This is a genomic window from Mesorhizobium sp. M0011 (genome assembly GCF_040324155.1).
In the GTDB taxonomy this organism is placed as follows: Bacteria; Pseudomonadota; Alphaproteobacteria; order Rhizobiales; family Rhizobiaceae; genus Mesorhizobium.
The window spans coordinates 1-112,898 of sequence record NZ_JAMYVQ010000008.1; the positions used below are offsets into that span (position 1 = coordinate 1).

Consider the following 112,898-nt stretch of genomic DNA (forward strand, 5'->3'; position numbering starts at 1 on the left):
GGTCATGGTGGCGTTCCTTCGCGGGAATCGGTGACGTTGAACATCACCAGCCTGCCATGACCGCCCTCTCTCAGCGAATTTGCAGAACTCTCAGCACACTACCAAAAGGAAGTTTGGATCGCGCTCGGTTTCCCTGGCGGAGCAGAACATCGGAAGGCCGTCACTGCTCCCTCAGGGCGACAAAATTGATGGGAACATTTTAGCAAACTGTAAATTGAAGGTTCTTCTGCAGGAGGCCAAACTGTCCCAGCGGAGCGTCGACAAAGACCGGTTGGAGCGCGCAGACCGTGAGGCAAAGATTGCTAACGCGGCCGAGAGAGAGGCGCGAGATACAAAAACTGCCCGACTTCGAGAACAACGCCTTGCTGCCGAAGCCAAGGCTTCACAAATCAAGAAAGGTCGATCCGGGTGCTAGGTCGCTTTGGCCGCTGATGCTCGCGCTCGATGCTCGGCTGCTTGATCGGGCCGACTACGGTCGCTTGCCAGCCCGATGGCGATGAGGAATATAATCCTTCCGTTGCGGCGATCCCCTCAAACGGAGTTCACAAATGGCCCGATCGAAACCTTCCAAGCAGTTATCACAGGTTGAAATCGAGCGCTTTCTGGTGGCAGCGGAAGCGCTGCACCTGAGCATCGTAAAGCCGTTCATATCGCCGCACTGCGACCACTACAGACAGACACGCGTCTTACATGAGGTGCTTTTGAAAGCCGTGCGGGATGTGACCGGAAGGGAAGTCGAGTTCATCCGGTGGAACACTACTGGGCCGGTGCTACCCACTTAAGGCCTGACGTGTCGGTTAGTCCTTCTAGCAGCTTGCGCGACTCTGCGATTGTGCGGCGCGTGTCCGCGATGGCCGAAAGCATGTTGTCTGCCTCAGCGACCACATGTCGCTGGCGTCGGTGCGCCGCCATAATGAATAGCTCTAAGGCGATGTCCTCATCCATCGGGCAGCTCACGCACCCACTCGAACGTGACCTTCACGGTGAATAGCGGCTTGCTGGTGTGGTCGCGGACACGGATGGCAACTTTCCTGAAAGTTTCCGGCATCTGGTCTTTGGCTATTTCGAGTAACGCTGTTGCTGCCTCATCTTCAGCGGCTTTCCGGCTTTTAAGCTCGGTGCCTTCAGGGTCGGGAAACACTTCGCCATCGTCCGTTAGATCAAAGAAGAAGCCGGCCATATGGCCTTAATTCCTAACCCCGAAAAAGGTTTCCTTGTTGCTACTTGCTGGTTATCCAGTCCACCAAGCCAACTTCGATCTGCTCGCACCCGACATAATCGCGGACCAAGCATGAGGACATTGACGCGCTGCTCTGGTCGTTCCTACCGGAAGAAGTATTGGAAGAGGCGGTCAACGCTTCGGAAGGCGGCGCAGCCTGAACTGTCGCGTTTGGCCCGCTACCTCACGGTGGCGGGCTTTTCTCAGTCACGTTGATTCGGTTTGTGCGCGAACGTCCGCTGAAATTCGCTGCGCTTATTCGACGCTTATGTGACGAATGGGGTACAGATTCGGCTAAGTCGTTGAAAGATCTGGTACGCCCAAGGGGAATCGAACCCCTGTTACCGCCGTGAAAGGGCGGTGTCCTAACCGCTAGACGATGGGCGCGCTCAGACGAAGCGGCTTATACTGGCGTTGTGCGCAACCGGCAACCCGTCAGGTGCCACCTTGGACAACTTTTTTCCGGGCCTGCCAAATCAACGATTTCCCGAAGTTGGCGAGCTTGACGATTAGCGGGGACGCCGCATCGCTCTGCTCCGGAATGATGAAGTTGGGAAGGCTTCGGCCAATCCGATATTCGGGATGCCCAACGGAACGATCTTGGCCGCCAGCCGATCTCAGATCCGCGCTAGCCGTCACCGCCGCTGCGCCGGCGGCAGCGCCAGTTCCAGTCGCGCTCGGGGCCGACGTCGACGTGAACCGATTCTGTGTGGCAGTAGGTGCCGACGCCGCCGCGGCCGGGCATGCTTCTGATGTAGCTCGCCAGTTCCCATTTCGAAACGCCGGGCACCTGGATGTCGGCGGCGGCGCAATACATGTGCAGCGAATTTTTGGCGCCGTTGGCGCGCCGGTTGCGGGCCGGGTCGCGATAGCCTGACGTCACCGTCATCTTGCGGCCGTAGTGGCCTTCGATCGTCTTCAGCACACGCACCAGCGACGGCTTCAGGCAGGCCACGTCGACGCTCTCGTTCTGCTTGAGCAGCCCGTTGGGCGCCAACCGGGCCATGCCGGCGGCTGACGCAACCTGATAGGAGCCGCCGATTGGCCCCTCATCCTCGTTGAGGTCGACGTCGCTTTCGTCATCGAGGCCGGACTTGCGCTTGATCTCGAACAGGGCCGTTTGGCGCACGCCGGGCAGGGCATCGCTGCCAGTGACGTGGCCGGTATCGCCGCCGAGCGAAGCCAACTGCGCCGGCTTGGCCGTGGAACTGGCCGAGGCAAGCGTGATGATCGGCTTTGCCGCTGGTGGCGCCGCTTTTGCCTGCGCCGGGGGCTGCTCGCCCGTCCGGGCGTTGCTGATGATGGGGGCTGGTGTCGCCGAGGCTGGCGTTGCGCCAAACATCGAGGCGAGGAAGCCTTTCTTCTTTGGTGCTTCGGCCTGCGGCATCTCGCCAGCCGTCACATAGACCGGGTTGTTCATGGCCGGAGCGGAAGCGGGCTTCGGCGCCGCCACATCGCCGTCGACCGCGGCAATCTGCTGGGCGACCGCGTCGGTTTGCTGCGCGGTCTGTGCCTGCTGCGTCAGCGATTGCGGCGTGTTTCCAACGATGGTTTCGGCGCCCGCCGGCGTGATCAGCGGAAAGGCAGCTCCCGGTTTGGACATAGGCACGTAGGCGACTTTTTCAGGCAGCGCCGTATCGCTTGCCGTCATCACCGTCGTCTGCTCGGTCGTGATATCAGACGAATCGGAGGCGATCGCCTTGCCGCTGGAGGCCGCGTTTATGTCCGATGCGGTGGCATTGTAACCGGGCATTCCGACCGACATTGTCGGGTCGCCAGCCGAAGTGCAGGAGGCCAGAAGCAAGGAGCAGAGCGCTGCCACAATGGCGCGGCGTTCTCCCTTTGCGAGGCTCCATCCTGCTGATTTCAAAGTCAAATTCCCCCTCGATGTCCGGTCGGTATATCCTTGGCGCCACACGCATGCGTCGATGCCAGGGTGACCTTTGTCTCCGATCCGGAAACGAGACCTGTGTCAAATCCGCAAGCCTGAAAGTATTTTTGCGGTGATTGCCGAATTACGGCCGCTTGATGGTTGACGACACCATTTCGCCCGCTTTTGGCGGTCCGTCAACTCACCACACATTACAGTCCGTTACACACGTACTTTCACATAGGTGCCGGGAGCATCACCCAAGGTTTTCATATGCTTGCCCGGTTTGCGGGCAGGCACGCGGGTGTTGTCCTTGGCCTCTATCCAGTCTTGCCAGTGCGGCCACCAGGATCCTGGATGGTCGGTGGCATTGGCTATCCACTGGCTGAAGTCGCCCGTCGGCGTACCCCCGGTCCAATACTGGTATTTGTTGGATGCCGGCGGATTGACGACCCCTGCGATATGACCCGACCCGGCCATCACATACTCGACCGCGCCGCCGAAATATTTCGAGCCGAGGAACACCGAAAGCGCCGGCGCGATGTGATCTTCCTTGGAGGCGAGGTTGTAGACCGGGATGGTGATGTCCCCGAGCGAAACCGTGTGGCCCGCCAGTTCCATCGTGCCTTGCGAAAGGTTGTTCTCGAGATAGCAGTTGCGCAGGTAGAAAGAGTGATTGGCCGCCGCCATGCGGGTGGAATCGGCATTCCAGTAGAGCAGGTCGAAGGGCAGGGGATCCTTGCCGCGCATATAGTTGTTGACGACATAGGGCCAGATCAGGTCGCCTGAGCGCAGCATGTTGAAGGCGGTCGCCATCTTGGTGCCGTCGAGATAGCCTTTTTCGCTCATCGACTTTTCCACAGCGGCGACCTGTTCTTCGTCGACGAACACTTTCAGGTCGCCGGCATGGGTGAAGTCGACCTGCGTGGTGAAGAACGTAGCCGATTTTATGCGGTCGTCGCCCTCTTGCGCCATCAGCGCCAGTGCCGCCGCCAAAAGCGTGCCGCCGACGCAATAGCCGATCGCGTTGACGTCGCGTTCGCCGGTGGCCTTCTCGACCGTGTCGAGGCCGTATTGCAGACCCTCGCGGATATAGGCTTCCCAGTTCTTGGTGCCGTGGCGCTCGTCCGGATTGATCCAGGAGATGACGAACACGGTGTGGCCCTGTTCAACCGCCCAGCGAATGAAGGACTTCTGCGGGTTCAGATCGAGGATGTAGAATTTGTTGATCCATGGCGGGCAGATCAGCAGGGGCCGCTTGAGCACCATCTCGGTCGCCGGGTCGTACTGGATGATTTCGGCGACGTCGCTGCGGCCGACCACCTTTCCGGGGGTGGTGGCGATGTTCCGGCCGATCTCGAAGGGGGAGTAGTCGGCCTGCCGCAGCTTCAGGTCGCCCTTGCCGGCGGCGATGTCCTCGGCCAGCATCTTCATGCCGCGCACCAGGTTTTCGCCGTTCGAGGCGACGGTTTCACGGAACAGTTCCGGATTGGTCAGGATGAAATTCGACGGCGAGATGGCGTTGGACACCTGCTTGACGTAAAACCCGGCCTTGTGGCGGGTGTGCTCGTCCAGACCTTCGGCGTGCTCGACCAGATCGGCCGCCCAGCGCGAGGTGACGAGATAGGCCTGCTTGAGGAAATCGAAGAAGGCGTTGCGGCCCCATTCCGGGTCGAGGAAGCGCTTGTCCCCGCGCTCCGGCTTGACCGCGTCTTCGGTGTCTTGCGCGGCGTTGCTGGTGCGCTGAATGGCGTTGGCCCAGACCGTCATATAGCCGGAGAACAACCGCGTCTGCGCTTCCAGCGCGCGCTGCGGATCGGCAAGCCAGTATTCGCTGAGCTTGGAAAAGGTCTTCACCATATCGACAACGGGCTCGGCGACATGGTCGCGCACGTCGCCTTTTTCGCGCGGCTCAGCCCAGGCGGAAGCTGCCTTGCCGGCCTGCTCGATCATGCGCGCCATGTTCAGGGCGAAGCGTTCCGGGTCCTTCACCAGATATTGCTCGACGGTCGAAGGCTCGTCATCTTCCGCTTTGCCCGAATCGGGTGTTTTGGACATGGTTGGCGGGGTTCCTCCCGAGGCCTTTTCTTGACATATTAACATGGGACATCCGACCGGGCCAATCTCGCTCTACCTCGGCTGCCAGGGAAACAATATGACGATTAATATTGGCGAGACTGTTTTTTTCGGTGCCGGACGTTTTTGCCGCATCGGCGTGGCGATCGTCCTCATGGGGATTGCCGGGTGCTCGAGCACCAACACGAATGGCCCGACGCCTGTCGCTGCGGGTACGGGGCCGAAGGATACCGGCACCTTTCCGAACCTGAACATCAAGCCGCAAGTGGCGGCGTCGCAGTTCACCGAAGCCGAGAAGAACGCCAAGCTCGCGCAATTGAAGGCGGATGAGAATGCGCAGGCGGCAAAGGGCGGCGGCCCGAAGGTCGCCAACCAGGCGGCGCTGACGGATCTGGCCAAGAAGCATGGCGACGAAACGCTGAGGCAGATCGAAGCCAAATGCGACCCCACCCTCGACCCTACCTGCAAATAAGTATATAGCGCGCGCCCAACACCCCTTCGCTGTCTGGAACTGCCATGGAAGAATTTCACAAGGTTCGCCGGCTTCCGCCTTACGTGTTCGAGCAGGTCAACCGGCTCAAGGCCAGCGCCCGATCGCGTGGCGCCGACATCATCGACCTCGGCATGGGCAATCCGGACCTGCCGACGCCCAAGGCTATCGTCGACAAATTGTGCGAGGTCGTGCGCGACCCGCGCACGCATCGCTATTCCTCGTCGCGCGGCATTCCGGGCCTGCGTCGCGCCCAGGCCGCCTACTATGGCAGGCGCTTCGGCGTGAAGCTCAACCCCGACACGCAAGTGGTGGCCACGCTTGGCTCGAAGGAAGGCTTCGCCAACATGGCGCAGGCGATCACGGCGCCCGGCGACGTGATCCTGTGCCCGAACCCGACCTATCCGATCCATGCCTTCGGCTTCATCATGTCGGGCGGCGTCATCCGCTCTTTGCAGGTGGAGCCCAATGACGGCTTCATCCCGGCGCTCGAGCGCGGCGTCAAGCATTCGATCCCGAAGCCGTTGGCGCTGATCCTCAACTATCCGTCGAACCCGACGGCTCTGGTCGCTTCGCTCGATTTCTACAAGGACGTGGTCGCCTTCGCCAAGAAGAACGACATCATCATCCTGTCCGACCTTGCCTATTCGGAGATCTATTTCGACGGCAATCCGCCGCCCTCGGTGCTGCAGGTACCGGGCGCGATCGACGTCTGTGTCGAGTTCACCTCGATGTCGAAGACCTTCTCGATGCCGGGTTGGCGCATGGGCTTTGCCGTCGGCAACGAGCGGCTGATCTCGGCTCTGACGCGGGTGAAATCCTACCTCGATTACGGCGCCTTCACGCCGATCCAGGTGGCGGCGGCACACGCGCTCAACGGCGACGGCGCCGACATCGCCGAGGTGCGCGATATCTATCACAAGCGCCGCGACGTGATGGTCGATGCCTTCGGCCGCGCTGGCTGGACCATTCCGGCACCGGCGGCATCGATGTTCGCCTGGGCGCCAATCCCGGAGCCGTTCCGACATCTCGGCTCGCTCGAATTCTCCAAGCTGCTCATCGAACATGCCGACGTGGCCGTGGCGCCCGGTGTCGGCTTCGGCGAGCATGGCGACGAATTCGTGCGCGTTGCTCTGGTCGAGAACGAGCACAGGATCCGGCAGGCGGCGCGCAACATCAAGCGCTTCCTGTCGACCAGCGCCAAGCAGCCCAACAATGTCGTGCCGCTCTCCGCTCACCGGTAAGCTTGCCGCACGCAAATTCGATCTGACTTTGAGGGACGTCGCCGGACATGGCTGAAGCATTGCGTGTTGGAATTGCCGGCCTCGGCACGGTCGGCTCGTCGGTGGCGCGTGTGCTGCGCGACAAGGCGGCGGAACTGACCCGCCAGTGCGGGCGTGACGTGATCGTCACCGCCGTCTCGGCGCGTGACCCGAAGCGCGATCGCGGCGTCGATCTCAGCTCGGCAAAGTGGTTCGACGATCCGGTCAAGATGGCGCAGACCGCCGAAATCGACGTGTTCGTCGAACTGATCGGCGGCGACGAGGGTCCGTCGCGCTCATCGGTGAAAGCGGCACTCGAAGCCGGCCGTCACGTCGTCACCGCCAACAAGGCGCTGCTGGCCAAGCATGGCGTGGCGCTGGCCGAGATCGCCGAGAAGAAGGGCGTGCTGCTCAACTACGAGGCGGCGGTGGCGGGCGGCATTCCCGTCATCAAGACGATGCGCGAGGCGATGGCCGGCAATTCGGTCACCCGCGTGTTCGGCATCCTCAACGGCACCTGCAACTACATCCTGACGCGCATGGAGGCCGAGGGCATCTCGTTTGATGCTTGCCTGAAGGACGCGCAGCGGCTGGGCTATGCCGAAGCCGATCCGACCTTCGACATCGAGGGCCACGACACCGCGCACAAGCTGTCGATCCTGACCAGCCTTGCCTTTGGCACCAGGATCGCCGCCAATGACATCTATATGGAGGGCATCTCCAACATCACCCAGGCCGACATCCGCGCGGCCGCCGATCTTGGCTACCGGATCAAGTTGCTGGGTGTCGCCCAGCGCACCGAGAGCGGCATCGAGCAGCGCGTGCATCCGACGATGGTGCCGACCGCATCGGTCATCGCGCAGGTGCATGGCGTCACCAATGCGGTGGCGATCGAGACCGACATTCTGGGCGAACTGCTGCTATCAGGCCCCGGTGCCGGCGGCAACGCCACCGCCTCGGCCGTCATCGGCGACATCGCCGACATCGCCAAGAGCCGGCCAGGCTTCCAGCATGGTCCGGTCTTCGGACGGCCAGCGAAGGAGCTGAAACCCTACAAGAAGGCGCAGATGCGCAGCCATGCCGGCGGCTATTTCATCCGGCTGACCGTGCATGACCGCATCGGCGTGTTCGCGGCAATCGCAAAGCGCATGGCCGATAATGACATTTCATTGGAATCGATCGTTCAGCACGCGGTCAATGGCGAGGCGGCTGCACAGAAGACGGTGATCCTCGTCACCCACGAGACGACCGAGGCTGCTGTGCGCAAGGCCGTCGACGGCATCACCAAGGATGGCCATCTGACCGACAAGCCGCAGGTCATCCGCATCGAGCGGGCAGGGTAGCTTTTGCCCGATAGGCCCTGCGGGACAGGGATCCCGCAGGCATTGAGGTCCGGTCTGGGTGGGGACAGCCGCCACACGGGAACGAATTGGTGTCGTCGCCGTTCTCTTGGTCAGCAACCAGAGGAACCGCTTCATGGCCGATACCAACAAGTCCGACACCCCTAATATCGACGACATCCAGAAGACGCTGGAAAAGCAGATTGCCGATTTGCGCAAGGAGATCACCAAGATCAACAAGAGCATTTCGGCGCGGGGCGCGGAAATGCTCGATGACGCCAGCGAACAGGCGTCCGAGTTCTACGACACGGCGGCGAACCGCGCGTCGCGAACCGCACAGCAGTTGCGCAGCCAAGCTCAGTCCGTCTCGGAAGTAGCGCGCGAAAACCCCGGTACTACGACTGCCCTGGTCGGCGTGATCGGTTTGCTCGGCTTTATGGCCGGTTTTGCCATAGGTCAGTCGACGAACGATACGTCGCGCCGCTGGTATTGACCACGGCGCGATAGGGCCGGGTTTGCCGGCTCGTTTCCTTGTTTCAGCACATCATTTTTAAGGAGGGCACTGTGGCTTCATCCGCCTTGATCAGCATCCTGATCACATTCCTCGTCATCATCCTCGTTCTCTATCTTGTTCAGCGCCTGCCGCTCGACGGCCGGATGAGGCAGATCGTGCAGGTTATCGTCCTCATAATCGGCATCATTTCGCTGCTCAAATATCTTGCGGTTTTCTAGCGCCGAAGAGTCTAACTTTCGCTTTTCAAGGCCGGCCCGGTTCATTGCGGCCGGCTGGCCTTGTTTCAAAAATGCGTTTTAATCGATTGATATTGCTGACTATTCGATAAATCTTCCGCAGGTCTTGCCGTTGTCATGCTCGTTTGACAAAACAGGCCCGCCTCCGGCGGGGGGCCGCATTGGCAACGAGGAAATCACCAGATGAATGTGGCCCAGAACATCGTCGCCGGCCTTGACCGGATACTCACCATGGAACTGGTGCGCGTCACCGAACGAGCCGCCGTCGCGGCCGCCAGGCTGCGCGGGCGCGGCGACGAAAAGACGGCCGACCAGGTAGCCGTGGATGCCATGCGCCAGGAGCTCAACCGGCTTTCCATCAAGGGCACGGTGGTGATCGGCGAAGGCGAACGGGATGAGGCGCCGATGCTCTACATCGGCGAGGAAGTCGGCACTGGCAAAGGTCCGGCCGTCGATATCGCGCTCGATCCGCTCGAAGGCACGACGATTTGCGCCAAGAACCTGCCCAATGCACTCGCGGTCATCGCGATCGCCGAAAAGGGCAGCCTGCTGTTCGCGCCCGACGTCTACATGGACAAGATCGCCATCGGTCCGGGCTATGCGGACGGCGTCATCGACATCGATGCCTCGGCGGCTGAGAACATCGCCAGCCTCGCTCGGGCCAAGGGCGTCGCTGTATCGGAAATCACCACCTGCATTCTCGACCGGCCGCGCCATGCCAAGCTGATCGATGCCGTGCGCGCCACGGGGGCCGCGATCCGGCTGATCGGCGATGGCGATGTCGCCGGCGTCATCCACACCACGGACCCGGAAGAAACCGGCATCGATATTTATCTGGGCACTGGCGGAGCACCCGAGGGCGTGCTGGCCGCTGCCGCGCTGCGCTGCACCGGCGGCCAGATGCAGGGCAGACTGATCCTCGACACGGCGGAAAAGGTTGCTCGCGCGGCAAAGATGGGTATTTCCAATCCGAAACGGGTCTATCGGACGGAGGACATGGCGCGCGGCGATGTGTTGTTCGCGGCCACCGGTGTCACCGACGGCAACATGCTGGCTGGCGTCAAGTTCGGCCACAATTACATCACCACCCACACGATCGTGCTGCGCTCGTCGTCGCGGACGGTGCGCGAGATCAAGGCCCGCCATCAGGATCTGGATAAGTTCTGACGCTCGCTTGCGAAGCCGCCTTGCAATTGTTAGCCATTCGGGCGCATCCGATGATGGCTGCAGGGATTTGACGATGAAACCGTTCGACTGGCATGCGGATCCGATTTCGCGTGCCACCGCCATCACAAAGTCCTATCGCAACACCCAGAATGTGCGTCGCTTTCTCATCCGGGAATGCGGCAACGCATTCATGTTCGACCGGCCTTTCATGGCCTGGCTCAAGGACGGTGTGGAAAAGACGATGGGCGATGCGGCCGACGAATGGCTTAGGCGACAGGCTGAAAAGCGGAAAGCGCAGTTTTCTTGACCTATTCCGGGACGGCGCACACCCGTGAATCGCATGGCTTTGCCCGCCTTTGGCCTATAGAGCGTCGCGTGAACGTGACGCGCTTGAAATTGTTGCCAATGCAGGTCGTGGCCTCAAAACCGCTGCGCACTTATGGGCGGCATGCATTGTCGTGCGGCCAACGATGAGTTGGCAAAGCGTATGACCGGCGAAAAACGCCTCTTCCTCGATGTCAGGCAGTCGGTATCAGGGGTTTCCTGGGAACATCGGCTGACAGAACGCCAGGACATGATTGCGCTCGCCATCGCGCAAGGCCATGGCGTGCCCGACATCGTCGCGCGGGTGCTTGCCGGCCGTGGTGTCACCGCCGAACAGACCGAGCGGTTTCTCGACCCGACGATCCGCGATCTTCTGCCGGATCCGGCATCGCTGACCGACATGGACAGGGCGGCGGCCCGCATCGCCGCCGCAGTGATGGCCAGGGAAAAGGTGGCGATCTTCGGCGACTATGATGTCGACGGCGCCGCCTCGTCGGCCTTGCTGAAGCGGTTCCTCGCGCATTTCTCGGTGCCGTCGGAAATCTATATCCCGGATCGCATCTTCGAGGGCTATGGTCCCAATCCCGAGGCCATGCGCGAACTGGTTTCGCGCGGCGCGACACTGATCGTCACCGTCGATTGCGGCACCAACAGCGCCGTTTCAGTCGATGCCGCCAACGAGGCCGGGGCCGATGTCGTGGTGCTCGACCACCATCAGGTCGGCGGTGCCTTGCCGGCGGCAATTGCCGTGGTCAATCCCAATCGCGAGGACGACCTTTCCGGGCAAGGCCATCTCTGTGCCGCCGGTGTGGTCTTCCTCGCCCTAGTGCAGACGGCGAGAATCCTGCGCGGCCGCATGGCCGATGCCACACCGCCGGACCTGCTTTCGCTGCTTGATATCGTCGCCTTGGCCACAGTCTGTGACGTGGTGCCGCTGACCGGCGTCAACCGAGCCTTCGTGGTCAAAGGGCTGCAGATGGCGCGCCAGCAGAAGAACGAAGGGCTGGCGGCGCTGGCACGGGTGTCGCGCATCGGCGAGCCGATCAGCACTTTCCATCTGGCCTATCTGATCGGGCCGCGCATCAATGCCGGCGGACGCATCGGCGATGCCGCACTTGGCAGCCGGCTGCTTGCGACCGACGACCCGGTCGAGGCGCGCACCATTGCCGAGACGCTCGACCGGCTCAACCAGGAACGGCAGTTGATGGAGCAGGAGATGCTCGCGGCGGCGCGCGCCGAGGCCGATGCAGAGCTTGCCGGCGGCAATGGCCCGGCTATCGTCGTCACCGCCAGCAACAGCTGGCATCCGGGTATTGTCGGCCTGCTCGCATCGCGATTGAAGGACCACGCCCGCCGGCCGGCCTTCGCCATCGCCTTCAACACTGTGGGCATCGGCACCGGTTCGGGCCGCTCGGTCTCGGGTTTCGACCTCGGCCGGCTGGTGCGCGAGGCGGCCGTTGCGGGGCTGATCGTCAAGGGCGGCGGCCATGGCATGGCGGCGGGCATCACCGTGGAGCGGGCGAAGCTTGGTGAGCTCAGGGCGTTTTTCGAAGAGCGGGCGGCAGCCGACGTGTTCCGCCTGCAGGGCGAGGAAAGCCTGGCCATAGACGGTGCGCTTGCCGCTGAAGGCGCGACGCTCAGCCTGCTCGATGCGCTGGAGAAGGCCGGACCCTTCGGTGCCGGGCACGCTGCCCCCGTTTTCGCGCTGCCGCGCCACCGACTAGCCGATGCGCGGCCGGTCGGCACCAACCACATCCGCGTGGAGCTGCAATCGGAAAGCGGCGGCCGCATCCAGGCGATCGCCTTTCGCGCCGTCGATACCGCGCTTGGCGAATTTCTGTTCAAGAACCGGGGCAAGACGATCCACGTCGCCGGTTCGCTGTCGGGAAATTACTGGAACGGCAACCGCACCGTGCAGTTTCGCATCACCGATGCGGCGCGTGCGTAGGTTTTGATCAGGCGAGAACGGTCTGCAGCCGGGTCAACTCGCCGATCTGGGCCATCGTCGCCTGATAGCCGATGTTGATCGCCTCGTCGGCGCGGTGGAACTCGGTCAGGCCGATATGGCTGAGCTTCGGCTGCAGCGACATATCGGGCGGGTCGCCGGCAAGCCTGGCACGCGAAATGCGGTCCTGGATGATGTTGAAGGCCTCGACCATGACGCCGGTAATGCCGAGCCGCGTCTGATGCGACTGGTGCTCGGCGTCGACCTTGCCGGGCCTTGGTGCGTCCTTTTCGATGACCAGTTCGCCGGCGCTGTGTTTTATCACCGCGGCACGGCCGAACAGATCATAGTGAAGGTTGACCGCCACGACGAGCGGCTGCTCGTACGCGCGGCAGACCGAAACCGGTACGGGGTTGACCAGCGCGCCGTCGACCAGCACGCGGCCATTGCAATTCACCGGCTCGAACACGCCGGGAAGCGCATAGGAGGCGCGCATGGCGGTGATCAATGAGCCGCTCGACAGCCAGATTTCGTGGCCGGTGCGGATTTCGGAGGTGACCGCCACGAACGGCTTGGCAAGGTCCTCGAAACGAATGCCGGCCATGTGCTCGCGCAGCCTTGCATCGAGCTTCATGCCGCCGAACAGGCCGCTGCCGCGCAAATTGAGATCGAGCAGGCCGAAAATGCGGCGCTTGGTCAGGCTGCGGGCGAATTCTTCCAGTTCGTCCAGTTTACCGGCGAGATAGCAGCCGCCGACCAGCGCGCCGATCGAGGTGCCGGCGATCATCGATACTTCGATGCCGGCTTCGTCGAGCGCGCGCAGCACGCCTATATGCGCCCAGCCGCGGGCGCAACCGCCACCCAAGGCGAGCGAAATGCCTGTTTTCTTCTGGGAGTTCGTTTCGGACGCGCCGCCTGACGAGGACAGGCCGTTGGCCTCCCTGACATCTGGTCTGTTACGCAATGACGCCCACTCGAGCATCATGATCTCCCTTGTCCCACGGCTACTATACGAGCGGGCCGTATCGAAATGATGAATCTGTGTGGTCGGTGTCAGGCAGAAGGTTCAAGCTAGTGGTTTCCGATACGTTTTTTCCGCATCGAACAGCGGCTTGCTGCCGTCGTCGGCAAGCGTCCCCTTGCCATCGATCAGCCCCACCGTCCGATAAAAGCATGAACGCCGGCCAGTGTGACAGGTTGCGTCGTGGCCCAACACTTTGACGCGCAACCATATGGCATCCTGGTCACAATCCGTGAGCATCTCGACGACATGCTGAAAATTGCCTGATGTTTCGCCCTTTTTCCAAAGTTCGTCGCGCGAGCGCGACCAGTAGTGGGCTATGCCGGTCTCCAGTGTCAGTGCCAGTGCTTGCGCATTCATATGCGCAACCATCAACAGCATGCCGTCCGCGGCGTCTGTCACGATGACCGTGACCAGCCCGGCTGCATCGAAGCGCGGCGAAAACACCGCGCCTTCCTCAAGCGCTTTCTTGTCTGACGGAGCTTTTGGAAATTCCAGTGCCGACATCGCCGGTCCTTGTTTTGATGGCCGGCGAGGGCCGATCAGACCCCGCCGCCGCGCACCATGGTGACGAAACGGACCTGCTCTTCGGGCGTGTCCTTGAAAACGCCGGTGAAGGTCGAGGTCAGCGTGGTTGAACCCTGCTTGCGGATGCCGCGCATGGCCATGCACATGTGCTCGGCCTCGATCATGACGGCGACGCCGCGCGGATTGAGCACGTCCTGGATGACGCCGGCGATCTGCGCCGTCAGCGCCTCCTGGGTCTGCAGGCGGTGGGCGAAGATATCGACGACGCGGGCGATCTTGGACAGGCCGACGACCTTGCCGTCCGGAAGATAGCCGACATGCGCCTTGCCGATGATCGGCACCATATGGTGCTCGCAATGTGAATGGAATGTTATGTCCTTGACGATGACCAGATCATCGTAGCCGGCGACCTCCTCGAAGGTGCGGCCGAGCTCGTCGGCCGGGCACATGTCATAGCCGCCGAACATTTCGCGGTAGGCCTTTGCCACCCGCTTCGGAGTGTCGACCAGCCCTTCGCGGTCCGGATTGTCGCCGGTCCAGCGCAAAAGCGTGCGCACGGCGGCTTCGACTTCGGCTTCGCTCGGCCGGTCGGTGACCGGCTTTTCCATATAGGCTGACTGTGGCATGAGCTTCTTGATGACGGCATCCATAAAGGCGTCTCCCGTAGTCCCTCTCGGCGGAGGAACGAGTTGAACGGACCACGACCTTTCGGTGTCGGAAACTCGCCCCGTTTCCACCCCGTAAGCGGCGTGAACTTCCCGGCAAGGACATTGGCTTTCGTCTTCTTGTCGATACCGGACTGCCACCATTATATAAGGTCATAGCGAGCGAAAGGAAGACACGACAGCGGCAATCGCTGTTCGCTTGGCGGCGACGGATTGGAAAATAATGATAAACGAGGTCTACAACGCGAAAATTCTCGGTTTTGCCGGGAACATTGGCCGCATCGGCCGGCTCGATCATCCTGACGCAACCGCCAAGGCGCACTCCAAGCTATGCGGTTCCACGGTCACCGTCGACCTCAAGATGCAGGACGGCGTGGTCACGGACTTTGCCCATGATGTGAAGGCCTGCGCGCTCGGCCAGGCGTCGTCATCGATCATGGCGCAACATGTCGTCGGCGCGAGCGCCGAGGAATTGCGCGCGGTGCGCGACACCATGCTGAAGATGCTCAAGGAAAATGGCGCCCCGCCGGACGGTCGCTTCGCGGACCTCAAATATCTGGAGCCGGTGCGCGATTACAAGGCCCGTCATGCCTCGACCATGCTGACTTTCGACGCCGTGGTCGACGCCATCGGCCAGATCGAGAAGCGCGCCGAAGCCTGAGGGCCGGCAACCGACCGTTTACAATGCACGTCTGCTTTCGGCAAATTCGCCGCGTACCCAGTCCGCGAACGCGGCGGCCGGCTCCGACAGATCGCGCAAGCTTCTGGCCACCAGCCAATAGGCGCCGGATGCGACGTCGATGTCGAACGGCTTGACCAGCGCGCCGGACGCGATTTCTCCGCCGATCTGCAAGAGATCGCCCAGTGCAACGCCATGTCCGAGCAAGGCGGCCTGCTTTGAAAGCGACGCATCCGCCAGCATCGGCCCGCGCGCCGGCACGGCGTCGGCGGGCACGCCGGCCGCTTCGAACCAGCGCGCCCAGCCCTGGCGGTTCTCCTCGTGCAAAAGCGTGTAGCGACCAAGATCGATCGGCTTCTCGAGGGCGGGGCCCGAGGCAAGCAGCGCCGGCGATAGAACAGGTGAGTCGACTATCGAAGCAAGTTGCTCGGCTTCGCTGCGCGGCCACGCGGTGGCATGTGCGCTGAAGCGCAAGGCAAGCTCCGGCTGATCGCTGCGGAACTCGATCAGCCTTGGGTCGACCTCGAGCGAGATGTCGATGTCAGGCCGCAATTGGCGAAACCGGTTGAGCCGTGGCACCAGCCACACGGATGCAAGCGATGGCTCGACGCTGACACGGACCACGGACTGCGCCGGTGTCGCCACCAGTTCTCCAAGCAAGGTATCGATGGCGTCGAAACTTCTGACGAGCTGATCCAGCAGACGCCGGCCGGTGTCGGTCAGTTCGACGCGACGATGGTGACGTTCGAACAAGGGCTGGCGCAGGAATATCTCGAGCTCGCGGATCTGCCGGCTGATCGCTGCCTGCGAGACGAAAAGCTCCTCGGCGGCCCGGCTGAAGCTCAGATGCCGGCCCGCCGCCTCGAAGCTCCTCAATGCCGTCAGCGGCAGGCGCCCGCGCTTCATTCGCATAACCCAGGATTATCCGAAGTGGAAATTATACTCGTTTGAAGGCGAAGGCCAGCGGCCGTCTAATCGCATCAAAGGAGACCGACCATGATCCAGTTGCTGAGCATCTTTGGCGATGTCATGCGGATCGCAACGTTTCAATGGCGTGACAGAAGACAGCATGAAAAGCGTTACGAAGAGCCGACCAGTCGTGGCCGGTGGGTGGCTTCGGCTGACTGGCAGCCGTTTCGTCGTTTCCGTCCGTGACGGTGGGGCCATGCAGGGCGCGGGGATTGCGTTCTCCAGTAGAAGTCCACATCTATCGCGTGGGAAACGCGAAACGGAGACTGTGGTGCGCGACCAGCATGGGCATGCGCATATCGCCCGGCCGCCGAAACGCGGCCGTAACTGGCCCGGTCCATGGCGCAAGACGCCGGGCCGTCTCCTCGGCACGTCGCTCGTGCGCCTCTACCAGCTGACATTGTCGGGCTTTGTCGGCAATTCCTGCCGGCATCTGCCGACCTGTTCGGAATATGCCCATGAGGCGATCGCCCGCCATGGCCTGTGGGCGGGCGGTTGGATGGGATTTTTCCGAATGCTGCGCTGCGGGCCATTCGGCACGCATGGCATAGACCTCGTGCCGGAGGTGCTGGAGGATCGTTATGTCTGGTTCACGCCATGGCGGTACTGGCGGATCGGCAGCAAGCGCGGCGAAGCGCAGGGGTGATCGCGTCAGTCAGGTCCCGCCGGCTCTGCCCGTTTACGATCCGGTAGGGTTAACAACAGCCTGCACAAAGACTGCGCATTTGAGACAAAATCGAGACAAGAGACCTCGCTAAGCCGCTCCCGAACCCCCTTCTGGAGCGAGCAGAAAATGCGCAATTTCGACCGTCTTCCCTTCATCTTTGCCGGGATACTGTTCCTGCTCGCCTGGCTGCTGGGATTTCCGCTGCGCGCGCAATCGGCGCCGCTGGGGGATGTGCAGTGCACGGTGATCGCCGATGCGGCGAGCGGCAAGGCGCTCTATCAGGACGGGGTGTGCGACGAGCGGTTCAGCCCGGCTTCGACGTTCAAGGTGCCGTTGTCGCTGATCGGCTATGACAGCGGGATCCTGAGCGACGAGCACACGCCGAGCTGGGATTACAAGCCTGAATTCAACGCGGTGAAGCGGGATCAGAAGACTGTCGATCCGGCGGTCTGGGAGCGGGATTCGATCCTGTGGTTTTCCCGGGAAATCACCCGCCGGCTTGGGTCTGGGAGTTTTGCCGGTTATGTCTCGAAATTCGACTACGGCAACGCCGATGTTTCCGGCAATCCCGGCAAGAATGATGGTTTGACCAAGTCCTGGGTGAATTCCTCGCTCAAGATCACGCCGGTCGAGCAGGTCGAATTCCTGCGCAAGCTGCTGGCCCGCAAGCTGCCTGTCTCGGCCAGGGCTTACGACATGACATCAGCCATCATCCCGACCTTCCAGGCCGGAGGCTGGACGGTGCAAGGCAAGACCGGAAGCACCAGGCTGCGCAACGACGTCGACAAGGTTCAGGACAAGCGTTCGCTCGGCTGGTTCGTCGGCTGGGCGCAAAAGGATGGCCGCCAGATCGTCTTTGCGCGGCTTGTCGTCGACACCAACCGCACCGACATGCCCAAGGGCCTCAAGACCCGCGCCGCGTTCCTGAAGGACCTGCCGCTCCTCATCAAATGAACGCTGACATTTGAGCCGGGCTTTACGGAGGCGGAATCTGTCCATAAAAGACAGCCGCTGCCGGACGCATCCGGCTTTTCCCTATGCATATCGTAACCCAAAACCGCCATACACTTTTGGGCGACATGCATTTCAACCACCCGCGCTCGTTTGCGGGACTGGATAGGAGATATATATGCTGAATTCCGTTTCCCTGACATTTCCCGATGGCTCCGTCCGCGAATACGACGCGGCGATGACCGGTGCCGGCCTCGCCGAATCGATCTCGAAATCGCTGGCCAAGAAGGCGGTCGCCTATGCGATCGACGGCACGGTTCGCGATCTCACCGATCCGCTCGGCAAGTCCGGCAAGGTCGAGATCGTCACCCGCGACGACCCGCGCGCGCTGGAGCTGATCCGCCATGACGCGGCCCATGTGCTGGCGGAAGCCGTGCAGGAATTGTGGCCGGGAACGCAGGTGACCATCGGGCCGGTGATCGAGAACGGGTTCTACTACGACTTCGCCCGTAACGAGCCGTTCACGCCTGACGATTTTCCGGTGATCGAGAAGAAGATGCGCGAGATCATCGCGCGCAACAAGCCGTTCACCAGGGAAGTCTGGTCGCGCGACAGGGCGAAAAAAGTCTTTGCCGACAAGGGCGAGCGCTACAAGCTGGAGCTGATCGACGCCATTCCTGAGGATCAGGATCTCAAGATCTATGCGCAGGGCGACTGGTTCGACCTCTGCCGTGGCCCGCACATGGCCTCGACCGGGCAGATCGGCAATGCCTTCAAACTCATGAAGGTGGCCGGCGCCTATTGGCGCGGGGATTCGAACAACCCGATGCTGACCCGCATCTACGGCACGGCCTGGACCGACCAGGCGCAGCTCGAAGCCTACCAGATGATGCTTGAGGAGGCCGAGAAGCGCGACCACAGGAAGATCGGCCGTGAGATGGACCTGTTCCATTTCCAGGAAGAGGGACCGGGCGTCGTCTTCTGGCATGCCAAGGGCTGGAAGATGTTCCAGAACCTGGTCAACTACATGCGCCGCCGCCTCGACGAGCAGGGCTATCAGGAGGTCAACGCGCCGCAGGTGCTCGATAAGAGCCTGTGGGAGACGTCAGGCCATTGGGGCTGGTATCGCGACGCCATGTTCAAGGTGACGGTCGCCGGCGACGACACCGATGACGACCGGGTCTTCGCGTTGAAGCCGATGAACTGTCCGGGCCATGTGCAGATTTTCAAGCATGGATTGAAGTCCTATCGCGATCTACCCGTAAAACTTGCGGAATTCGGCAATGTGCATCGCTACGAGCCGTCGGGCGCGCTGCACGGGCTGATGCGTGTGCGCGGCTTCACGCAGGACGATGCGCACATCTTCTGCACCGAGGAGCAGCTGGCCGCGGAGTGCCTGCGCATCAACGACCTGATCCTGTCGACCTATGCTGATTTCGGTTTTGACGAAATCAGCGTCAAGCTTTCGACGCGGCCCGACAAACGCGTCGGCACCGACGAAGCCTGGGATCACGCCGAGGCGATCATGGGCAGCGTGCTGGAGACGATCAGGACACGATCCGGCAATCGCATCAAGACCTCGATCAATCCGGGCGAAGGCGCCTTCTACGGACCGAAATTCGAATATGTGCTCAAGGATGCTATCGGCCGCGAATGGCAGTGCGGCACGACGCAGGTCGACTTCAACCTGCCGGAACGGTTCGGCGCCTTCTATATCGGCTCCGATTCCGAGAAGAAGCAGCCTGTGATGGTGCACCGCGCCATCTGCGGTTCGATGGAGCGCTTCCTCGGCATCCTGATCGAGAACTATTCCGGCCATTTCCCGCTGTGGTTCGCGCCGCTGCAGGTGGTGGTGGCGACGATCACCTCGGATGCCGACGGCTATGCGACCGAAGTGGTGGCAAAGCTGAAGGCCGCCGGGCTGTTGGCGGAAGCGGATTTGCGCAACGAGAAGATCAACTACAAGGTCCGCGAACACTCGCTGGCCAAGGTTCCGGTCATCCTCGTCTGCGGCAAGCGCGAGGCGGAAGAGCAGACGGTCAACATGCGCCGGCTGGGCTCACGCGACCAGGAATCGCTTGGCCTTGACCAGGCGATCGCGCAATTGACCGAAGAAGCCGTCACGCCCGACCGCAGGCGCAAACGCGCTGCCTGATCGGCATAGTTTTTCGGCCAAATGGCGGTGGAGCGATCCACCGCCATTTTCATATCCTTGTCACGCCGACCTTGTAACGAACCCCTATGCTCAAGCTGAAATCGCGCGAACGACCCTTTCCCGAGCTTTCCTATGCCAATCCGCGCCAGCCGGCGCTGACGCGCTGGTTCATCCATTCGATCGAAGGCCTGTCGGGCCGCGACCGCTACACCGCGCTTTACGATTTTTGGCGCCGCCAGGTCGTGCCGACCGGCGAGCGTGTGTTCAGCCGCATGCTCGACCTGATCGACGTCCGCGTGCGGACGGCAGATCAGTGGCCGCCAGCGCAATTGCCTGATACGCCGCTGGTGATCGTCGCCAATCATCCGTTCGGCATCGGTGACGGCATTGCCGTGCTGTCGCTGGCCGAGCAGCTCGGACGGCCGTTCCGGGTGATGATCCACAAGGACCTGCTCAAGATCCGCGAGATGGAGCCCTACTCGCTGCCGATCGACTTTTCCGAGACCAAGGACGCGCTGAAGAACAACATGGCCGTGCGCCATGAAGCGGTGCGGCTGCTGAAGGAGGGCGTCACCATCGTGGTGTTTCCGGCCGGCGGTGTCGCCACCGCGCCAAAAGGTTTTGGCCGGGCGCGCGACCTGCCGTGGAAGATGTTTCCGGCCCGTCTCGTCCAGGAGGCCAAAGCGTCGGTCATCCCGATGCATTTTTCCGGGCAGAACGGCAGGCTGTTCCATCTGGTCAGCGGCCCGATGAACATGGCTGAGAGCGACGGCCGGGTGGCGAAATTCATCGGCAAGGCCTCGGTGACATTGCGCACGTCGCTGCTCATCCACGAATTCGCGCGGTTGTCCGGCAAGGCGATCGACGTGCGTGTCGGCAAGATGCTGAGCTGGAGCGAACTGGAGCCATTGCGCGACCGCAAGGCGTTGCTCGACCGCCTTTATCGCGGCGTGTTCGACCTTGCGCCAGTCGTGAGGCGCCGCCGGATTCCGTTCCTGCCGGCGCGGACCAAGCTGGCTGCTTGAGGCAACAAACGTCCGGCTCACGAGGGGCCGAGACTCGACCGTCCGTTCAGAAAATAGTATGACACTGTAACGTTGCGGTGCTATAAGGAGGCAAGAAACGAACTTGCCATGAGAACCAGCAAACCAATCACCGTGACCCTCGGCCGCCAGCAGAGCAGCGTCGACGCACGTCTGGCCTCGGGCGCCTACGATTCCGCCAGCGAAGTCATGCGCGCGGCGCTACGCGCCCTCGATCGCGAGGAGCAGATCATCACCGCTGTTATGCACGCGAAGGTCCAGGAAGCCCTTGACGACCCGCGTCCGGACATCCCGGCAGAAGACGTCTTCAAAGCGTTGCGCGCCCATCATGCGGACCGCATGAAGGCCTCTAAGCGTGACGCATAAGGTCGTCTTCAGGCCAGCGGCTCAAGCCGACCTCTTCGCCATCTACAATTACATCGAAAACGACAGCGGGAATCGGCGTGCCGGCGACTATGTCAACCGCATAGAGGCCGCGTGTATGGCGCTGTCCACCTTCCCGGAGCGCGGGACCGTGCGCGACGCTGTTGGCCCCGGCGTCCCCATCGTCGGTTTTGAACGCCGCGTATCTATCGTTTTCCGGGTCAACGGTGACACCGTGGTCATCCTGCGTGTGCTCTACGGCGGACAGGATTATCCGGCCAGTTCAGAGGATGAAGCAGACACCTGATTCCTCTGGTAGGGATTGCGAACTGCAGTCTGGTCTAATCAGCACCTTCTTCGGGATCCATCGCCGCGGCCTCGGTGGCCAGAACCTCGATTTCCTGGTTCTGCCCGGCCACGACCGTAAAATCCTTCTGGTAGATGCGGTCGCGGTTCTTGGCGATGATGGTGTAGTCGCCCTCGGCCAGCACCATAGAGGCGAAGGCGCCGACAGTTTCCTTGATCGGATCGCCGGACTCATTGAGCAGCGACCAGGAGGTATCGGCGATCGCCTCGCCGCCGGTTTCGCGCACCAGCTTCATCGTGATCTCGGCGGCGTGGTGCTCGACGGTCGCTTCGGTCAGCTTGCCGGCCTCGACACGGATGTCGGAGCGGATGACCGCGTTGACCGCGCCATAGGTCGAGACGACATGGTAGATGCCGGCGTTGAGCCGCACGACGCTGTTGGGCTCGACATCGGGAATGATCAGCGCGCGGTCGCCATTGGCCTCGGCGGTGCCCTCGTAAATCGAAAAGCGCAGCTTCTTCGGCGGAATGCGCACGCCGCCGGACAGCACGGCGTCGAGCTTGAGGCCACCGGCGTCGAGCACGAGGCTTTCGCGCTTGGCGTCCTTGCCGACAGTGATGCGCTTGGTGGCGCCGGCCCGGCCGTAGGAGGCGTGAACCAGATAGCTGCCAGGCTCGAGCTGGAAGACGGCGGTGCCGCCATGGGAGGAGGCGACCATCGGCAATTTGCCGTTGACGGCTTCGGGCTTGAAAACCCGCCAGACGATGCCGCGCGTGATGTCGGAACCCTTGTCGGTCAACTGGGCGGACAATGTGATGGCGCCGCCGCCGCTTAGTGCCAGTGACGTCTCGCCTTTCGGCGTCGCGTAGCTCGAAATTCCCGGAAGCTTCAGGTCGCTGACACCGTCGACGTTCTGCGCCATGGCGTACGAAACCGGCGCCATGAACAGCAGGGCGCCGAGCCAGATCAGGAAAAGACGGACAGTCCCCTCAAACATGCCTTGCGTTGAAGCCCATGGCGGTGGCAATTTCAAGGCTTAAGAGTCCGATACGACTCTTCCGTCCGGCGTATCCCGCGCCAATGCCCGAGCCGCCCGAATTCCCGATGGTGCGCTTCAGCTCAAAACAGAATGTTCAGGAGACTTGCGCCCATGGCGTCGCCGATCATCGATTTCCTGCTGACCCGAAACTCCGCTCCGATCCCCGATCTGAAGCAGCCGGCGCCGAGCGATGCGGAGATCGCGACGATGATCACTGCTGCCTCGCGGGTGCCCGACCATGGCCGATTGGAGCCCTGGCGCTTCATCGTCTACCGTGGCGACGCCCGCGTCGAGATCGGCAGGCAACTGGCAGCGCTTGCAGAGCAGCGGGAGGGCCCATTGCCGGAAGGCCGCCGCAATCAGGAACTGGCGCGGTTCTCACGCGCGCCGCTGGTGATCGGCGTCGTATCTGTCCCCCGGGAGAATCCAAAAATCCCGCAATGGGAAATGTTCCTGTCGGGCGGCATGGCGGCGATGAACCTGATGATAGCAGCGAATGCGCTGGGCTATGGCACCAACATGATCAGCAACTGGTATTCGGATGTACCGGAGGGCAGGGCGCTGCTGGGGCTGGCGCCGCAGGAGCGCGTCGTCGGCTTCATCCATATCGGCTCCTATGCCGGCCCGGCACCGGAGCGGCCCCGGCCCGATCCGGCAAAGCTGTACAGTGACTATTCGGGGCCGTGGGCTGGCTGAATGTTCTACGAACCCTCAAAGGGCCACGGCCTGCCGCATGACCCTTCGAAGGCGATCGTGGCGCCGCGTCCGATCGGCTGGATTTCGACGCTGAACGGGGCAGGCGAGGTCAATCTCGCGCCATACTCCTTCTTCAATGCCGTCTCGACGCGACCGTTCATCGTCTGGTTTTCCTCGGAAGGCGAGAAGGACAGCGCCTCCTTCGCGCAGGAAACCGGCGAGTTCGTCGCCAATCTCGTCAGCCGCGATCTCGCGGAGAAGATGAACCGCACATCGGTCAACGCACCGCGCGGCGTCAACGAGTTCGTCTATGCCGATCTTGCCATGGCGCCGTCGCGCCTGGTCGGGCCGCCGCGCGTGGCGGCAGCGCCAGCTGCGCTCGAATGCAGGGTGACGGAAGTTTTTCGGCCAAAGGCGCTGGACGGATCGCCGACGAGTGCTGTGATTGTTGCCGGTGAAGTGGTCGGCGTGCACATCGACGACGCCTTCCTGACAGACGGCCTGTTCGACATCACCAAGGCCGGCAATGTCGCTCGTCTCGGCTATATGGACTATGCCAGCGTCGACGAGGTGTTTTCGATGCGCCGGCCGCGCTGGGACAAGGACTAGATATCAGGCTTGGCCAGCGCCTTGCCGGCACTCCTTCGCTGCCTGGCCGTCATGACGGTGCGCACATAGCCGGGCTCGCCGATCCGGATGCTTCCATCGGGCAGACCCAGTATGCGGTCGAGAGCGATCTCGTAGAGCCTGACGCGTTTCTCCAGGGCCTCGATCGCGATCTCCATGTCGGCGTCGCTGCCGCCGGCAATTGCCTTGGCAACGACGTCATGCGTGGCCATGCCGAACTGCATGACGATGTCGGCGACACCTTCCGGATCGAAGGTCCTGAAAGTGCCGTCTTCGATCCCTTGCCTGATGATCTTGACCAGCAGAGGTGAAAACGACGCGCTGGCGGCCAGATTGATACGGTGGAAAAGCACCAGATTCTCAGGCCGAAACATCGTCTCGAAAAGAGTCCAAGCTTCCGGCGCGGTCTCGATCTTGGCCCGCCGCGACTGGCTGAGCAGGCCATTCAGGCGGTCAAGCGGGTCTAGGCCCGGATCGTCGATTATGTCTTGCACGCCAGCCAGTGCCTGTCTTGCAAAGCGATCGGCCAAGGCTTCCAGAAGAGCCTCCTTGGAGGGGAAGTAGTGATAGAAGGCGCCCTTGGAGACGCCGGCGGACGCAATCACGTCGTTGAGGCTCGCTTTGTCATAGCCCTGCGTCAGAAAAAGCGTCTGGGCATGGTCCAGAAGTTCTTCTCGCCTGAACTCTGGATGCTTGATGACACGGGGCATGATGAACCTTCTGCACAGCTGGCTTGAATTACAGACCGTTGGTCGGTATGGTAGACCGATGGTCTAAAATTGCTAGCGCAAGTAAGCGGATATCATGAAAGGCCGATCATGATCGCGAAATTGGTCCTTCAAACATTCGTCTGGTTTGGCGCCATGGGCGCCTTGCTCTTCCTGTCGGCCGGCACGCTGCACTGGCCGGGGGCCTGGGTCTATCTGGTGGGGATGGTGGGGCTCAGTCTCACCTTGGGCGTGGCGCTGGCAAGGCGCGATCCCGGCCTGATGAATGAGCGGCTGAGTTCTCCCATCCAGAAGAATCAGGACACGGCCGACAAGGTCCTGCTGTCCATACTACTGTTCGCCATCTTTGGTTCGCAGATATTCATGGGGTTCGACGTCCGTTTCGGCTGGTCCGTGGTTCCCGTCTGGGTGCAGGTGGTCGGCGCGCTCGTCCTGCTGCTCGGAATCTGGATCTGCTATCTGACGATGCTGGAGAACAGTTTCGCGGCGCCCGTGGTGAAGATCCAGGATGAACGCGGACAACATGTGATCTCCACGGGGCCTTACAGCTACGTCCGCCATCCGATGTACGCCGGCGCCATCCTCTTCTTCGCCGGCACGGCACTTCTGCTTGGTTCCTGGTGGGGGCTGGCGTCGGTACTCGTGATCGTCGTTCTCCTGGCCATCCGCACCTTCATTGAAGAGAAGACGCTTCGCACCGGCCTGCGCGGCTATGACGACTATGTGGCCCGGGTCCGTTACCGCCTGATCCCGTTGGTTTGGTAGCAGGCGCTCAGGCGGAAACACCTGCCGCCTTTGCCCGCGCCAGAAGCCGCTCGGCTAGCCGCAGGTGCGGGCGGTCGAACATCCTGCCGTCGATGCTGACGACGCCGGGACTTCCCGCTGCCGCGAACGCGGCAACGATTGCCGCCGATTGTCTCACGGCGTCGACCGACGGCGTGAAGGCGGCGTTGATGACCGGCACCTGATCGGGGTGGATCGCCATCTTGCCGGTGAAGCCATCGCGCTCGGCCTCGGTGCATTCCGCTTCGAAGGCCGCCATGTCGCGAAAATTCGGGAAGACGGTGTCGATCGCCTCGACCTCCGCCGCACCGGCGGCAAGTATGGTCATGGTGCGAGCGTGACGGAACACGTCCGTGTAGCGGCCATGCTCGTCGCGGGCGCTGCGCGCGCCGATCGCCGCCGACAGGTCTTCAGCGCCCCAAGTGAGGCCGGCAAGCCGCGCGCTTGTCCCGGCATAGGTCGCCGCCGCGAGCACGCCTGCCGGCGTTTCTGTGATGATCGGCAGGATCTTGATCGCGCCGTCGGCCAAGCCGTTTTCGGCCTCGCGCACCCTGAGCTTTGCCGACAGGTGCTGCACATCCTGGCCGCTGTTCGACTTGGGCAGCATGATGCCGTCGGGTTTCGCTGGAACCAGTGCGGCGAGATCGTCGTCCGTCAGCGCGGTCGACAGGTCGTTGACCCTGACATAGATGGCTGAACTGGTTTGCGCCCTGCGTTCCAGGATGAAGCGCGCCGCCACCTCGCGTGCCAGCGCCTTGTTGTGCGGTGCCACGGAATCCTCGAGGTCGACGATGACCACGTCGGCGCCGACACCAAAACCCTTTTCCAGTTTCCTCTGGGAATCGCCAGGGATGAACAGCAGCGAACGCATGCGTCAGATCGCCTTCTTCAGCATCATCGCTTGCCTAGTGCATTTGGCGACGAGATCGCCATGCTGGTTGTAGGCGCGATGCTCGAATTCGACGATGCCGCGATCGGGTTTCGACCTGGACTCGCGCACCGAGATGACTGTCGTCTCAACGCGAATGGTGTCGCCATGGAAGACCGGATGCGGAAACACGGTCTCCTTCATGCCGAGATTGGCGACCGTGGTGCCGACTGTGATGTCATTGACCGAAATGCCGATCATCAGGCCGAGCGTGAACAGCGAGTTGACCAGCGGCTTGCCCCATTCGCTCTTGGCGGCGAAATCGAAGTCGATGTGCAGCGGCTGCGGGTTCAGCGTCATTACCGAAAACAGCATGTTGTCGCTTTCGGTAACGGTCTTGCGCAGCGTGTGCTGGAAGACATGGCCGACAACGAACTCTTCGAGATAAAGCCCGGCCATTTCTTTCTCCTCAGGTGCTTGACGGTGATAGGCGCTGCAAATCAGGCTCGCAAGCCAGTTAATGAACATGGTGAACGGTTCGTAAACCAATTCTGCCTACGGTCGTCAGTGGGGTCAGAAGCTTCTGACAAGGGGCGTAAGCAGGCGGGCATGGTTGTTGTTTCGCATTTCCTGAAATGGATCTACACGGCCAGGGTGTCGGAGCGCGCCGCGGCGGCGAGCGCTCTGGCCCGGGCCTATATCAATTCCGAATTGCCTTTCGAGGACCGTTGCGCCGCCGAGGCGGCGCTGACGCTGTTGCTCGACGATGCCTCGTCGAAGGTGCGGCTGGCGATGGCCGAGGCGCTGTCGATGAGCCACCACGCGCCAATGCAGATCATCAGCGTGCTGGCCTCCGACCAGCCGGAAGTCGCCGGCGTGGTGTTGGCGCGCTCGCCGTTGCTCACCGACGCCGACCTGATCAACCGCGTGGCTTCAAGTCCGAAGGCGACACAGAAATTGATCGCCGACCGGCCACTCGTCTCGATGGCGCTGTCGGCGGCCATCGCCGAGATCGGCGAGGCGGACGCCTGCGCCGTGCTGCTCGCCAACAGCGGCGCCGACATCGCCTCGCTCAGCTTCCGCCGCATGGCCGAACGGCATGGGCACCTGCCGCTGGTGCGCGAGGCGCTGATATCGGATATCAGGCTGCCGGCCGACTGCCGGCATATGCTGCTCGTCAAGCTTGGCGAAATGTTGAAAACGTCGCCACTGGTGATGGCGATGATGGGCGCGGCGCGAGCCGACCGCGTCATGCGCGACGCCTGCGTCAAGGCTTCCGTGACGCTGATCGAAGGCACGCGCCAGGAAGAACATGCGGCCCTGATCGAGCATCTCAGGCTGCGTGGCGACCTTACCGCGAGCTTTCTGATCCGCACCATCGCGCATGGCAAGGTCGATTTCTTCGGCTCGGCGCTGGTCGCGCTCAGCCAGCAATCCGAACAAAGGGTAAGGGCGCTGCTGGCCGGCGGGCACGACGTGGCCTTGCAGGCGCTGTTCCGCAGCGCCGGACTCGCCGCAGTCACCCATGCCATCATCCTGCGTGCGCTGAAGATCTGGCGCGAGGTTGCCAACGGCAAGCGCGTCGCCGGTGTGCAGGAGGTCAGCTGGCTGATGCTCAAGGAGGTGGGCGGTCAATCCGCCGAGGGTGATCTCGCCGCCTTGGTCAAGTCGATCCATCTCGACGCGCTGCGCGAAAACGCGCGAGGCCACGCGCTGGCGATAGCGGCAGCTTAACCTTTATCCCTCGCGAAAAAGTCCGGGAAATCCTCAATCGCGGCGGCGATGATGCGCAGCGATGCTGCGATTTGAAGCAATTCGCTGGTGCCGTTTCGCTCGGCGATGTTCGCTGCGTACTGCCGGGCGACGGCGACGGTCGAGGTCTGCGGATCGCTGGGGGCGCGGAAAAGCAGTTCGCGCGCCAGTCCCCTCAGGAAGTTGGCGATCGAAAGCGCGGTCTCGGATGGAATGGCATGGCTTTGGCTTGCATCGCGCAGCCGAAGGACCTCCAGGCCGACGGTGACGGCGGCGACTCCGCCGCCCAGAACCGCATCGCCCTTCTGACCGGCATTCTGCACCAGCGGCATCAGCTGGTTGATGCGGTCGTAGGCGAGGCTCTCGAAGGCCGAACGTCTCGGCACGCGCTCATGCAGGCAAAGCCGCGCCAGATCCTCGCGCATGGCGCGCACGATGCGGTTGGCCGCGAGCCACGGATCGGCGGGCAGCACGACGATGAAGACACCGATCGCCAGCAGGATGCCGACCAGGATCGACGCCGAACCGGCGAAGAAGGGTCCGGGATCGTAGGTCATCGCCTGGTGCGGGCTCAGGAAGGCAAGAAAGTTGATGGCGAAGGCCGTCGCCACGCCGACATAGCGTGGATTGGCCATGGCCAGCGCCGTCGGTACAAGGATGGGCACGACAAACAGCATGAACCAGCCGAAGCCGGGCAGGGCAGGCAATGCGATCTGGCCGACGAGAAAGGCAAACGGCAGCGCCAGAAGCGTTCCCTTGAAGAAACCCCAGGCGACCTGCACAGGGTCGGGGCGAGCAGCAAACAGGCTCGATACGACAGCAACGAGAATGACCGTACCGGCCGCTTCCGACCATTTCGTCGTCAGCCAGAAGGCCGCGACCAGCAGCGTGGCAAGGGCAGCACGCAAGGCGTTACGCGGTGCGCCGGCGTAATCGCGATGCACCACCAGCGCAGGCTGCCTGCCCCTGGCCGGGCGCGTGGCAGGCGCGCGCAGGGCGTCGAGGCCGCGCAGCACCTGCTTGAGCGCATCGGCGAAATCGGCGGCGATGGTCAGGCGGGTGATAGTGCCGACCCTGTCGTCGCCCTGATCGGTCGAGGCATCGGGCATTTGCCGGGCGTTTCCGGCAATCGCATCGAGCCGAGCCACCCACAGCGCCGTATCGTCCAGCGCGCCGGGCTTGGTCGCCAGCTCGCTGACCAGCGACTGCAGTTCCGAGCGTACCGGAATGAGCGCCGCATTCTTCGGAACGGCGTGCGAATGCAGCGCGCGTGCCGCCGACAGGGCCGAGAGCAGCTGTCCGATGGTGCGCCGGACCGGATGGGCGCGCGGCGCGAAGCTAGGCGCCTCGAGCCTGGCATAGGCGCGCATCTCGCCGAGCGTCTGGGCATCAGTGACCAGCTTTCGGTGCAGCGCGGACAGCGTTGCCGGGTCGCCGCCGGAGAACGCACCGCCGGCATAGGTGGCAAGATCGAGGATGCAACGTTTCAGGCGCGAGATGATGGCGTCGCTGGCCAGTTTCGGTAGGATCAGCCGGCTGGTCAGGCCGGCGCAGACAATACCAAGCACGATCTCGGCACAGCGCGCGACCGCGAGGTCGACGACGAGATGCGGCTGTCCGAAAGCGGGCAGGCCGATGATCATTGCGGTGTATCCGGCGAGCGCGGCGCCATAGGCTTCCGGATTGCGCAGCAGCGACGAGACGAAGGTGCAGATGCCGATCCAGACGGCAAGCACAGTCACCAGCACCCAGGGGTTGGTGCCGAAAACGGTGGTGATGCCGATCGCGGCGATGCCGCCGACCAGCGTGCCGAGCAGCCGGTAGAAGCCCTTCGCCAGCACCATGCCGGCAACCGGCTGGGCAACGATGAACACCGTCATCATGGCCCATTGCGGATGGTCGAGCTTCAGCGCATAGGCGGCCAGCAACGCGATCAGGCCGGCTGAAACGGTGCGCAAGGCAAAGATCCAGTCGGAGCGCGTCGGTTGCGTCAATCCGGCTAAACTCGTCTCGAAGTAACCTTTCAGCCGCGCCCAGGTCACATGCTCGTCTCCGCAACTGGAGCCTTGTTATGGACCGGCTGGCGGCTAGATATCCAGCACTTCCGCCGCGGCGAATTCGGCGCGTTCCTGGATGAAGCGGAAACGGGCTTCCGGCTTGGTGCCCATCAGTTCATCGACCCTGTCCTTGGTGGCTGAATCGATTTCGTTCACATCGACCCTGAGCAGCGTGCGCTTCCTTGGGTCCATGGTGGTTTCCTTGAGCTGGGCGGCCATCATCTCGCCCAGGCCCTTGAAGCGGCCCAGTTCCACCTTGCCGCGCCCGGTGAATTCGGTGCGCAGGAGCTCGTCCTTGTGCGCGTCGTCGCGGGCATAGGCGACCTTGCCGCCTTGCCTGATCGAGTAAAGCGGCGGCACGGCGAGGTAAAGGTGGCCGCCGCGCACCAGCGCCGGCATCTCCTGGTAGAAGAAGGTGATCAGCAGCGAGGCGATGTGGGCGCCGTCGACGTCTGCGTCGGTCATGATGATCACGCGGTCGTAGCGCAGATCTTCATCGCGGTACTTCGAACGCGTACCGCAGCCGAGCGCCTGGATCAGGTCCGAAATCTGTTGGTTGGCCGCCAGCTTGTCGTTGCCGGCACTGGCGACGTTGAGGATTTTTCCACGCAGCGGCAGGACGGCCTGGCTGGCGCGGTCGCGCGCCTGCTTGGCAGAGCCGCCGGCCGAGTCACCTTCGACGATAAACAGTTCTGCACCGGCCGCGGCATTCTGCGTGCAGTCGGCGAGCTTGCCCGGAAGGCGCAGTTTGCGCACCGCGCTCTTGCGCGACACTTCCTTTTCCTGCCGTCGGCGCACCCTCTCGTCGGCACGCGCGATCACCCATTCGAGCAGCTTCGACGCTTCCTGCGGGTTGTCGGCCAGCCAATGGTCGAACGGGTCGCGGATCGCGGTCTCGACAATTCGAATTGCCTCGATCGTCGCCAGCCTGTCCTTGGTCTGGCCGACGAATTCCGGCTCGCGGATGAACACCGACAGCATGCCCGCCGCCGAGATCATGACGTCTTCCGAGGTCACGATCGAGGCGCGCTTGTTACCGACGAGATCGGCATAGGCGCGCAGGCCCCGCGTCAGCACATTGCGGAAGCCGGCCTCGTGGGTGCCGCCTTCGCCGGTCGGGATGGTGTTGCAGTAGGAATTGATGAAGCCGTCGCCGCCGAACCAGGTCACCGCCCATTCGAGCGAGCCATGGCCGCCTTGTTTCTCGCTCTTGCCGGCGAAGATTTCGCGAGTCACCTGGAAGTCGTCGCCGAGCGATGCCTTGAGATAATCCTTCAGGCCCCCGGGAAAATGGAATTCAGCCTTGGCCGGCGTCTGGTCCTTTTCCTTGATCAGCGACGGATCGCAGGTCCATCGGATCTCGACGCCGCCAAACAGATAGGCTTTCGAGCGCGTCATGCGGTAGAGCCGCGCCGGTTCGAACGCCGCGCCCTTGCCGAAAATCTGCTCGTCAGGGTGGAAGCGGATCTTTGTGCCGCGCCGGTTGTGGACCTCGCCCAACTGTTCCAGGCCGGTCACGGGAACGCCGCGCGAGAATTTTTGCCGATAGAGTTGCCGTCCCCGCGCGACCTCAACCTCGAGATGGTCCGACAGCGCGTTGACCACGGACACACCGACGCCATGCAGGCCGCCTGATGTCTCATAAACCTTGGAGTCGAACTTGCCGCCCGAATGCAGCGTCGTCATGATCACTTCAAGCGCCGGCTTCTTGAACTTCGGGTGCGGATCGATCGGGATGCCGCGGCCATTGTCGGTCACGGCGAGATAGCCGTCGGCCGAGAGCTCGACATCGATGAAGGTGGCATGGCCGGCCACCGCTTCGTCCATCGAATTGTCGATGACCTCGGCGAACAGATGGTGCATCGCCTTGTCGTCGGTGCCGCCTATATACATGCCTGGCCGGCGGCGCACCGGCTCCAGCCCTTCCAGCACCTCGATATCGGCGGCGCTATAGCCCTCGCTGCCGTCCTTGGTCGAGGCAGGACGCTTGGTGGCTTGCACCACCAGTGGATCGGCCGGGCGCGCAGGGGTACGCACCGGCTGCGGCTGCTTGTCCATATTGCCGAAGAGATCGTTGTTGTCGTCCATGCCTGCCATAGGTTCCGGTGCTGCGAATCACCTCACGATACTGCCACGCTTTTCAGCGCCAAGCGACCGAGGTTCCTGTTCCGTTCGGGGATCTAGCCCCTCTTATCCCAAAACCATTCGATAACCAAGCCGGCGGAAATAGATCCGATACCAACGCCCGGGATTCCTGATTCTTTAACAATGCCGCCTAGGGTCAAGCCCAACAAAACAAGAAACTGCGGGCATCAGGGGTTTTCGGCGTGAGGGGCAAGGCCATATCGATGATCGGCATCGCCGCCGTTTTCGGGGCGATCTCGATCTTTGCCGCGGATTTCTGGGTCAAAAGCCAGGCCAAGGCCGATTCCGAAGAGAAGACGTCGTCGATTCCGGCACCTGTCGTGCCGAAGGTCGAGTTCAAGACCATCGTGGTGGCGAATGCCCCATTGCGCTACGGCATGGAGCTCGACCGCGCGCAGCTCAGCGAAATCCCGTGGTCGCAAGAGTCCGTGCCGCAGGGCGCCTTCACCACCATCAATGCGTTGCTCGCCGACGGCACTCGCGTGGTGCTGTCGCCGATGGAGATCAACGAACCGGTGCTGCTGACCAAGCTGTCCGGCCCGAACGGCCGCGCGACACTCTCCAACATGATGACGCCCGGAATGCGGGCGGTCACCATCCGCACCGACGAGATCGCCGGTGTCGGCGGCTTCGTCACGCCCGGTGACCGCGTCGACGTGGTGCTGACGCGCGATGCCGGCGAAATTCAGGAAGTGGCCAAGAATGCGCAAGGGGCCGCCGGCTCGACCATCACCTCCGAGATCGTCGTCGCCGATGCCAAGGTGCTGAGCGTCGGGCAGGGCGCCGACGAGCGCCAGACGACGCCGCAGATTTCCAATTCGGTGACCATCGAGGTGACGACAGACGGCGCGCAGAAAGTGGCGCTGGCCCGCACCGTCGGCACCTTGTCCCTGTCGCTTCGGTCCGCCAGCGAAGGCGGTGACGGCAAGAACGGCGTCACCACCATCTCCTCCTTCGGCGGATCGGTCGCCTCGGATGTGCAGGCCGCGGCCGGCTCGGTGTTCGACGCCGTCACCAAGGAGCCGGAGAAACCGAAGTTCAAGACGGTCATCGTAACGCGCGGCACAACGGCCGAGGAATACCAGGTTCCTTCGCGGGACCAGAAATAAGCCAGTGGGGACTGGGTGAGGGACGGGACAATGTTCGGGCTGTTCACATATCGGATCATGACGCGGTTGCGCGTTTTGCGTGCCGTGGCTGTCGCGTCTTCGCTGGCTGCTGCGGCGATGCTGGCCTTCGGCGTCTCGGCGGCGAGAGCCGACAACGACATCGTCTATGTGTCGTCGACCAAGAATGCGTCGATCAAGGTTGCCAAGGGCAAGCCGAAGACGATCATCACCAGTGCCGCCTTCTACCAGATCGTCATCGGCGATCCGGAGATCGCCAACGTCAATCCGCTGACCGACAAATCCTTCTATGTGCTCGGCAACAATCTCGGCACCACCGGCATTGCGCTGTTCGATGAGAAAAAGCAGCTCGTCGGCACCGTCGACATTGAGGTGACGCTCGACACAGACCAACTGGCCAGCACCATTCGCGCCAGCGTGCCAGATGCCAGGATCAAGGTCGGATCGGCCAATGGCCGGGTCGTGCTGTCGGGCGAGGCGGATGACGCGGTCGCCGCCGAAAAGGCAAACAAGATCGCAACGCGCTTTTCCGGTGCCGAGGAGGTCATCAACTCGGTCAACATCTCATCGTCGCAGCAGGTCCAGCTCAATGTCCGCTTTGTCGAGATCAACCGCCAGGCGGGTCAGGATCTGGGCGCCAAATACGCCGCCAATTTCGCCTATGGCCTTGGCGGCCGCGACGTCTCGATCGATCCGGGTACAGTGCCGGCCGCCGGCACCGGCGAGATCATCGGTCGGCTCCTGTCGAACGGCGTGTCGATCGATATCGCCATCAAGGCGTTGGAAGAGCGCGGCTTGGCGCGGCGACTGGCCGAGCCGAACCTGATCGCCCGGTCCGGCCAGACGGCGAGCTTCCTCGCCGGCGGCGAGTTCCCGATCCCGGTCTCCGAGGACAACGGCAAGATCTCTGTCAGCTACAAGAAATACGGCGTCAGCCTGGATTTCACGCCGACGGTTCTGAAAGACGGGCTGGTCAGCCTTGATATCGCGCCGGAAGTCTCCTCGATCGACGCTTCGGCCTCCTACAATATCGGCTCCATCTCGGTTCCCGGCTTCATCGTGCGACGTGCCAGAACGTCGGTCGACCTGAAGAACGGCCAGAGCTTCATGATCGCTGGACTGCTGCAGTCGCAAAACGACATCACCACGTCGCGCATTCCCGGCCTCGGCAAGATGCCGGTGCTTGGGGCGCTGTTCTCGTCGAAATCCTATCAGCGGCGCGAGACCGACCTCGTCATCATCGTAACGCCCTATCTGGTCAAGCCGGTCGATCCGTCGAAGAAGCTCGTCGAGCCAACCGATGGCACGCAGCCGGCCAGCAACGCCGACTATTTTCTCAACAACACCGAGGAAGTGAAGGATTCCGATGCCGGTCGCACCGTGGCGCTGGCAGACGGCCGCGTCACTCAACCTGCAGCGGCCGCTTCGGCTGGGCATTTCCTCGACCTGCCGAAGGATTGAAGCCATGCGTCTGGTCTTTGGATCGAGCGTCGCCTTGCTGCTGGCCGGCTTTGCCGCCGGCTGCACCAGCGACGACTATGTGCGCAGCGAAGGGCCGACGGCCGGCGCCGGAAATGCGCAGGCCGCCAACACCGTCATGCAGATGGTCGATCCCTGGAAATACGGGGTCCAGAACACCAGGCTCCTGGTGCCGGCCCAACGGGGCAGTGCCGCGGCTGTCACACCCGATCAGGCGGCCGGTGCCAAGGCGTCGCAGTCCAGCACGACCAATTGATCCCACGGGTAACTGATCCAACGGTCGATCGACCTGACAGGCTGACAGAATGGCAAACGGCATCAAGACCAGGAAGATCCTGCTCGTATCGACCGACAGGACGTTTGCGCAGGACACGCGCACCGCATTTTCCGCCTCCGAGATCATACAGCTCTCGACAGTGGAGAAGAACGTTACCGAGTTGCGCGGCGAGATCCAGGAAGCCGACTTCGGCGCCATCATCGTCGACATGGATGCGGCAAGGCTGGAGGAGGTCGAGTCGCTGCAGCGCATCATGCGCCGGCTGGAGGACAAGGTTCCTGTCGTCGTCGTCACCCAGGAGTTCAACGCGGCCGCGGTGCGTATTCTCGTGCAGCTCAAGGTCGCGGATTTCCTGGTCAAGCCGATCACCACCGCCGATCTGGTGCGCTCCGTGGTACGGGCGCTGCAAGGGCCCGGGCGGGAGGAAAACACCGAGTCGCAGATCTACACCTTCATGCCTGCGGCGGGCGGCGTCGGCACCACGACGCTGGCGCTGCAGACCGCTTTCCAGCTGCATCACTCGGTGACGCGCGGCGCCTCGACCTGCGTCGTCGATCTCAACTTCCAGCAGGGCGCCTGTGCCGAATATCTCGACCTCGAACCGCGTTTCGACATTACCGAGATCGAGAACCAGCCCGAGCGTCTCGACCGCCAACTGCTCGACGTGATGCTGTCCAAGCATGCCAGCGGACTGTGCGTGCTGGCGGCACCGGCGCATCCAGCAGAGATGCGCTCGTTCAAGACCGATGTCGTCGTGCGTATGCTGGACCTCGTTTCGGCCTATTTCGACAATGTCGTCATCGACATGCCACGCACCTGGTTCCCATGGACGGAAACCGTGCTGCTCGGTTCCAACAAGCTCTACATCGTCGCGGAAATGACGGTGCCGTGCCTGCGCCACACGCAGCGGCTGATCCAGGCGGTCTACGAGACCGCCGGCAAGGAAGTGAAGCCCAACGTCATCGTCAACCGTTTCGAACAAAAGATGTTCGATAACGGCATCAAGCAAGCGGACGTCCAGGAAATTCTCGGCGAGCATTTCGTCGGCGGTATCGCCAACAACTATCGGCTGGTGCGCGAGGCGGTCGATCGCGGCGTGCCGTTGCACGAGATTGATCCAAACGCCAACGTCATCAACGATCTGAAGAAGATCATCCTGCCGGAGGAGGCGGCCCCAACACGGGCGAAATCGCGCTCGCTGTTTGGCATGGGCCGTGAATTGCTGAAGAGGAAAGCCGGATGACCAGCCGCTTCTCCGCCCTGCAGAACCGCGATGCGCTTCCGCAGCGCGTGCCTGAGACGACGCCGGTCGCCCATCATGCCGTCGTCATTCCGACCAGCCGAAAGGCTTTGCCGGCAAAGCCGGACACAGCGCCGGCAAAGAATGCCAACAAGGTGCTCGATGCGCGCGTGCGTATCCACCGGCTGCTGCTCGAAGAGATCAATCTTGTCGCGCTGGAGCGTTTGCCAAAGGACGAGATGCGCCGGCAAGTGCATGATTTCGTGTCGGAAAAAACCAAGCAGGAGCGGATGGCGATCAACACCGTCGAACTTGACGCGCTGGTCGACGACATCGTCGACGAGATGGTCGGCCTCGGTCCGCTCGAGCCGCTGCTCAAGGACCCCGACATCAACGACATCCTGATCAACGGCCACATGAACTGCTTTGTCGAAAAGAAGGGCAAGCTGCAGCCGGTCCACATTCCGTTCAAGGACGAGGCGCATCTTCTGCGCATCGTCAACAAGATCGTCGCCGCCGTCGGTCGCCGCGTCGACGAATCGCAGCCGATGGTCGATGCCCGCATGCTGGACGGCTCGCGCTTCAACGCGGCCATCCGCCCGGTTGCGGTCGATGGACCGCTGGTGTCGATCCGCAAGTTCTCCAAGAACAAGCTCGGCCTGCACAAACTGGTCGAATTCGGCGCCATCACCCAGAACATGGCCGAAGTGCTGGCGGCGGCCGTGCATGCCCGCAAGACGACGATCATTTCGGGCGGTACCGGCACCGGCAAGACGACCATGCTCAATGCGCTGTCGGCCTTCATTCCGGAAGACGAGCGGCTGATCACCATCGAGGACGCGGCCGAGCTCCAGCTGCAGCAGCCGCATGTCGCACGCATGGAAACGCGGCCGGCCAACATCGAAGGCCATGGCGAGCTGAAGCAGCGCGACCTAGTCAGGAACGCGCTGCGCATGCGCCCCGACCGCGTCATTCTCGGCGAGTGCCGAGGCGAGGAAGCTTTCGACATGCTGCAGGCGATGAACACCGGCCACGAAGGGTCGATGGCGACCATCCATGCCAACACGCCGCGCGACGCCATTTCGCGGCTCGAGCAGATGCTTGGCATGACCGGGATGCCGATGACGGTGCAGTCGATCCGCAGCCAGATCGCCAGCGCGCTCGACCTGATCGTCCAGCTGACGCGCCTGTCCGACGGCAAGCGCAAGGTGACCAGTGTCGCCGAGGTGACCGGCATGGAAGGCGATGTCATCCAGATGCAGGAGATATTCCGCTTCGTGCGTACCGGCATGGAGGCCGACGGCAAGATTCTCGGCCACTACGAGGCGACCGGCATCCGGCCGCGCTTCCTTGAGGATTTGCGCGCCATGGGCATCGAGTTTCCCGGACGATATTTCGAACCCGGCCGGCCGCAGGAGTAGCCAAGTGTTCGATGGAATGAGCGCGATCTATGTCGTCTATGCCGCGGCCGCGCTGACCGGCATTCTGATCGCCGAGGCCTGCTATCTGCTTTATGCCGGCCGGAGCGACAAGCGCACCGCCATCAATCGGCGCATGAAGCTGCAGGAAAACAAGATCAGCCAGGAGCAGGTGCTCGTCCAACTGCGCAAGGAGCGCGGACTTGACGCGGGCACGCCGCTGTTTTCGGCGGACCGGTTTCGGGCTCTGCGAACCCAGTCGGGTATGATCATGCCGCTGTCGAAATTCCTGACGATCACCTGCGGCGTGGCGATGGCGATGGCCTTGGTCGCCATCTGGTACGGCTTGCCGCTGCTGATGGGGTTCGTCCTGTTTGTGGTGCTCATGCCGCTATTGCCGGTGCTGACTTTGCGTTTCAAGCGCAAGCGCCGGCTGAAGCGGTTCGGCATGCAATTGCCGGAGGCGCTTGAACTGATCACGCGTGGCCTGAAGGCCGGCCACCCTGTGCCGGTGGCGATCGCCATGGTGGCGCGCGAGATGCCCGACCCGATCGGCAGCGAGTTCGGCGTCATCGCCGACGAAGTGACCTATGGCTCCGATCTGGTTTCGGCGTTGAACTCGCTGTTCGACCGGGTCGGCCAGGAAGACCTGCCGCTGTTCGTCACCGCCGTCTCGATCCAGACCAGTTCGGGCGGCAATCTGCGCGAGATACTCGATGGCTTGGCGACGACGATCCGCGAGCGCGGCAAGCTGCGCCGCAAGGTGCGCGCCATTGCGACAGAAGGCCGGATGTCGGCCTACATACTGACGGCGGTGCCGGCGTTGCTGTTTGCCGCCATCATGGCACTGATGCCGGGGTTCTACAGCGACGTCTGGGGCGAGCCAAAGACCTGGTATCTGCTTGGCGGGTCGATCACTTGGCTGATGCTGGGCAACCTGATGATGTTCAAAATGTCGAATTTCAAGTTCTGACATGCAGGACTTCATCGAATTCCTCGCCTCGCTTGCGCCGACCTCGTTGATGCCGGTGGCCATCCTGCTGCTGGCGGTGGGTGCTGCCGCTGTTGCCTGGCCTGTTGTCACGGCGAAGGGCGATCGCAACGAGGTCATGCGCCGGCTCAGGGTCGACAACGGTCCCGTGGCCGCCAAACCGGAGCTGGTGCAAAAGAAGAATACCGGCGTCGTGCGCGAGAAGGCGGTGAAGCGGGCGCAGGAATTCTACGCCAGGAGCGATCCGGAAAATGTCGCCCGGCTGCGCATGAAGCTTATCCAGGCGGGCTACATGGAGCCGCGCGCTGTCGGCACGTTTTTCCTGATCCGGTTCACCGCGATGATCGGCACGGCAATCGGTGTGTTTGTGCTCAACCGCTGGATGGCCAGCCCGGACGCGACGATGGCCAGCCGCTGGACCTTCGTCATCCTGTCGGGAGCGGCCGGCTATTTCCTGCCCGGCCTGGTGCTGAGCCAGAAAGTGCGGGAACGCAGGCGTGAGTACCGCAACGGCTTTCCCGATTTCATGGACCTGATGATTGTCTGCTCGGATGCCGGCATGAGCATGGAGGCGGGCATAGAGCGCGTCTCCAAAGAACTCGCCAAGACCTATCCCGCGCTCAGCCAGAACCTGCAGCTGGTGTCGCTGGAGCTGAGGGCCGGGCGCAGCCTTGACGATGCGCTGAAGGCGCTCGCCGACCGCCTCAGCCTGGACGAGGTGCGTTCCTTCGCCACATTGCTGCAGCAGTCCAAGGAACTCGGCACCAGCCTGTCGGGGGCGCTGCGTGTCTTTTCCGACGACATGCGCCATAAGCGTATGTCGTTGGCCGAGGAAAAGGCGCACGCTTTGCCGGCCAAGATGTCGGTGCCGGTTGTTGTGTGCATCCTGCCGGTGGTGCTGATGATCGCGGCCATTCCAGTCATCGTCAAAATGACGGCGCACTAGCGAGCGCTTCACAAAAGCCCTAGCAAGGGGCTGACAACCATTGTTCTGACCGAACCCGGCTTTGCAGGTGAGAAGTCCATGCTGCTGCGCACTCTCTTGCTCGGCCTTGCCGCGGCCAGCCTGTCGCTCGCCTGGGCCGTGGCCGACGATTGCGGCGATGCCGCCGCCTTGGTGCAGCAGGCCTATCCCAAAGCTCGAAAGAACGCCGACGGCACCTCGTTCACGCTCGAACCCCACACCAGCATCGCCCTGACATTCGCGTATGGCGATCCGCCGGGGCTGGTTTGCAAGATCTGGCCCGCCCATGACGACCTGCTGTTGGTCGCAGTGCCGCTGATGGAGGGGTCCCAACCCAGCGACTACGCGCATGCCGGCGATATCGAGCTTTTGATTGTCGACAGGAAGAGCCGGCAGGTGCGCCAGCGCTTGCTCCAGCCCGGGCTGATGAATGATGATGCCATCGCCATCCGCAAGGTCGAACTTGATACCGGCCGCTATGCGCTGGCGCCCGATGTTACTGCCTTTGGCCTGCGCATCGAAATGGCGAACAATTCGCTACCTAATCCCTTCAGTGAAACCGACCTGCGGCTCTATGCCGTCGATGGCGATTCCCTGAGGATGGTGCTCGATGGCCTGGTCGTGGGCGGCAATGGCGGCGAGGGCGATACCAATTGCGCCGGATACTTTCATACTAGTCGGGTTAGCCTGGCGATGAGCCCGGCCAAACATCATGGCTACCACGACATAACGGTGGTCGAGCAAATGGATACTGACAATCCGTTGCCCGACAAGGATGGCGAGTGCCAGTCCCATCCCGGCAAGTCCGTGAGCCAAACCTACCGGCTGCGCTATGATGGCAGCCGGTATACGGCTCCTGCGGGGCTCAAAGCCCTGGAGCCGTGAGGACGCCGCTGGCTGCGACTGAAGCAGCGTGGCCTGGTGGTTAATGGCTGGTGTGCCCGAAACCAAATTTTGGTGACGTTTCGGCACCAAAGTTTAAGCGTCGCTGATATAATGTGTTTCCTGAAGAACGACCCGGCAAATCGGGCGATGAGGCAGGGGCATGCGTCACAGTAACTTCACGGCAATGGCCGCGATTTCGGCCGTCTTGATGATGTCTGGCTGTACAACGGGCGGCGTCGACACCACCAAGACCACCGCCATCCAACCGGCGGCAAAGGACATCGACACCTCCGATCTGGCGCAAGGCAAGGCGCAGTTTCGCGACGCCAATTACGGCCTCGCCGAAAAGCACTTCCGCAAGGCCGTCGAGTTGAAGGCCGACAATGCGGAGGCCTGGATGGGGCTCGCTGCTTCCTATGATGAACTCGGCCGCTTCGACTTCGCCGACCGTGCCTACGGCCAGCTTTTGAAAGTCGCCGGCCGCAAGCCGCAGATCGTCAACAATATGGGTTATTCGCAACTGCTGCGCGGCAATCGCAAGAAGGCCAAGGCGCTGCTGCTCGAAGCGAAGGCCGGCATGGCCGATCCCACCGTCGTCAACGCCAACCTCGCTCTCTTGAACAAGGGTTGACCTCGCGTCGTCCAAGGGTCCGGTTTCGGGACACATGGCATCGAACGTTTTGTAAACCCTATCCGTAGGTTGCATCGATAGATCGGCTGAAAACCCATATCTGAGGGCTGCCGCTGACCTTAGAGTGCAGCGCAACCGCCGACGCTCGAGAGGCCCTTGCCCGATATGCTGGACTTCAGTTCGCTCCTGCTCGCAGCTGCGCTGTCGGGCATCTGCCTCAGCGTCACCATGTTTGCGATCTGGTTCACCGCGCCCAAGGCAGGCTTCGTGCTGACGGTGGCGTGCGGCATTCTGGTGCTCGTCGCGCATGTGATCCTGTTCTGGCGATACACCAAGGATCCCGATCCGCTGCTCTGTCAGATCGTGCTTGCGCTGCTCAGCCTGGGGTTCCTGATCCTCTGCGTGTCGGCCATGCAATATCTGGGCGTGCCCGGCCACAGACGCGCCGTTGCACCGGCGCTTGCCGCCATGGCTGTCTGTGCGGCAGTGACCTTCCTGGGGCTTGACGGTGTCGGCTTCATCGTCACCTACGCCACGGTGACGGTGCTTCTGTCGGCGATCGGCGCCATGTTTTGGATCAATGGCAGTCACGATCGCCGGATCCTGCTGGTGGTTTCGTTTCTGAGCGGCACCTGCGCTGTGTCGTTTGCGCTTTGTGGCGTGGTTCTGCTGACCAAGGGGCAATGGACGCTCGCGGTCGCGCCCGACAACTGGGCCGAACGACTGAATTCCGTCGTGGCGGTGGCTTGCATGACCGGGCTCGGCGCATTGACGCTCTCCCTCCACCATCTGCAGGCGCAGATCGAGCTGAAGGCCGAGACCATGACCGACCCGCTGACGGGGTTGATGAACCGGCGGGCGTTGACGTCGCTCTACGGCGAGCGGAGTTTCGGTCCGTTCATGTCCGTCGTCATGTTCGACCTCGACCACTTCAAGCGGACGAACGATGTCTATGGCCATCCGGTCGGGGACCAGGTCTTGTGCCGCTTCGCCGCGGTCATCAAGAAATATGCCAGGACCGGCGTCGACGCTTTTCGCCTGGGCGGCGAGGAATTCGCCGTCGTCATGTCGCGAATGACGGAAGAGAAGGCCCATGATCTCGCCAGCAAGATCTGTGTGGCCTTCGGCACCGAGATCGTCGCCACCCAACTCGGCAAGTTGCGCAGCACGGTCAGCGGCGGCATCGGCTTTGGCGAGGCAAGCGGCAGCAGCCTCGATGAGGTGCTGACCGAGGCCGATGCGGCGCTCTATGCCGCCAAGCGCGCCGGGCGAAACTGCGTCATCAGCCGTAAAAGGACAGGCAAGGCCGAACCTATCAAGCCGGCCTTGCGCTCCGCGTAATTATTCCGCCGCACCCAGATAGTCCGACAGTGGCGGGCAGGAGCAGACCAGGTTGCGGTCGCCGGCGACATTGTCGATGCGTGACACCGGTGGCCAGTATTTGGCTGCCGTGTCGGCGTCGCCGGCGGGATAGGCCGCCTCCAGGCGCGAGTAGGGATGCGTCCACTGGCCGGCCAGCACCTCGGCGGCGGTGTGCGGCGCGTTGACCAGCGGATTGTCGGCCAAAGGCCATTCGCCCCTGGCGACTTTCGCTGCCTCGCCTGCGATGGCGATCATCGCCTCGCAGAAGCGGTCGAGTTCCCGCTTGGGCTCGGATTCGGTCGGCTCCACCATCAGCGTGCCGGCGACCGGGAAGGACATGGTCGGCGCGTGGAAGCCGTAGTCGATCAGCCGTTTGGCGACATCGTCGACACTGATGCCGGCGCTGTCCTTGAGCACGCGGGTGTCGAGGATGCATTCATGCGCGATGCGATCGTGCCTGCCCTTGTAGAGAAGCGGGAAATGCGGCGCGAGCCGTGTCGCCACGTAGTTGGCCGAGATGATGGCGGTCTCCGTCGCCTGCTTCAGTCCGGCGGCGCCCATCATGCGGATATACATCCAGGTGATCGGCAGGATCGAGGCACTGCCGAATGGTGCGGCCGACACGGCGTGCGCCGAACCTTCGGTGACATGTCCCGGCAGATAGGGCTGCAGATGCGCCTTTACGCCGATCGGGCCGATGCCCGGGCCACCGCCGCCATGCGGAATGCAGAAGGTCTTGTGCAGGTTCATATGACAGACATCGGCGCCGATATCGGCGGGCCGCGCCAAGGCGACCAGCGCGTTGAGATTGGCGCCATCGAAATAGACCTGGCCGCCATGCTCGTGGATAAGGGCGCAGAGGTGGCGTGCACCTTCCTCGTAGACGCCATGCGTCGAGGGGTAGGTGAACATCAGTGCCGCGAGATTCTTGGAATGCTCGTTGGCCTTGGCTCTCATGTCGTCCATGTCGATATTGCCGTCCTCCAGGCAGCGCACAACGACAACGCTCATCCCGGCCATCGCAGCACTTGCCGGATTGGTGCCATGAGCGGAGGAGGGGATCAGGCAGACGGTGCGATGACCTTCGCCGCGTGAGCGATGATAGGCGCGGATTGCAAGCAGGCCGGCATACTCGCCCTGGCTGCCGGCATTGGGCTGCAGGCTGACGGCGTCGAAGCCGGTGATCTCCGACAGCCATCCTTCCAGTTCGCCGATCATGGCGCGATAGCCGGCCGAATGGCTTGCCGGCGCGAAGGGATGCAAATTGGCGATTTCAGGCCAGCTTACCGGCATCATTTCCGCCGCCGCGTTGAGCTTCATGGTGCAGGATCCCAGCGGGATCATGCTGCGGTCGAGCGCCAGATCCTTGTCGGCCAGCCGGCGCAGCAAGCGCATCATGTCGGTTTCCGACTTGTTCTCATGGAACACAGGCTGGGTCAGGAACTCCTTGCCGCGCGGCTTGCCAGGTACGGTGCTGTCGGCCGACGGAGAGGCCTTGGCGCCGAACAGGGCGGCGATCGCATCGAGATCGGCATCGGTCGAGGTCTCATCGAAGCTGATGCCGACATGGTCGGCATCGATGACGCGCAGCAGCCGGCCGGTCTTTTCAGCCGCAGTGGCGATCTGCGCCGCCTTGCCCTTGGTCTCCACCGTCACCGTGTCGAAACGGCTGGCGCCGATCACCGACACGCCTGCCGCTTCGAGGCCGCTTGCCAGACGATTGGCCAGCGTGTGGATGCGCCCGGCAATCGCCTGCAGCCCGGCGGGGCCGTGCCAGATCGCATAAGCCGTCGCCATGTTGGCAAGCAGCGCCTGTGCGGTGCAGATGTTGGAGGTCGCCTTGTCGCGGCGGATATGCTGTTCGCGTGTCTGTAAGGCAAGCCGGTAGCCGGGCCGGCCTTTGCTATCGGTGGATTGGCCGACCAGGCGGCCAGGCATCAGCCGCGTCAACTTGTCGGAGACGGCGCAATAGGCGGCGTGCGGCCCGCCAAAGCCCATCGGCACGCCAAAACGCTGCATCGGGCCGACGGCAATGTCGGCGCCAAGCTTGACCGGCGCATCGGTCAGCGCCAGGCCGAGCGGATCGGCAATGAAGACGACGATGGCGCCGGTCGCACGCGCCTTGTCGATCGCCGCCTTGTGGTCGCCATAGACGCCAAACGTATCCGGCCAGGAGACGAGCAAAGCAGCGGTGTTGTCGTCGATCGTCTCGCCGTCGATCTCGATGCCGAGCGGCTCGGCGCGGGTACGCACGACGTCCAGTGTCTGCGGGTGTGGCGTGCCGGCAAGTGCGATCTTGGTGCGCTTGTCGCGGTGGTGGCGCAAGGCGATGCCTATGGCTTCGGCGACCGCGGTTGCTTCATCCAGCAGCGAGGCCGACGCCACCGGCAGACCGGTCAATTCCGTGACCAGCGTCTGGAAGTTGAACAGCATCTCCAGCCGGCCCTGGCTGATCTCGGCCTGATAGGGCGTGTAGGCCGTGTACCAGGCCGGGTTCTCGAACAAGTTGCGCTGGATGACCGGCGGCACATGCACGCCGTGATAGCCGGCACCGATAAAGCTCTTCAGCACCGTATTCTTGGCCATGGTCGCCGACAATTCGGCCAGCGCTTCCGCTTCGCTGGCCGGTGCGGGCAGGGTCAGCGGCAAGTCGAGGCGGATCGACTGCGGCACGGCCTGGCTGATCAGCGTCTCGATGGACGGAACGCCGATCACGGCAAGCATGGCTCTGACATCGTTGACGCTCGGGCCGATGTGGCGGGCCGAGAAGGGAGTGAGTGCTGCGGTCATGTCAATCCGTCCTGATATCAGCCGATATGGGCTTTGTAGGCGGCCTCATCCATGAGGCCCGCGAGCTGGCTTTCGTCGGCAAGCTTCATCTTCCACAGCCAGCCGGCGCCGGTTGCCGCCGAGTTGACCAGTGACGGGTCCGACGACAGCGTGCTGTTGGCTTCGGTGATCTCGCCATCGACCGGCGCGTAGACATCGGAAGCCGCCTTGACGGATTCGACCACGACGGCGGTGTCGCCCTTGGTCAATTTCTTTCCGGTCTCCGGCAGTTCGACGAAGACGAGGTCGCCGAGCTGCTCCTGCGCATAGTCGGTGATGCCGACAGTGGCGATGCCGCCCTCGACGCGGAGCCATTCGTGATCTGATGTGAAATAGGTCGTTGCCATTGAGATCATCCTTTGCGGTAGCGATGCGGTGTGAAGGGCAGGGAGCTGATATCGACTGGGATTTTCGTGCCGCGAACATCGGCGAAAACCCGTATTCCCTGTTTGGCCAGTGGCGCCGTGACATAGCCCATGGCGACCGGATGGCCGGCTGACGGGCCAAAGCCGCCTGATGTGACATGGCCGGCGGGCGTGCCGTCGGCGTCAAAGAGCGCGGCGCCGGCGCGCACCGGCTGGCGGCCTTCCGGCTTCAGCCCGACGCGCTTTTGCGCGGGTCCTCGTTCCACGGCGGCGCGGAGCGCATCGGCGCCGATGAAAGTGCCGGAAGCGCGGATGTCTTTCGGAATAGCCCACATCAAGGCAGCGCTGGCCGGGTCGGTCTCCGGCGTGATGTCCTGGCCATGCAGGCAGAGCCCGGCCTCCAGCCGCAGACTGTCGCGGGCGGCCAGGCCGATCCACAGCACGCGTTCATCGCCGAGCAGCTTCGCGACGAGGTCGCGCGCATCGGCTTCCGACAGGCCGATCTCGAAACCGTCCTCGCCGGTATAGCCCGACCGGCTCATGAACCAGTTCTTGCGCGGTTCGACACCATGCATGAACAGCAGCGAGCCGGTCTCGATGCCGGCGCGCGAAAGGGCGGCCCAGGCTTCAGGACCCTGGATGGCCAGGAAGACGCGGTCGAGCGGCTCGACCCTGGCGTCGAAATCCGCGGCAAGTGCACGCAAATGCTTTTCGTCGGCGACGGCGTTGCCTGCGTTGGCGACCACCATGAACCTGCTATCGCCAAGTCTGGTGACGATCAGGTCGTCCAGAATGCCGCCTGCCTCGTTGAGGAAAAAGGACAGTTTGGACTGTGAGATTTGGAATGCGCCTGCATCCAAGGGGCAAGCGCGGTTGAGCAGCGCAACCGCCTCCGGCCCGCTGACTTCGAACAGCTTCATATGCGAGATGTCGAACAGGCCGGCCTGTTCGCGGGTGTGAAGATGTTCCTTCATGACGCCCGCCGGATAGGTCAGCGGCATCGACCAGCCGGCAAAAGCGCCAAAACGCGCACCGGCGGCCACATGGATGTCTTCGAGGGGTAGGTGTCTTGTATCGTCGCCCGTCATGTCGTCTCCAGAGTCGCACGCAATCGGCCGCGAATGGCGACCAGTCCGTGCCCCTCTGTCTGAAGCCTGAGAGACTCGCGCAGCCGGAGCTCTGTCAGCGGCGCTTACACCTTCGGCGCGGGGGCAAGCCCCGACTTTCCAGAGTGTCTTTCCCGTCTACGGTTCTTTTGCCTGAGAGATTTCGGGCGATTTCCCCTTCGGCGACAGCTCTCGCTGTTCTCTCCCGCAAACAGGTAGGACTCAGACCCTGAGTCCTCGACGCGCCATCCATAGCTCGCGCGCGACGGCTTGTCACCTGTCAGCGACATCTAAAGCGCGTGCATGCCATTCTTCAAAACCGCGGCACGTTTTTGGGCGACATGCGTTGGCCGACAAGTCTTCGCTAACCACGCCGTTTGCCGGTTTTTCAAGACACTGCTGATATGTTGGCTTGTATGACGCTTGGGGCCGGCGCTTGGCGACGGCGGACGGGGACGACAATGGGCGAATTGATCATGAGCGCGCCGGTGGCCGGGCTGACCTCGAAAAGCCGCATCGCCGCGGAGGACGTGGCGATGTTGCGCCATGAAGTGTTCGGCGATGGCGTCGTGACGCGCGGCGAGGCCGAGGCGCTGTTCGCGCTCGATGCAACGGCGAAGGACAAATGCCAGGAATGGCCGCCCTTCTTCGTCGAGGCGGTTACCGACTATATCGTCCACCAGGAAAAGCCGTCGGGCTATATCTCGCAAGACAATGCCGACTGGCTGATCCGCACGATCTCGCGCGATGGTATGGTCGACAGCCGGACCGAGCTCGAATTGCTGGTGCACGTGCTGGAACAGGCGAAATCGTCGCCGAGCCAGCTTTGCGTCTATGCGCTGGAGCAGGTGGCGCATGCCGTCATTGACGGCAAGGGGCCGCTGATGCTCGGCGGCGCGCTGGCTCCCGGCCTCATCGCACAGGCGGAGGTCGAGCTGGTGCGCCGGATCCTCCGTGCCCATGGCGGCGACGGCAACATCGCCATCACGCGCGCCGAGGCCGAGGTGCTGTTCAAGATCAACGAGTGCACTGCTCAAGGGCACAACGATCCGTCCTGGAACGAGCTGTTCGTCAAGGCGATCGCCAATTTCGTCATGTGCTCGGCCGGCTACGAAGCACCGACGCGCGATGTGGCGCTGCGCCGCGATGCCTTCCTCGAACATGCCGATCCGGAAATCGGCGGCTTCTTCAGCCGCATGATCTCTGGCGGCCTTGCCGGCATCATGGAAGCCTATCGGTCTCCAGGCGACATCGAGGCCGAGTGGGAAGCCAGGAACAGGGCGGCCGAGGCCCTGGCCCGCCGCGCCGAGACGATCGATGCCGGCGAAGCCGGCTGGCTGATCGAACATATCGGCGTCGACAGGCCTCTTTACGAGAACGAACGCGCGCTGTTGACCCTGATCAAGCACGCCTCACCGGAAATCCATCCGGCGCTGAGGCCGCTGCTCGACAAGGTTGCCTGAGCGGTAGGGGTTGCCTCGGTCAAAGCCGCGGTTGCCCGATTAGATCTGGTCGACGTCGATGTATATCCTTGCCAAGCCTTCCCTGACGGTCGACATGGCATCGGCGACGCTGATGGCGATGTGGTCGTGCATGAGCCTTGCGGCCCTGTCGGCATCGCGGGCTACCATGGCTCGGGCGATTTCGCTGTGTTCGGTGTAGGTCGTCGACAATCGCCGGTGCTTCTCCACTTCGATCGTGCGAACGAAATGGATGCGCGTGTTGATGCCTTCGAGCATGCGCGCCAGTTCGGGATTACCTGACAGCCTGGCGATGCGGATGTGAAATTCCTCGTCCCTGGCGGTCAGTTCGGCGCTGGAAAATGAGTCGGCGCGCGCCATGGTGAGCGTCCACCAGTCGACGAGCGCGGCAAGCTCCTCATCTGTCGCGCGCTGGATCGCCAGCCTGACGGAGCGCTCCTCGAGCACCGCCCGCACGTCGGAAAGATTGACGATCTCGTCTACATCGAAGCCCCGGCAAAAGAAGCCGCGATTGGTCTGGAAAGTGATGAGTTCTTCTGTGACCAACCGCTGGAGCGCCTCCCGGATCGGGCTGCGGCTGACATTCAGCCTAGCGGCAAGCGCCACTTCGTTGATGCGCTCGTTCGGCTTGAAGCGATAGTCCATCGCCATGCGACGGATTTCTTCATAGACACGCGGGCCGGTCTTGATCGGCTTGGATGGCAGGGCCGCGCTGTTGCCCTGGTTGGTTTGCCTGGTGGGTCGGAGCATGGCGTCGGTCAAGCCTTTGCGGCGCTTGGTTCGGCGAACCGCGCCCGTGTGGGAAGGATGTCATCGAGGGCGATTGGTGCCGCCCGGCCGGCGATCAGATCGGCGACGATGCGGGCCGATCCATGTGCCATGGTCCACCCGATATGACCGTGGCCGGTGTTCAGCCAGAGATTTTTGATGTTGCGCAGGCCGAGGATCGGCAGGTTGTCGGGCGTCATGGGCCTCAGGCAGGCCCGCATCTCGGCGCGATCATAGGCGATGCCGCGCGGGAACAGGTCCTGCGTGACGCGCTTCATGAAGGCGAAATCCGAAGGCTTGTGGCTGCGATCATAGCCTGCGAATTCCGCGGTGGCGGTCACGCGGATGCGATCGCCCATCGGCGTGATGGCGACGAGGTTGTGCTCATCGATGACAGGGAGTTTTGGAGCCAGCGCCCGATCGACGATGGGAATGGTCAGGGAATATCCCTTGACCGGGTAGATCGGCAGACCAAGGCCGATCTTGCGGGCGAGGACGGGGCTCTCGGCGCCGAGACTCAGAACGTAGGTGTCGGCCAGAAACTCTCCCTTGTCGGTGACGACCTTGGTGATCGTTTCCTTTCTGCGTTCGATCCCCACGATCCTGGTCCCTGTCAGGATCTTGCCGCCCCTATTTTCGACGATGGCCGCCAGCGCGCGCGTGAACTTGGCGGCGTCGCCGGTTTCGTCGGTCGGACACAATACGCCGCCGGCAATGTTGTCGCGCGACGAAGCCAGCGCCGGCTCGCGGTCAACGATTTCCTGCGCGTCTACGATGCGGATCTCCTGGCCGTCGGCTTCCAGCAGGCGCATGTTGGCGACGCCCTTGTCGAGCGCCTGATGGCTGCGGTGGAAATAAAGAATGCCGTCCGACGTCCTGTCGTACGGGATCGCCTCTTCCCTGACGACCGCCTGCAGGACCGATTGGGAATGGACCGCAAGCCGATGTTTGAGCAGAGTGTTGCGACGTGCTTTGGCGGCCGTGCATTGCATGAGGAAGCGCAGCGACCAGCTGTAGAGATGCGGGTCGGTGGAGAGCTTGAAACGAAGCGCCTGGTCTTTCAGGAACAGTGACTTCAGCAGGGTTTTTGGCGCGGCCGGCGATGACCAGACGAAGGAATGGCCGGGCGCGATCATGCCGGCATTTGCCCAGCTTGCCCCTTCGGCCACCTGTGATGCCTGCTCGAGAACGGTGACCGTGTGGCCGTCCTTCTGCAACTGATAGGCCGTGGTGATCCCGACAACGCCGCCGCCCAAGATCAATACGCGCATCGCTGTCCCGAATGGTTGTCGTTTCTATTGTCGACAATTCAATAGGAAGACGCTGGTCATTGTCAACGGCGCGTGGGTCGACGATCGATTCACCGTTCAGACAGGGCGAAACCCCGGCATTTCTCGGTTGCCAAAATTCGAACGGAGCTCTTGACACGTTTGGCAAAGTTGTCGTTTCTATTGTCGACAATTCTGATTGGCATCAGGAGGGGGACTGCGCCATGGACGCCCCGCTTAGCCGCGCCGACGACACGCTTGTCCTCGACAAGGAACACATTCCCTTCACGACCGACAACGGCATCGGCACCCGCGCCAATCTCGGCCTGCTCGTCCTTCGGACCGACCAGACCATCGAGGATGAATTCCGCTATGCGCTGCCCGCGCGCGACATCGCGCTGTACGAGGCGCGGCTCTACAGCGATGTCGAGATCACGCCTGAAAACCTGATGAAGATGTCGGCCGTCATCCCGGGAACGGTCGGGCTCTTGCCGGACGTCAAGTTCGATGTGATCGGCTTTGCCTGCACTTCGGGAGCGCTGGTTATCGGCGAGGACAAGGTCGCCGAACGCGTTCACGAGGTGCTGCCGGGCGTGCAAGTGACCAACCCGGTGACGGCGGCGCGGGCGGCGCTGAAGGCCCTGGGCGTTTCGCGGATCGCGTTGCTCACCCCTTATTTGGCAAAAATCAATCATTCCCTGCGGGCATCGCTGATGGCGCAGGGGATGGATATTCCGGTCATGGGCTCCTTCAACGAGGCGGACGACAATGTCGTTGCACGCATCACGCCGGCATCGGTCAAGCAGGCCATTTTGGAGATCGGCGCGTCGAGCGACTGTGAGGCGGTGTTTGTTTCCTGCACGAGCATGCGCGTTGCCCGCATCATCGAGGACGTCGAGAAGGAACTGGGGAAACCGGTAACCTCGAGCAATCACGCCCTTGCCTGGCACATGCTGCGGCTCGGCGGCATTGGTGAGCAGATTGCCGAAAAGGGCGAACTGTTTCGCCGCTCGCTAGGCTAGCATCTTCAGAGCCGGATTTGCGGTGTGCAGCTCAGATCCCGCCGTACCAGTCGTAGCCATTGTCTTCCCAATAGCCGCCGCGACCGCCGCCGACTGTGGCGAAGCCATCGACCAACTCGATCTTGTAGAGATATTTCGGCATCTTGTAGCCGAGCTGGCGCTCGACGCGAACCCGCAGCGGCGCGCCGTTCTCGACCGGCAGCGGCTTGCCGTTCAGGCCATAGGCGAGGATCGTCTGCGGGTGACGGGCATCGATCAGGTCGATGCTGCCGTAATATTTGATGTCGCCCGACAGGCTGCGGTCGATCGTGTCGAGGCAATGGAACATGACATAGCGCGCCTGTGGTTTGACCACCGCCTGGTCCAGCACCAGCGACAGCGGGGTGCCGGTCCATTTGGCTATGCAGCTCCAGCCTTCGACGCAGTCATGGCGGGTGATCTGGGTGCGGCTCGGCATGTTCTGAAGCTGCTCGCGGCTGAGCGACAGCGGCTTTTCGACGAGACCCGTCACTTCCAGACGCCAGTCGGCGAAATTGTTGGCGAGCAGGCCTTTGTAAACATCGTCATCGGGAGCGGTGACACCGTTCGGCCGCTGCGGCTGGCGTATGTCGGCCTCCGTGAATTCCGGCGCCAGCGCGTCACGTCCGGCAAGCAGGCGCTGTGCCCGGTATGTCAGGTCATTGGCGTTTTCGAGAAAACTGCGCAGGCCGCTGCCAACACCTAGCTGACTGTCGAAGGCGTCGCAGCCCGACAGCATGATGCCGGAGACGCCAAGGCTGGCACCGGTCAGGAATTTGCGGCGGCTGATCTGGAATTTTGCCATGTCAGGCATTCCTCTCGACGGGTTTGTCGTCCTGTGCGGGAGGATCGGTGCGATACCAGCCGGTGATGATTGAGCGCAGTTCGTTGATCGGGCCGGCGGCCAGGATCATCAGGATATGGACGACGAAGAAGGCGACCAGCAGCACCATGACGGTGAAATGGATGGTGCGTGCCGTCTGCCGGCCACCGAGCAGATCGTTGAGGAACGGCAGCACCGAATTCATGCTCGGCGACATCGCCAGGCCGGTGATGATCATCAGCGGCAACAGCACGAACAGCACGCCGCCATAGGCCATCTTCTGCAGCGTGTTGTATTCGCGCGTGTGGTGGAATTTGAGCTTGGCATGGTCGACGATGTCTTGCGGCAATCGCTTCAAATCGTCGAGGCGTGGCGCGAGATCGCGCCGCAGATGGCCGTTCACGATGCTGGCGACAAACCAGAGGATCAACGTCGTGGTCAGTATCCAGGCAAAGAAGAAATGGATGACGCGCGCGGTGCCGAGATCATAGTAGGACGGGATGGTCGCCCAGGATGGAAAGGCGCGGGATGTCTCCTGCCCGGCCGGACCCGACCAGCCGAGCACGCCAGTCGTGTCGAAGCGCTTGCCGAAGATTTCCGTGTAGCCGCGCGGACCCGCGTCGGAATTCTCAGCGCCGATGGCGAAGATGGTGTTGTTGTAGTCAAAGCCCGATTCTTTGCCGATATAGAGCTGCGGACGGGCATTGAAGATCTGCAGGCCTGACAGCAGCATGAAGAACAAAGAGATAGCCCAGAGCCAATGCGTCAGCCGCGTCCAGCGAGACTGCCGGTAGATCAGCGTTTTGTCGTTCGACGCAGAAGCGCCTGGATCGGCGGCGGATTGGCTTCTGGCAACGGATTCCATCGTCTTTCGTCTCCCGGCCTCGCGGCATGGCCTGCGCGTTCATTGTCCTCCTGATACGTCGCGATCCAAACCGATGTTTCATCCGATCACGGATTTATTACGGACCACCCAGGCTGACGGCGAGATTGACGGCAGCGGCGACGATGACCGTGTTGAAGAAAAACGACAGGATGGAATGGACAAGCACGACACGACGCATATGCGTTGTCGAGATGTTGGTATCGGCAGTCTGTGCGGTCATGCCGATCACCGTCGAGAAGTACAGGAAATCCCAGCCCTCCGGCCGTTTGTCGCCCGGAAACAGCAGTCCGCCGACCGGGATTTTCTTCCTGGTCTCGGCATCCACCGCATCGCCGTCCATCCAGTAGACATGGGCATAATGGAGCGCTGCCATGGCATGGATTGTGAACCAGCCGAGCGGGATCGACAGCAGCGCGAAGATGAGCTCGACGGGATGGCTTCTGTCCTTCTGATTGATCAGCAGGAACAATGAGATAACGGCAACGCCGACGACGACAAGCGTCACAGCGAAGATGACCAGCACCGGCTGGTCCGTGGCACGCGCATTCCTGCTCAGATACCTGCCGGTGAACTTCGGCATCTGGGCGACGACGAGAATGACATAGGCGGCAAAGAACGCGTTGGCGCCGATCGAATAGGCAAGCGGGGCGTGCAGCAGCAACGCCACGAGAAGCGCAAAAACGCCAACGCAGGCCGACACAGCGAACAGCATGTGGCGCTGAATGGGAGACTTCACCGGGGTTTCGGCAGCCATGTCGGCTCCAACCTTGGATGGCGCTCGGTTTCTAGTCTGGTGTGGCGGATTTGAGCGCCCGCCGCAAGATGCGGTCGAGTTCGCCCAGAAACCGCGACCGGTCTTGTGGCGCGAAGCTGGCATTGTAGCCCTTGCTTTCGCCGGTCTCGCGCAGATGCTGCTTCAGGTCACGCATCGCCATCGCCATGCCGATCGTTTCCGGAGTGAAGGGGCGCCCCGTTGGCCCAAGCACATGGGCGCCGAGTGCCACCGCGCGGGCGGCCAGCGGAATGTCCGCGGTGATCACAATGTCGTTGGTGCGCGCATTGTTGACGATCCAGTCGTCGGCGGCATCAGCGCCCTTGGAGACCACGACATTGCGGACCATCGGATCGCGCGATGGCCGCAGGCCGCCATTGGAGACGTAGGTGACAACGACGCCATGCCGGTCGGCCACTTTTTCGACCTCGGCCTTGACCGGGCAGGCGTCTGCATCGACGAGAATGGCGGGGAGTTCGCTCATGTTTCTTTTCTCCCCCATTGTAAACCACGGAGGTCTCGGGCCGGTTAGGTGGCGGCCTGTGATCTTCCTCAGTAAACCACGACGCTTCTTATCGATTTGCCCTCATGCATGAGATCGAAACCCTTGTTGATGTCCTCGAGCTTCAGCGTGTGGGTGATCATCGGGTCGATCTGGATCTTGCCGTCCATGTACCAGTCGACGATCTTGGGCACGTCGGTGCGGCCGCGCGCGCCACCGAAGGCGGTGCCCATCCAGGTGCGTCCGGTGACCAGCTGGAACGGCCGTGTCGAAATCTCCTGTCCGGCGCCGGCGACGCCGATGACGACCGACTTGCCCCAGCCGCGATGCGAGGCTTCCAGCGCCTGGCGCATCACCTTGGTGCTGCCGGTGCAGTCGAATGTGTAGTCGGCGCCGCCGATCTGGTCGGCGCCACGCTTGGTCATGTTGACGAGGTGGGGCACGACATCGCCGTCGATCTCCTTCGGATTGACGAAATGCGTCATGCCGAACCGCTCGCCCCACTCCTTCTTGTCGTTGTTCAAATCGACGCCGATGATCATGTCGGCGCCGGCAAGTTTCAGGCCCTGGATGACATTGAGGCCGATGCCGCCGAGACCGAAGACGACCGCGGTGGCGCCGATCTCGACCTTGGCGGTGTTGATCACAGCACCGATGCCGGTGGTGACGCCGCAGCCGATGTAGCAGATCTTGTCGAAGGGCGCGTCGGGGTTGACCTTGGCCAGCGCGATCTCGGGCAGCACGGTGAAGTTGGAGAAAGTCGAGCAGCCCATATAGTGAAAGATCTTGTCCTTGCCGATCGAGAAGCGCGATGAACCGTCCGGCATCAGCCCCTGGCCCTGCGTGGCGCGGATGGCCGTGCACAGATTGGTCTTTCGCGACAGGCAGGAATGGCACTGGCGACATTCGGGCGTGTAGAGCGGGATGACGTGGTCGCCCTTCTTGAGCGAGGTGACGCCCTTGCCGATATCGACGACGACGCCGGCGCCCTCATGGCCGAGGATGGCTGGAAACAGGCCTTCGGGATCGGCGCCCGACAGCGTGAATTCGTCGGTGTGGCAGATGCCGGTCGCCTTGATCTCGACCAGCACCTCGCCCTCACGTGGGCCGTCGAGATCGACCTCCATGATCTCCAGCGGCTTTCCGGCGGCGACAGCGACAGCGGCGCGGGTTTTCATCAGGCGTCCTCCAATGCGGATTTTTTTCCAAGGTTTCAGGTTTTGCCGACACGATCAACTGGCAGCTGGCTCCCCGACTGGGCCACAGCGATGAATTGGAATCGCAAGTCGATTGAAAGGCAGTGAATTGCATGGTCGGCTTGACCCTGCAAGCACAGGCCATAAAAGGAACGGCCGACCCGAGGGATGACATTTCGCATGTTCACCAAGATCCTGATCGCCAATCGCGGCGAAATTGCCTGCCGCGTAATCAAGACGGCGCGCAAGATGGGCATTGCCACGGTTGCCGTCTATTCCGATGCCGATCGCGATGCCGTGCATGTCGAGATGGCCGACGAGGCGGTGCATATCGGGCCTTCGCCAGCCGCGCTGAGCTATCTCGTCCCGGAAAAGATCATCGCCGCCTGCAAGGAAACGGGAGCCCAGGCCGTGCATCCCGGCTACGGATTCCTGTCCGAGCGGGCGGCTTTCTGCGAAGCGCTGGAAGCGGAAGGCATCATTTTCATCGGCCCAAAGCCCAAGGCCATCAAGGCGATGGGCGACAAGATCGAATCGAAGAAGTTCGCCAACGCCGCCAAGGTTTCCACCGTGCCCGGCTGGCTCGGCGTTATCGAGAATGCCGACCATGCCGAAAAGATAGCCGGCGAAATCGGCTATCCCGTGATGATCAAGGCTTCGGCCGGCGGCGGCGGCAAGGGCATGCGCATCGCCTGGAGCGAGGCCGAAGTGCGCGACGGCTTCGACCGCGCGCGCTCGGAAGCCAAGAGTTCGTTCGGAGACGATCGTGTCTTCATCGAGAAATTCATCGTCGATCCGCGCCACATCGAAATCCAGGTGCTGGCCGACGCGCATGGCAACGCGCTCTATCTCGGCGAGCGCGAATGCTCGATCCAGCGACGCAACCAGAAGGTCGCCGAAGAGGCGCCGTCGCCCTTCCTGGACGCCGCGACACGCAAGGCCATGGGCGAGCAGTCGGTGGCGCTGGCCAGGGCTGTCGATTACCAGAGCGCCGGCACGGTCGAATTCATCGTCGACAAGGACAAGAACTTCTATTTCCTTGAAATGAATACACGATTGCAGGTCGAGCATCCGGTGACGGAGCTCGTCACCGGCATCGATCTGGTCGAGCAGATGATCCGCGTCGCCGCCGGCGAAAAGCTTGGCCTGAAGCAAAGCGACATCAAGCTGAACGGCTGGGCGGTGGAAAGCCGGCTCTATGCCGAAGACCCTTACCGCAACTTCCTGCCTTCGATCGGCCGACTGACGCGCTACCGGCCGCCTGAGGAAGGACAATTCGGCGATGTCGTCATCCGCAACGACACCGGCGTCACCGAAGGCTCCGAAATCTCGAGGTTCTACGATCCGATGCTCGCCAAGCTGTGCACCTGGGCGCCGACGCGTCTGGAGGCCATCGATGCCATGTCGGAAGCGCTCGACAGCTTCGTCGTCGACGGTATCGAGCACAACATTCCGTTCCTGGCCGCCTTGATGCAGCATCCGCGTTGGCGGGAAGGGCGGATATCGACCGCTTTTATATCGGAGGAATATCCCGACGGCTTCGCGCCGGTCGTACCGAACGACGATGAGAAGGCCGTGCTGGCGTCGATCGCGACCGCGGTGGAACTGCTGCGCCGTGACCGGCTCGACCGGCTGGGCGGGCGGCTGGCGCCGCATTCGGGAGCTCTGAAGCGCGACTGGGTGGTAAAGATCGGCGATGACTATCTGTCGGCGTCGATCATCGAGGGCATGATTTCCATTCCGATGGAAATCGATCTGTCGATCGAGGGCGGCAGGGCGTTGACCGTTGCATCAGACTGGCGGCCGGGCGATCTGATCTGGCGCGGCACGGTCGGCAAGCGCAAGGTTACGGCTCAGGTCAGGCCGGTTGCCAACGGCTTTCGCATAGCCTGGAAAGGCATGTCGGTGACCGCGCGCGCCATGCTGCCGCGCACCGCCGAGCTGGAAAGGCTGATGCCCGAAAAGGTGGCGCCGGACACGTCGAACCTGCTGCTTTGCCCGATGCCTGGCCTTGTCGTGTCGATTGCCGTTGCCGAAGGCCAGGAGGTCAAGGCCGGCGAGACCTTGGCGGTGGTCGAAGCGATGAAGATGGAAAACGTGCTGCGTGCTGAACGCGACCTTGTCGTCTCCAAACTCAACGCCAAGCCAGGCGACAGCTTGGCCGTGGATGCGGTGATCATGGAGTTTGCGTAAGGCTGACCGGGCAGGCAGCCTGTGATCAGCAGCGGTTTGTGCTGGACTGGCATCGCGCGGTCCCGGACAATACATCTCCATCGACTCAAGGACCTTCACGCAGCGCCATGGCCGACGAAAAACTTCCCCGTGATCCCCTGAAGCGCGAAGCAGCGATTGCGGCGGCGCGGCCGGAGGCCCCGGCGCGGCCCTTCGTCCATTTGCGCGTGCATTCGGCCTATTCGCTGCTGGAAGGCGCCTTGCAGATCGGCAAGGTGGTGGCTCATGCGGTCAAGGACGAAGCCCCCGCCATTGCCGTCACTGACACCAACAATCTGTTCGGTGCCCTGGAATTCGCGCAGAAGGCGGTGAAGGACGGCATCCAGCCGATCATCGGCTGCCAGACCGCGCTCGCCTTTTCCGGCGAAAACAGCGATGGCCAGCGCGACCGCAGGCGGCAGGGCCCGGATATGCGGCCGGTCGTCCTGCTCGCAGCGACCGAAGCCGGCTATTCCAATCTGGTCAGGCTGGTCAGTCGCGTCTACCTCGAAACACCGCCGGGCGAAGCCGTGCACCTGACCACCGAAATGATGGACGGCTATTGTGACGGATTGATCTGCCTCAGCGGTGGGCCGCGCGGACCGATCGGCACCGCGCTCAAGGAAGATCGCCGCGACCTGGCCGAAGCCCGGCTTTTGACCCTCAAGGAGATGTTCGGCGACCGGCTCTATGTCGAGTTGGACCGGGTTTCCGGTTATGACCGCGTGATCGAAAAATCCTCGATCGATCTGGCGTATGCCCATGAACTGCCCCTGGTCGCCACCAACGAGGCGTTCTTTTCCTCTCGTGACGACTATGACGCACATGACGCGCTGATCGCCATCGCCGAGGGATCGGTCGTCGCCGCCGACAATCGTCGCCGGCTGTCGCCGGACAATTTCCTGCGCAGCCAGGCCGATATGGCGAGGCTCTTTGCCGATCTGCCGGAGGCGATCGACAACACTGTCGAGATCGCGCTGCGCTGCTCCTATTATCCGAAGAACCGCAATCCGATCCTGCCGCGCTTCACCGGCGGCGATGTCGCCGACAATGACGCCGCCGTGCAGGCGGAAGCCGACGAACTGGCCCGCCAGGCGCATGAGGGGCTCGACGCGCGCCTCGCCATGCATGGCCCAACCGCCGGCTATACAGTCGAGCAATACCGCGAGCGGTTGAACTTCGAGCTTGGCATTATCACCAAGATGAAGTTTCCCGGCTACTTCCTGATCGTTGCCGACTTCATCAAATGGGCCAAGGCGCAAGGCATTCCGGTCGGGCCGGGCCGCGGTTCGGGCGCAGGCTCGCTGGTCGCCTATTCGACGACCATCACCGACATCGATCCGCTGCGCTTCTCGCTGCTGTTCGAGCGCTTCCTCAATCCCGACCGCGTGTCGATGCCCGACTTCGACATCGACTTCTGCCAGGATCGCCGCGAGGAGGTCATCCGCTACGTCCAGCAGAAATACGGCCGCGACCAGGTCGGCCAGATCATCACCTTCGGTACGCTGCAGGCGCGCGCCGTGCTGCGCGACGTCGGCCGTGTGCTGCAGATGCCCTATGGCCAGGTAGACAAGCTCTCCAAGATGGTGCCGCAGAATCCGGCCAATCCGGTCAAGCTCGCCGACGCCATCGCCAACGAGCCGCGCTTTGCCGAAGAGGCCGAGAGGGAGCCGATCGTGCAGACGCTGCTCGACATGGCGCAGAAGCTGGAAGGCCTCTATCGCCACGCCTCGACCCATGCTGCCGGCATCGTCATCGGCGACCGGCCGCTGTCGGAACTGGTGCCGATGTACCGCGATCCGCGCTCGGACATGCCGGTCACCCAGTTCAACATGAAATATGTCGAGCAGGCCGGACTGGTGAAGTTCGACTTCCTCGGCCTGAAGACGCTGACCGTTCTGGAGACGGCGGTGAAGCTGATCCGCCGGCGCGGCATCGAGATCGACCTGGCGACGATCCCGCTCGACGATCCCGAGACCTACGCCATGCTGTCGCGCGGTGAAGTGGTCGGCGTGTTCCAGGTGGAAAGTGCCGGCATGCGCAAGGCGCTGATCGGCATGCGGCCCGACTGCATCGAGGACATCATCGCCCTGGTCGCGCTCTACCGACCGGGGCCGATGGAGAACATCCCGACCTACAACGCCCGCAAGCATGGCGAGGAGGAGATGGCGTCGATCCATCCCAAGATCGACCATCTGGTGAAAGAGACGCAAGGCGTCATCGTGTACCAGGAACAGGTGATGCAGATCGCGCAGGAGCTGTCCGGCTACTCGCTCGGCGAAGCCGATCTGCTGCGCCGCGCCATGGGCAAGAAGATCCGCGCAGAGATGGACAAGCAGCGCGAGCGCTTCGTCTCCGGCGCGGTCGAGCGTGGCGTCGGCAAGCCGCAAGCCGATTTCATTTTCGACCTGCTGGCCAAGTTCGCCGACTATGGTTTCAACAAATCACACGCCGCCGCCTATGCGGTGGTTTCATACCAGACCGCCTATCTCAAGGCGCATTATCCGGTCGAGTTCCTGGCAGCGTCGATGACGCTCGACATGGGCAACACCGACAAGCTGGCCGATTTCCGCCAGGACGCGCTGCGCCTTGGCATCGAGGTTCTGGCGCCGTCGGTGATATCGAGCTTCCGTCCCTTCGAGGTCGGTGAGAACCGCATCTACTATTCGTTGGCTGCGCTCAAAGGCGTCGGCGACGCGGCGGTCGAGCACATCGTTGCCCAGCGTGGCGAAAAGCCGTTCAAGAACCTCGCCGATTTCTGCGAGCGGGTAGATCCCAAGATCGTCGGCAAGCGCGTCTTCGAAAGCCTGATCATGGCCGGCGCGCTCGACTGCTTCGGCCACGATCGCGCGTCGATGATGGCGGGGGTGGAACGCATGATGGGGCTGGCTTCGCTGGCGCAGCAGAACGCCGTTTCCGGCCAGCATGACATTTTCGGCGCCTCCATCGGCGCCCAGTCGCAGGCACTCAATCTGCCGGCGACAGAGCCGTGGCTCGCCGCCGACCGGCTGCACCGTGAATTCCAGGTGGTCGGCTTCTATCTCTCGGCGCACCCGCTCGACGAGTACAAGGCGGCCCTGCAGAAGATGCGGGTTCAGACGTGGGCCGAGTTTTCGGCGGCCGTCAAACGCGGTGCCGCCGCCGGCCGTCTGGCCGGCACGGTGACGTCCAAGCAGGAGCGCAAGACGCGCACCGGCAACAAGATGGGCGTTATCGCCTTTTCTGACACATCCGGCCAGTACGAAGCCGTGCTGTTTTCCGAAGGACTGGCGCAATATCGCGATCTGCTCGAGGCCGGCCGCTCCGTGGTCATCACCGTTGCCGCCGAGGACAGGCCGGAAGGCGTCAATCTGCGCATCAACTCAGTGCAGTCGCTGGAGGACGAGGCAAGCCGTATCCAGAAGGCACTTCGCATCTTCGTGCGCAACGCCGCGCCGATCAACACGCTGGCCGGCCAACTGACCGTCAGGGGCGAAGGCCAGGTCAGCTTCGTGCTGATCAAGGAAGAGGGCGAGGGGGAAATCGAGATCGAGCTGCCGAACCGCTACCGGATTTCGCCGCAGATCGCCTCGGCGATGCGCGCGGTGCCGGGCGTGGTCGAAGTGGAGTTGGTGTGACCCCCGCTCTTTCTCGCGCGCGGCAATCAGCCTGGCGGTCGCTGCCGCGAACGCCAGCGCAGTCAGCATGAAGCCGGCGCAGAGGAACGGGTCGCAGGCGGTTTCAGCCTTGGCGCGGCTGCGTGACAGGCTGCGCAGGCTCTATCATGGGCGCACGCCGGCCGCTTTCCGGTTCCAACTGGTGGCCGTCGTCATCGACCTCGCCATCATCGCCTTCTTCATCGCGACGCCGGTCCTTCAGGACAAGCCGTCATTCCTCTGGCTCGACTATTCGGCGGCCGCGCTTGTCGCCGCGGACCTGATCGCCCGGCTGCTTGCCTCCAAAAACATGCTGCGGCTGATGAAGCAGCCGACGTCGTGGGTCGATGTCTTCATCCTTTTGACGCTGCTGATGCCGACGGCGTTCGCCAATCTCGCCTTCCTGCGCATCCTGCGGCTGTGGTCGTTGTCGCGCAGCGGTTCGCTCTGGCGGCATCTGGAGATGCGCGGCCTGCGGCCGTGGCGCGAGGCCAGCCACGCCGTCATCAACCTTTTGACCTTCCTGTTCGTCATCACTGGCTTCGTCTACACGTTCTTCTTCCGCACTGGCGCCGGTCTGGAAAACTATATCGACGCGCTTTATTTCACCGTCGCCACGGTGACGACGACCGGCTTCGGCGACATTGTGCTGCCGGGCATGGCCGGCAAGCTGACGGCAATCGTCACCATGATCATCGGCATATCGCTGTTTGTCAGACTGGCTCAGGCGATCTTCCGGCCAGCCAAGGTTTTGTTTCCCTGCCCGCAGTGCGGCCTGCGGCGGCACGAGCCGGACGCCGTGCATTGCAAAGCCTGCGGCCATCTTCTCAACATACCCGACGAAGGGAACTGACGGCCGGCGGGACTACGACGCCGCCACTTCGGCCGGCTTCATTGGCCTGCGCTGAAGATTGAGCAGATTGCCCATCAGGATCAGCAGCGCGCCACCAGCGGTGAAGGCGTCGATCTGCTCGCTATAGAGCAGCCAGCCAATCAGCGCCGACAGCGGCACGCGCAGGAAATCCATCGGCGAGACGATAGTCGCGTCGGCATGACCAAGCGCACGGGCCATGCAGAAATGCGACGACATGCCGGTGAAGGCGATCAGCACGATCCATGGCCACAGCTCCAGTGGCGGGTTGCGCCACGTATAGAGCGCCGGGATGAGACCGACTATCGACTGGATAATCAGCATCCAGCAGATGATGCGCACGACGCTGTCCGTCCGGGTCAGCGATTTGATCGTGACCACCGAGATGCCGAAGCAGGCCGCGGCACCCAGCACGACGAGATGTCCAGGATCGATCGAGCCGACACCGGGGCGCACGATGATCACCACGCCGATCAGCCCCAGCCCGATCGCTGCCAGCTTGGGCCGGTTGAGCCTTTCGTCAAGAAAAATCACCGCCAGGATAGCTGTCCAGATCGGCGTGGTGAATTCGATCGAGATCAGCACGGCCAGCGGGATCAAAGTGAGGGCGTAGAGCCAGGCCGCCTGGCCCGTGTAGTGGATGACGTTGCGGGCGATATGGGCAATGGGGCGCCGCGTGCGCATGGCTTGAAAGCCGCCACTCGTCATCACCAGCGGCAGAAGGATGAAGAAGCCGATCACAGAGCGCAACTCCAGCACCTGGAAGACGTTGAGCTCCGCTGTCGTGGCTCGGCCGGCGACCGTCATCCCAAGGAAGGAAGCGATCGACAGCGCCATCCAGAACGCGGCCTTGGGGATCGAGGGTGTGGGTGCCATTCGCGCTATGTCGCAGGCCAGGACTTCTGCCGCAATCGCTACGCAAGGCATTCTTCTGGGCCAGTCGCGACTGGCTGGATATTGTAAAACAGTCATGTGGCGGGCGGAACCTGAAACGGCAAGTGGCGTTGAATCCCGATGGTCAGCCGTGCTGGCGGACCGTCCCGCCTTTTTGAAGATCGACAGGGAGAGCTTCGATGAGATCCTTCGCGCAATTCGCGCTTGCCGGCGGTTTACTGGTTGCGGCAGGCGCGGCACATGCCGACGAGACGCAATTTCTCCAGTCGTTCAAGGGCAATTTCGCCGGCAGGGGTATCGTCAAGGTCACCACCGATGCGCCGACCGTGAACGTGTCCTGCACGTTCAGCTCGAACGCGACATCGACCTCCCTGTCGCTCGACGGCAATTGCCGGGGGCTTGTCGTGGTCACGCGTGCCATCAGCGCGGATCTGAAGGCCAGCGGCGCCAAATACAGCGGCACCTATGTCGGCTCTCGCACGGGACCGGCACAGCTCAACGGCAGCCGTTCGGGCAACGCGATCAACCTGGGCATTCGCTGGGCCAAGGAGGTCAATGGCGACCGAAGGGCGCAGATGAAGGTCGAGAAACGCGGCGAGAACGGCATGCGGCTGACCGTCATCGACACCGACCCGAAAACCGGCAAGAGCGTGGTGACGAGCAGGATTGATCTGCAGCGCACCTAATCCTCGAGCGGCTCCGGCGGATGGGCGTCGCGGCCCTTGCCGAATGTGTAGCCGGTTTCCACCGCCTTGCGGCCGAACTTGTCGCGGAGGGCATCGATGGCGCCTTCGGCCATGGCGCGCTTGCGCGATTGGATGTCGACCAGATCGGGCGGGTCGGCCTTGTCGTCGTCCGAGAGGTCGCTGACACCGATGCCGAGCAGCCGATATTTCGTGCCGTCGGTTTCCTTGCGCAGAAGCTCCACCCCGGTCTGAAAGATGCGGTCGGCGAGCCGGGTCGGATCGCCGAGCTGGCGATTGCGCGTGCGCAGCTTGAAATCCTGGCTCTTCAGTTTCAGCACCACAGTGCGCCCGGCAATGCCTGACTTTTTCAGCCGTGCCGAAACCTTTTCCGAAAGACCCCTGAGAACCGCGACCAGTTCCTCTAGCGACGCGATGTCGGTGTCGAAGGTGGTTTCGGCCGATACGCTCTTGGCATCCTGGTCGGGATCGACGCGGCGGACGTCCTCGCCGCGCGAAAGGTGGTAGAGCCGGTCGCCCATCGTGCCGTAGCGGCGCATCAGGTCGCCGCGATCCATCTGCTGCAACTGGCCGATAGTGCGGATGCCGTCACGCTCCAGGGTGGCGTTGAATGCCTTTCCGACACCCCAGATCATGGTCACCGGCTGCGCCGCCAGGAAGCCGACTGCCTCGGCCTCGCCGATGACCGAGAAACCGCGCGGCTTGCGAAAATCAGACGCAATCTTGGCAAGGAACTTGCAATAGGACAGGCCGGCCGAAACGGTGATGCCGATCTCCTTCTCGACGGCCTGCGCGAAGCGCGCCAGCACCACAGCAGGCGGCAGGCCGTGCAGTCGTTCGGTGCCGGCGAGGTCGAGAAACGCCTCGTCGATCGACAGCGGCTCGACCAGCGGTGTCAGCGCTTGCATCATGGCGCGCACTTCGCGGCCGACGCGCACGTATTTTTCCATGTTGGGGCTGATGACGACCGCCTCCGGGCAGGCTTCGAGCGCCTTGAACATCGGCATGGCCGAGCGGACGCCCTGGATGCGGGCGATGTAACAGGCGGTGGAGACGACGCCGCGCTTGCCGCCGCCGATGATCAGCGGCTTGTCCTTGAGCGCCGGATTGTCGCGCTTTTCGATCGCCGCATAGAAGGCGTCGCAATCGATATGGGCCAGATGCAGCCGGTAAAGCTCGGGATGACGCACAAGCCGGGGGCTGCCGCAGCGCTCGCAGCGGCGCGTCGGGCTGCGCTGAAACATCAGGCAGTCGCGGCAAAAACCGTGATCGGGATTGTTGACAGGGGCCGCCATCGCTGCGAACATAAAGAGAACAGAAGCAATGGTACGACAGTGCAAGGCCAGCGACAAGGCTGGCCTGGGGAGAACGCATGAGCACGACCATAGCGCCGCTTGCGCCCGAGCTTTGGGCTGAATTCGAGGACCTCTTCGGCAAGCAAGGCGCCTGCTACGGCTGCTGGTGCACGCATTTCCGGCTGGCGCCGGCGATGCGCCGCGAGAGCAGCCGGGAACGCAACAAGGACCACATCAAGGCGCGTATCGAAGCCGGCCCGCCGCCCGGACTGCTGGCATTCGAGGATGGCCAGGCGGTTGGCTGGATGCAGATCGGACCGCGCGCCGACGTGCCCGAATGGAACAATCAGGGCAGGGGGTCGGCACCGGTCGATCCTGCCGACGCGGGGGATGCGGCCGTTTGGGCGATCTCCTGCTTCTTCATCCGCGCCAAGGCGCGCGGCAGGGGCATCACGCATCGCCTCGTCGAAGGCGGCATAGGTTTCGCCCGCCAGAATGGGGCCCGGCTGCTCGAGGCGTGCCCGATGGACCTGTCTCGCGATTCGCGCTCGATCGGCCTGTTCGTCGGTTCGTCACGGGTCTTCGAGAAGGCGGGTTTCGAGCGGCTGGTGGAACGCAAGGCCGGTCGCCCGCTGATGCGGCTGGTGCTTTGATCGAGATGGTCTGCCCGGGTGCCGTTGTCGATCTCACCTTGCGGTTGCAGCGGTAATTTCATACCAGACGGACAAAGTCTTTCTTCTAGGTCAAACGGAGAATTCGCGTGAACCGTGCCCTGCCATTCGTGTTCCTTCTTGCGTTGAGTGCCCCTGCTTTCAGCCAGACCGCCGACAGTCAGGGTGCGAAGCAATTGTCCGACGACTTGTCCCGCTATGTCGGCAAGCAGGCCATCGACAAAGGCATTTTGAAGGTTTCGCTCGAAGGTGGCGCCTACAAGATCGTGTTCGATTTCAAGGCACTTGCCGCATCATTTCCGGACCAGAAACTGCTGAAGTTCGACTTCGCGCCCTATGCCTTGATGGTCAAGCCGCGCAGCGACGGGTCCTGGGATGTCTCCATGGATTTCTCCCAAACCGCCTCCTTCGAGTTCAACGGACCCGAGGGGCTGCAAAGCACTCAGTTTTCGATCAAGGACGGCAAGGGTTCGGGCGTCTACGATCCAAATCTGGCGGCCTTTACCAGCGGCACCAGCTCGATGGCCGGCATGACGATGGCATCGAAGGATGCCAAGCAGCACATGGAAGCCAGCACGGGCGCCGGCATCGCGACCGTTGCCGCGACCAAGTCGGCGACCGGGGGCGTCGATTTCACAACCTCGCAGAAGGTGTCGAGTTTTGTCGAAGCGATCAATTTCGATGACCCCGAGAGCGGGCTGAAATTCCCGGTCACCGTCAGGTCGCCTGAACTGTCGGTCGAAGCCAGCGGCAAGGGCGTGCGGACCAAGCCATTGCTCGATCTCCTGGCATTTGCGGTGGCCAACGAGGACGAGGCGACGCTGAAGGACAACCAGGCGCAGCTCAAATCGCTTCTGCTCGCCGCCTTGCCGCTTTGGCAGCGTATCGACGGGACCTACGGTTTCAAGGATTTCGCGGTGGAAAGCCCGGTCGGCAATTTCGGCGCCACCCAGCTCAGCACCGTGTTCGGCACCGATGGCGTGGCCGAGAACGGCACGATCACGTACGGCATCAAGGCATCGGGGCTGACCGTGCCGACCCAGCTTCTGCCGAGCTGGAGCGTGGGGTTGTTGCCCACCGATGTCGATTTGAACTTTGGCGGCGCCAATATCGATCTCGACAGCATGGCGAAGAAGGCGATCGAAGCCTTTGATCTCAATAAGAATCCGCCGCTGTCGGCCGAATTCGGCGAGCAACTTAAGGTCGACTTCATGGCCAGGATGCCGAAGGTCGTGCTTGGCCACAGCACCGTGAAGAACAAGGACACGGAGATCGCGCTGGAAGGCGAGATGACATTCCCAGGCGAAAAGCCCGAAGGAAGCGTAACCGTCGATGTCGCCGGCTTCGACAAGCTTGTCGAAGGCCTGCAGCAAGCGGCAAAGTCGGAACCGGAGGTTGGCCAATACGTGCCAGTCGCTCTCATGGCGAAGGGCTTTGGCAAGACGCTACCCGATGGCCGGCTGGAATGGGTCGTCAATGCCAAGGCCGACGGTTCGGTCACCGTCAATGGCGTCATGCTGAAGCCTGCCGATCCGGCCGTGGACGACAGCGTGGATGATGGTGACGGCGCCGATGACAGCGGAGACGACAGCGGCGGCGCAGGTGCGAACTGAACCCCTGAAGCTGGAGTTCAGAGCCCCAGCGCGCTTGCGATCTTGGGCGCTGCCTCGTGCCAGTCCTGGACGACGACCACATCGTCCGTCACCGGCGGCAGGAATGCGCGCAGCGAATTGTCGGCCATCAGGTGGAACAGTTCGGCGTCGGCGACCGATTCCCGTACCGACGCCAGATTGTGCGGCTGATCGTCGACGAAGACCACCGGTCGGCCGGCCCTGCCGCGAAGCTTGGCCACTGCCGGTCCTTTGGCCATTTCAGTGGTCAGAAGCGGGTAGCTCAGCCCAAGCGCGTCGAGATGGACGCGACGCACGGCGCGGTGTTTGTGCGGCATGGCCGTCAGCAAAACGATTTCCGCGCGATCGCCAAACCCTGCCAGGGCTTCTGCCGCGCCGTCCGTAATGTTTTGCCAATCGGCTTGCGCGTCAAAGAAATCGGCCAGCAGTGCCGTGACTTCGGGCTGTTCGATCAGGCGGCCGCTGGCGGTCTCTGCGATGTTGCCGGTCAGCCGAAACGAGGCCAGCGTCAGGCCATAGCCGCGCGCCTTGAGGAAATTCGGAAACGGTCGGATGAATTCGAGCACGACATCGTCGACATCGAGCACAAGCAAGGGTCGGTCGTCGGCTGCCAGTTCTTCAATCTGGCGCGCGGTTTCCGGATCATCGCTCATATGGAATGCTCGTGGTTGTCGTCGCCCAGCGGCAGCGACCGCAAGGCCTTGCCGACAGAAGCCGGCGGGGTGCCGGTTTCCTCGGCAAAGCGCATCAGAGTCGGCTCGTGGGCGAGGATGAATTGCAGGACACCGGCCAGAAAACCCGGCTCGCTGGCGGCTTTGCGGATCGAATGGACCTCTATGCCGGTGATTGCCAGAAAGCGCGGCAGAAGCTCCGGATCGGAGGCGACGAAGCCCAGGGCCTTCACGGCAATCGATTCCGCTTCTTCGCGCATTGACGCTGCGTTTGCCATCACTACCTTCGGTGTGTGGAATGAGTCTCTCCCGCAGTAATGGCAAGAGTTGCTTGCGGCAAGCCATTAGAGCGTGGCGCGCCCTTTGGACGCGCAGGCGACGAGGTGGAATTCGCGCTGTTTTCCAGCCGGGGATTTCCGTTTCGTCAATCATATTGCCGTAAAGTGAAGCAGGGTTGGTGCGTTCAGACTTGGGCGCATGACGGTCGCCTTCGAAGCGGAAGGACGGCCGGGACGGGATATCGATGCCGAAGAAGGTTATGATCGTCGAGGACAATGAGCTCAACATGAAGCTCTTTCGGGACCTCATCGAGGCAAGCGGTTACGAGACCGTGCGCACCCGCAACGGTCTGGAAGCGCTCGATCTGGCGCGCCTGCACAAGCCGGATCTCATCCTGATGGATATCCAGTTGCCTGAAGTGTCGGGGCTTGAAGTGACCAAATGGCTGAAGGAGGACGACGAACTGCACGTCATCCCGGTCATTGCGGTGACCGCCTTCGCCATGAAGGGCGACGAGGAACGCATCCGCCAGGGTGGCTGCGAGGCTTATATTTCGAAGCCGATCTCGGTGCCGCGTTTCATCGAAACCATCAAATCCTATCTGGGCGATGCGTGATGTGCCCCTTCAGCCGAGCCGGAGCGTTGTGAAATGACTGCGCGGATCCTCGTCGTCGACGATATCCCTGCCAATGTGCGGCTGCTGGAAGTGCGGCTGCTGGCCGAATATTTCGAAGTGCTGACCGCCACCAATGGGCCGGATGCGATCGAGACCTGCGAGAACGGCAAGGTCGATGTCGTGCTGCTCGACGTTATGATGCCGGACATGGACGGCTTCGAGGTCTGTCGGCGGCTGAAGAGCGATCCGGCGACATCGCACATTCCGGTGGTGATGATCACCGCGCTCGACCAGGTTTCCGACCGCGTCCGCGGACTCGAGGCCGGCGCCGACGACTTCCTGACCAAGCCGGTCAACGATCTGCAACTGATGACGCGCGTCAAGAGCCTGGTTCGCCTGAAGTCGCTGACCGACGAGTTGCGGCTGCGCGCCTCGACGACGCGCAACATCGGCATCGAGGAGTTGCTCAGCCGCAATTTCGCATCCGAGGACACGACTCCGAAAGTGCTTTTGATCGACGAGCGCAAATCATCCGTCGAGCGCATCCAGAAGATGCTGCGCGACCGGGCCGACCTCGACGTCACACATGATCCGCATGCCGGTTTCTTCCAGGCCGCCGAGACGTCCTATGAATGCGTGATGATCTCGACCGCGTTCGCCGATTTCGATCCGCTGAGGCTCTGTTCGCAGTTGCGCTCGCTCGATCGCACCCGTTTCGTGCCGATCATTCTGTTGGCGGAGGAGGGCGAGGAGGAACGCATCATCCGCGGCCTCGAACTCGGCATCAATGATTATCTGATGCGGCCGATCGACCAGCAGGAGTTGACGGCGCGGCTGCGCACCCAGGTGCGCCGCAAGCGTTACAACGACCAGCTGCGCGCCAGCGTCACCCAGACCATCGAAATGGCGGTGACCGATGGACTGACCGGGCTGCACAACCGCCGCTATCTGGACAGCCACCTGCAGACGCTGTTCGATCGCGCCGTGGCGCGGCGCCGGCCGCTGTCGGTGATGATCACTGACCTCGACCGCTTCAAGGCGATCAACGACGCGCACGGTCATGACGGCGGCGACGAGGTCCTGCGGGAATTCGCACGACGGCTGCGCAAGAATGTCAGGGGTATCGACCTTGCCTGCCGCTTTGGCGGCGAGGAGTTCGTCGTGGTGATGCCGGACACCGAGGGCGCGGTGGCCGAGAAGGTAGCCGAGCGCATTCGCGCCGAAATCGCCCAGGCGGCTTTCGCCATCGGGCAGGACGGCAAGGCGATCGAAGTCACGGTCAGCGTCGGCGTGTCGTCGGTGCTGAAGGGCGTGGACACGGTGGCGGCGCTGATGAAGCGTGCCGATCTCGCGCTCTACGAAGCCAAGAGCGGCGGCCGCAACCGGGTTGTTGCCAAAGCCGCATAACCGGCCAAGGCTCCGAATATCCAGTCAACCCGACAGGGTTACCCGTTTACCTTAATCCAAGCGATTCGCGAGCCTTGGTTAAGAAACTGTTGATTTTCATAAGCTCTTGCGCAACTGTGCAGGCCAAGACGAAGCCGGCACGAGGATAGAAAGCCGGCTCCGTTCCCTGGGAATACCCCATGATGCTCAGGTCCGCCGCATCTCCTGGGTCCGTGGGGTCGGCCGGCCGGCGCTGGCACATAGTGGCCTCCTCGTACCGCTGCCAAACGCCGACCGGCCCCCTTCTCTCCAAAAGAACATCAGAACTCCGTGCCAAAGCACGGAGGAATCTGCGTTTTTGCATGTGAAATCGGAACACCCGTTCTAGCCGTTCCAACACAGTTTCGCTGTGAGAGCAGCCAACGATGAGGGGAAGAGCACCCCTTCCATTTCACAGATATGGCGCACAAGGGGCTTGCGGCAAGACCCGGCTCCTCCCGTAAACCCGCGACCCAAGCCAGGGTGCGGAAAACGGGAGTTATGACAATGATGTCAGATCATGCGGTTGTGATCGCCGGGGGTGGTCCGACGGGATTGATGCTGGCAGGCGAACTGGCGCTGGCAGGCATGGACGTTGCCATTGTCGAAAGGCGACCGGATCAGAAACTGGCAGGATTGCGCGCAGGCGGCCTGCATGCGCGCACTCTTGAGGTGCTCGACCAGCGCGGAATTGCGGATCGGTTCCTTTCACAGGGACAGACATCGCCGTCCGTGGGCTTGCACATGATCCGGTTAGACATCAGCGATTTTCCCACGCGCCACAATTATCTGCTGGCACTGCGGCAAAACCACATCGAGCGCATCCTGGCCGACTGGGTCGGCGAGTTGAAGGTGCCGATCTATCGCGGACACGAGGTTGCGGGGTTTATCCAGGACGCCAGCGGCGTCGATGTCAAACTGTCCAACGGCCACCGGCTGAAGACGACATATCTGGTTGGTTGCGACGGAGGCCGCAGCACCGTTCGCAAATCAGCCGGTATTGAGTTCGCCGGATGGGATCCGACGATGAGCTGGATGATTGCCGAGGTCGAGATATCGGAAGAGCCGGAATGGGGCTTCCGCAGCAACGCCTTCGGAATTCATGCCCTGGGTAAGATCGAGGACGGCAAAAAAGTTGGCGTCGTGCTGACGGAACCGAACCTGGAGGCCCGCGGCGAACCGTCCCTGCGCGAGCTCAGCGAGGCGCTGATCGCCATCTACGGCACCGATTACGGGGTCCACAATCCGACCTGGCTCTCGCGGTTCACCGACATGACGCGACAAGCCGTGAAATACCGCGACAGACGCGTCCTGCTGGCCGGTGACGCAGCGCACGTCCACCCGCCGATGGGCGGACAGGGCCTCAACATCGGCGTGCAGGACGCGGTTAACCTGGGATGGAAGCTCGCCCAAGTGGTCAAGCTGATATCACCGGAAAGCCTGCTCGACAGCTATCACACCGAACGCCATCCGGTCGCTGCCCGCGTGTTGCGCAACACGATGGCACAGGTCGCTCTTCGTCGTACGGATGACCGCAGCAAGGCATTGAACGACATCTTTGCCGAGTTGCTCGGCATGGATGAGCCCCGCAAACGGATCGCCGCCGAGATGTCCGGCCTGGGCGTCCATTACGACTTCGGCGAGGGGCATCCGCTGCTTGGGCGGCGAATGCCCGATCTCGATCTGGCCACCGCTGACGGACCGTTGCGGGTCTTCACCTTGCTGCACGACGCGCGGCCCGTGCTGCTCAACTTCGGTGAGCCCGGCAGGCTGGACCTCGCGCCCTGGGCTGATCGGGTCCGGCAGATCGACGCCGGTTACGCCGGTATCTGGGACCTCCCGGTGCTCGGGAGGGTCGCCGCGCCCGGCGCCGTCTTGATCCGGCCCGATGGTTATGTGGCTTGGGCCGGGGCGGGAACCCAACAGGGGCTGGTGGACGCGCTGACCACCTGGTTCGGGTCGCCTGCTGCCTCAGATTAGCAGATACGATCGAAGCGCGATCGCGCGACCGCCTTGAAAATATTGCGTCGCTCCCTCCGACAGTGCTCCTGACAGTTGGTTGACAGGAGCTTCCTTCTGTGCAGAAATTGGTTGGACCATTGGACCACTTGGAGGAAATGTGGACCAGAACAGCCTGCCACCCATCCAGACGACGGCGCGCGATGACGCCGTGCTGAAGGCGTTGGTGGGCTTTGTTCGCGCCGAGGCCTTGCAGCCGGGCGAGCGGCTTCCAACCGAGCGTATTCTGGCCGAGCGGCTGAAGGTCAGCCGCAACACCGTGCGCGAGGCGCTGACACGCTGGGAAGGGCTCGGCCTCGTCGAGAGGCGGCAGGGCAGCGGCACCTATCTCAAGGCGGCTGTTTCACACGATATGCTGCACATGCCGCTGACGCTGGCGGGCGGCAATGATTTCACCAGCCTGATGCAGACGATGGAGATCCGCCGCGCGCTGGAGGCGGAGGCCGCAGCTCTTTGCGCCGAACGCGCCAGCCAGGCAGATATCGCCGAAATCGCACGCAAGCTCGACATCATGGAGCAGGCGTTCCGCACGCGCGACGGCATGTCGGCGGAAGAGGATTGGGAGTTCCACCAGGCGATCTACCGGGCCTCGGGTAATCCGCTGTTCGAGCAGATCATCGCCGCCATGTACGAGTTGTTCCACCGCTTCTGGGAGCATCCGCTCGGCGTTCGCGATTTCGGCCATGCCAGCTTTCCCTATCACCGCACCATCTACGAATGCATCGCAGCCCGTGACCCGCAGGGCGCCCGCGCCGAAGCCCTCAAGCTGATCGCTACCGTCGAGGACGATCTCAAGCGCGGTGCCGCCAAACTCAAACTTTCGAGCCAGACATGAACGAGCATCCATCCGGTTCCGATCACGACTATCTCGCCGAGGCGGCGACACTCTTGGCGCATGACGAACCGTTCCCTGGCGGTGCGGTGGTGCCGCCGATCTACCAGACCTCGCTGTTCACCTTCGCCAGCTATGCCGAGATGGCCGATACCTTTGCTGGCAAACGAAAGCAGCCGATCTATTCGCGCGGCGACAATCCGACGGTGATGGAGTTCGAGGCGCGCGTGGCAGCGCTTGAGGGCGCAGAAGCCGCGCGCGGCTTTTCCAGCGGCATGGCGGCGATCAGTGCCACGGTGCTTGCGTTCGTTGGGGCAGGCGAGCGCATCGTGGCGGTGCGCAATTGCTATGGCGATGCCTACCGGCTGTTCGAGCGGCTGTTGCCTCGGCTCAACATCAAGGTCGACTATGTCGACGGCTCCGACCCGGATGCGGTCGCGGCGGCACTTCCCGGCGCCAAGCTGCTCTACCTGGAAAGCCCGACCTCGATGATGTTCGAGCTGCAGGACATCGCGCATCTGACACGGCTGGCCAAGGAACAGGGCATCGTCACCACCATCGACAATTCCTGGGCGACGCCGGTGTTCCAGAAGCCGATCGCGCATGGCGTCGACCTGGTGCTGCATTCGGCCTCGAAATACCTTGGCGGCCACAGCGACACCGTCGCTGGCGTCGTCGCGGGTTCGGCCGCTCATATCAAGCACATCAACGAGCAGACCTATTCCTATCTCGGCGGCAAGCTGTCGCCATTCGAAGCCTGGCTGTTGCTGCGCGGCTTGCGCACGCTGCCGCTGCGCCTGCCGCACCACATGAAGAGCGGCCTGACCATCGCCGAACGGCTGAAGGCGCATGCCAATGTCGAGCGCGTCAACCATCCTGTCTATTCGAACCATCCGGGCAAGGCGACACTGGCCGGCTATGCCGGTCTGTTCTCCTTCGAGGTGACGGACGAGATCGACATCCCCGTCTTCGTCGATGCGATGAAATATTTCCGCATCGGCGTCAGCTGGGGCGGGCATGAAAGCCTGGTCGTGCCGGCCAAGGCGTCGCTGGAGCAGACGCCTGGCCTGAATTCGATGGCGCGCTTCGGCGTCAGCCCCCGAACCATCCGCTTCAATATCGGATTGGAGAGTGTCGAAGACCTGTGGGCGGATGTCGCCCAAGCCTTCGAAAAAGCCAGAAAATAACAAGCGGGTTCAAAATGGGAGTCTTGAACATGAAAAAACTGACCGTCATGCTTGCCACCGTTGCGGGACTGGCGATTTCCGCCGGAAGTGCTGTGGCCGACTCGACCCTGAAAATGGTCGAAGTCATCACCAGCCCGCCGCGCACCGAATTCCTGAAGAAGCAGATCGCCGAATTCGAAACCGCCAATCCGGGCATCAAGGTCGAGCTTATCTCGCTGCCCTGGGGCCAGGCGTTCGAGAAATTCCTGACCATGGTGCAGGCCGGCGATACGCCTGACATCGTCGAAATGCCGGAACGCTGGATGGGCCTCTACGCCAACAATGCCCAGCTCGAGGATCTCGGCCCCTATATGGCCAAATGGGATGATGCCAAGACGCTGGGCGACCGCGCCAAGCAGTTCGGCTCGACCGTCAACAACACCCAGTTCATGATCCCTTACGGCTACTATGTGAACGCGCTGTTCTGGAACAAGAAACTGTTCAAGGAAGCCGGCCTCGATGGCCCGCCGGCGACGCTCGATGATTTCATCGCCGACGCCAAGAAAATCTCTGCGTTGCCGGGCAAATATGGCTACTGCCTGCGCGGCGGGCCGGGCGCTTTCAACGGCATGCACATGTTCATGAACATCGCCGCCGGCAAGGGTGGCTACTTCAACGAGGATGGCACTTCGACGATCAACGAAGAAGGCTCGGTCAAGGGCCTGCAGATGATGGCCGACATGTACAAGGACGGACTGGCGCCTAAGGATGCGGTGAGTTGGGGTTTCAACGAAACGGTCACCGGCTTCTATTCCGGCACCTGCGCCATGCTCAACCAGGATCCGGACGCGCTGCTCGGCATTGCCGACAAGATGAGCGCCGACGATTTCGCGGTAGCGCCATTGCCGGTCGGGCCGAGCGGCAAATCCTATCCGACGCTGGGCTATGCCGGCTGGGCGATGTTCGCCAACTCGCAGCACAAGGACGACGCCTGGAAACTGATGGCGACGCTTCTGTCGCCGAAGGACAATCTGGAATGGGCCAAGGAAGTCGGCGTTGTCCCGATCCACAACGGCGCCGACCAGGATCCCCATTTCAAGACGGAGCAGTTCAAGGGCTGGTTTACGGAGCTCAGCGACAGCTCCAAATATGAAATGGTCACCCCGCCGACGCATCTGGAGAACCTCGGCAATTTCGTCGACCAGGTGGCGATCAAGAATTTTCAGGAAGTGCTGCTTGGCCAGAAGACGGCCAAGGACGTCGCCGACCAGTGGGCTGCCTTCCTGACCAAGGAACAGCAGGATTGGCTGGCGAAGAACAAGAAGTAGTTTTTCTTCCCTTCTCCCCGTTCACGGGGAGAAGGTGTCACGAAGTGACGGATGAGGGCAGCACTAGCTTCTGCCAGGTTAGCGCTGCCCCTCATCTGTCTACGGCATCTTCTCCCAGTTTCACGGGGAGAAGGACACTCTCCGCCAGCCGACGTTCCAGGAGTGACCCCTAAACCAATGACCTATGCCGTGTCCGAAATACGATCCGCCGGCCAGCCGCGCCGCAAGCGGTTATCCCACGCCGCAATCGAGCCATGGCTCTATCTCAGCCCGGCGATCATCCTGCTGGTCGTGGTGCTTCTGGTGCCGCTGGTCATCGGCATCAGCTACTCCTTCCGCAAATTCTCGGCGTTCAAGTCCGAATATGTCGGGCTTGGGCAGTATCAGGCGATGCTGTCGGATCAGGTGCTGGGGCAGGCGCTGGTCAACACGTTGTGGTGGACCGTCGCCAGTCTGTTTTTCCAGTTCTTCCTTGGCCTCGGCCTGGCGCTGCTGCTCGACAAGCCATTTCGCGGCCGCAAGGCCGTGCAAGCCCTGGTGTTCCTGCCCTGGGCGGTGCCGTCCTTCCTGTCAGGCCTGACCTGGGCCTGGCTGTTCAATCCGATCATCGGCCCGTTGCCGCACTGGCTGTTTGCATTGGGGCTGAAGGCCGAGCCGACCAATGTGCTGTCCGATCCGTCAACCGCCATGTGGGGGCCGATCGTCGCCAATATCTGGTTCGGCATTCCGTTCTTCGCCATCACGCTCTTGGCGGCACTGAAATCCATTCCATCGGAACTGCATGAGGCGGCGGCCATCGACGGCGCTTCGCCCTGGCAGCGCTTCACCAAGGTGACGCTGCCGTTTCTGGCGCCGACCATCGCCATCACCGTGATGTTGCGCACCATCTGGATCGCCACCTTCGCCGACCTGATCTTCGTCATGACGGAGGGCGGGCCAGCCGGCTCGACCAACACGGTGCCGGTCTACATCTATGTCAGCGCCTTCAAATCGCTGGACAAGGGCTATGCCTCGGCGGTGGCGGTGCTGCTGCTCGTCCTGCTCATTGCTTATGCGATTGCGCTGATCGGTATCCGCCGCACCCTGGTGAGGCACGTCTGATGATCGCAGGACGCTCAACCTCGCAGCGCTTCTTCGGCGGCATCGGCCTCTACGCGGCAATCGCGGCCTACGTGCTCTTTGCCCTGTTCCCGATCTACTGGACGCTAAAAATCTCGGTCACGCCGGAGCGGCTTCTCTATTCCGAAGGCATCACCTTCTGGCCGTCGCACATGACGCTGCAGAATTTCGTCACCGTGCTCGAGGCCACCGATTTTCCGCGTTATTTCCTCAACAGCGTCATCGTCTCGGTATCGACGGCGGCACTGGTGACAATCATCGCCACGCTCGCCGGCTATGCAATGTCGCGCTTCACCTTTCGCGGCAAGGCGGCACTGGCGCTGATGTTGCTTTTGACCCAGACCTTTCCGCTGGTGATGGTCATTCCGCCGATCTACCGCGTGATGGGTCAGATCGGCCTGATCAACAGCCTGACCGGGCTGATCATCATCTACACCGCCTTCAACACGGCCTTTGCCACCTTCCTGATGCAGTCCTTCTTCGACGGCATCCCAAAGGATTTGGAGGAGGCCGCGATGATTGACGGCTGCACCCGAGCGCAGGCGATGCGCAAGGTGATCGTGCCGTTGACGCTACCGGGCATGGGCGCAACGCTCGGCTTCGTCTTCACCGCCGCCTGGAGCGAGCTTCTGTTCGCGCTGATGCTGATTTCCAGCGACGACCAAAAGACCTTTGCCGTCGGCTTGCTCACCTTCATCGGCAAGTTCGCCGTCGACTGGGGACAGATGATGGCGGCGTCCATCCTGGCGCTGATCCCGGTCTGTATCTTCTTCGCCTTCCTGCAACGCTATCTCGTCACCGGCCTGACCGCCGGCGCCGTCAAAGGATAGATCGATGGCCTCTGTTACGCTCGAAAACGTCCGCAAGGACTATGGCGCCGTCCGCGTCCTGCACGCGGTCGACCTTGAAATCGCCGATGGCGAGTTCGTGGTCCTGGTTGGGCCGTCAGGCTGCGGCAAGTCCACGCTCTTGCGCATGATCGCCGGGCTGGAGGAGGCTTCCGGCGGCGAGATCCGCATCGGCGAGCGGCTGGTCAACGACGTAGCACCCAAGGACCGCGACATCGCCATGGTGTTCCAGTCCTATGCGCTCTATCCGCATATGGACGTGTCGAAGAACATGGGTTTCAGCCTGCTCTTGAAGAAGGCGCAGAAGACGACGATCGATGCCAGGGTGGACGGCGCCGCCAAGCGGCTCGGGCTCGACACCTTCCTGCAGCGCCTGCCGCGGCAATTGTCGGGCGGCCAGCGCCAGCGCGTCGCCATGGGCCGTGCCATCGTGCGGGATCCCAAGGTCTTCCTGTTCGACGAACCGCTGTCGAACCTCGACGCCAAGCTGCGCGTCCATATGCGCGCCGAGATCAAGGCGCTGCACCAGCAGCTGAAGACGACATCGGTTTATGTCACGCACGACCAGATCGAGGCGATGACCATGGCCGACCGGATCGTCGTCATGCATGACGGGCTGATCCAGCAGGTCGGCGCGCCGCTCGATCTCTACGATCGGCCGGCCAACATGTTCGTCGCCGGTTTCATCGGTTCACCCGGCATGAATTTCCTGCCGGCGACGGTTCGGGAGGGCGCTACCCCGGAGGCCGTGCTGACCGACGGCCAGGCGCTGAGGCTGCCGGAAGGCCTGCCGCTCAAGGATGGTGACGCCATCACCGTCGGTTTGCGGCCCGAGCATATCAAGTTGGCGGATGACGGCGCGTTGAAGGGCGAGGTGGGTGTGGTCGAGCCGCTCGGGCTTTCGACGCAGTTCTACGTCAAGCTGGCCAGCCAGCAGCTTTGCGTCTTTGCTATGGGCCGTGCCGGCGTGAAGCCCGGCGACGAGGTACGGTTGGCGGCCGAACCACACCAGCTGCATCTATTCGATCCGAAGAGCGGTGAGCGCATCGGCTGAGGGACTCAGCCAGGGCGGATGCGGGCAGGATCACGCGCCGCTATCGGGCGGGAATACACGGTAACGCTACATTTCAATTGGATAAAATAGCGGAACGTCCAAGAGACATTTCCGGAACCTAACAGGACCACTCGGACCTTTGCGTGTCGAGCACAAGACCTTGGTCCCGCCGTCTTCTCAAAAAACGGAGGTTATTTCGCCACGAACTAGGCCGCCGTCGGAGCTAGTCAACACCGACGGCGGCACCTGCAATATGGGTGAGTGGGTTGTGTGCGGATATGGTGTGATCGCGGAAGGTGATTGTAAATCGCTAACCGCGAGGGCTTCTTTTAGACAGCGGCGAGCTGTCCAACGGGTTCTCAGCCGACTTGGCCGATCGCCGCTCCTTCAGCCACAGGGACTTCTTTCTCCTTGCCAGGTTCTCGTCTCGAACGCTGTCTTCGGCGGTCACTCCGCCATGCATCGCGGCAATCACGTAGTCGGCTCTGTTGGTTCGAAAGTCGCCTTTTTGTACGGACATCGTTTTCTCCCAGTGCGAGGCATTTCCCCCCTTTTTGCCTGACGCTGAAACTAACTGCCTATCCGTGGTGCAAGTCTACCAATCGGCGATTGTATTAAAACGATACACTCAGCAGGTATGGTGATGGCGCGATCGCACGAGAGGAGCCCATTCTGGCGGGGCTTCTTCATTGACCCGGTTGTGATCCTTGCGGGGGTGCCGCGGCGGGAGGGGCCGGAGCCTGCGGTGTGGGTTCCGTGGAAGGCGGGGCGGGGCTGTCAGGCTGAGGTGCAGGCTGTGCGGCCTCTTCCTCAGTCAGAACCTGGTCAGTCCTGGCCTTGATCTCATCGGCCGTCTGCTGGCTTATCAGCCCGTTGCTGACGGCGAAACCAGCAGCCAGAGCGACAAGGGCTGCAATGATTGCAGCTTTCAACTTCTTCGACATCCATAGGCGCCTTGTTCGTGACACCCAACCCACGGCCAAGGGTGCCGCAACCCTGGCGAAGGGTCAATCCTTTGGCTGGAGTCTCTGCTCGGATGCAACGAAATCAATTGGCTACAAACGAAAAACGCCGCCCATTGGGCGGCGTTTCGGCATTGCAGCGAGAAACCCAGATTACTTGATCTTGGTTTCCTTGAATTCGACGTGCTTCTTGGCGACCGGGTCGTACTTGCGGAACGACAGCTTGTCGGTCTTGGTGCGGCTGTTCTTGCTGGTCACGTAGAAGAAACCGGTGTCGGCGGTCGACAGAAGCTTGATCTTGATGTTTGCGGCTTTGGCCATGATATCAGTCCGTTTGTTCGTGGGGTTTTGGCCGCTGGAGCACGGGGAAACACCCGGACGCGGGAAACTTGGCGCGACACATAAAGAACGCGCCCGGAAAGTCAAGCCCGGCAAGCCTCGTGCGATCCGCCTGAGCCTGCTGGTGAACGGAAATCATGCGGTTTCTGTCGCCGGTGCAGTAACCTTCTTCCAGTCTCCGGTCGTGTTCCACCAGCGATTCGGATTGGCGCGGTCGTCCAGCCCCTTGGAACGGCTGGCGAGAATCGGTTGAATGCGGATCACCGGTTCCTGATAGGAATGTGCTTGGAAAATCGCCTCGACGACACGAGCGGCCAGCGCCTGATCGTCCGGCAGTTCGAAGGAAACCTCGACCGTGCCGGGCCGCCGCCTCAATTCGGTTTCGGCGCCGGCGGCCGCACCGTCAAGCGGCCTGTAGCGTTCGATGCCGTGCGCCGACTGATAGGCATTGCGGTCATACTTGCCCATGGCCAGCGGCGCTATCGCCACCACGGCATCCATGATGCGGTCGACGTCGGCGGCCGGAGCCTGGAACGTTACAAGCAGAAGCAGTGTCATTCGTAGCGATGTGGTTTCAAAGCCGCTGTCGATCATGGAAGGGTCCTCGAGTGTTTTGGGACGCCTTTTTAGCCCTGTGCTCCTGACACGGTTCTGTCAGCAGCCTGTCTCCGTGCCGTGCCAAATGCATGGCTGGCCACAGTCGCGCTACAGCAGGATCTTGCGAACCAACCTGACGGCGACCAAAGCGATATAGGCGGCGAAGAACAGGCCGAGCGACCAGCCGAAGCCGGACGGGCCGAACGCATCCATGCCGATGCCGATCGCCTGCGGGCCGAGCACCATGCCGACGCCGTAGCACAGCACGAAGGCGGCGTTGGCCGACGCCAGTTCATGGCCGGAAAGCTGCGAGCCGAGATGGGCGAGGCCGATCGTGTACATGGCAGCGACGACGCCGCCCCAGACGAACAGAAGCGCGGCCATCAGATGCCAATTCTGGGCGAAGAAGGGCATGAAGACGGTGCCGATAAGACCGACCGTGGCGCAGGCAATCAGCAGGTAGCGGCGATCGCTGACGCGGTCGCTGATCATGCCGATCGGGATCTGCAACAACACATTGCCGAGGCCGATCATGGTCAGCAGAAGTGCTGCATCGGCTTCGGAATAGCCGATTCGGCTGCCATAGATCGGGAACAGCGCAAAGCCGCCGGTTTCCACCGCGCCGAACACCAGCACGGCAGCGGTCGCCGACGGCACCAGCCAGATGTAGCGCAGGAAATTGCTGGTTTCGCCATCCGAGGCGATCGACGGGCTCTCGTTGCGTGCTGCCAGCACGGGTATGGCCGCCAGCGTCACCAACGCGATGATGACGCCGAACGGCCTGAAGCCGGAACTGCCGAGATGGGCGAACAGCCACGGTCCGGCGGCAAAGCCGAGCGACAGGACAGTGGCATAAATGCCCAGCACAAGGCCGCGTCGGTGCGGCGGCGCCGAGGTGCTGATCCAGAATTCGGACAGGATGAACAGCACCGTCAGCGCAATGTGCAGCACGATGCGCAGCGGAAACCACATCCAGAAATCGGGTGCGAAATGAAAGCCGACAAAGGCCAGCGCGCCGGCGGCGATCATGGCGATCATGGTCCAGGCAACGCCGAACCGCATGGCGAGCGGGGTCGCCAGCGGCGCACCGGCGATCGAGGCGAGGCCGGCAACGGCGGTGTTGAGGCCGATCATCGAAGCCGAATGGCCGCGCGTTTCGAGGATGACGCTGAGCAGCGGCATGCCAAGGCCGATGGCGATGCCGACGACGCTGATCGACGAGATCGCCGCCACCATCGGCAGCCAGTGTACGCGTTTGTCGCCCTGTGGTTGGGTATCGACCGTCATGGGATGCTGAATACTCTGTCTGTTTGATCTTACGCAATTCCGGGCGGAAAACCGCGTCACACTTCTCCTGGAATTGCTCTAGAGAAGTTCGCGGGTGAAGCGGTTGCGGACAAGCCGGTAGAAGGGCACGGGACCGCCCGGACGCAACAGCGGGTCATGGGCGAGGCGCTTTTGCAGCTCGTCCAGGATCATTTGGGTGATGTCGGGTATGTCGGCTTCCCTGGCCTTGGCGAGCGGCAGCCAGACCAGCTCTTCGAGCTCGTTGGTGGGACCGCCACCGGGCAGTTCGACGGCGACGTCGTCACGCCAGGCGCTGAAGAAGCGCGTGTCGAAGCGGCGCACCCGGTTGGGCGGCGTGATGGCGCGCGCAACGAAGCGCAGCATGTCGAGAGAGGGTTGCACGCCGTGTTCGGCAAAGCCTTGCCAATCGGGCCTGAGGGTTGCGAAAGCACCCTTGCGGCCGATCAGCAGCCCGGCTTCCTCATAGGTTTCGCGGATGGCCGACAGGGCGATGGCGCGGGCTCGTGCGGCGCTTGTGCGGCCTGGCCCGGCGATCAGCCTGGCTTCCTGCTCCGGGTGCAAGGCGGCGACGACCGGTATGCGGCTGTCGGCCGGATCGGTGCGGCCGCCGGGAAAGACGAACTTGCCCGGCATGAAGGCGTGGCCGGCATGACGGCGACCCATCAGAACCAGCACATCATCGTCCTTGCGGTCGAGCAGGATGAGGGTTGCCGCGTCGCGCGGGCGGATTGGCCGGTCGCTATGAGCGATCATGCTCCGCTCGATCCTGTCGACTTCCGCCTTGGTCATACCGTCCATGCGCAGGACCTAGCGAAAACTTCTGGCAAGCGAAAGTGGCCTTTCACGGTCGGTATGTTGCACCAGGCAGCATTCTTGGCTGCGGCCTAGGCTCCGGGATGCGGCTCGATCACGTCGTGCTCGCCGCCGAAGCCGTGCATATAGAAGGCCCATTGCAGTCCGATGACGGCACCCTTGATCGGCTGCAGCAGCGCAACCGACAAAAGGATGGTCAGCGGCACCCAGATGGCGATGTGCTGCCATGTGGACAGCGTCGACGTCGCCTCAACGCCCATGAAGGCGCCCAGCACGATGTGGCCGACGATGACGATGACGAGATAGGCGGGCAGGTCGTCGGCCCGGTGGTGATGCAATTCCTCGCCGCAGACACTGCATGTGTCGACGGTCTTGGTGAAAGCGCGAAACAGCTTGCCTTCGCCGCAATGCGGGCAGCGGCCGAGCAGGCCGCGCTTCATCGCCGTCCACAGCGGGCGCGCGGTCCGGCCCGAGTGATGTTCTCCGCCGAAAACCTGTTCTTCCATGGCTGTTGTCATCATCGTCTCCTGCCGCGCGAACCCGGTCGCGATTGCGACGCGCGGGCGCGGCCCTTGGCCTTGTGAAACGACCGCTTGGAGCCCGGCAGAGGCTTCGGGTCGGTCAACATCTCGAAGCGCATCGCCCCGGCCATCGGCGCCACCTCAATGAGTCGGACCTCGACACGGTCCGCGAGCTGATAACCTTTGCCCGAGCGTTCTCCGAACAGGGAGCGAGCGGTTTCATCGTATATATAGTAATCGCCGCCCAGAGTTGACACCGGGATGAAGCCATCCGCGCCGTACTGCGGCAATTGGACAAATAGTCCTGACTTGGTGACGCCGGAGATGCGGGCATCGAACCGGTCGTCGACGCGTTCGGCGAGATAGCTGGCGATCAGACGGTCGACCGTGTCCCGCTCGGCCGCCATTGCGCGGCGTTCCGTGCCGGAAATCAGCACCGCGACATCTTCGAGCCGTGCCGCTTCGTCCTGCGTCAGCCCGCCCGGACCCAATCCGAGTGCGGCAATAAGTCCGCGATGCACGATCAAATCGGCATAGCGGCGGATCGGCGAGGTGAAATGGGCGTAGCGGCGGAGGTTGAGACCGAAATGGCCGATGTTCTTTGGCGAGTATTCGGCTTGGCTCTGCGAGCGCAGAACCACTTCGTTGACCAGGCCTTCATTGTCGGCGCCGCGCACGCGCTCCAAAATGCCGTTGAACTGGCTTGGCTGCATCTGCGCGCCGCGCGCAAGTGACAGGCCCAATGTCTGCAGGAACTCGCGCAGCGATTCCTGTTTGGCCAGCGATGGCGCGTCATGGACGCGATAGACCAGTTCCTGTTTCTTCGCTTCGAGCGTTTCGGCCGCCGCGACATTGGCCTGGATCATGAATTCTTCGATGAGCTTGTGGGCATCGAGCCGGTCCGGCACGATGACGCGATCGACGGTGCCGTCCGGCTTTAGCACGATCTTGCGCTCCGGCAGGTCGAGTTCGAGCGGCTGGCGGCCATCGCGGCCGCGCTTCAGGATCGCATAGGCGTCCCACAGTGGCTTCAGCACGGTTTTGAGGATCGGGCCTGTCTTGTCGTCCGGCGCGCCCTCGATCGCCGCCTGAGCCTGCTGGTAGGCGAGCTTTGCCGCCGACTTCATCATGACGCGATGGAAGGAGTGCCTGAGCTTGCGGCCCTCGGCCGAAAAAACCATGCGCACTGCCAATGCCGGCCGGTCCTGGCCCTCGCGCAGCGAGCAGAGATCGTTGGAGATGCGCTCGGGCAGCATCGGCACGACGCGATCCGGGAAATACACCGAATTGCCGCGCTTCAGCGCTTCGCGGTCGAGTGCCGTGCCGTAGCGCACATAGGCGGCGACGTCGGCGATGGCGACAGTGGCGACCACGCCGCCCGGGTTCTTCTCGTCGAGATCCGGCGTGGCGAAGACGGCGTCGTCATGATCCTTGGCGTCGGCCGGATCGATGGTGATCAACGGCAGGTCGCGCCAATCCTCGCGGTGATCCAGCGTCGCGGGTTTGACCGCTTCGGATTCTGCGATGACGTCGGCCGGGAAGATATGCGGAATGTCGTGTGCGTGGATGGCGATCATCGAGACCGCCTTTTCGCTGGTCAGCGAGCCCAGCACGTTGAGCACCTTGGCCCTCGGCAGCCCATAGCGGGAAGCCCGCGCCGGCTCGACCTCGACCAGGTCACCGTTCTTGGCGCCGTTCTGGAATTCCTTGTCGACGATCAGTTCGGGCTGGCGCCGTTCCACCGGTTCGATGCGGAAGGTGCCGTCCTGCAAGATGCGAAAGACACCGAGCACGGCATCGGTGCGTTTTTCGAAAATCTTCACCACCCGCCCGGTGTAGGCGGGGCCGCCCAGGGCGACGTTCGTGTCGTCGGCCGGAAAGGTCTTGGCCAGCACGCGGTCGCCAATGCCGGGCGCCGGTCCACCGCCACTGCGCGACAGGCGGATGGAAACGATGGGCGGCGGCCCATTGGCCGTGTGTTCGGTAGGACGCGCCAAGAGCACGCCATCGGCATCACGGTCAAAAATATCGAGGACCGTGACATGGGGCAGGGCGCCGACGCGGGCCAACCCCTTGCGTTCCTTGGTAAGGACGCCTTCGTCCTGCAAGTCGCGCAGCAGATCCTTCAGCCAGATGCGGTCGTCGCCGCGCAGTGCGAAAGCTTTCGCGATGTCGCGTTTGCCGGCGCGATCGGGATTTTCGGCGATGTAGCGCAAAATTTCGTCACGCGACGGCCGGTAGTCGTCCTTGACCTTGGCCCTGGTGTCGGCGGTGCGCGGATCGCCGTGGGTTCTGCCGGTGATCTTGCGCGCCACGCTGCCCTATCCTTTTTTCTTCGCGGCCGGCTTCTTCGCAGCCGGCTTCTTGGCGGCTGCTTTCTTGGTTGCCGGGGCCTTGGCCGCCGCTGCCTTGCGGAACGGCTTCTTGCCGCCGCCGCCCTTGGCTTCCTTCTCGGCAATCAGCGCCAGCGCGTCCTCGATGGTCACCGACTGTGGATCCCTGCCCTTGGGCAGGGTGGCGTTGACCTTGCCGAAATTCACGTAAGGTCCGTATTTGCCGTCGCGCACGACGATCTTGCCGCCGCCATCGGGATGGTCGCCAAGCTCCTTGAGCGCAGCGGCAGTGCCGCCATTGCGTCCGCCCTTGCCCTTCAACTGCTTCTCGGCGATCACCGACACGGCGCGGTTGAGGCCGATCGAGAACACGTCCTCGATGCTCTCGAGATTGGCATAGGTGCCGTCATGCAGCACGAACGGACCGTAGCGGCCGAGCCCGGCCGAGATCATCTTGGCCGTTTCCGGATGCTGGCCGACATCGCGGGGTAGCGACAGCAGCGCCAGCGCCTTTTCGTGATCGATCGATTCTGCCGTCCAGCCCTTGGGCAGGCTGGAGCGCTTGGCTTCCTTGCCGTCGCCGCGCTGCAGGTAGGGGCCGAAGCGGCCGCTCCGCAGCGTGATTTCCTCTGACGTGTAGGGATCCTTACCGATGACCTTGGTGCCGTCCTCGCCGCCGCCATTCTCGCCATTCGGATTGGCGGCGTCGCCGAGCTGGCGGGTGAAGGAGCATTCGGGATAGTTGGAGCAACCGACGAAGGCGCCGAACTTGCCGAGTTTCAGCGACAGATTGCCGGTGCCGCATTTCGGGCAGATGCGCGGGTTCGAACCGTCTTCGCGCGCGGGGAACACCAGCGGCGCCAGCTCTTCATTCAGCGCGTCCAGCACGTCGGTGACGCGCAGTTCCTTGATGTCGGCGACGGCACCGGAAAAATCGTTCCAGAAATCGCGCAGCACGTCCTTCCAGGCGAGCTTGCCGTCGGAAATCTCGTCGAGCTTCTCTTCCAGAGATGCCGTGAAGTCGTACTCGACATAGCGCTTGAAGAAGCTTTCGAGGAAGGCCGACAGCAGCCGGCCCTTGGCCTGCGGCACCAGCCGGCGCTTGTCGATGGTGACATAGTCGCGGTCTTCGAGCGTCTTCAGGATCGCCGTATATGTGGAAGGCCGGCCGATGCCGAGTTCTTCCAGCTTCTTGATTAGCGAAGCTTCCGAATAACGCGGCGGCGGCTCGGTGGTGTGCTGGGTGGCATTGATCGCCTGGCGGGCAAGCTGCTCGCCGGCGCGGATTTCGGGCAGCCGACGGTTTTCCTCGTCTTCCGCATCGTCGTCCTTCTGGTCGGTGTAGGCGGCGATGAAGCCGTCGAAGCGAACGACCGAACCGATAGCACGCAGCTCCGCGGTGCGCGATCCGTTGACCGCTTCGATCTCGGCGGTGGTGCGCTCGATCTCGGCGGACTGCATCTGGCTGGCGATGGCGCGCTTCCAGATCAGCTCATAGAGCCGCATCTGGTCGGAATCGAGATATTGCCTGACCGATGCCGGGGTGCGCATGAAATCCGTCGGGCGGATCGCTTCGTGCGCTTCCTGGGCGTTCTTGGCTTTGGCCGTATATTGGCGCGGCTTTTCCGGCAGGTATTTTGCGCCGAATTCCTTGGCAATGGCGTCGCGTGCGGCGTCGATCGCCTCGGGTGCCATCTGCACGCCGTCGGTTCGCATATAGGTGATGAGACCTGTGGTCTCGCCGCCGATCTCCATGCCTTCATAGAGACGTTGCGCGACCTGCATGGTGCGGCTGGCCGAGAAGCCGAGACCTGACGAAGCGGCCTGCTGCAGGGTCGAAGTGGTGAAAGGCGGGCCGGGATTGCGCTTGGTCGGCTTGGCTTCCACCGACACCGCCTTGAAGGTTGCGCCATCAAGCATCGACTTGATGTCGTCGGCCTGCGCCTTGTTGGAAATGTCGAGCTTTTGCAGCTTCTTGCGGTCGAAGGCGGTCAGCCGCGCTTCGAAATTCTCGTTGCGCGGCGTGCCCAGCAGGGCGGCGATCTGCCAGTATTCCTCGCGGATGAAGCGCTCGATCTCGGATTCGCGGTCGCAGACGAGACGCAACGCAACCGACTGGACGCGGCCGGCCGAGCGGGCGCCCGGCAGCTTGCGCCACAGCACCGGCGACAGCGTGAAGCCGACGAGATAATCCAGCGCCCGGCGGGCGAGATAGGCATCGACCAGCGGCGCATCGATCTGGCGCGGATTGGCCATCGCCTCCAGAACCGACGATTTGGTGATGGCGTTGAAGACGACGCGGCTGACCGGCTTGTCCTTCAGCGCACGCTTCTGCTTCAGCACTTCCAGCACATGCCAGGAAATCGCCTCGCCTTCGCGATCCGGATCGGTGGCGAGGATCAGGCCGTCGGCATCCTTGACCGCCTTGGCTATGTCGGCAAGCCGTTTGCCAGAGGCGGTGTCGACCGCCCAGGACATGGCGAAATCCTCATCCGGACGCACCGAGCCATCCTTGGCCGGCAAATCCCTGACATGGCCGAACGAGGCCAGAACCTTGTAGTTCTTGCCGAGGTATTTGTTGATTGTCTTCGCCTTGGCCGGCGATTCGACGACGACGACGTCCATGAGGTCTCATATCAGCTGTGGTGCGGCAGAAGAATTCCGCTGCGCGCGACGAAATCTCGTTCTATTTGTCGCTCACATGGCCGCGCTTTTGCATCCGGTCAAGGGGAAGCGCCCAAATTGCGGGCCGGTCCGCAGCAATACACTCTAAGAGTGTATGGAGAAAATCACAGAATTTTGGGAAAGGGAGATGTGGTGCCGAGCCGGCGAAAACGACCTGGTTTCCACCGAGTCGCGGAGTGACGGCCGGGAATAGCGTCGGTTCGACGCCAGAACGGCTGATTGATGCTGGCCGCCGGCGGCATGGAGCGATGCCCGGCGACCAGTCAGCAGGCGGGACTGGGATAGAGTGGCTTAGTCGGCCTTGACGATGTGCCAGACTTCGCCGACGCCGTCGCCGGTCACGTCGCCGGGCTTCTTGTCCTTTATGAAGGTGTAGACCGGCTTGCCGTCATAGGCCCACATCTTGGTGCCGTCGGTGCGGTCGACAACGGTCCATTCGTCATCCGCCTTGGCGCCGGCTTCGGCCTTCAGCGGCGGCCAGTTGGTGGCGCATTTGTCGTAGCAGTTGGTCTTGCCCTTCTCGTCCTTGTCATAGGTGTAAAGCGTCATGCCGTTGGCGTCGGTGTAGATCTTGGTGCCATTGACCTCGGCTTCCTTCCACGCGTCGGCGGCGAAGGATGCGGCGGTGCTGAGTAGAAGCGCTGCCAGTCCTGCGGTTATGGTTTTCATGGAAATCTCCCTGACTGATATCTGGAGACGCGCGGGAAATCGCGGCCTCACAGCATCAACGCCTGCGAGCCGTCGTTTCTTCCTGGCAAGTGCGTCGGGCAATGGATGATCTTGCCAACACAATGGTGATTGGTGGACAAGGCTGCGCGTCGCTATATCGGCGTCACGGCATTGGAGTTCTTGGAAATGGCATTGGACATCGGCTATGTCAGCGCGATCGGGGCGGGAGCTATCTCGTTCCTGTCGCCTTGCGTGCTGCCGCTGGTGCCGCCTTATCTCTGTTATATGGCCGGCGTGTCGGTCGACGATTTCCGCGGCAATGCCGGTGCGACAGCGCGTGAAGGCGCACGCGGCGCGCTGCTCTTTTCCTCGATCGCCTTCGTGCTCGGCTTCTCGACCGTCTTTGTCGCGCTGGGCGCCGGCGCCTCGACCATCGGCCGGCTGCTGCGCGTCTGGCAGGAGCCGCTGGCAATGGGCGCCGGTGTGCTGATCATCCTGATGGGCCTGAATTTCCTCGGCATCCTGCGCATTCCGCTGCTGTCGCGCGAGGCGCGCTTCCAGTCGCAGGGAAAACCGGCGAGTGCTGTCGCCGCCTATGTCATGGGGCTGGCTTTCGCCTTCGGCTGGACGCCCTGCATCGGCCCGGTGCTGGGGCCGATCCTGACGCTGGCAGGTGGTCGCGAAACGGTGGGCGAGGGCGCGCTGCTGCTCGCCGCCTATTCGCTCGGGCTGGGCATCCCGTTCCTGATCGCCGCGCTGTTTTCAGGCGCCTTCATGCGCTTCCTCGGCAAATTCCGCGTCCATCTCGGCCGTGTCGAAAAGGCGATCGGCGCGCTGCTGGTCGTTGCCGGCGTGTTTTTCCTCACCGGCGGCGTGCAGACCGTTTCCTACTGGCTGCTGGAGAATTTCCCGGTGCTGGGGCGGCTGGGGTAGCGGCGGGCAAATGCCCAGGCTGAGCCCAGGATCGAACTGTGGACCCGCTGATTAAAAGTCAGTTGCTCTACCATCGCACCGGAATTTAACCGCATTGGTGAAGCATGGCGCCACTGCTAGCATGCTTTGATTCCCAACCCTTTTCATATGGTTGTCGTTCCATGAGCCAGAGATCCTGCCTGTCCGTCATCCTTGCCGCCGGCGAAGGCACGCGCATGAAGAGCGTGCTGCCGAAGGTGCTGCACCAGATCGCCGGCCTGCCGATGGTCGCCCATGTGGTGAAGGCGGCCGAAGCCGCTGGTGCCGGCAGCCAGGCGCTGGTGATCGGCCATGGGGCCGAAGAGATGCGCAAGGCGGCGGCGAAATTCGCTCCGAAGGCCGAGACCTTCGTGCAGGACAAGCGCCTCGGCACCGCGCATGCCGTGCTCGCCGCGCGCGATGCGATATCAAAGGGTTATGACGATATCCTGGTGATGTTCGGCGACACGCCGCTGATCGACGCGGATGCGCTGACCGTGGCGCGGCTGAAACTGGCGGAAGGTGCGGCCGTCGTCGTGGTTGGCTTCCGTCCGCCCAGCCCGACGGGCTATGGCCGGCTGATCGAAAAGGACGGCAAGCTGGTCGCCATCCGCGAGGAAAAGGATTGCTCCGAGGAGGAGAAAAAAATCGGCTTCTGCAATGCCGGGATGATGGCGGTAGCCGGCGCCCATGCGCTGAAGCTGCTCGATCAGGTCGGCAACAAGAATGCCAAGGGCGAGTACTACCTCACCGACATTGTCGAGATCGCCAGCGGGCGCGGCCTTGACGTCGTCGCCACCGAAGCCAGCTTCGAGAGCGCGCTCGGCATCAACAATCGCGCCGAACTGGCGCAAGCTGAGGGTATCTGGCAGGCGCGTCGCCGACACGAAGCGATGCTGTCGGGTGTGACGCTGATTGCGCCGGAGACGGTGTATTTCTCGCACGACACCGAGATTGGCGCTGACACCATCGTCGAGCCCAATGTCTGGTTCGGCCCGGGCGTGAAGATCGCCACGGGCGCCAAGATCCATGCGTTCAGCCATATCGAAGGCGCCACCATTGCGTCCAATTGCGATGTCGGGCCGTATGCGCGGCTGCGGCCGGGTGCGGATCTCCGGAACAAGGCCAAAGTCGGCAATTTCTGCGAGGTCAAGCAGGCCGTTATCGAGGAGGGCGCCAAGGTCAACCATTTGACCTATATCGGCGATGCCCGCGTCGGCGCGGGTGCCAATATCGGCGCCGGCACCATCACCTGCAATTATGACGGCTATTCGAAATTCTTCACGGACATCGGCGAGGGCGCGTTCATTGGCTCCAATTCGTCGCTGGTGGCGCCTGTCACCATCGGCAAGGGCGGCTACATCGCCTCGGGCAGCGTGATCACCGAAAGCGTGCCCGACGACGCGCTGGCCTTCGGCCGCGCCCGCCAGAAGACGATTCCAGGCAAGGGCAAGGAATTGCGCGAGCGCTTTGCTTCGGCGGCGGCGGCGAAGAAAAAGGCTGCTGGATAACGGGCGTTAGCCGGAAGTCTTCGCGTCCTTGCCGAAAGCGGCCGTGACTTCGATCTTGCCGACGATCGCCTTGTTGAATTCAGGGAGATCTTCGGCCGGAATCCAGTATTCCAGATGCGCCTTGCTGCCAGCGTGCTCGACCCGGTAGCGGTCGAGAAAGCTCTTGAGAACGTCGAACCGGGTGACGAACCCCGAGCCGCTGGCCGGCACGTTCCAGTCGCGTGCGATCTGCACCGCATAGGCTTCGGTCGTCACGGGATAGAAAATGGGCTGCTCGGGCAGGCGCGGCGGAAACGCCTGCATCCCCGAGGCCTGGATCAGTTTCAGTTCCCTGGGGCCGACAGGGCGCCAGAGGGTTACGGTGGGCTTGCTCTCGCTCATGGCAGGGCTATTAGCGAGATATCTCTCTGGTGAAAACCATCGTCTGAAAACCGAAGCCTGACAAACCGAACGATTGCAGTAACCGGATTGCAAGAGCGGTCTGTCATGGTGCATCGACAAGAATGAGCGTTCCGTTACACGGGACGAAATGCAATGTGACTTTCACGGCAGGCCGGCCATCCCTAAATAGTGCTGGTTTTCCGGGGATTCGGGGGCTTTCTGCATGTGCGGTATCGTTGGAATCGTCGGCCACTCGCAGGTTGCGCCGCTCATCGTCGATGCGTTGAAGCGGTTGGAGTACCGCGGCTATGACTCGGCCGGCGTCGCCACCATCGAGCGTGGCGAACTCGCCCGGCGCCGTGCCGAAGGCAAGCTGATCAACCTGGAGCGCCGGCTCAAGGACGAGCCGCTCGATGGCACGATCGGCATCGGTCACACGCGCTGGGCGACGCATGGCGTGCCCAACGAGACGAATGCGCACCCGCATTTTTCCGACGGCGTCGCCATCGTCCACAACGGCATCATCGAGAATTTCGCCGAATTGCGCGAAGAACTTATCCGCGACGGCTATTCTTTTTCGTCGCAGACCGACACCGAGGTCGTGGCGCATCTGGTGGCGCGCGAACTCGCCAGGGGGCTGAAGCCGGTCGAAGCCGCGCACCAGGCGCTGAAGCGGCTGGAAGGGGCCTTCGCGCTGGCCATCATGTTCAAGGGCGATGAAGACCTGATCGTCGGCGCGCGCAACGGTCCGCCTTTGGCCGTCGGCCATGGCGATGGCGAGATGTTTTTGGGCTCCGACGCCATCGCGCTCGCACCGTTCACCAATTCGATCACCTATCTCGAAGATGGCGACTGGGCGGTGGTGCGCCGCGGCGGCGTCACCATCTTCGACATCGACGGCACAAAGGTCGACCGCAAGCGCCAGCAGTCGCTTTCGACCAGCTTCATGGTCGACAAGGGCAACCGGCGCCATTTCATGGAGAAGGAAATCCATGAGCAGCCCGAGGTCATCTCGCACACGCTGGCGAATTATCTGGATTTTGTCGGCGGCGTCTCCAAGCCGCTCGACCTGCCTTTCGATTTCGCCAAAATCGACCGGCTGGCGATTTCGGCCTGCGGCACCGCCTATCTCGCCGGCCTGATTGGCAAGTACTGGTTCGAGCGTTACGCGCGGCTGCCGGTCGACATCGATGTCGCTTCGGAATTCCGTTACCGCGAAATGCCGCTGTCGAAGAACGATGCCGCCTTCTTCATCTCGCAATCGGGCGAGACCGCCGACACGCTGGCCTCGCTGCGCTACTGCCGCAAGGCGGGGATGAAGATCGGCGCCGTCGTCAATGTGCGGGAATCGACGATGGCGCGCGAATCCGACGTCGTGCTGCCGACGCTGGCGGGACCGGAGATCGGCGTTGCCTCGACCAAGGCGTTCACCTGCCAGCTGTCCGTGCTGGCATCGCTTGCCGTGCGTGCCGGCGTGGCGCGCGGGACAATCTCGAAGGAGCAGGAAAAGACCTTTGTGCGCGAGCTTTCGGAAGCACCGCGCTATGCCAATCAGGTGCTGAAGCTCGACAATCAGATCGAAAAGATCGCGCGCGACCTCGCGCACTATAAGAACGTGCTCTATCTCGGCCGCGACACCAATTTCCCGCTGGCCATGGAAGGCGCGCTAAAACTCAAGGAAATCTCCTATATCCACGCCGAAGGCTATGCAGCCGGCGAACTGAAGCATGGCCCGATCGCACTGATCGACGAGAACATGCCGGTCATCGTCATCGCGCCGCACGACCGCATTTTCGAGAAAACCGTGTCGAACATGCAGGAAGTGGCGGCGCGCGGCGGCAAGATCATCCTGCTCACCGACAGCAAGGGCGCGGCTCTGACGAGCGTCAAGACGATGGAGACGATCGTGCTGCCGGACGTGCCGGAAATCATCTCCCCGATCATCTACGCGCTGCCGATCCAGATGCTCGCCTATTTCACCGCCGTGTTCATGGGCACCGACGTCGACCAGCCGCGCAATCTGGCGAAATCGGTGACGGTGGAGTAGCTATCGGCAACTCACCATTTGCCACCGATCAACCGGCGGTAAATTTGTATCGGCCGATGATACATTTGCTTGCGTGCTGGTCTGAATCAATGTATGATACAGTCCAGAGGGCGCGTTATTGATCGTTTCGTTCAAAGGCAAGGCGGTCGAAGCGGTTGCCGAAGGGAAGGCGCCAAAAGGCTTTCCGCCGGATTTGGTTGCCCGCGGCGAACGTCGCCTCCGCGCAATTGCCAACGCTGCCCAACTGAATGACCTTCGATCGCCGCCCGGAAATCACCTCGAAGCCCTGAAAGGGAGCCGCGCCGGACAGCATTCAATTCGCATCAACGACCAATGGCGCATCTGCTTCAAATGGACCGACGCTGGCGCTGAAGACGTGGAGATCGTCGATTACCATTGAGCAGGCATTTGCCCTGAACCCTTGAGGACCCTGAATTATGCTCAAGTTCGCACGTCCAGTTCATCCTGGAGAATTCCTGCGCGAAGAATATCTCGCCCCGCTCGGCATGAGTGCCGGCGCGCTGGCAAAAAAGCTCAATCTTCCGCGCACCCGTATCGAGCGCATTGCCAAGGAGGAGATCGGCTTGACCCCCGATACGGCCCTCCGCCTCGCCAGATTTTTCAACACCACACCCGAATTCTGGATGAATTTTCAACAGGCCTATGAGCTTGAAACCGAAGCCAGGAAACTGGCGCCGGAACTCGAGAAAATCGAACCGCTGGAAGTGGCGGCATAATCGGCTCTTTAAAAACTTCGCAGTTCCAATACGTCCTCTGGTTCACTATGTTGCGCTGCAACCCGCGCCCCGGTGAACCATGTCCGATGCTCCCAAGACCTCCGGCGTGACCCGGCTGAGGAACTATTTCCTCACAGGCTTCGTCGTCTGTGCGCCATTGGCGATCACCGCCTATATCGCCTGGTCTTTCATCGGCTGGGTCGATTCCTGGGTGAAACCCTATATTCCGGCCCGCTACAGCCCTGACACCTATTTGTCGTTTCCGGTGCCGGGGTTCGGGCTGATCGTGGCGCTGATCCTGATCACGCTGATCGGCTTCCTGACAGCCAACATCGTCGGCCGCGCCATCGTCAATTTCGGCGAGCGCCTGCTTGGCCGCATGCCGCTGGTGCGGGGCATCTATGGCTCGCTGAAGCAGATTTTCGAGACCGTGCTGTCGAACAAGGGTGACATGTTCCGCCAGGTCGGGCTGGTCGAATATCCGCGCAAGGGTGTGTGGTCGCTGGTGTTCGTCGCCAGCGAGAAGGAAACCGAGATCAACCAGAAGCTTGACCAGGAAGGCGATCCGCTGATTGCCGTGTTCATGCCGTGCACGCCGAACCCGACCACCGGATTCCTGATGTATGTGCCGAAGTCGGACATCATGCTGCTCGACATGACGATCGAGGACGGCGCCAAGCTGATCGTCTCGGCCGGGCTGGTGGCGCCCGAGGTCAAGCAAATGGTTGTCGTGAATGGCGAGCCGATCGAGGGAATGCTCGCCAACCCGTCGGTTGCCGCCCTGGCTCAGCCGGCGCGCAGGAGCCGCACGGCCTCGTCGCGGCCGAACAAATAAAGCAGCAGGCGCAACGCCTCGCCACGCTGCGATTGCAGCTCTGGATCGCGCGACAGGATCAGCCTGGCGTCGTCGCGAGCGGCCTCCAGAAGGTCGGCATGCGCCTCGATGCGCGCCACTTGGAAACCTGGCGTGCCGGACTGGCGGGTGCCCAGCAATTCGCCTTCGCCGCGCAGCTTCAGGTCCTCCTCGGCGATCAGGAACCCGTCCTCGGTCTCGCGCATCACCGACAGCCGGCGTTTTGCGGTCTCGCCGAGCGGGTCCTTGTAGAGCAGCACGCAGGAGGAGGGTTTGTCACCACGCCCGACCCGGCCGCGCAACTGATGCAACTGGGCCAGGCCAAAGCGCTCTGCATGCTCGATGACCATGACGGTGGCATCCGGCACGTCGACGCCGACCTCGATGACCGTGGTGGCGATCAGGATGCGTGTCTCGCCTTGGTTGAAGGCGCGCATCGCCTCGTCCTTGTCGGCACCTTTCATGCGGCCGTGAACGAGCCCGATACGGTCGCCGAACAATGGTTTCAGCGAGGCGAAGCGGTCCTCGGCCGACATCAGCTTGATTTCTTCGGATTCCTCGACCAGCGGACAGATCCAGTAGATCTTCTGGCCGCCGGCGACGGCGTCCACCATGCGGTCGACCAGTTCGTCGAGCCGCTCGAGTGGCAGCGTAACGGTACGGATCGGCTGGCGGCCGGCCGGTTTTTCCGTCAGTTTCGACACGTCCATGTCGCCGAAAGCGGTCAGCACCAGCGTGCGCGGGATGGGAGTGGCCGTCATCACCAGCATGTCTGGCGCGTCGCCCTTGGCGGTGATGGCGAGCCGTTGATGGACGCCGAAACGGTGCTGCTCGTCGATCACGGCAAAGACCAGGTCGTGGAACATGACCGTCTCCTGGAACAGCGCATGGGTGCCGACGACGATGTCGATCTCGCCGCTTGCCAGGCCGGCCAGCGTATCAGCGCGTTCGCGGCCCTTCTCGCGGCCCGTGAGGATGGCGATGCGCAGCCCGACCTTGGCGGCAAGCGGCGTGATGGTCGCCAGATGCTGGCGCGCCAGGATTTCGGTCGGTGCCATCAAGGCTGCCTGGCCGCCAGCCTCGACAGCCCGCGCCATGGCCAGCAGCGCGACGACCGTCTTGCCGGAGCCGACATCGCCCTGCAGAAGCCGCAGCATGCGCTCGGGATCGGCGAGGTCGGCATTGATTTCGGCTAGCGCGAACTCCTGGCTCGATGTCAGCGAATAGGGCAGTGCGGCTCGCAGTTTTTCGACGATGCGGCCGTCGCCGACCAGGGGGCGGCCGGACAGGCGGCGGACTTTTGCCCGCACCAGCGCCAGCGAGACCTGGCCCGCCAGCAGCTCATCATAGGCGAGGCGCCGCCAGGCAGCGCCATCGACGGAGACATCGATCGGGTCGGCCGGATTGTGGATGCGGGCAAGCGCGCCGGCAAAGGAGGGAGACGTGTGGCGGCGCATGAAAGCGCCCTCCTGCCATTCGGGAAATTCGGGCACACGCGCCAGCGCCTGGCCGATCGCCCGGCGTAGCACCTTGCCCGAGAGCCCGGCTGTCAGGGGATAGACCGGTTCGACCAGCGGCAGGTTTTCCGCCTCGCTGGCCAGCGCGATATGGTCGGGGTGGACCATGCTCGGGCGGCCATTGAACCATTCCATGCGGCCCGAGACCACGACATGCTCGCCCTCGGGCATCGCCTTTTCGAGGTAGGAAGCGTGAGCATGGAAGAAGGTCAGCGCGATCTCGCCGGTGTCGTCATGGGCGAAGACCCGGTAAGGCACCGACCTGTTGCCGCGCGGCGGCGGCTGGTGGCGGTCGATGCGCACCTCCAGCGTCACGATCTGGCCCTCCGCGGATCCTGCGATGCCCGGCCGGCTGCGGCGGTCGATGACGGTGTGCGGCAGCACGAACAGAAGGTCGCCCGCGCGGGCGGGGCGGTCACCGAGGTCGGCGGCGACGACCTTCTCGATCAGGGCGCCAACCTTCGGCCCGACGCCGGCAAGCGAGGTGATCGGAACAAAGAGCGGATCGAGGATGGTGGGGCGCATGATGTCAGCTTATGTCGCGGCGGTTACAGCGCAAGGCTGACAGCACCTTCTATCCACGCTATATGCGCCGCAGCAAGTGAGGATGCGGCACAATGACTGGAACGACGAGATCAAGCGAGGGGTTGGACGCCCACCGCCGCAAGCTTCTGTTTCGCTCATGGCATCGCGGCATGCGCGAGATGGACCTGATCCTCGGCACTTTCGCCGACGCTGAGATCGGCGCCTTGACGGCTGAGGAAATCGACCAATATGAGAGGCTCCTCGACATTCCCGACACCGAATTCCTGCCCATGGTCACCGGCGAACGCCCGGTGCCGGCCGACATCGATTGTGCCGTCCTGCAAAAGATCCTGGCTTTCCGCCGTTCTCTGACATTCTGAACACAAGCAATTCCAGGAAAAGTACGAAGCGGTTTTCCCTGGGGAATTGCGATAAAAACAAGACCGTGATTTGATGACCCTCATTCCCACCATCGGTTTGCCGAAAGACCGCGCCGGTCAGTTCATCGTCGACGGCGTCGCCGATGGCTACGAAGCCTTTGCGCTGGTGCAGGCAGCACTCGAGATCGCGCCCGACAAGCCGGTTCTGTTCGTCGCGCGCGACGGTCAGCGCCTGCCGGCGATCATCGAGGCGCTGTCTTTCGCGGCCCCCGGCCTGCCGGTGCTGGAACTGCCGGCCTGGGATTGCTTGCCCTACGACCGCGTCTCGCCCGGCTCGGATGCGGCCGCCAAGCGCCTCGATGCACTGACCGCCATGATCGCGCTGGCGAAGAAGCCGCACCGCGCCGTCATTCTCACCACCGCCAATGCGCTGCTGCAGCGCATTCCGCCGGCGGATCTCGTCGAGGCACAGACCTTCCACGCCAGGCCCGGCAACCAGATCGACATGAACGTACTGGTGTCGCGACTGGAAACGTCCGGTTTCGAACGCGTGCCGACCGTGCGCGGTATCGGTGAATTCGCGGTGCGCGGCGGCATTCTCGACCTTTTCGCCCCCGGCTGGACCGAAGCGCTCAGGCTCGACTTCTTCGGCGACACGCTGGAATCGATCCGTGTCTTCGACGCCGCCACGCAGCGCACCACCGGCCAGCGCAAGTCGATGGCGTTGCAGGCGATGAGCGAAGTGGCGCTGACGCCGGAAACCATCAGCCGTTTCCGCCGCTCCTATATCGAAGCCTTTGGCGCTCCACAGCGCGATGACGGGCTCTATGCAGCAGTCAGCGAAGGCAGGCGGTTTGCCGGCATGGAACACTGGCTGCCGTTTTTCTATGAGCGGCTGGAGACGGTGTTCGACTATCTGCCTGACACGCCTGTCATCTTCGACCATCTGGCGCATGAGGCGCTGGCCGAGCGCCACACGCTGATCCTCGACCACTACGAGGCGCGCAAGAAGCAGGCGGACGGTGCCTTGAAGGACGCCGTGCCCTACAAGCCGGTCGCACCGGACCTGCTCTATCTCTCCCCGGAAAACCTGATTGCCTCGCTAGGGCCGCGTGAAGCAATCGACTTCACCCCATTCGACGCACCCGACGTTGGCGGCAAGAAGGTCTATCACGCCGGCTCGCGCCACGGCCGCAGCTTCGTCGAGGAGCGCGCCGATCCGAACGCCAACGTGTTCGATGTCGTCGTCAAACACATCGCCGATGAGCGCGCGGCGCGCCGCCGCGTCGTCATAGCCGGCTGGACCGAAGGCTCGCTCGACCGGCTTGGCCAGATCCTTGCCGAACACCATCTCGGCAACCTCAAGCAGGTGGCGACGCTGGCGGAAGCCGAAAAGCTCGAACCGGGTCAGGCGGCCCTGGCCGTGCTGCCGCTCGAATCCGGCTTCGAGACCGAAAAACTGGTCGTCGTCGCCGAACAGGACATTTTGGGCGACCGGCTGATCCGGCGTTCGAAACGCAAGAAGCGTCCCTCGGATTTCATCGCCGAGGCCTCGGCGCTGTCGGCCGGCGACATTGTTGTTCATGCCGACCACGGCATTGGCCGTTTTATTGGCCTTCGCACCATCGAGGCGGTCGGCGCACCGCATGACTGCCTGGAAATCCACTATGCCGGTGACGACCGGCTGTTCCTGCCGGTGGAAAATATCGAACTCCTGTCGCGCTACGGTTCTGACACGGCCGAGGCGACGCTGGACAAGCTTGGCGGCGGCGCCTGGCAATCGCGCAAGGCGCGGCTGAAGAAACGTCTGCTCGACATGGCCGGTCAATTGATCCGCATCGCCGCCGAGCGGCAGATGCGCTCCGCACCCCCACTGGTGCCGGCAGAAGGCCTCTATGGCGAGTTCGCGGCCCGCTTCCCCTATGAAGAGACCGACGACCAGCAGACGGCCATCGATTCAGTGCGCGACGATCTTGCTGCCGGCAAGCCGATGGACCGGCTGATTTGCGGCGATGTCGGCTTCGGCAAGACCGAAGTGGCGCTGCGCGCTGCCTTCATCGCGGCGATGGAAGGCTTTCAGGTGGCGGTTGTGGTGCCGACGACATTGTTGTCGCGCCAGCATTTCAAGACCTTTTCGCAGCGTTTCTCCGGCCTGCCGATCCGTGTCGGCCAGGCGTCGCGGCTAGTCGGCGCCAAGGAACTGGCCGAGACCAAGAAAGGTATCGCCGAGGGCCAGGTCGACATCGTCATCGGTACGCATGCGCTGCTCGGTTCCGCAATCTCGTTCAAGAACCTTGGCCTGCTGATCATCGACGAAGAGCAGCATTTTGGCGTCAAGCACAAGGAGCGGCTGAAGGATTTGAAGACCGACGTGCACGTGCTGACGCTGTCGGCGACGCCGATCCCGCGCACGCTGCAACTGGCGTTGACCGGGGTGCGCGAACTGTCGCTGATCGCCACGCCGCCGGTCGACCGCATGGCGGTGCGCACCTTCATCTCGCCCTTCGATCCGCTGGTCATCCGCGAGACGCTGCTGCGCGAGCGCTATCGTGGCGGCCATTCCTTCTATGTGGTGCCGCGCATCAGCGATCTCTCGGAAATCCATGATTTCCTGAAGGAATCCGTGCCGGAGTTGAAGGTGGCGGTGGCCCATGGCCAGATGCCGCCGGGCGAACTCGACGACATCATGAATGCCTTCTACGACGGCCAGTACGATGTGCTGTTGTCCACGACCATCGTCGAATCCGGCCTCGACATCCCGACCGCCAACACGCTGATCATCCATCGCGCCGACATGTTCGGCCTGTCGCAGCTTTATCAGTTGCGCGGCCGCGTCGGCCGCTCGAAGGTGCGCGCCTATGCGCTGTTCACGCTGCCGGCCAACCGCAAGCTGACCGACACCGCGGAGCGGAGGCTGAAGGTGCTGCAATCGCTCGATACTCTGGGCGCCGGCTTCCAGCTCGCCAGCCACGATCTCGATATCAGGGGCGCCGGCAATCTTCTCGGCGAAGAGCAGTCCGGCCACATCAAGGAGGTCGGCTTCGAGCTCTACCAGCAGATGCTGGAAGAGGCTGTCGCCGAGGTGAAGGATTCCGGCGAGGTCCAGGATGGCGGCTGGTCGCCGCAGATTGCCGTCGGCACGGCGGTGATGATCCCGGAAAGCTATGTTCCGGACCTGCAGCTTCGGCTGGCGCTTTATCGCCGTCTCGGCGATCTTGAGAACACCGAGGAAATCGACGCTTTCGGCGCCGAGCTGATCGACCGCTTCGGCCCGCTGCCGGAAGAGGTCAAGCATCTGCTCAAGATCGTCTTCATCAAGGCGCTCTGCCGCAAAGCCAATGTCGAGAAGCTCGACGCCGGGCCGAAGGGCGTCGTCATTCATTTCCGCAAGCGCGAATTCTCCAACCCGGTTGGGCTCGTCCGGTTCATCGGCGAGCAGGGCTCGCTGGCCAAGATCCGGCCGGACCACAGCGTCGTCTTCGTACGCGATTGGCCAACCCCCGAGAAGCGATTGGCGGGCTCGGCGGTGGTCATGACGCAGTTGGCGCGGCTGGTGGAGAAGGCGGCATAGCCCGCCCGGACCATTCGCCAGCGCTTGAATTCCGGTCTAGAATAGGAAATCGGCTTCGTGTATGGAGCCGCGATCCCCAAATGGGGGCGGGAATGGCGGAGTATAGGCCGCTGGAAAGAGCGTTGGGTGCAGCGATGACGAAATGGTCGCCGAATTCGTGGAGAGCAAAGCCGATCAAGCAGGTCCCTGCCTATCCGGACCTTGCCGCGCTGAAGAACACGGAGGCCCAGCTCGCAACCTTTCCGCCGCTGGTTTTTGCCGGTGAGGCGCGCAAGCTGAAGAAGCAGCTCGCTTCTGTCGCCGCCGGTGACGCATTCCTCCTGCAGGGCGGCGATTGCGCCGAGAGCTTCGCCGAGCATGGCGCGGACAACATCCGCGACTTCTTCCGCGTCTTCCTGCAGATGTCCGTGGTGCTCACCTTCGCCGGCGCGCAGCCGGTGGTGAAGGTCGGCCGCGTTGCCGGCCAGTTCGCCAAGCCGCGATCGTCCGACAACGAGACCAAGGGTGAGGTGACGCTGCCCAGCTATCGCGGCGATATCATCAACGGCATCGAATTCGACCCCAAGTCGCGCATTCCGGACCCCGCTCGCCAGGAGATGGCGTATCGCCAGTCGGCGGCGACGCTCAACCTTTTGCGCGCCTTCGCGCAAGGCGGCTATGCCAGCCTGGAGAATGTGCACCGCTGGATGCTCGGCTTCGTGTCCGACAGTCCGCAGGGCGAGAAATACGAGTCTCTTGCCAACCGCATCACCGAGACGATGGACTTCATGAAGGCCGTCGGCATCACCTCGGAAACCAACTACGCGCTGCGCGAGACCGATTTCTACACCAGCCACGAGGCGCTGCTGCTCGGCTACGAGGAGGCACTGACGCGTGTCGATTCGACCTCCGGCGACTGGTACGCCACCTCGGGTCACATGATCTGGATCGGAGACCGCACCCGCCAGCCCGACCATGCGCATGTCGAATATTGCCGTGGCATCAAGAACCCGCTCGGCCTGAAATGCGGTCCGTCGCTGACGCCGGACGGCTTGCTGGAGCTGATCGACCTGCTCAATCCCGAGAACGAGCCCGGCCGGCTGACGCTGATCGCCCGCTTCGGTTCCGACAAGGTCGCCGACCATCTGCCGAAGCTGGTGCGCGCGGTGCAGAAGGAAGGCCGCTCCGTGGTGTGGTCGTCGGATCCGATGCACGGCAACACGATCGAGGCCGCCGGCTACAAGACGCGGCCGTTCGACCGCATTCTGAAGGAGGTGCAGACCTTCTTCGAGGTGCACCGCGCCGAAGGCACGCATCCGGGCGGCATCCATGTCGAGATGACCGGCAAGAACGTCACCGAATGCACCGGTGGCGCGCGCGCCATCACCGCCGAGGAATTGCAGGACCGCTACCACACCCATTGCGATCCGCGTCTTAACGCCGACCAGGCGATCGAACTGGCGTTCCTGGTCTCGGATCTGTTGAAGAAGAGCCACCCGGTGCAGCACAAGCAGGTTGCCAACGGCTGATTTTCGCGCAGTCCGAATAAGATCCACGAAAGGGCGTCCGACAAATCGGGCGCCTTTTATGTCTGCGCTAGTCCAGTGTTCCCGGCACCAGCGGGCAGGGACTGTCAGTCCTTCTTGTAGAGCAGCCAGCTCTTGCCGGCCCGGGGGCCTGCCATCGTCGAGTGCCTGGTGACGCGGTTGCGGCCGCTGACCTTCGAGCGATAGAGCGCCCGGTCGGCCTTGGTGTAGAGATCTTCGGGTCCTTCGGCTTCGGACGCCATGCAGATACCCATCGAGACGGTAACGGTGCCGTAATTCGTACCGGCCTGGCTGCTGGTGAACGGCGTCTGCGCGATCAGGGCACGAATACGCTCCGCGACGTCATAGGTGGCGTCCTCGCTGGCGCCCTCGATGATCAGCGCGAACTCCTCGCCGCCGGTGCGGGCGACGAACATGTCGCCGCGAATGCTGGTCTGGAAAATATCGGCGATGCTCTGGATGATCTTGTCGCCGACCGGGTGGCCATAGCGGTCGTTGATGTCCTTGAAGCGGTCGATGTCGGCAAGAACCAGGGCGTTGAACAGGATACCCCTGTTGCTGTTGTAGATCCTGGTGATCTCCTTGTCGAAGGCGCGCCGATTCCAGATATGGGTCAACGGATCGGTGTCGGCCAGCCGCTTATACTCCTCAAGCTTCGACTTGACGCTCTCGAGTTCGGCCGTCTTGTCGCTGAGCGTCGAGGCCACCTGCCGGCCGTGATCGATCGTCGAATTGGTGGCAACCGCCATGGCGTTGGCGATCTTCTGCAGGAGATCCTGAGAGAGAAGGCTGCGGCCGCTGAGGCCGCTCGATGTCTCATCGAGGATCCTGCCGTATTTCTCGATGTGGCTGCGCTCGCTCCGCAGCAGCGAAGCAACCTCCTCAAGCTCCCTGGCAATGACGTCTCTGGCATGCTCGACGATGCCAGGACCATGGTTGTGGGCAAAGAAAGTGCGCCCGATCTGATCCAGTTCATCTTGTGTCGGCCGGCTGGCCAGCGAAACGACGGCCAGGCTGAGTTCGCGATTGGTGCCGCTCAGGGCCTCATAGAAGATCTCGTAATTGCGCGGCAGGCCGAGCACGCCCAACTGGCGCATTGTCGCGACAACATTGGCTGCCATGTCGGTGCTTCGTTCGGTCGGGACAGCTGCCGGCTGCATCTTGGTTCTTCCCCTCGGATGTTCCGCGGAATTCACGGATTCCCTTTGTCGCCGAGCCCTGGGGAATGCGACCGACGCTTCGGAAAAATTTGCGAAAGGATGCGTCCCCACCCACGGCCTTCGCTTGCAGGTGACCATAAATGCGCTGTCGCTAAAGTTTCCTTAACTGGCAGAGGTTCAGCGGGTTTTCTCTGTCTGGGGGCTGTAAAAGCCGTAATCCGCGCGTCCAACAGTTGGAAACAACGCCGGTGCGGCGGCTTGAATTCGCGATTCGCGCATCGCATTCTTGAAAGTGAAACCGAATTTCGGATTCTCCACGCCAGCACATGTCGCATTTGCTTGCGTGCGTGCGCCGCAAAGCTGGAATCCTGAAGGCGATGCCAGGCACTTTTCTTCAAGGAGGTCGACGTGAGTGATGGTCACCAGGGATCGTGTCTGTGCGGAGCCGTCCGCTTCAGAACGAACGGAGCGCTGCGTGGCGTCGTCTATTGCCATTGCTCGCAATGCCGCAAGCAGAGCGGACATTTCTATGCCGCGACCAATGTTGCCAACGCCGACATTGTGATCGAGGGCACGGAAAGTATCACCTGGTACGAAGCCTCTACCTTCGCCAGGCGTGGGTTCTGCAAGGCATGCGGATCGGTGCTGTTCTGGAAGCCGCGAGACCAGGACTACGTTTCAGTCATGGCGGGATCGTTCGACAAGCCGACAGGCCTTGAGGGGGAATGCCATATCTTCGTCGGTGACAAGGGCGACTATTATTCGATCGACGACGGGCTGCCACAGTTTGAAAAGTCGACACCGTCCATACCGGTTGCTGAATGAATCTTGGACAAGTCACCTTATTCCATTGATCTGCCCAGCCATTGCATTATCCCGTGCCGGTGATTCGCAAAGGGGTTTGGCATGCAGCGGCTGATCGATGCTTATTTCAATTCGGTGCGGGCGTTTCGCAAGCTGGCCACCAGCGAGAAGGCTTTCCAGCAGGAGCTGATGCTGCTGGCGCTTGCCTTGCCGCTCGGCTGGTTCGTTTCGATCTCGTGGCGCGGTTATGCTTTGCTGATCGGCGCCGTGCTGCTCTTGATCATGGTCGAAGTGCTGAACACCGGCATCGAGGCGGCATGCGACGCTTTCAGCCGCGAGTTCAATGTCGATATCCAGTTGGCCAAGGATTGCGGTTCGCTGGCGGTGCTGATTTCGGTGCTCATCGTCGCCGGCGTCTGGGGTATCGCCATTATCGAGCGGATTACGGGACTACCGATCTAGCCTTTCGATGCCTACATGCCAGTCACCAAAGGAGACTGTCATGTCCGAAGCCACGAGCTTTCTGCTTCTTGAGCGTGCTGGCCTGCCAGACGATCTGCGCTGGCTCGTCGAAAAATACCCGCGTGAAAACTGGCAGGACCATGCCAACATCCATGGCATCGCCAATATGTGGCTGCAGCGGCACGACATGTTCCGCGAACTTGGCGGCATGCTGGCCAACGGTATTGGAGACTACCGTGAGGGACGGCTGACGGCGCCTGATTTCGCGCGCTGGTTCGCGCCGCGCCTCGATCATTTTCTTGGGCATCTCGACGGTCACCACAATGTCGAGGATTATCAATATTTTCCGGTCTTCGCCAAGGCCGAGCCCCGTTTGAAGCGCGGCTTCGAGATTCTCGATGCCGACCATCACACCATTCATGAAGGGCTGGAGCGCAATGCCGAGGCGGCCAATGCGTTCATCAAGACGCTTCAGGAAAACGAAGACAGACAGCGCTTTGCCGCCGACGCCTATGCCGACGAAAACAGCCGGCTGATCGCTATGCTGACAAGGCATCTTGCCGACGAGGAAGACCTGATCATCCCGCTGATCCTCGATCGGGGGGATCAGGCGCTCGGCGTGGATTGACGATCAGTCCTCCCTGGCGCGTTCCTTCCTGGCGATGTGACGGGCGACGAGCCATGCCAGAACGGCCACGGTCAGGCCGATGCCAAGCCCGATCAGCAACCGTTCGTGATGCATCAACGCCTGGCCGATGACGTGCTCGGCTCCCAGTCCAAAGACATAACCGATCGTGCCGAACAGTACCGCCCAGACCGCCGATGAAAGCGCGTTGAGGATGACGAAGCGCGGCGCGGCAATGTTGGAAAGCCCGGCTGCAATGCCGCCGACGAGGCGCATGCCATAGATATAGCGGTTGGACAGCACGAAAATGTCGGGATGGGTGTTGAGCAGCCGAAAGGCGCGGCGGAAGCCGGGCCGTTTGCGCAATCTGACGACATAGGGATGGTCGGCGAAGCTTCGTCCGAGGATGAAGAAGAAAGTATCGCCGACGAAGGCGCCGAGCGCGGCCGCAAGAACCGCGTGCCACAGGACGAAGACCTGCTGGTGGGCGAAGAAGCCGCCAAGGATGGCGGCACTTTCGCCCTCCGCGACGCAACCGATAAAGACCGCGAGCAGCCCGTATTGTTCGATGAAATGATGGATCGCGTCGGTCATGAAGCCGACTGCTGCGAAGACAGCCTTTCGTCGATCCGCTTGACGAGATCGGCCAGCCGCACGATCTCGTCGCGCATACCGAGGATCTGGCCGTGGCGGAGTTCATCCAGCTTTTCATGCAGCGCCATGATCTCGATCTCGGCCTTCAGATTGACCTCATAATCGTGGGCGGCGTCGATGCGGTCGCGTTCGGTCTGGCGGTTCTGCGCCATCATGATCACCGGCGCCTGCAAGGCGGCGACCATCGATAGAACGAGGTTCAGGAAGATGAACGGGTAGGGATCGAAGGCGTCGCGTGACAGCAGCCACACATTGCCTGATGTCCACAGGATCAGAAAGGCGAGAAAGGTCAGGATGAAGGACCATGAGCCGCCGATGCGGGCGATCGTATCGGCAAGCCGGTCGCCGAAGGTCTGGTGGAAGGCAACAGCCTTGTTGGTGTCCCGCGAGATGGTGGTGCGTTCGAGCGTCGATTGCAGCACCCGGCTTTCGAGTTGGCTGAGGCCGTCCGGCCGCCGCTTGAGCCAGCGGTTCGCCAGGTCGTCGATCGTCTTGTTCATGGCCATCTCCAGGGTCTTTGGCTTGCCGTAAGAGGTAGAGGCTGCCGGCTCACACGGGAAGTGTTAGATTGATTCCAGTTGCCGAGGGACCAATGGCCGATTTCAAGAAAATTCGCGCACGCGCCGCAAAACGCAAGGGCGGCGAAGAGGAACTGACGTCGCTGCTGGGTCCGGCGCCTGACAATGCCGCCGTGGCTGACATCGCCGATGACCGCATTCTCTCTGTTATGGCCGAACGCGTCTTCGCCGCTGGTTTCGTCTGGCGGGTCATCGAGCAGAAATGGCCAGGCTTCGAAGAGGCGTTCCTGCGCTTCGAGCCGAAGCGGCTGTTGTTCCAGCCCGATGATTTCTGGCACGATCTGACGGCCGACCAGCGCGTCGTGCGCAACCCGCAGAAGATCAGATCCGTGCGCGACAACGCTGCCTTCGTCGAGCGCGTGTCGAAGGAATATGGCGGTTTCGGCCAATTCCTCGCCAACTGGCCGGCTGACGACCAGGTCGGGCTGATGGCCTGGCTCGGCAAGCATGGCAGCCGGCTGGGCGGCAATACGGGCCAGTATTTCCTGCGCTGGCTGGGTTGGGATGCGTTCGTCATCTCGGGCGATATGGCCGCGGCGTTGCGCGACGCCGGCCTAGACATCGCCGAAAGCCCGACTTCGAAGAAGGACCTGGACAAGATCCAGAGGCAAATCAACCAATGGGCAGCGGAGACGCATCTGCCGCGCCGGCATATTTCACGCATCCTGGCGATGTCGATCGGCGAGAACCATTCGCCGCAAGCGCTGCGCGAATATATGGGCGACGACTGATACCTGGTCGTATCGCCACGATTGAAGTACGTTGATCGGTCCGTACACGGTTGACGTATGTCAATCGGTCCGAATTGGTCCAAACGAACGCCATTGCCCGGGCAATTTTGCCGCGCTAAGTCAGCAGGCATGACCAAGAAGCTCGACATCCTGCGCATCGCCGTCGCCCAGCTCAATCCGACTGTCGGCGACATATCAGGCAATCTCGCCAAGGCCCGCGAGGCGAGGGCGGATGCCGCACGTCAAGGCGCCGATCTCGTGCTCTATACCGAGCTTTTCCTCGCCGGCTATCCGCCGGAGGATCTGGTGCTGAAGCCGGCCTTTTTGAAAGCCTGCGAAAAGGCGGCACAGGATTTTGCCGCCGACACCGCGGATGGAGGTCCCGGCGTCATCATCGGCACGCCGTTGAAGCGCAAGAGCGGCACGCACAATTCGATCGTCTTCGCCGATGGCGGCAAGATCATCGCGGAACGTTACAAGCTCGATCTGCCTAACTACGGCGAGTTCGACGAGAAGCGCGTCTTCCAGGCCGGACCCGAGATCCAGGGGCCGGTCAATTTCCGCGGCGTGCGCATCGGAGTTCCGATCTGCGAGGACATCTGGGGCGATGTCGATATCTGCGAGTCGCTGGCCGAAAGCGGGGCGGAAATCCTGCTGGTGCCGAACGGCTCGCCCTACTACCGCGCCAAGATCGATGTCCGCCACCAGGTCGTCATCCGCCAGGTCATCGAATGCGGGCTGCCGATGATCTATGCCAACCAGCTTGGCGGCCAGGACCAGCTGATCTTCGACGGCGCCTCGTTTGCCATTGGCGCCGACAAGACGCTTGCCTTCCAGATGAGCCAGTTCGAGGAAGCGGTCGACGTCACTACATGGAAACGCCAGGGCGATCACTGGGTCTGTTCCGAAGGGCCGATGTCGAAAATCCCGGACCGGGAGGAGGCCGATTATCGCGCCTGCATGTTGGGCCTGCGCGACTACGTCAACAAGAACGGCTTCAAGAATGTGGTGCTTGGTCTGTCCGGCGGCATCGATTCGGCGATCTGCGCGGCGCTCGCCGTCGATGCGCTCGGCGAGGAACGCCTGCGCGCCGTCATGATGCCCTACCGCTATACCTCGAAGGACTCGCTGAAGGATGCCGAGGATTGCGCCCGGGCGCTCGGCTGCCGCTACGACATCGTGCCGATCTTCGAGCCGGTCGAAGGGTTTCTGCACGCGCTGACGCAGATGTTCGAAGGCACCAAGGAAGGCATCACCGAGGAGAATTTGCAGAGCCGCGCGCGCGGCACCATCCTGATGGCGATCTCCAACAAGTTCGGCTCGATGGTCGTCACCACGGGCAACAAGAGCGAGATGTCGGTTGGCTACGCCACGCTCTATGGCGACATGAACGGCGGCTTCAATCCGATCAAGGACCTTTACAAGATGCAGGTCTACGCGCTGTCGCGCTGGCGCAACAGCCACGTGCCGCCGGGCGCGCTCGGGCCCTCGGGCGAGGTGATCCCGAAGAACATCATCGACAAGGCGCCATCGGCGGAATTGCGCGAGAACCAGACCGACCAGGATTCGCTGCCGCCCTATCCGGTGCTGGACGATATTCTCGAATGCCTGGTTGAGAACGAGATGGGCGTCGACGACATCGTCGCGCGCGGCCATGACCGGGCGACGGTGACGCGCATCGAGCACCTGCTCTACATCGCAGAATACAAGCGAAGGCAGGCGGCGCCGGGCGTGAAGATCACCAAAAAGAATTTTGGCCGCGACCGCCGGTATCCCATCACCAATCGTTTCAGGGATCGCAGCTAAGTACCGAAAGCGCGCGGCGGTGCGGCCGGAGACAGCCATGCCCGATTGTGAAATCAGCTTCGACATGTCACGGATTGATTTCCGTGCGACATCGGACCTGTTGATGGCAAGCTATTGGGGCGCCGGACGCACTGATGAAGTCCATCGCCGCGCCTTTGCCAATTCACTGTGCGTCGGTGCCTATGTCGATGGCAAGCAAGTCGGCTTCGGCCGCGCGATCACCGACCGCACGGTATTCGCCTATCTCGCCGATATCATCGTCTGGCCGGAGAATCGCGGGCAAGGCATAGGAAGCCGGCTTGTTCAGGCCCTGATCGACCATCCGGAGGTCAGGACCGTTTTCCATTGGAGCCTGTCGACCAGCGATGCCCATGGCATGTATGAAAAGCTCGGGTTCAAGCCATCAACCGATGGCCGCTACATGCGCTTCGATCGCGTTCCTGAATGAGGCGCGGCTTGCCCGCCATTGTTGCAAAATAATCGCAGTGGTTGGACCAGATACGCTTTTGGCCTCAGCCCGTCTTGGCGATGCATCGAAGCGTCTCTATAACGACCGCTCCGCAATTGTCTTGCGGGAGGTCCGAATGGCAGTATTTCACATGGTAATGCGAGGCCGCGAAGCCTAGGTCTCATCCGGCGCTCCGCGAAGGTTTCCCCTTCGAGCGGACGCCGGATCGAGCACAGACTTATGCCGATGCCGATCGCCGCCCGATTAAGGGCGATACGCCAAATATGCCGCTCCGCTTCCGGGCAATCACTTGGCCCCTTGCGCGGCTTCTTCAATTTTTGACCTACTGGGATCGGGCTCGTTTGTGCCCGAATGACATCATGGCTCGTTTCAAGATCGATTTGCGCGCGAGCGCCTTTCGCAGCGTTCTTGGCTTCACGCTCACCCATTGGTGGCGCCAGCCCTGGCGGCTCTCGCTCATCATGGGCAGCTTCCTGCTGTCGACGCTGGCCGATGTGCTGACGCCGCTCTACTCCGGCCGGCTGGTGGACGCCGTCGCCAGCAGCGCCGGCGCCGACGCGATTGCCTGGAATGCCGCGATGACGGCGTTCTCGATGCTGATGGCGTTGGCGCTGGCCGGCGTCGTGTTGCGCAATCTTGCGTTCATGGGGATCGTCGAGTTGACGTTGAAGATGATGGCCGACATCGCCGCCGATGCTTTCCATCGCGTCCAGCGCTTTTCCACCGACTGGCATGCCAACAGCTTTGCCGGTTCGACCGTTCGCAAGGTGACGCGCGGCATGTGGGCGCTCGACCTGCTCAACGACACCATCCTCATCGCGCTGCTGCCGTCGGTCGTCATGCTGGTCGGCTCGACGTTGCTGCTCGGCTGGTTCTGGCCGTTGATGGGTGCGGTCGTTGCTGCCGGTTCGGTGCTGTTCATCACGGTGACGGCGCTGCTGTCGCTTGGCTATGTCGCGCCGGCGGCAAGGCTCGCCAACACCTGGGATACCCGCCTCGGCGGCTCGCTGGCCGACGCGGTCAGCTGCAACGCCGTGGTCAAGGGCTTTGGCGCCGAGGAGCGCGAAGAACGCCGACTGGCCAAGGTCGTCGCCAAATGGCGTGCGCGCACACGGCGCACCTGGGTGCGCGGTACCATCAACGGCACCACGCAAGGGGTGCTGCTGCTGGTCATGCGCGCCGCGGTGATCGGCCTGGCGCTGATGCTGTGGTCGTGGGGGCAGGCGAGCGCCGGCGATGTTGCCTTCGTGCTGACCTCGCTCTTCGTGCTGCAGGGCTATCTCAGGGATATCGGCACGCATATCCGCAATCTGCAGCGCTCCATCAACGATATGGAAGAGCTGGTCGATTTCCAGTCCGAACCGCTCGGCATCGAGGACCGGCCCGGTGCCAAGCCGATCCGGATCACCGAAGGACGGATCAGCTTTGACAACGTCACCTTTCACTATGGCCATCACCGATCGGCGCTTTACCGCGACTTTTCGGTCGACATCGCGCCGGGTGAGCGCGTCGGGCTGGTCGGCCATTCCGGGTCGGGCAAGACGACCTTCGTCAAGCTTATCCAGCGGCTCTATGATGTGAATGCGGGGGAAATCCTGGTCGACGGCCAGGACATCTCGCAGGTGGCGCAAGCCTCGTTGCGCGGGCAGATCGCCATCGTCCAGCAGGAGCCGATCCTGTTCCATCGGTCGCTGGCCGAAAACATCGCCTATGCCAGGCCGAGTGCGACGCAGGAGGAGATCGAGCATGCCGCGAAGCTGGCGAGTGCGCATGACTTCATCACCAACCTGCCGATGGGCTATGGCACGCTGGTCGGCGAACGCGGCGTGAAACTGTCGGGCGGCGAGCGCCAGCGCGTGGCGATCGCGCGCGCCTTCCTTGCCGATGCGCGCATCCTGATCCTCGACGAGGCGACATCGAGCCTCGATTCGGAGTCGGAGGTGCTGATCCAGCAGGCGATGGAGCGGCTGATGGTCGGCCGCACGACGCTGGTCATCGCGCACCGGCTTTCGACGGTGAGGGCGCTGGACCGCCTGCTGGTCTTCGATCGCGGCAACATCGTCGAGGAAGGCTCGCATGACGAACTGATCCGGCTGAAAGGCGGCATCTACCGTCGCCTGTTCGAACGCCAGGCGCTCGAGCTGACCAAGGGACTTGTGAGCTGACCTGAGGCGGCCTCCAGCTTCGGCCGGAGGCCGCCTCTGTCCGCCACGGTCAG

At 62.5% G+C, this 112,898-nt stretch carries 106 protein-coding genes, 1 tRNA gene and 1 riboswitch; of the genes, 64 read left to right on the forward strand and 43 right to left on the reverse strand.

Going from position 1 to position 112,898, the window contains the following annotated elements:
* The first annotated feature begins 548 nt into the window (after positions 1-548).
* A complete protein-coding gene (locus NKK51_RS11345) occupies positions 549-782 on the forward strand; it encodes a hypothetical protein (RefSeq protein WP_352552867.1) in 234 nt (77 codons plus the stop codon).
* Between the two features lie 155 nt (positions 783-937).
* Here NKK51_RS11345 and NKK51_RS11350 read toward each other — a convergent pair whose 3' ends face one another.
* The 4 genes from NKK51_RS11350 to phaC all read right to left on the reverse strand — a co-directional run bounded on the left by NKK51_RS11350 (position 938) and on the right by phaC (position 5,147).
* Positions 938-1,180: a DUF6894 family protein gene (locus NKK51_RS11350; RefSeq protein ID WP_352552868.1), complete on the reverse strand. Its 243-nt coding sequence runs from the start codon at positions 1,178-1,180 to the stop codon at positions 938-940.
* A gap of 351 nt (positions 1,181-1,531) precedes the next feature.
* Positions 1,532-1,606: transfer RNA gene (locus tag NKK51_RS11355), tRNA-Glu, on the reverse strand.
* A gap of 241 nt (positions 1,607-1,847) precedes the next feature.
* A complete protein-coding gene (locus NKK51_RS11360) occupies positions 1,848-3,095 on the reverse strand; it encodes a YcbK family protein (protein ID WP_352552870.1) in 1,248 nt (415 codons plus the stop codon).
* 216 nt (positions 3,096-3,311) lie between these two features.
* Positions 3,312-5,147 carry a class I poly(R)-hydroxyalkanoic acid synthase gene (gene phaC / locus NKK51_RS11365; protein ID WP_352552871.1) on the reverse strand — a complete coding sequence of 612 codons (1,836 nt, stop codon included), beginning with the start codon at positions 5,145-5,147 and terminating at the stop codon, positions 3,312-3,314.
* 43 nt (positions 5,148-5,190) lie between these two features.
* Here phaC and NKK51_RS11370 point away from each other — a divergent pair, with 43 nt between their 5' ends.
* The 8 genes from NKK51_RS11370 to recJ all read left to right on the forward strand — a co-directional run bounded on the left by NKK51_RS11370 (position 5,191) and on the right by recJ (position 12,446).
* A complete protein-coding gene (locus NKK51_RS11370) occupies positions 5,191-5,637 on the forward strand; it encodes a hypothetical protein (protein WP_352552873.1) in 447 nt (148 codons plus the stop codon).
* Positions 5,638-5,681: 44 nt separating this feature from the next.
* On the forward strand, positions 5,682-6,899 hold the full coding sequence (locus NKK51_RS11375) for an LL-diaminopimelate aminotransferase (RefSeq protein ID WP_352440223.1): 1,218 nt from the start codon (positions 5,682-5,684) through the stop codon (positions 6,897-6,899).
* 47 nt (positions 6,900-6,946) lie between these two features.
* On the forward strand, positions 6,947-8,260 hold the full coding sequence (locus NKK51_RS11380; protein ID WP_127297153.1) for a homoserine dehydrogenase: 1,314 nt from the start codon (positions 6,947-6,949) through the stop codon (positions 8,258-8,260).
* A 133-nt stretch (positions 8,261-8,393) separates the two neighbouring features.
* The gene (locus NKK51_RS11385) at positions 8,394-8,750 is read left to right on the forward strand and encodes a hypothetical protein (RefSeq protein WP_352552875.1); all 357 of its coding nucleotides are present in this window, start codon (positions 8,394-8,396) and stop codon (positions 8,748-8,750) included.
* 71 nt (positions 8,751-8,821) lie between these two features.
* On the forward strand, positions 8,822-8,989 hold the full coding sequence (locus NKK51_RS11390; RefSeq protein ID WP_023810476.1) for a Thivi_2564 family membrane protein: 168 nt from the start codon (positions 8,822-8,824) through the stop codon (positions 8,987-8,989).
* A gap of 201 nt (positions 8,990-9,190) precedes the next feature.
* Positions 9,191-10,174, forward strand: a complete 984-nt coding sequence (gene glpX / locus NKK51_RS11395; protein ID WP_352440226.1) for a class II fructose-bisphosphatase — start codon at positions 9,191-9,193, stop codon at positions 10,172-10,174.
* A gap of 73 nt (positions 10,175-10,247) precedes the next feature.
* Positions 10,248-10,481, forward strand: a complete 234-nt coding sequence (locus NKK51_RS11400; protein WP_023810478.1) for a DUF6434 domain-containing protein — start codon at positions 10,248-10,250, stop codon at positions 10,479-10,481.
* A gap of 180 nt (positions 10,482-10,661) precedes the next feature.
* Positions 10,662-12,446, forward strand: a complete 1,785-nt coding sequence (gene recJ, locus NKK51_RS11405; RefSeq protein ID WP_352552877.1) for a single-stranded-DNA-specific exonuclease RecJ — start codon at positions 10,662-10,664, stop codon at positions 12,444-12,446.
* Between the two features lie 7 nt (positions 12,447-12,453).
* Here the strand turns inward: recJ and NKK51_RS11410 are convergent, their stop codons facing one another.
* The 3 genes from NKK51_RS11410 to folE all read right to left on the reverse strand — a co-directional run bounded on the left by NKK51_RS11410 (position 12,454) and on the right by folE (position 14,642).
* The gene (locus tag NKK51_RS11410) at positions 12,454-13,428 is read right to left on the reverse strand and encodes a patatin family protein (protein WP_196815316.1); all 975 of its coding nucleotides are present in this window, start codon (positions 13,426-13,428) and stop codon (positions 12,454-12,456) included.
* An 81-nt stretch (positions 13,429-13,509) separates the two neighbouring features.
* Complete coding sequence (hisI, locus tag NKK51_RS11415; protein WP_023810481.1) at positions 13,510-13,971, reverse strand: phosphoribosyl-AMP cyclohydrolase; 462 nt, start codon at positions 13,969-13,971, stop codon at positions 13,510-13,512.
* 35 nt (positions 13,972-14,006) lie between these two features.
* Complete coding sequence (gene folE / locus NKK51_RS11420) at positions 14,007-14,642, reverse strand: GTP cyclohydrolase I FolE (protein ID WP_023810482.1); 636 nt, start codon at positions 14,640-14,642, stop codon at positions 14,007-14,009.
* Positions 14,643-14,880: 238 nt separating this feature from the next.
* On the opposite strand from folE, the gene NKK51_RS11425 reads away from it, so the two are divergent.
* Positions 14,881-15,318 carry an iron-sulfur cluster assembly scaffold protein gene (locus NKK51_RS11425; protein WP_352552879.1) on the forward strand — a complete coding sequence of 146 codons (438 nt, stop codon included), beginning with the start codon at positions 14,881-14,883 and terminating at the stop codon, positions 15,316-15,318.
* Between the two features lie 18 nt (positions 15,319-15,336).
* Here the strand turns inward: NKK51_RS11425 and NKK51_RS11430 are convergent, their stop codons facing one another.
* Positions 15,337-16,242, reverse strand: coding sequence for a LysR substrate-binding domain-containing protein (locus NKK51_RS11430; RefSeq protein ID WP_352552880.1), 906 nt, complete (start codon positions 16,240-16,242; stop codon positions 15,337-15,339).
* Positions 16,243-16,332: 90 nt separating this feature from the next.
* On the opposite strand from NKK51_RS11430, the gene NKK51_RS11435 reads away from it, so the two are divergent.
* From NKK51_RS11435 to NKK51_RS11465, 7 genes are all read left to right on the forward strand, one after another.
* On the forward strand, positions 16,333-16,491 hold the full coding sequence (locus NKK51_RS11435; protein ID WP_081734812.1) for a hypothetical protein: 159 nt from the start codon (positions 16,333-16,335) through the stop codon (positions 16,489-16,491).
* An 85-nt stretch (positions 16,492-16,576) separates the two neighbouring features.
* Entirely contained in the window at positions 16,577-16,951 is a 375-nt protein-coding gene (gene yidD / locus NKK51_RS11440; protein ID WP_023810485.1) for a membrane protein insertion efficiency factor YidD, read from the forward strand.
* A 147-nt stretch (positions 16,952-17,098) separates the two neighbouring features.
* Positions 17,099-17,926 carry a class D beta-lactamase gene (gene blaOXA / locus NKK51_RS11445; RefSeq protein WP_352552882.1) on the forward strand — a complete coding sequence of 276 codons (828 nt, stop codon included), beginning with the start codon at positions 17,099-17,101 and terminating at the stop codon, positions 17,924-17,926.
* A gap of 175 nt (positions 17,927-18,101) precedes the next feature.
* On the forward strand, positions 18,102-20,078 hold the full coding sequence (gene thrS / locus NKK51_RS11450; RefSeq protein ID WP_352552884.1) for a threonine--tRNA ligase: 1,977 nt from the start codon (positions 18,102-18,104) through the stop codon (positions 20,076-20,078).
* Between the two features lie 86 nt (positions 20,079-20,164).
* Positions 20,165-21,103 (forward strand): lysophospholipid acyltransferase family protein, encoded by a 939-nt coding sequence (locus NKK51_RS11455; protein ID WP_023810488.1) that lies wholly within the window; start codon positions 20,165-20,167, stop codon positions 21,101-21,103.
* A 108-nt stretch (positions 21,104-21,211) separates the two neighbouring features.
* Positions 21,212-21,487 carry a type II toxin-antitoxin system ParD family antitoxin gene (locus NKK51_RS11460; protein WP_023810489.1) on the forward strand — a complete coding sequence of 92 codons (276 nt, stop codon included), beginning with the start codon at positions 21,212-21,214 and terminating at the stop codon, positions 21,485-21,487.
* On the forward strand, positions 21,477-21,791 hold the full coding sequence (locus tag NKK51_RS11465) for a type II toxin-antitoxin system RelE/ParE family toxin (RefSeq protein ID WP_352552887.1): 315 nt from the start codon (positions 21,477-21,479) through the stop codon (positions 21,789-21,791). Before NKK51_RS11460 ends, NKK51_RS11465 begins: the two co-directional genes overlap by 11 nt.
* A 34-nt stretch (positions 21,792-21,825) precedes the next feature.
* Here NKK51_RS11465 and NKK51_RS11470 read toward each other — a convergent pair whose 3' ends face one another.
* On the reverse strand, positions 21,826-22,788 hold the full coding sequence (locus NKK51_RS11470; protein ID WP_023810491.1) for an RgsD C-terminal domain-containing protein: 963 nt from the start codon (positions 22,786-22,788) through the stop codon (positions 21,826-21,828).
* Between the two features lie 153 nt (positions 22,789-22,941).
* Between NKK51_RS11470 and NKK51_RS11475 the strand changes: the two genes are divergently transcribed.
* Both NKK51_RS11475 and NKK51_RS11480 read left to right on the forward strand, forming a co-directional pair.
* Positions 22,942-23,526, forward strand: a complete 585-nt coding sequence (locus NKK51_RS11475) for a nitroreductase family protein (protein WP_352552889.1) — start codon at positions 22,942-22,944, stop codon at positions 23,524-23,526.
* Positions 23,527-24,135, forward strand: coding sequence for a flavin reductase family protein (locus NKK51_RS11480; RefSeq protein WP_128303362.1), 609 nt, complete (start codon positions 23,527-23,529; stop codon positions 24,133-24,135). It begins immediately after the preceding gene.
* On the opposite strand, the gene NKK51_RS11485 is transcribed toward NKK51_RS11480, so the two are convergent.
* Entirely contained in the window at positions 24,132-24,863 is a 732-nt protein-coding gene (locus NKK51_RS11485) for a TetR/AcrR family transcriptional regulator (protein ID WP_352552891.1), read from the reverse strand. The genes NKK51_RS11480 and NKK51_RS11485 overlap by 4 nt on opposite strands.
* Positions 24,864-24,971: 108 nt before the next feature.
* Here NKK51_RS11485 and NKK51_RS11490 point away from each other — a divergent pair, with 108 nt between their 5' ends.
* Positions 24,972-25,646 (forward strand): methyltransferase family protein, encoded by a 675-nt coding sequence (locus NKK51_RS11490; protein ID WP_352552893.1) that lies wholly within the window; start codon positions 24,972-24,974, stop codon positions 25,644-25,646.
* Positions 25,647-25,653: 7 nt separating this feature from the next.
* Here NKK51_RS11490 and NKK51_RS11495 read toward each other — a convergent pair whose 3' ends face one another.
* Positions 25,654-26,535 carry an HpcH/HpaI aldolase/citrate lyase family protein gene (locus NKK51_RS11495; RefSeq protein ID WP_352552895.1) on the reverse strand — a complete coding sequence of 294 codons (882 nt, stop codon included), beginning with the start codon at positions 26,533-26,535 and terminating at the stop codon, positions 25,654-25,656.
* 3 nt (positions 26,536-26,538) lie between these two features.
* Entirely contained in the window at positions 26,539-26,991 is a 453-nt protein-coding gene (locus NKK51_RS11500) for a MaoC family dehydratase (protein WP_023810497.1), read from the reverse strand.
* Positions 26,992-27,141: 150 nt separating this feature from the next.
* Between NKK51_RS11500 and NKK51_RS11505 the strand changes: the two genes are divergently transcribed.
* Positions 27,142-28,266 carry a DUF2336 domain-containing protein gene (locus NKK51_RS11505; protein WP_352552897.1) on the forward strand — a complete coding sequence of 375 codons (1,125 nt, stop codon included), beginning with the start codon at positions 27,142-27,144 and terminating at the stop codon, positions 28,264-28,266.
* On the opposite strand, the gene NKK51_RS11510 is transcribed toward NKK51_RS11505, so the two are convergent.
* Positions 28,263-30,326, reverse strand: coding sequence for an FUSC family protein (locus NKK51_RS11510; RefSeq protein ID WP_352552899.1), 2,064 nt, complete (start codon positions 30,324-30,326; stop codon positions 28,263-28,265). The genes NKK51_RS11505 and NKK51_RS11510 overlap by 4 nt on opposite strands.
* Positions 30,327-30,371: 45 nt before the next feature.
* The gene (gene parE / locus NKK51_RS11515; protein WP_027036837.1) at positions 30,372-32,429 is read right to left on the reverse strand and encodes a DNA topoisomerase IV subunit B; all 2,058 of its coding nucleotides are present in this window, start codon (positions 32,427-32,429) and stop codon (positions 30,372-30,374) included.
* Positions 32,430-32,668: 239 nt separating this feature from the next.
* Between parE and cpaB the strand changes: the two genes are divergently transcribed.
* The 10 genes from cpaB (at position 32,669) to NKK51_RS11565 (ending at position 42,839) form a co-directional block, all read left to right on the forward strand.
* Positions 32,669-33,595 carry a Flp pilus assembly protein CpaB gene (cpaB, locus tag NKK51_RS11520; protein ID WP_352552901.1) on the forward strand — a complete coding sequence of 309 codons (927 nt, stop codon included), beginning with the start codon at positions 32,669-32,671 and terminating at the stop codon, positions 33,593-33,595.
* 30 nt (positions 33,596-33,625) lie between these two features.
* Positions 33,626-35,074, forward strand: a complete 1,449-nt coding sequence (locus NKK51_RS11525; RefSeq protein ID WP_352552903.1) for a type II and III secretion system protein family protein — start codon at positions 33,626-33,628, stop codon at positions 35,072-35,074.
* A 4-nt stretch (positions 35,075-35,078) separates the two neighbouring features.
* Complete coding sequence (locus NKK51_RS11530; protein ID WP_127297211.1) at positions 35,079-35,348, forward strand: hypothetical protein; 270 nt, start codon at positions 35,079-35,081, stop codon at positions 35,346-35,348.
* A 49-nt stretch (positions 35,349-35,397) separates the two neighbouring features.
* Positions 35,398-36,612 carry a CpaE/TadZ family protein gene (locus NKK51_RS11535; RefSeq protein WP_256748165.1) on the forward strand — a complete coding sequence of 405 codons (1,215 nt, stop codon included), beginning with the start codon at positions 35,398-35,400 and terminating at the stop codon, positions 36,610-36,612.
* Positions 36,609-38,030 carry a TadA family conjugal transfer-associated ATPase gene (locus tag NKK51_RS11540; RefSeq protein ID WP_352552906.1) on the forward strand — a complete coding sequence of 474 codons (1,422 nt, stop codon included), beginning with the start codon at positions 36,609-36,611 and terminating at the stop codon, positions 38,028-38,030. Before NKK51_RS11535 ends, NKK51_RS11540 begins: the two co-directional genes overlap by 4 nt.
* A gap of 4 nt (positions 38,031-38,034) precedes the next feature.
* Entirely contained in the window at positions 38,035-39,000 is a 966-nt protein-coding gene (locus NKK51_RS11545) for a type II secretion system F family protein (RefSeq protein ID WP_352552908.1), read from the forward strand.
* A gap of 1 nt (position 39,001) precedes the next feature.
* Complete coding sequence (locus NKK51_RS11550; RefSeq protein WP_027036830.1) at positions 39,002-39,964, forward strand: type II secretion system F family protein; 963 nt, start codon at positions 39,002-39,004, stop codon at positions 39,962-39,964.
* A 78-nt stretch (positions 39,965-40,042) separates the two neighbouring features.
* Positions 40,043-40,867: a PA3715 family protein gene (locus NKK51_RS11555; RefSeq protein ID WP_352552910.1), complete on the forward strand. Its 825-nt coding sequence runs from the start codon at positions 40,043-40,045 to the stop codon at positions 40,865-40,867.
* 160 nt (positions 40,868-41,027) lie between these two features.
* Positions 41,028-41,498 (forward strand): hypothetical protein, encoded by a 471-nt coding sequence (locus NKK51_RS11560; RefSeq protein ID WP_023810509.1) that lies wholly within the window; start codon positions 41,028-41,030, stop codon positions 41,496-41,498.
* A 165-nt stretch (positions 41,499-41,663) separates the two neighbouring features.
* Positions 41,664-42,839, forward strand: coding sequence for a GGDEF domain-containing protein (locus NKK51_RS11565; RefSeq protein ID WP_023810510.1), 1,176 nt, complete (start codon positions 41,664-41,666; stop codon positions 42,837-42,839).
* On the opposite strand, the gene gcvP is transcribed toward NKK51_RS11565, so the two are convergent.
* The 3 genes from gcvP to gcvT are packed head-to-tail and all read right to left on the reverse strand — an operon-like array spanning position 42,840 to position 47,142.
* Positions 42,840-45,650, reverse strand: coding sequence for an aminomethyl-transferring glycine dehydrogenase (gene gcvP / locus NKK51_RS11570; protein ID WP_352552912.1), 2,811 nt, complete (start codon positions 45,648-45,650; stop codon positions 42,840-42,842).
* Between the two features lie 17 nt (positions 45,651-45,667).
* On the reverse strand, positions 45,668-46,036 hold the full coding sequence (gene gcvH, locus NKK51_RS11575) for a glycine cleavage system protein GcvH (RefSeq protein WP_128303368.1): 369 nt from the start codon (positions 46,034-46,036) through the stop codon (positions 45,668-45,670).
* A 5-nt stretch (positions 46,037-46,041) separates the two neighbouring features.
* Positions 46,042-47,142 (reverse strand): glycine cleavage system aminomethyltransferase GcvT, encoded by a 1,101-nt coding sequence (gene gcvT, locus NKK51_RS11580; RefSeq protein WP_352552914.1) that lies wholly within the window; start codon positions 47,140-47,142, stop codon positions 46,042-46,044.
* Positions 47,143-47,291: 149 nt separating this feature from the next.
* A riboswitch (glycine riboswitch) is annotated at positions 47,292-47,378 on the reverse strand.
* A 243-nt stretch (positions 47,379-47,621) separates the two neighbouring features.
* Here gcvT and NKK51_RS11585 point away from each other — a divergent pair.
* On the forward strand, positions 47,622-48,623 hold the full coding sequence (locus tag NKK51_RS11585) for a hypothetical protein (RefSeq protein ID WP_352552916.1): 1,002 nt from the start codon (positions 47,622-47,624) through the stop codon (positions 48,621-48,623).
* Between the two features lie 39 nt (positions 48,624-48,662).
* On the opposite strand, the gene NKK51_RS11590 is transcribed toward NKK51_RS11585, so the two are convergent.
* Together NKK51_RS11590 and NKK51_RS11595 are read right to left on the reverse strand one after the other, a co-directional pair.
* Complete coding sequence (locus tag NKK51_RS11590; protein ID WP_023810515.1) at positions 48,663-49,391, reverse strand: GntR family transcriptional regulator; 729 nt, start codon at positions 49,389-49,391, stop codon at positions 48,663-48,665.
* An 8-nt stretch (positions 49,392-49,399) separates the two neighbouring features.
* The gene (locus NKK51_RS11595; protein ID WP_352552918.1) at positions 49,400-50,680 is read right to left on the reverse strand and encodes a D-amino acid dehydrogenase; all 1,281 of its coding nucleotides are present in this window, start codon (positions 50,678-50,680) and stop codon (positions 49,400-49,402) included.
* A gap of 221 nt (positions 50,681-50,901) precedes the next feature.
* Between NKK51_RS11595 and NKK51_RS11600 the strand changes: the two genes are divergently transcribed.
* Complete coding sequence (locus NKK51_RS11600; RefSeq protein ID WP_352552919.1) at positions 50,902-51,699, forward strand: maleate cis-trans isomerase family protein; 798 nt, start codon at positions 50,902-50,904, stop codon at positions 51,697-51,699.
* Positions 51,700-51,730: 31 nt separating this feature from the next.
* Here NKK51_RS11600 and NKK51_RS11605 read toward each other — a convergent pair whose 3' ends face one another.
* From NKK51_RS11605 to NKK51_RS11625, 5 genes are all read right to left on the reverse strand, one after another.
* Positions 51,731-52,522 carry a molybdopterin-binding protein gene (locus NKK51_RS11605; RefSeq protein ID WP_023810518.1) on the reverse strand — a complete coding sequence of 264 codons (792 nt, stop codon included), beginning with the start codon at positions 52,520-52,522 and terminating at the stop codon, positions 51,731-51,733.
* A 1-nt stretch (position 52,523) separates the two neighbouring features.
* Positions 52,524-53,405, reverse strand: a complete 882-nt coding sequence (locus NKK51_RS11610) for a cytochrome b/b6 domain-containing protein (RefSeq protein ID WP_352552921.1) — start codon at positions 53,403-53,405, stop codon at positions 52,524-52,526.
* Positions 53,406-53,502: 97 nt separating this feature from the next.
* Positions 53,503-54,180 (reverse strand): DUF1345 domain-containing protein, encoded by a 678-nt coding sequence (locus NKK51_RS11615; RefSeq protein ID WP_352552923.1) that lies wholly within the window; start codon positions 54,178-54,180, stop codon positions 53,503-53,505.
* Between the two features lie 31 nt (positions 54,181-54,211).
* Positions 54,212-54,682 carry a YaiI/YqxD family protein gene (locus NKK51_RS11620; RefSeq protein ID WP_352552925.1) on the reverse strand — a complete coding sequence of 157 codons (471 nt, stop codon included), beginning with the start codon at positions 54,680-54,682 and terminating at the stop codon, positions 54,212-54,214.
* A gap of 68 nt (positions 54,683-54,750) precedes the next feature.
* Positions 54,751-55,878, reverse strand: coding sequence for an S-(hydroxymethyl)glutathione dehydrogenase/class III alcohol dehydrogenase (locus NKK51_RS11625; RefSeq protein ID WP_127270241.1), 1,128 nt, complete (start codon positions 55,876-55,878; stop codon positions 54,751-54,753).
* 198 nt (positions 55,879-56,076) lie between these two features.
* Here NKK51_RS11625 and NKK51_RS11630 point away from each other — a divergent pair, with 198 nt between their 5' ends.
* The 3 genes from NKK51_RS11630 (at position 56,077) to NKK51_RS11640 (ending at position 62,595) form a co-directional block, all read left to right on the forward strand.
* Positions 56,077-58,089, forward strand: coding sequence for an acetyl-CoA carboxylase biotin carboxylase subunit (locus NKK51_RS11630; protein WP_352552927.1), 2,013 nt, complete (start codon positions 56,077-56,079; stop codon positions 58,087-58,089).
* Between the two features lie 107 nt (positions 58,090-58,196).
* A complete protein-coding gene (gene dnaE, locus NKK51_RS11635) occupies positions 58,197-61,724 on the forward strand; it encodes a DNA polymerase III subunit alpha (protein WP_352552929.1) in 3,528 nt (1,175 codons plus the stop codon).
* A gap of 67 nt (positions 61,725-61,791) precedes the next feature.
* On the forward strand, positions 61,792-62,595 hold the full coding sequence (locus NKK51_RS11640; protein ID WP_128303380.1) for a potassium channel family protein: 804 nt from the start codon (positions 61,792-61,794) through the stop codon (positions 62,593-62,595).
* 12 nt (positions 62,596-62,607) lie between these two features.
* Here the strand turns inward: NKK51_RS11640 and NKK51_RS11645 are convergent, their stop codons facing one another.
* On the reverse strand, positions 62,608-63,489 hold the full coding sequence (locus tag NKK51_RS11645) for a DMT family transporter (protein WP_352552931.1): 882 nt from the start codon (positions 63,487-63,489) through the stop codon (positions 62,608-62,610).
* 197 nt (positions 63,490-63,686) lie between these two features.
* On the opposite strand from NKK51_RS11645, the gene NKK51_RS11650 reads away from it, so the two are divergent.
* On the forward strand, positions 63,687-64,193 hold the full coding sequence (locus NKK51_RS11650) for a hypothetical protein (RefSeq protein ID WP_352440262.1): 507 nt from the start codon (positions 63,687-63,689) through the stop codon (positions 64,191-64,193).
* Here NKK51_RS11650 and NKK51_RS11655 read toward each other — a convergent pair.
* Positions 64,190-65,518 carry a DNA polymerase IV gene (locus NKK51_RS11655; protein ID WP_128303383.1) on the reverse strand — a complete coding sequence of 443 codons (1,329 nt, stop codon included), beginning with the start codon at positions 65,516-65,518 and terminating at the stop codon, positions 64,190-64,192. The genes NKK51_RS11650 and NKK51_RS11655 overlap by 4 nt on opposite strands.
* 65 nt (positions 65,519-65,583) lie before the next feature.
* Here NKK51_RS11655 and NKK51_RS11660 point away from each other — a divergent pair, with 65 nt between their 5' ends.
* Both NKK51_RS11660 and NKK51_RS11665 read left to right on the forward strand, forming a co-directional pair.
* Entirely contained in the window at positions 65,584-66,159 is a 576-nt protein-coding gene (locus NKK51_RS11660; RefSeq protein ID WP_023810530.1) for a GNAT family N-acetyltransferase, read from the forward strand.
* A 107-nt stretch (positions 66,160-66,266) separates the two neighbouring features.
* Positions 66,267-67,790: a hypothetical protein gene (locus NKK51_RS11665; protein WP_352552933.1), complete on the forward strand. Its 1,524-nt coding sequence runs from the start codon at positions 66,267-66,269 to the stop codon at positions 67,788-67,790.
* 17 nt (positions 67,791-67,807) lie between these two features.
* Here the strand turns inward: NKK51_RS11665 and NKK51_RS11670 are convergent, their stop codons facing one another.
* Together NKK51_RS11670 and NKK51_RS11675 are read right to left on the reverse strand one after the other, a co-directional pair.
* Positions 67,808-68,461 carry a hypothetical protein gene (locus NKK51_RS11670; protein WP_027036806.1) on the reverse strand — a complete coding sequence of 218 codons (654 nt, stop codon included), beginning with the start codon at positions 68,459-68,461 and terminating at the stop codon, positions 67,808-67,810.
* The gene (locus NKK51_RS11675) at positions 68,458-68,757 is read right to left on the reverse strand and encodes a DUF3572 domain-containing protein (protein ID WP_027036805.1); all 300 of its coding nucleotides are present in this window, start codon (positions 68,755-68,757) and stop codon (positions 68,458-68,460) included. Before NKK51_RS11675 ends, NKK51_RS11670 begins: the two co-directional genes overlap by 4 nt.
* Before the next feature lie 260 nt (positions 68,758-69,017).
* On the opposite strand from NKK51_RS11675, the gene NKK51_RS11680 reads away from it, so the two are divergent.
* The 9 genes from NKK51_RS11680 to NKK51_RS11720 all read left to right on the forward strand — a co-directional run bounded on the left by NKK51_RS11680 (position 69,018) and on the right by NKK51_RS11720 (position 79,165).
* The gene (locus tag NKK51_RS11680; RefSeq protein ID WP_276325614.1) at positions 69,018-69,374 is read left to right on the forward strand and encodes a response regulator; all 357 of its coding nucleotides are present in this window, start codon (positions 69,018-69,020) and stop codon (positions 69,372-69,374) included.
* 33 nt (positions 69,375-69,407) lie between these two features.
* A complete protein-coding gene (locus NKK51_RS11685) occupies positions 69,408-70,781 on the forward strand; it encodes a PleD family two-component system response regulator (protein WP_023810534.1) in 1,374 nt (457 codons plus the stop codon).
* 528 nt (positions 70,782-71,309) lie between these two features.
* Entirely contained in the window at positions 71,310-72,779 is a 1,470-nt protein-coding gene (locus NKK51_RS11690) for an FAD-dependent monooxygenase (RefSeq protein ID WP_352553075.1), read from the forward strand.
* A gap of 139 nt (positions 72,780-72,918) precedes the next feature.
* Positions 72,919-73,653, forward strand: coding sequence for a FadR/GntR family transcriptional regulator (locus NKK51_RS11695; RefSeq protein ID WP_352440267.1), 735 nt, complete (start codon positions 72,919-72,921; stop codon positions 73,651-73,653).
* Positions 73,650-74,837 (forward strand): PLP-dependent transferase, encoded by a 1,188-nt coding sequence (locus NKK51_RS11700; RefSeq protein ID WP_352552936.1) that lies wholly within the window; start codon positions 73,650-73,652, stop codon positions 74,835-74,837. The genes NKK51_RS11695 and NKK51_RS11700 overlap by 4 nt, the downstream gene beginning before the upstream one ends.
* Positions 74,838-74,866: 29 nt before the next feature.
* Positions 74,867-76,144 carry an ABC transporter substrate-binding protein gene (locus NKK51_RS11705; protein WP_352552938.1) on the forward strand — a complete coding sequence of 426 codons (1,278 nt, stop codon included), beginning with the start codon at positions 74,867-74,869 and terminating at the stop codon, positions 76,142-76,144.
* 177 nt (positions 76,145-76,321) lie between these two features.
* Entirely contained in the window at positions 76,322-77,245 is a 924-nt protein-coding gene (locus NKK51_RS11710; RefSeq protein ID WP_292177192.1) for a carbohydrate ABC transporter permease, read from the forward strand.
* Positions 77,245-78,093 carry a carbohydrate ABC transporter permease gene (locus tag NKK51_RS11715; protein ID WP_027036797.1) on the forward strand — a complete coding sequence of 283 codons (849 nt, stop codon included), beginning with the start codon at positions 77,245-77,247 and terminating at the stop codon, positions 78,091-78,093. Before NKK51_RS11710 ends, NKK51_RS11715 begins: the two co-directional genes overlap by 1 nt.
* A gap of 4 nt (positions 78,094-78,097) precedes the next feature.
* Positions 78,098-79,165: an ABC transporter ATP-binding protein gene (locus NKK51_RS11720; RefSeq protein WP_352440269.1), complete on the forward strand. Its 1,068-nt coding sequence runs from the start codon at positions 78,098-78,100 to the stop codon at positions 79,163-79,165.
* Positions 79,166-79,475: 310 nt separating this feature from the next.
* Here NKK51_RS11720 and NKK51_RS11725 read toward each other — a convergent pair whose 3' ends face one another.
* The 9 genes from NKK51_RS11725 to NKK51_RS11765 all read right to left on the reverse strand — a co-directional run bounded on the left by NKK51_RS11725 (position 79,476) and on the right by NKK51_RS11765 (position 89,392).
* Positions 79,476-79,685: a hypothetical protein gene (locus NKK51_RS11725; protein WP_013531922.1), complete on the reverse strand. Its 210-nt coding sequence runs from the start codon at positions 79,683-79,685 to the stop codon at positions 79,476-79,478.
* 595 nt (positions 79,686-80,280) lie between these two features.
* Entirely contained in the window at positions 80,281-80,448 is a 168-nt protein-coding gene (gene rpmG / locus NKK51_RS11730; RefSeq protein ID WP_006201775.1) for a 50S ribosomal protein L33, read from the reverse strand.
* A 153-nt stretch (positions 80,449-80,601) separates the two neighbouring features.
* The gene (locus tag NKK51_RS11735) at positions 80,602-81,060 is read right to left on the reverse strand and encodes a YqfO family protein (protein ID WP_352552940.1); all 459 of its coding nucleotides are present in this window, start codon (positions 81,058-81,060) and stop codon (positions 80,602-80,604) included.
* A 111-nt stretch (positions 81,061-81,171) separates the two neighbouring features.
* A complete protein-coding gene (locus NKK51_RS11740; RefSeq protein WP_352552942.1) occupies positions 81,172-82,350 on the reverse strand; it encodes an MFS transporter in 1,179 nt (392 codons plus the stop codon).
* 78 nt (positions 82,351-82,428) lie between these two features.
* Positions 82,429-83,169, reverse strand: coding sequence for an NUDIX hydrolase (locus NKK51_RS11745; RefSeq protein ID WP_352552944.1), 741 nt, complete (start codon positions 83,167-83,169; stop codon positions 82,429-82,431).
* Positions 83,170-83,255: 86 nt separating this feature from the next.
* Positions 83,256-83,690 (reverse strand): DUF983 domain-containing protein, encoded by a 435-nt coding sequence (locus NKK51_RS11750; RefSeq protein WP_352553077.1) that lies wholly within the window; start codon positions 83,688-83,690, stop codon positions 83,256-83,258.
* Positions 83,691-83,701: 11 nt separating this feature from the next.
* Positions 83,702-86,020 (reverse strand): ribonuclease R, encoded by a 2,319-nt coding sequence (rnr, locus tag NKK51_RS11755; RefSeq protein ID WP_352552945.1) that lies wholly within the window; start codon positions 86,018-86,020, stop codon positions 83,702-83,704.
* A 6-nt stretch (positions 86,021-86,026) separates the two neighbouring features.
* A complete protein-coding gene (gene topA, locus NKK51_RS11760; protein ID WP_352552946.1) occupies positions 86,027-88,663 on the reverse strand; it encodes a type I DNA topoisomerase in 2,637 nt (878 codons plus the stop codon).
* Between the two features lie 351 nt (positions 88,664-89,014).
* Positions 89,015-89,392, reverse strand: a complete 378-nt coding sequence (locus tag NKK51_RS11765) for a COG4315 family predicted lipoprotein (protein WP_128303545.1) — start codon at positions 89,390-89,392, stop codon at positions 89,015-89,017.
* A 186-nt stretch (positions 89,393-89,578) separates the two neighbouring features.
* Here NKK51_RS11765 and NKK51_RS11770 point away from each other — a divergent pair, with 186 nt between their 5' ends.
* Both NKK51_RS11770 and glmU read left to right on the forward strand, forming a co-directional pair.
* Positions 89,579-90,325: a cytochrome c biogenesis CcdA family protein gene (locus tag NKK51_RS11770; protein ID WP_023810549.1), complete on the forward strand. Its 747-nt coding sequence runs from the start codon at positions 89,579-89,581 to the stop codon at positions 90,323-90,325.
* A gap of 161 nt (positions 90,326-90,486) precedes the next feature.
* Positions 90,487-91,854: a bifunctional UDP-N-acetylglucosamine diphosphorylase/glucosamine-1-phosphate N-acetyltransferase GlmU gene (glmU, locus tag NKK51_RS11775; RefSeq protein WP_352552948.1), complete on the forward strand. Its 1,368-nt coding sequence runs from the start codon at positions 90,487-90,489 to the stop codon at positions 91,852-91,854.
* 6 nt (positions 91,855-91,860) lie between these two features.
* Here glmU and NKK51_RS11780 read toward each other — a convergent pair whose 3' ends face one another.
* Positions 91,861-92,235 (reverse strand): hypothetical protein, encoded by a 375-nt coding sequence (locus NKK51_RS11780; protein WP_023810552.1) that lies wholly within the window; start codon positions 92,233-92,235, stop codon positions 91,861-91,863.
* Positions 92,236-92,458: 223 nt separating this feature from the next.
* On the opposite strand from NKK51_RS11780, the gene glmS reads away from it, so the two are divergent.
* From glmS to NKK51_RS11800, 4 genes are all read left to right on the forward strand, one after another.
* Entirely contained in the window at positions 92,459-94,282 is a 1,824-nt protein-coding gene (glmS, locus tag NKK51_RS11785; RefSeq protein WP_352552949.1) for a glutamine--fructose-6-phosphate transaminase (isomerizing), read from the forward strand.
* Positions 94,283-94,400: 118 nt separating this feature from the next.
* Positions 94,401-94,682, forward strand: coding sequence for a type II toxin-antitoxin system RelE/ParE family toxin (locus NKK51_RS11790; protein WP_352552951.1), 282 nt, complete (start codon positions 94,401-94,403; stop codon positions 94,680-94,682).
* A gap of 37 nt (positions 94,683-94,719) precedes the next feature.
* On the forward strand, positions 94,720-95,019 hold the full coding sequence (locus NKK51_RS11795) for a HigA family addiction module antitoxin (protein WP_352552953.1): 300 nt from the start codon (positions 94,720-94,722) through the stop codon (positions 95,017-95,019).
* Positions 95,020-95,098: 79 nt separating this feature from the next.
* Positions 95,099-95,854, forward strand: a complete 756-nt coding sequence (locus tag NKK51_RS11800; RefSeq protein WP_352552954.1) for a DUF502 domain-containing protein — start codon at positions 95,099-95,101, stop codon at positions 95,852-95,854.
* Here the strand turns inward: NKK51_RS11800 and recG are convergent.
* Entirely contained in the window at positions 95,806-97,914 is a 2,109-nt protein-coding gene (recG, locus tag NKK51_RS11805; RefSeq protein ID WP_352552956.1) for an ATP-dependent DNA helicase RecG, read from the reverse strand. The two genes, NKK51_RS11800 and recG, sit on opposite strands and share 49 nt — an antisense overlap.
* Positions 97,915-98,006: 92 nt before the next feature.
* On the opposite strand from recG, the gene NKK51_RS11810 reads away from it, so the two are divergent.
* The 3 genes from NKK51_RS11810 to NKK51_RS11820 all read left to right on the forward strand — a co-directional run bounded on the left by NKK51_RS11810 (position 98,007) and on the right by NKK51_RS11820 (position 103,373).
* Entirely contained in the window at positions 98,007-98,294 is a 288-nt protein-coding gene (locus NKK51_RS11810) for a succinate dehydrogenase assembly factor 2 (protein WP_352552958.1), read from the forward strand.
* Positions 98,295-98,367: 73 nt separating this feature from the next.
* Positions 98,368-101,865: a transcription-repair coupling factor gene (gene mfd, locus NKK51_RS11815; RefSeq protein WP_352552960.1), complete on the forward strand. Its 3,498-nt coding sequence runs from the start codon at positions 98,368-98,370 to the stop codon at positions 101,863-101,865.
* Between the two features lie 134 nt (positions 101,866-101,999).
* A complete protein-coding gene (locus tag NKK51_RS11820; RefSeq protein ID WP_013531905.1) occupies positions 102,000-103,373 on the forward strand; it encodes a class II 3-deoxy-7-phosphoheptulonate synthase in 1,374 nt (457 codons plus the stop codon).
* Between the two features lie 104 nt (positions 103,374-103,477).
* Here the strand turns inward: NKK51_RS11820 and NKK51_RS11825 are convergent, their stop codons facing one another.
* Positions 103,478-104,551 (reverse strand): diguanylate cyclase domain-containing protein, encoded by a 1,074-nt coding sequence (locus NKK51_RS11825; RefSeq protein WP_352552962.1) that lies wholly within the window; start codon positions 104,549-104,551, stop codon positions 103,478-103,480.
* A 177-nt stretch (positions 104,552-104,728) separates the two neighbouring features.
* The gene (locus NKK51_RS11830) at positions 104,729-104,974 is read right to left on the reverse strand and encodes a hypothetical protein (RefSeq protein WP_352552963.1); all 246 of its coding nucleotides are present in this window, start codon (positions 104,972-104,974) and stop codon (positions 104,729-104,731) included.
* Here NKK51_RS11830 and NKK51_RS11835 point away from each other — a divergent pair.
* The 3 genes from NKK51_RS11835 (at position 104,960) to NKK51_RS11845 (ending at position 106,445) form a co-directional block, all read left to right on the forward strand.
* The gene (locus NKK51_RS11835; protein WP_027036778.1) at positions 104,960-105,376 is read left to right on the forward strand and encodes a GFA family protein; all 417 of its coding nucleotides are present in this window, start codon (positions 104,960-104,962) and stop codon (positions 105,374-105,376) included. The genes NKK51_RS11830 and NKK51_RS11835 overlap by 15 nt on opposite strands.
* 81 nt (positions 105,377-105,457) lie before the next feature.
* Entirely contained in the window at positions 105,458-105,817 is a 360-nt protein-coding gene (locus NKK51_RS11840; protein ID WP_023810560.1) for a diacylglycerol kinase, read from the forward strand.
* Positions 105,818-105,857: 40 nt separating this feature from the next.
* Positions 105,858-106,445, forward strand: coding sequence for a hemerythrin domain-containing protein (locus tag NKK51_RS11845; protein WP_352552965.1), 588 nt, complete (start codon positions 105,858-105,860; stop codon positions 106,443-106,445).
* Positions 106,446-106,448: 3 nt separating this feature from the next.
* On the opposite strand, the gene NKK51_RS11850 is transcribed toward NKK51_RS11845, so the two are convergent.
* Complete coding sequence (locus NKK51_RS11850; protein ID WP_352552967.1) at positions 106,449-107,036, reverse strand: DedA family protein; 588 nt, start codon at positions 107,034-107,036, stop codon at positions 106,449-106,451.
* Positions 107,033-107,596, reverse strand: a complete 564-nt coding sequence (locus NKK51_RS11855; RefSeq protein WP_128303553.1) for a DUF1003 domain-containing protein — start codon at positions 107,594-107,596, stop codon at positions 107,033-107,035. The genes NKK51_RS11850 and NKK51_RS11855 overlap by 4 nt, the downstream gene beginning before the upstream one ends.
* A gap of 92 nt (positions 107,597-107,688) precedes the next feature.
* Between NKK51_RS11855 and NKK51_RS11860 the strand changes: the two genes are divergently transcribed.
* The 4 genes from NKK51_RS11860 (at position 107,689) to NKK51_RS11875 (ending at position 112,845) form a co-directional block, all read left to right on the forward strand.
* Positions 107,689-108,405: a DNA-3-methyladenine glycosylase I gene (locus NKK51_RS11860; protein WP_352552969.1), complete on the forward strand. Its 717-nt coding sequence runs from the start codon at positions 107,689-107,691 to the stop codon at positions 108,403-108,405.
* Between the two features lie 129 nt (positions 108,406-108,534).
* Positions 108,535-110,211 carry an NAD+ synthase gene (locus NKK51_RS11865; RefSeq protein ID WP_352552970.1) on the forward strand — a complete coding sequence of 559 codons (1,677 nt, stop codon included), beginning with the start codon at positions 108,535-108,537 and terminating at the stop codon, positions 110,209-110,211.
* Between the two features lie 37 nt (positions 110,212-110,248).
* Complete coding sequence (locus tag NKK51_RS11870; protein WP_127296171.1) at positions 110,249-110,659, forward strand: GNAT family N-acetyltransferase; 411 nt, start codon at positions 110,249-110,251, stop codon at positions 110,657-110,659.
* A gap of 380 nt (positions 110,660-111,039) precedes the next feature.
* Entirely contained in the window at positions 111,040-112,845 is a 1,806-nt protein-coding gene (locus tag NKK51_RS11875; RefSeq protein ID WP_352552971.1) for an ABC transporter ATP-binding protein, read from the forward strand.
* Positions 112,846-112,898 lie beyond the last annotated feature (53 nt).

What these genes read in the sequence shown, in the direction of transcription:
- NKK51_RS11345 (WP_352552867.1), top strand. Translation starts at nt 549, where the DNA reads ATGGCCCGATCGAAACCTTCCAAGCAGTTATCACAGGTTGAAATCGAG.
- NKK51_RS11350 (WP_352552868.1), bottom strand. Translation starts at nt 1,180, where the DNA reads ATGGCCGGCTTCTTCTTTGATCTAACGGACGATGGCGAAGTGTTTCCC.
- phaC (WP_352552871.1), bottom strand. Translation starts at nt 5,147, where the DNA reads ATGTCCAAAACACCCGATTCGGGCAAAGCGGAAGATGACGAGCCTTCG.
- NKK51_RS11370 (WP_352552873.1), top strand. Translation starts at nt 5,191, where the DNA reads ATGGGACATCCGACCGGGCCAATCTCGCTCTACCTCGGCTGCCAGGGA.
- NKK51_RS11375 (WP_352440223.1), top strand. Translation starts at nt 5,682, where the DNA reads ATGGAAGAATTTCACAAGGTTCGCCGGCTTCCGCCTTACGTGTTCGAG.
- NKK51_RS11380 (WP_127297153.1), top strand. Translation starts at nt 6,947, where the DNA reads ATGGCTGAAGCATTGCGTGTTGGAATTGCCGGCCTCGGCACGGTCGGC.
- NKK51_RS11385 (WP_352552875.1), top strand. Translation starts at nt 8,394, where the DNA reads ATGGCCGATACCAACAAGTCCGACACCCCTAATATCGACGACATCCAG.
- glpX (WP_352440226.1), top strand. Translation starts at nt 9,191, where the DNA reads ATGAATGTGGCCCAGAACATCGTCGCCGGCCTTGACCGGATACTCACC.
- NKK51_RS11400 (WP_023810478.1), top strand. Translation starts at nt 10,248, where the DNA reads ATGAAACCGTTCGACTGGCATGCGGATCCGATTTCGCGTGCCACCGCC.
- recJ (WP_352552877.1), top strand. Translation starts at nt 10,662, where the DNA reads ATGACCGGCGAAAAACGCCTCTTCCTCGATGTCAGGCAGTCGGTATCA.
- NKK51_RS11410 (WP_196815316.1), bottom strand. Translation starts at nt 13,428, where the DNA reads ATGATGCTCGAGTGGGCGTCATTGCGTAACAGACCAGATGTCAGGGAG.
- hisI (WP_023810481.1), bottom strand. Translation starts at nt 13,971, where the DNA reads ATGTCGGCACTGGAATTTCCAAAAGCTCCGTCAGACAAGAAAGCGCTT.
- folE (WP_023810482.1), bottom strand. Translation starts at nt 14,642, where the DNA reads ATGGATGCCGTCATCAAGAAGCTCATGCCACAGTCAGCCTATATGGAA.
- NKK51_RS11425 (WP_352552879.1), top strand. Translation starts at nt 14,881, where the DNA reads ATGATAAACGAGGTCTACAACGCGAAAATTCTCGGTTTTGCCGGGAAC.
- NKK51_RS11430 (WP_352552880.1), bottom strand. Translation starts at nt 16,242, where the DNA reads ATGAAGCGCGGGCGCCTGCCGCTGACGGCATTGAGGAGCTTCGAGGCG.
- NKK51_RS11435 (WP_081734812.1), top strand. Translation starts at nt 16,333, where the DNA reads ATGATCCAGTTGCTGAGCATCTTTGGCGATGTCATGCGGATCGCAACG.
- blaOXA (WP_352552882.1), top strand. Translation starts at nt 17,099, where the DNA reads ATGCGCAATTTCGACCGTCTTCCCTTCATCTTTGCCGGGATACTGTTC.
- thrS (WP_352552884.1), top strand. Translation starts at nt 18,102, where the DNA reads ATGCTGAATTCCGTTTCCCTGACATTTCCCGATGGCTCCGTCCGCGAA.
- NKK51_RS11455 (WP_023810488.1), top strand. Translation starts at nt 20,165, where the DNA reads ATGCTCAAGCTGAAATCGCGCGAACGACCCTTTCCCGAGCTTTCCTAT.
- NKK51_RS11460 (WP_023810489.1), top strand. Translation starts at nt 21,212, where the DNA reads ATGAGAACCAGCAAACCAATCACCGTGACCCTCGGCCGCCAGCAGAGC.
- NKK51_RS11470 (WP_023810491.1), bottom strand. Translation starts at nt 22,788, where the DNA reads ATGTTTGAGGGGACTGTCCGTCTTTTCCTGATCTGGCTCGGCGCCCTG.
- NKK51_RS11475 (WP_352552889.1), top strand. Translation starts at nt 22,942, where the DNA reads ATGGCGTCGCCGATCATCGATTTCCTGCTGACCCGAAACTCCGCTCCG.
- NKK51_RS11480 (WP_128303362.1), top strand. Translation starts at nt 23,527, where the DNA reads ATGTTCTACGAACCCTCAAAGGGCCACGGCCTGCCGCATGACCCTTCG.
- NKK51_RS11485 (WP_352552891.1), bottom strand. Translation starts at nt 24,863, where the DNA reads ATGCCCCGTGTCATCAAGCATCCAGAGTTCAGGCGAGAAGAACTTCTG.
- NKK51_RS11490 (WP_352552893.1), top strand. Translation starts at nt 24,972, where the DNA reads ATGATCGCGAAATTGGTCCTTCAAACATTCGTCTGGTTTGGCGCCATG.
- NKK51_RS11495 (WP_352552895.1), bottom strand. Translation starts at nt 26,535, where the DNA reads ATGCGTTCGCTGCTGTTCATCCCTGGCGATTCCCAGAGGAAACTGGAA.
- NKK51_RS11500 (WP_023810497.1), bottom strand. Translation starts at nt 26,991, where the DNA reads ATGGCCGGGCTTTATCTCGAAGAGTTCGTTGTCGGCCATGTCTTCCAG.
- NKK51_RS11505 (WP_352552897.1), top strand. Translation starts at nt 27,142, where the DNA reads ATGGTTGTTGTTTCGCATTTCCTGAAATGGATCTACACGGCCAGGGTG.
- parE (WP_027036837.1), bottom strand. Translation starts at nt 32,429, where the DNA reads ATGGACGACAACAACGATCTCTTCGGCAATATGGACAAGCAGCCGCAG.
- NKK51_RS11525 (WP_352552903.1), top strand. Translation starts at nt 33,626, where the DNA reads ATGTTCGGGCTGTTCACATATCGGATCATGACGCGGTTGCGCGTTTTG.
- NKK51_RS11530 (WP_127297211.1), top strand. Translation starts at nt 35,079, where the DNA reads ATGCGTCTGGTCTTTGGATCGAGCGTCGCCTTGCTGCTGGCCGGCTTT.
- NKK51_RS11535 (WP_256748165.1), top strand. Translation starts at nt 35,398, where the DNA reads ATGGCAAACGGCATCAAGACCAGGAAGATCCTGCTCGTATCGACCGAC.
- NKK51_RS11540 (WP_352552906.1), top strand. Translation starts at nt 36,609, where the DNA reads ATGACCAGCCGCTTCTCCGCCCTGCAGAACCGCGATGCGCTTCCGCAG.
- NKK51_RS11550 (WP_027036830.1), top strand. Translation starts at nt 39,002, where the DNA reads ATGCAGGACTTCATCGAATTCCTCGCCTCGCTTGCGCCGACCTCGTTG.
- NKK51_RS11555 (WP_352552910.1), top strand. Translation starts at nt 40,043, where the DNA reads ATGCTGCTGCGCACTCTCTTGCTCGGCCTTGCCGCGGCCAGCCTGTCG.
- NKK51_RS11560 (WP_023810509.1), top strand. Translation starts at nt 41,028, where the DNA reads ATGCGTCACAGTAACTTCACGGCAATGGCCGCGATTTCGGCCGTCTTG.
- NKK51_RS11565 (WP_023810510.1), top strand. Translation starts at nt 41,664, where the DNA reads ATGCTGGACTTCAGTTCGCTCCTGCTCGCAGCTGCGCTGTCGGGCATC.
- gcvP (WP_352552912.1), bottom strand. Translation starts at nt 45,650, where the DNA reads ATGACCGCAGCACTCACTCCCTTCTCGGCCCGCCACATCGGCCCGAGC.
- gcvH (WP_128303368.1), bottom strand. Translation starts at nt 46,036, where the DNA reads ATGGCAACGACCTATTTCACATCAGATCACGAATGGCTCCGCGTCGAG.
- gcvT (WP_352552914.1), bottom strand. Translation starts at nt 47,142, where the DNA reads ATGACGGGCGACGATACAAGACACCTACCCCTCGAAGACATCCATGTG.
- NKK51_RS11585 (WP_352552916.1), top strand. Translation starts at nt 47,622, where the DNA reads ATGGGCGAATTGATCATGAGCGCGCCGGTGGCCGGGCTGACCTCGAAA.
- NKK51_RS11590 (WP_023810515.1), bottom strand. Translation starts at nt 49,391, where the DNA reads ATGCTCCGACCCACCAGGCAAACCAACCAGGGCAACAGCGCGGCCCTG.
- NKK51_RS11595 (WP_352552918.1), bottom strand. Translation starts at nt 50,680, where the DNA reads ATGCGCGTATTGATCTTGGGCGGCGGCGTTGTCGGGATCACCACGGCC.
- NKK51_RS11600 (WP_352552919.1), top strand. Translation starts at nt 50,902, where the DNA reads ATGGACGCCCCGCTTAGCCGCGCCGACGACACGCTTGTCCTCGACAAG.
- NKK51_RS11605 (WP_023810518.1), bottom strand. Translation starts at nt 52,522, where the DNA reads ATGGCAAAATTCCAGATCAGCCGCCGCAAATTCCTGACCGGTGCCAGC.
- NKK51_RS11610 (WP_352552921.1), bottom strand. Translation starts at nt 53,405, where the DNA reads ATGGAATCCGTTGCCAGAAGCCAATCCGCCGCCGATCCAGGCGCTTCT.
- NKK51_RS11615 (WP_352552923.1), bottom strand. Translation starts at nt 54,180, where the DNA reads ATGGCTGCCGAAACCCCGGTGAAGTCTCCCATTCAGCGCCACATGCTG.
- NKK51_RS11620 (WP_352552925.1), bottom strand. Translation starts at nt 54,682, where the DNA reads ATGAGCGAACTCCCCGCCATTCTCGTCGATGCAGACGCCTGCCCGGTC.
- NKK51_RS11625 (WP_127270241.1), bottom strand. Translation starts at nt 55,878, where the DNA reads ATGAAAACCCGCGCCGCTGTCGCTGTCGCCGCCGGAAAGCCGCTGGAG.
- NKK51_RS11630 (WP_352552927.1), top strand. Translation starts at nt 56,077, where the DNA reads ATGTTCACCAAGATCCTGATCGCCAATCGCGGCGAAATTGCCTGCCGC.
- dnaE (WP_352552929.1), top strand. Translation starts at nt 58,197, where the DNA reads ATGGCCGACGAAAAACTTCCCCGTGATCCCCTGAAGCGCGAAGCAGCG.
- NKK51_RS11640 (WP_128303380.1), top strand. Translation starts at nt 61,792, where the DNA reads ATGAAGCCGGCGCAGAGGAACGGGTCGCAGGCGGTTTCAGCCTTGGCG.
- NKK51_RS11645 (WP_352552931.1), bottom strand. Translation starts at nt 63,489, where the DNA reads ATGGCACCCACACCCTCGATCCCCAAGGCCGCGTTCTGGATGGCGCTG.
- NKK51_RS11650 (WP_352440262.1), top strand. Translation starts at nt 63,687, where the DNA reads ATGAGATCCTTCGCGCAATTCGCGCTTGCCGGCGGTTTACTGGTTGCG.
- NKK51_RS11655 (WP_128303383.1), bottom strand. Translation starts at nt 65,518, where the DNA reads ATGTTCGCAGCGATGGCGGCCCCTGTCAACAATCCCGATCACGGTTTT.
- NKK51_RS11660 (WP_023810530.1), top strand. Translation starts at nt 65,584, where the DNA reads ATGAGCACGACCATAGCGCCGCTTGCGCCCGAGCTTTGGGCTGAATTC.
- NKK51_RS11670 (WP_027036806.1), bottom strand. Translation starts at nt 68,461, where the DNA reads ATGAGCGATGATCCGGAAACCGCGCGCCAGATTGAAGAACTGGCAGCC.
- NKK51_RS11675 (WP_027036805.1), bottom strand. Translation starts at nt 68,757, where the DNA reads ATGGCAAACGCAGCGTCAATGCGCGAAGAAGCGGAATCGATTGCCGTG.
- NKK51_RS11680 (WP_276325614.1), top strand. Translation starts at nt 69,018, where the DNA reads ATGATCGTCGAGGACAATGAGCTCAACATGAAGCTCTTTCGGGACCTC.
- NKK51_RS11685 (WP_023810534.1), top strand. Translation starts at nt 69,408, where the DNA reads ATGACTGCGCGGATCCTCGTCGTCGACGATATCCCTGCCAATGTGCGG.
- NKK51_RS11690 (WP_352553075.1), top strand. Translation starts at nt 71,310, where the DNA reads ATGTCAGATCATGCGGTTGTGATCGCCGGGGGTGGTCCGACGGGATTG.
- NKK51_RS11700 (WP_352552936.1), top strand. Translation starts at nt 73,650, where the DNA reads ATGAACGAGCATCCATCCGGTTCCGATCACGACTATCTCGCCGAGGCG.
- NKK51_RS11705 (WP_352552938.1), top strand. Translation starts at nt 74,867, where the DNA reads ATGAAAAAACTGACCGTCATGCTTGCCACCGTTGCGGGACTGGCGATT.
- NKK51_RS11710 (WP_292177192.1), top strand. Translation starts at nt 76,322, where the DNA reads ATGACCTATGCCGTGTCCGAAATACGATCCGCCGGCCAGCCGCGCCGC.
- NKK51_RS11715 (WP_027036797.1), top strand. Translation starts at nt 77,245, where the DNA reads ATGATCGCAGGACGCTCAACCTCGCAGCGCTTCTTCGGCGGCATCGGC.
- NKK51_RS11720 (WP_352440269.1), top strand. Translation starts at nt 78,098, where the DNA reads ATGGCCTCTGTTACGCTCGAAAACGTCCGCAAGGACTATGGCGCCGTC.
- NKK51_RS11725 (WP_013531922.1), bottom strand. Translation starts at nt 79,685, where the DNA reads ATGTCCGTACAAAAAGGCGACTTTCGAACCAACAGAGCCGACTACGTG.
- rpmG (WP_006201775.1), bottom strand. Translation starts at nt 80,448, where the DNA reads ATGGCCAAAGCCGCAAACATCAAGATCAAGCTTCTGTCGACCGCCGAC.
- NKK51_RS11735 (WP_352552940.1), bottom strand. Translation starts at nt 81,060, where the DNA reads ATGATCGACAGCGGCTTTGAAACCACATCGCTACGAATGACACTGCTT.
- NKK51_RS11740 (WP_352552942.1), bottom strand. Translation starts at nt 82,350, where the DNA reads ATGACGGTCGATACCCAACCACAGGGCGACAAACGCGTACACTGGCTG.
- NKK51_RS11745 (WP_352552944.1), bottom strand. Translation starts at nt 83,169, where the DNA reads ATGGACGGTATGACCAAGGCGGAAGTCGACAGGATCGAGCGGAGCATG.
- NKK51_RS11750 (WP_352553077.1), bottom strand. Translation starts at nt 83,690, where the DNA reads ATGGAAGAACAGGTTTTCGGCGGAGAACATCACTCGGGCCGGACCGCG.
- topA (WP_352552946.1), bottom strand. Translation starts at nt 88,663, where the DNA reads ATGGACGTCGTCGTCGTCGAATCGCCGGCCAAGGCGAAGACAATCAAC.
- NKK51_RS11765 (WP_128303545.1), bottom strand. Translation starts at nt 89,392, where the DNA reads ATGAAAACCATAACCGCAGGACTGGCAGCGCTTCTACTCAGCACCGCC.
- NKK51_RS11770 (WP_023810549.1), top strand. Translation starts at nt 89,579, where the DNA reads ATGGCATTGGACATCGGCTATGTCAGCGCGATCGGGGCGGGAGCTATC.
- glmU (WP_352552948.1), top strand. Translation starts at nt 90,487, where the DNA reads ATGAGCCAGAGATCCTGCCTGTCCGTCATCCTTGCCGCCGGCGAAGGC.
- NKK51_RS11780 (WP_023810552.1), bottom strand. Translation starts at nt 92,235, where the DNA reads ATGAGCGAGAGCAAGCCCACCGTAACCCTCTGGCGCCCTGTCGGCCCC.
- glmS (WP_352552949.1), top strand. Translation starts at nt 92,459, where the DNA reads ATGTGCGGTATCGTTGGAATCGTCGGCCACTCGCAGGTTGCGCCGCTC.
- NKK51_RS11795 (WP_352552953.1), top strand. Translation starts at nt 94,720, where the DNA reads ATGCTCAAGTTCGCACGTCCAGTTCATCCTGGAGAATTCCTGCGCGAA.
- NKK51_RS11800 (WP_352552954.1), top strand. Translation starts at nt 95,099, where the DNA reads ATGTCCGATGCTCCCAAGACCTCCGGCGTGACCCGGCTGAGGAACTAT.
- recG (WP_352552956.1), bottom strand. Translation starts at nt 97,914, where the DNA reads ATGCGCCCCACCATCCTCGATCCGCTCTTTGTTCCGATCACCTCGCTT.
- NKK51_RS11810 (WP_352552958.1), top strand. Translation starts at nt 98,007, where the DNA reads ATGACTGGAACGACGAGATCAAGCGAGGGGTTGGACGCCCACCGCCGC.
- mfd (WP_352552960.1), top strand. Translation starts at nt 98,368, where the DNA reads ATGACCCTCATTCCCACCATCGGTTTGCCGAAAGACCGCGCCGGTCAG.
- NKK51_RS11820 (WP_013531905.1), top strand. Translation starts at nt 102,000, where the DNA reads ATGACGAAATGGTCGCCGAATTCGTGGAGAGCAAAGCCGATCAAGCAG.
- NKK51_RS11825 (WP_352552962.1), bottom strand. Translation starts at nt 104,551, where the DNA reads ATGCAGCCGGCAGCTGTCCCGACCGAACGAAGCACCGACATGGCAGCC.
- NKK51_RS11840 (WP_023810560.1), top strand. Translation starts at nt 105,458, where the DNA reads ATGCAGCGGCTGATCGATGCTTATTTCAATTCGGTGCGGGCGTTTCGC.
- NKK51_RS11845 (WP_352552965.1), top strand. Translation starts at nt 105,858, where the DNA reads ATGTCCGAAGCCACGAGCTTTCTGCTTCTTGAGCGTGCTGGCCTGCCA.
- NKK51_RS11850 (WP_352552967.1), bottom strand. Translation starts at nt 107,036, where the DNA reads ATGACCGACGCGATCCATCATTTCATCGAACAATACGGGCTGCTCGCG.
- NKK51_RS11855 (WP_128303553.1), bottom strand. Translation starts at nt 107,596, where the DNA reads ATGAACAAGACGATCGACGACCTGGCGAACCGCTGGCTCAAGCGGCGG.
- NKK51_RS11860 (WP_352552969.1), top strand. Translation starts at nt 107,689, where the DNA reads ATGGCCGATTTCAAGAAAATTCGCGCACGCGCCGCAAAACGCAAGGGC.
- NKK51_RS11865 (WP_352552970.1), top strand. Translation starts at nt 108,535, where the DNA reads ATGACCAAGAAGCTCGACATCCTGCGCATCGCCGTCGCCCAGCTCAAT.
- NKK51_RS11870 (WP_127296171.1), top strand. Translation starts at nt 110,249, where the DNA reads ATGCCCGATTGTGAAATCAGCTTCGACATGTCACGGATTGATTTCCGT.
- NKK51_RS11875 (WP_352552971.1), top strand. Translation starts at nt 111,040, where the DNA reads ATGGCTCGTTTCAAGATCGATTTGCGCGCGAGCGCCTTTCGCAGCGTT.